This is a genomic window from Acidovorax sp. sic0104, assembly GCF_019219095.1.
In the GTDB taxonomy this organism is placed as follows: domain Bacteria; phylum Pseudomonadota; class Gammaproteobacteria; order Burkholderiales; family Burkholderiaceae_C; genus Acidovorax.
The window spans coordinates 165,971-279,992 of the sequence record NZ_JAHUWH010000007.1; the positions used below are offsets into that span (position 1 = coordinate 165,971).

114 protein-coding genes (2 of these 114 cut by a window edge) are annotated in these 114,022 nt (G+C 59.0%); 99 read left to right on the forward strand and 15 right to left on the reverse strand.

Annotated features, from left to right (window positions below; all coding sequences use genetic code 11):
* The 9 genes from KW835_RS13505 to KW835_RS13545 all read left to right on the forward strand — a co-directional run.
* Positions 1–169, forward strand: the end of a protein-coding gene (locus KW835_RS13505; protein WP_218383149.1) for a TrbI F-type domain-containing protein. It extends 317 nt beyond the left edge of the window; 169 of the gene's 486 nt are visible here — the last part of the coding sequence; the start codon falls outside the window, past its left edge; its stop codon occupies positions 167–169.
* 1 nt (position 170) lies between these two features.
* Positions 171–734, forward strand: coding sequence for a S26 family signal peptidase (locus tag KW835_RS13510; protein ID WP_218383150.1), 564 nt, complete (start codon positions 171–173; stop codon positions 732–734).
* A 55-nt stretch (positions 735–789) separates the two neighbouring features.
* Entirely contained in the window at positions 790–1,893 is a 1,104-nt protein-coding gene (locus KW835_RS13515) for a TrbC family F-type conjugative pilus assembly protein (protein ID WP_255593526.1), read from the forward strand.
* Positions 1,893–3,044 (forward strand): TraU family protein, encoded by a 1,152-nt coding sequence (locus KW835_RS13520; protein WP_218383151.1) that lies wholly within the window; start codon positions 1,893–1,895, stop codon positions 3,042–3,044. The genes KW835_RS13515 and KW835_RS13520 overlap by 1 nt, the downstream gene beginning before the upstream one ends.
* Positions 3,045–3,055: 11 nt before the next feature.
* Positions 3,056–7,048: a conjugal transfer protein TraN gene (gene traN, locus KW835_RS13525; RefSeq protein WP_255593527.1), complete on the forward strand. Its 3,993-nt coding sequence runs from the start codon at positions 3,056–3,058 to the stop codon at positions 7,046–7,048.
* Between the two features lie 650 nt (positions 7,049–7,698).
* Entirely contained in the window at positions 7,699–8,697 is a 999-nt protein-coding gene (locus tag KW835_RS13530) for a hypothetical protein (RefSeq protein WP_255593528.1), read from the forward strand.
* Complete coding sequence (gene traF, locus KW835_RS13535; RefSeq protein ID WP_218383152.1) at positions 8,694–9,662, forward strand: conjugal transfer protein TraF; 969 nt, start codon at positions 8,694–8,696, stop codon at positions 9,660–9,662. The genes KW835_RS13530 and traF overlap by 4 nt, the downstream gene beginning before the upstream one ends.
* 3 nt (positions 9,663–9,665) lie before the next feature.
* A complete protein-coding gene (locus tag KW835_RS13540) occupies positions 9,666–11,171 on the forward strand; it encodes a conjugal transfer protein TraH (protein ID WP_218383153.1) in 1,506 nt (501 codons plus the stop codon).
* A gap of 15 nt (positions 11,172–11,186) precedes the next feature.
* Entirely contained in the window at positions 11,187–14,837 is a 3,651-nt protein-coding gene (locus KW835_RS13545; protein WP_218383154.1) for a conjugal transfer protein TraG N-terminal domain-containing protein, read from the forward strand.
* A 24-nt stretch (positions 14,838–14,861) separates the two neighbouring features.
* Here KW835_RS13545 and KW835_RS13550 read toward each other — a convergent pair whose 3' ends face one another.
* Positions 14,862–15,101, reverse strand: a complete 240-nt coding sequence (locus tag KW835_RS13550; RefSeq protein ID WP_218383156.1) for a hypothetical protein — start codon at positions 15,099–15,101, stop codon at positions 14,862–14,864.
* 269 nt (positions 15,102–15,370) lie between these two features.
* Here KW835_RS13550 and KW835_RS13555 point away from each other — a divergent pair, with 269 nt between their 5' ends.
* From KW835_RS13555 to KW835_RS13575, 5 genes are all read left to right on the forward strand, one after another.
* Positions 15,371–16,297, forward strand: a complete 927-nt coding sequence (locus KW835_RS13555) for a tetratricopeptide repeat protein (protein ID WP_218383165.1) — start codon at positions 15,371–15,373, stop codon at positions 16,295–16,297.
* 58 nt (positions 16,298–16,355) lie between these two features.
* Positions 16,356–19,208 carry a fibronectin type III domain-containing protein gene (locus tag KW835_RS13560; protein WP_218383173.1) on the forward strand — a complete coding sequence of 951 codons (2,853 nt, stop codon included), beginning with the start codon at positions 16,356–16,358 and terminating at the stop codon, positions 19,206–19,208.
* A gap of 260 nt (positions 19,209–19,468) precedes the next feature.
* On the forward strand, positions 19,469–19,861 hold the full coding sequence (locus tag KW835_RS13565) for a hypothetical protein (RefSeq protein ID WP_218383175.1): 393 nt from the start codon (positions 19,469–19,471) through the stop codon (positions 19,859–19,861).
* A gap of 87 nt (positions 19,862–19,948) precedes the next feature.
* Positions 19,949–20,680: a disulfide isomerase DsbC N-terminal domain-containing protein gene (locus KW835_RS13570; protein ID WP_218383176.1), complete on the forward strand. Its 732-nt coding sequence runs from the start codon at positions 19,949–19,951 to the stop codon at positions 20,678–20,680.
* A 225-nt stretch (positions 20,681–20,905) separates the two neighbouring features.
* Entirely contained in the window at positions 20,906–21,208 is a 303-nt protein-coding gene (locus KW835_RS13575; protein ID WP_218383177.1) for a hypothetical protein, read from the forward strand.
* A 75-nt stretch (positions 21,209–21,283) separates the two neighbouring features.
* Here the strand turns inward: KW835_RS13575 and KW835_RS13580 are convergent, their stop codons facing one another.
* The 3 genes from KW835_RS13580 to KW835_RS13590 all read right to left on the reverse strand — a co-directional run bounded on the left by KW835_RS13580 (position 21,284) and on the right by KW835_RS13590 (position 24,293).
* A complete protein-coding gene (locus KW835_RS13580; protein ID WP_218383179.1) occupies positions 21,284–22,279 on the reverse strand; it encodes a hypothetical protein in 996 nt (331 codons plus the stop codon).
* Complete coding sequence (locus KW835_RS13585) at positions 22,269–22,811, reverse strand: hypothetical protein (RefSeq protein WP_218383180.1); 543 nt, start codon at positions 22,809–22,811, stop codon at positions 22,269–22,271. Before KW835_RS13585 ends, KW835_RS13580 begins: the two co-directional genes overlap by 11 nt.
* A gap of 198 nt (positions 22,812–23,009) precedes the next feature.
* Positions 23,010–24,293 carry a GspE/PulE family protein gene (locus KW835_RS13590; protein WP_218383181.1) on the reverse strand — a complete coding sequence of 428 codons (1,284 nt, stop codon included), beginning with the start codon at positions 24,291–24,293 and terminating at the stop codon, positions 23,010–23,012.
* 244 nt (positions 24,294–24,537) lie between these two features.
* Here KW835_RS13590 and KW835_RS13595 point away from each other — a divergent pair, with 244 nt between their 5' ends.
* Genes KW835_RS13595 through KW835_RS13605 form a run of 3 tightly spaced genes read left to right on the forward strand, consistent with a single transcriptional unit; the run spans position 24,538 to position 29,054 of the window.
* Positions 24,538–24,891 (forward strand): hypothetical protein, encoded by a 354-nt coding sequence (locus tag KW835_RS13595; RefSeq protein ID WP_218383182.1) that lies wholly within the window; start codon positions 24,538–24,540, stop codon positions 24,889–24,891.
* A complete protein-coding gene (locus KW835_RS13600; protein WP_218383183.1) occupies positions 24,879–25,769 on the forward strand; it encodes a hypothetical protein in 891 nt (296 codons plus the stop codon). Before KW835_RS13595 ends, KW835_RS13600 begins: the two co-directional genes overlap by 13 nt.
* A gap of 21 nt (positions 25,770–25,790) precedes the next feature.
* Complete coding sequence (locus KW835_RS13605; protein ID WP_218383184.1) at positions 25,791–29,054, forward strand: DEAD/DEAH box helicase; 3,264 nt, start codon at positions 25,791–25,793, stop codon at positions 29,052–29,054.
* Here KW835_RS13605 and KW835_RS13610 read toward each other — a convergent pair.
* Positions 29,017–29,637: a helix-turn-helix domain-containing protein gene (locus tag KW835_RS13610; protein WP_218383186.1), complete on the reverse strand. Its 621-nt coding sequence runs from the start codon at positions 29,635–29,637 to the stop codon at positions 29,017–29,019. The two genes, KW835_RS13605 and KW835_RS13610, sit on opposite strands and share 38 nt — an antisense overlap.
* An 84-nt stretch (positions 29,638–29,721) precedes the next feature.
* On the opposite strand from KW835_RS13610, the gene KW835_RS13615 reads away from it, so the two are divergent.
* The 12 genes from KW835_RS13615 (at position 29,722) to KW835_RS13670 (ending at position 40,882) form a co-directional block, all read left to right on the forward strand.
* On the forward strand, positions 29,722–30,006 hold the full coding sequence (locus tag KW835_RS13615) for a hypothetical protein (protein ID WP_218383188.1): 285 nt from the start codon (positions 29,722–29,724) through the stop codon (positions 30,004–30,006).
* 15 nt (positions 30,007–30,021) lie between these two features.
* Positions 30,022–30,516 (forward strand): FlhC family transcriptional regulator, encoded by a 495-nt coding sequence (locus KW835_RS13620; RefSeq protein ID WP_218383190.1) that lies wholly within the window; start codon positions 30,022–30,024, stop codon positions 30,514–30,516.
* The gene (gene mobH, locus KW835_RS13625; protein WP_218383191.1) at positions 30,516–33,119 is read left to right on the forward strand and encodes a MobH family relaxase; all 2,604 of its coding nucleotides are present in this window, start codon (positions 30,516–30,518) and stop codon (positions 33,117–33,119) included. The genes KW835_RS13620 and mobH overlap by 1 nt, the downstream gene beginning before the upstream one ends.
* Positions 33,120–33,218: 99 nt before the next feature.
* Entirely contained in the window at positions 33,219–33,581 is a 363-nt protein-coding gene (locus KW835_RS13630) for a hypothetical protein (protein WP_218383193.1), read from the forward strand.
* Between the two features lie 183 nt (positions 33,582–33,764).
* The gene (locus tag KW835_RS13635) at positions 33,765–35,327 is read left to right on the forward strand and encodes a type II secretion system protein GspD (protein WP_218383195.1); all 1,563 of its coding nucleotides are present in this window, start codon (positions 33,765–33,767) and stop codon (positions 35,325–35,327) included.
* Positions 35,302–36,108, forward strand: a complete 807-nt coding sequence (locus KW835_RS13640; RefSeq protein ID WP_218383197.1) for a hypothetical protein — start codon at positions 35,302–35,304, stop codon at positions 36,106–36,108. Before KW835_RS13635 ends, KW835_RS13640 begins: the two co-directional genes overlap by 26 nt.
* Entirely contained in the window at positions 36,105–36,461 is a 357-nt protein-coding gene (locus tag KW835_RS13645) for a hypothetical protein (protein ID WP_218383200.1), read from the forward strand. Before KW835_RS13640 ends, KW835_RS13645 begins: the two co-directional genes overlap by 4 nt.
* A 12-nt stretch (positions 36,462–36,473) precedes the next feature.
* On the forward strand, positions 36,474–36,968 hold the full coding sequence (locus KW835_RS13650; protein WP_218383202.1) for a hypothetical protein: 495 nt from the start codon (positions 36,474–36,476) through the stop codon (positions 36,966–36,968).
* A gap of 277 nt (positions 36,969–37,245) precedes the next feature.
* The gene (locus KW835_RS13655) at positions 37,246–37,671 is read left to right on the forward strand and encodes a type II secretion system GspH family protein (protein ID WP_218383205.1); all 426 of its coding nucleotides are present in this window, start codon (positions 37,246–37,248) and stop codon (positions 37,669–37,671) included.
* Positions 37,672–37,695: 24 nt separating this feature from the next.
* Entirely contained in the window at positions 37,696–39,219 is a 1,524-nt protein-coding gene (locus tag KW835_RS13660) for a GspE/PulE family protein (protein WP_218383207.1), read from the forward strand.
* A complete protein-coding gene (locus tag KW835_RS13665; protein WP_218383209.1) occupies positions 39,204–39,701 on the forward strand; it encodes a hypothetical protein in 498 nt (165 codons plus the stop codon). The genes KW835_RS13660 and KW835_RS13665 overlap by 16 nt, the downstream gene beginning before the upstream one ends.
* Entirely contained in the window at positions 39,698–40,882 is a 1,185-nt protein-coding gene (locus KW835_RS13670; RefSeq protein ID WP_218383211.1) for a type II secretion system F family protein, read from the forward strand. Before KW835_RS13665 ends, KW835_RS13670 begins: the two co-directional genes overlap by 4 nt.
* 65 nt (positions 40,883–40,947) lie before the next feature.
* On the opposite strand, the gene KW835_RS13675 is transcribed toward KW835_RS13670, so the two are convergent.
* From KW835_RS13675 to KW835_RS13690, 4 genes are all read right to left on the reverse strand, one after another.
* Positions 40,948–41,148 (reverse strand): hypothetical protein, encoded by a 201-nt coding sequence (locus tag KW835_RS13675; protein ID WP_218383212.1) that lies wholly within the window; start codon positions 41,146–41,148, stop codon positions 40,948–40,950.
* A 65-nt stretch (positions 41,149–41,213) separates the two neighbouring features.
* On the reverse strand, positions 41,214–42,923 hold the full coding sequence (locus KW835_RS13680; RefSeq protein WP_218383217.1) for an ATP-dependent helicase: 1,710 nt from the start codon (positions 42,921–42,923) through the stop codon (positions 41,214–41,216).
* A 32-nt stretch (positions 42,924–42,955) separates the two neighbouring features.
* The gene (locus tag KW835_RS13685) at positions 42,956–43,264 is read right to left on the reverse strand and encodes a hypothetical protein (protein WP_218383218.1); all 309 of its coding nucleotides are present in this window, start codon (positions 43,262–43,264) and stop codon (positions 42,956–42,958) included.
* Between the two features lie 60 nt (positions 43,265–43,324).
* Entirely contained in the window at positions 43,325–44,032 is a 708-nt protein-coding gene (locus KW835_RS13690) for a DUF1845 family protein (protein WP_218383219.1), read from the reverse strand.
* A 1,337-nt stretch (positions 44,033–45,369) separates the two neighbouring features.
* Here KW835_RS13690 and KW835_RS13695 point away from each other — a divergent pair.
* From KW835_RS13695 to KW835_RS13845, 31 genes are all read left to right on the forward strand, one after another.
* Positions 45,370–46,539, forward strand: a complete 1,170-nt coding sequence (locus tag KW835_RS13695; RefSeq protein WP_218383220.1) for a PD-(D/E)XK nuclease-like domain-containing protein — start codon at positions 45,370–45,372, stop codon at positions 46,537–46,539.
* Positions 46,540–46,640: 101 nt separating this feature from the next.
* A complete protein-coding gene (locus KW835_RS13700; RefSeq protein ID WP_218383222.1) occupies positions 46,641–47,984 on the forward strand; it encodes a recombinase RecT in 1,344 nt (447 codons plus the stop codon).
* A gap of 231 nt (positions 47,985–48,215) precedes the next feature.
* The gene (locus KW835_RS13705) at positions 48,216–48,872 is read left to right on the forward strand and encodes a hypothetical protein (protein WP_218383224.1); all 657 of its coding nucleotides are present in this window, start codon (positions 48,216–48,218) and stop codon (positions 48,870–48,872) included.
* Positions 48,873–49,131: 259 nt separating this feature from the next.
* Complete coding sequence (locus tag KW835_RS13710) at positions 49,132–49,572, forward strand: single-stranded DNA-binding protein (protein ID WP_218383225.1); 441 nt, start codon at positions 49,132–49,134, stop codon at positions 49,570–49,572.
* A 144-nt stretch (positions 49,573–49,716) separates the two neighbouring features.
* Positions 49,717–50,859 carry a toprim domain-containing protein gene (locus tag KW835_RS13715; protein WP_218383228.1) on the forward strand — a complete coding sequence of 381 codons (1,143 nt, stop codon included), beginning with the start codon at positions 49,717–49,719 and terminating at the stop codon, positions 50,857–50,859.
* 13 nt (positions 50,860–50,872) lie between these two features.
* A complete protein-coding gene (locus KW835_RS13720) occupies positions 50,873–51,124 on the forward strand; it encodes a hypothetical protein (RefSeq protein ID WP_218383229.1) in 252 nt (83 codons plus the stop codon).
* A gap of 347 nt (positions 51,125–51,471) precedes the next feature.
* The gene (locus tag KW835_RS13725; protein WP_218383232.1) at positions 51,472–54,396 is read left to right on the forward strand and encodes an adenosylcobalamin-dependent ribonucleoside-diphosphate reductase; all 2,925 of its coding nucleotides are present in this window, start codon (positions 51,472–51,474) and stop codon (positions 54,394–54,396) included.
* 256 nt (positions 54,397–54,652) lie between these two features.
* The gene (locus KW835_RS13730; protein ID WP_218383234.1) at positions 54,653–55,189 is read left to right on the forward strand and encodes a hypothetical protein; all 537 of its coding nucleotides are present in this window, start codon (positions 54,653–54,655) and stop codon (positions 55,187–55,189) included.
* 76 nt (positions 55,190–55,265) lie between these two features.
* On the forward strand, positions 55,266–56,159 hold the full coding sequence (locus KW835_RS13735; RefSeq protein WP_218383236.1) for a hypothetical protein: 894 nt from the start codon (positions 55,266–55,268) through the stop codon (positions 56,157–56,159).
* On the forward strand, positions 56,152–56,367 hold the full coding sequence (locus KW835_RS13740; RefSeq protein WP_218383238.1) for a hypothetical protein: 216 nt from the start codon (positions 56,152–56,154) through the stop codon (positions 56,365–56,367). Before KW835_RS13735 ends, KW835_RS13740 begins: the two co-directional genes overlap by 8 nt.
* Positions 56,368–56,602: 235 nt before the next feature.
* A complete protein-coding gene (locus KW835_RS13745; RefSeq protein WP_218383239.1) occupies positions 56,603–57,238 on the forward strand; it encodes a hypothetical protein in 636 nt (211 codons plus the stop codon).
* Positions 57,239–57,681: 443 nt separating this feature from the next.
* A complete protein-coding gene (locus tag KW835_RS13750) occupies positions 57,682–57,903 on the forward strand; it encodes a hypothetical protein (protein WP_218383241.1) in 222 nt (73 codons plus the stop codon).
* Positions 57,900–58,154: a hypothetical protein gene (locus tag KW835_RS13755; RefSeq protein ID WP_370633628.1), complete on the forward strand. Its 255-nt coding sequence runs from the start codon at positions 57,900–57,902 to the stop codon at positions 58,152–58,154. Before KW835_RS13750 ends, KW835_RS13755 begins: the two co-directional genes overlap by 4 nt.
* Positions 58,151–58,327, forward strand: a complete 177-nt coding sequence (locus tag KW835_RS13760) for a hypothetical protein (RefSeq protein ID WP_218383242.1) — start codon at positions 58,151–58,153, stop codon at positions 58,325–58,327. Before KW835_RS13755 ends, KW835_RS13760 begins: the two co-directional genes overlap by 4 nt.
* A gap of 123 nt (positions 58,328–58,450) precedes the next feature.
* Positions 58,451–59,416 carry a hypothetical protein gene (locus KW835_RS13765; RefSeq protein ID WP_339385553.1) on the forward strand — a complete coding sequence of 322 codons (966 nt, stop codon included), beginning with the start codon at positions 58,451–58,453 and terminating at the stop codon, positions 59,414–59,416.
* A 77-nt stretch (positions 59,417–59,493) separates the two neighbouring features.
* Positions 59,494–59,733 carry a hypothetical protein gene (locus tag KW835_RS13770; protein WP_218383244.1) on the forward strand — a complete coding sequence of 80 codons (240 nt, stop codon included), beginning with the start codon at positions 59,494–59,496 and terminating at the stop codon, positions 59,731–59,733.
* A 60-nt stretch (positions 59,734–59,793) separates the two neighbouring features.
* Positions 59,794–61,524 carry a phosphoadenosine phosphosulfate reductase family protein gene (locus KW835_RS13775; RefSeq protein ID WP_218383254.1) on the forward strand — a complete coding sequence of 577 codons (1,731 nt, stop codon included), beginning with the start codon at positions 59,794–59,796 and terminating at the stop codon, positions 61,522–61,524.
* A 395-nt stretch (positions 61,525–61,919) separates the two neighbouring features.
* A complete protein-coding gene (locus tag KW835_RS13780; RefSeq protein WP_218383256.1) occupies positions 61,920–62,138 on the forward strand; it encodes a hypothetical protein in 219 nt (72 codons plus the stop codon).
* 543 nt (positions 62,139–62,681) lie between these two features.
* On the forward strand, positions 62,682–62,966 hold the full coding sequence (locus KW835_RS13785) for a hypothetical protein (protein WP_218383258.1): 285 nt from the start codon (positions 62,682–62,684) through the stop codon (positions 62,964–62,966).
* Positions 62,967–62,980: 14 nt separating this feature from the next.
* Positions 62,981–63,484, forward strand: a complete 504-nt coding sequence (locus KW835_RS13790; protein WP_218383260.1) for a hypothetical protein — start codon at positions 62,981–62,983, stop codon at positions 63,482–63,484.
* 231 nt (positions 63,485–63,715) lie between these two features.
* Complete coding sequence (locus tag KW835_RS13795; RefSeq protein WP_218383262.1) at positions 63,716–64,117, forward strand: hypothetical protein; 402 nt, start codon at positions 63,716–63,718, stop codon at positions 64,115–64,117.
* A gap of 74 nt (positions 64,118–64,191) precedes the next feature.
* Positions 64,192–64,542, forward strand: a complete 351-nt coding sequence (locus KW835_RS13800) for a hypothetical protein (RefSeq protein WP_218383263.1) — start codon at positions 64,192–64,194, stop codon at positions 64,540–64,542.
* Positions 64,542–64,853, forward strand: a complete 312-nt coding sequence (locus KW835_RS13805) for a hypothetical protein (protein WP_218383265.1) — start codon at positions 64,542–64,544, stop codon at positions 64,851–64,853. Before KW835_RS13800 ends, KW835_RS13805 begins: the two co-directional genes overlap by 1 nt.
* 117 nt (positions 64,854–64,970) lie before the next feature.
* The gene (locus KW835_RS13810) at positions 64,971–65,723 is read left to right on the forward strand and encodes a hypothetical protein (RefSeq protein WP_218383267.1); all 753 of its coding nucleotides are present in this window, start codon (positions 64,971–64,973) and stop codon (positions 65,721–65,723) included.
* Positions 65,724–65,968: 245 nt separating this feature from the next.
* Positions 65,969–70,894 carry an SNF2-related protein gene (locus KW835_RS13815; protein WP_218383272.1) on the forward strand — a complete coding sequence of 1,642 codons (4,926 nt, stop codon included), beginning with the start codon at positions 65,969–65,971 and terminating at the stop codon, positions 70,892–70,894.
* Between the two features lie 605 nt (positions 70,895–71,499).
* A complete protein-coding gene (locus KW835_RS13820) occupies positions 71,500–73,386 on the forward strand; it encodes a DUF4942 domain-containing protein (RefSeq protein ID WP_218383273.1) in 1,887 nt (628 codons plus the stop codon).
* A gap of 279 nt (positions 73,387–73,665) precedes the next feature.
* Complete coding sequence (locus KW835_RS13825) at positions 73,666–74,331, forward strand: hypothetical protein (RefSeq protein WP_218383274.1); 666 nt, start codon at positions 73,666–73,668, stop codon at positions 74,329–74,331.
* A gap of 242 nt (positions 74,332–74,573) precedes the next feature.
* Entirely contained in the window at positions 74,574–74,876 is a 303-nt protein-coding gene (locus KW835_RS13830; protein ID WP_218383275.1) for a hypothetical protein, read from the forward strand.
* 158 nt (positions 74,877–75,034) lie between these two features.
* Entirely contained in the window at positions 75,035–75,337 is a 303-nt protein-coding gene (locus KW835_RS13835) for a hypothetical protein (RefSeq protein WP_218383277.1), read from the forward strand.
* An 11-nt stretch (positions 75,338–75,348) separates the two neighbouring features.
* Positions 75,349–75,903: a thymidine kinase gene (locus KW835_RS13840; protein ID WP_218383279.1), complete on the forward strand. Its 555-nt coding sequence runs from the start codon at positions 75,349–75,351 to the stop codon at positions 75,901–75,903.
* 217 nt (positions 75,904–76,120) lie between these two features.
* Positions 76,121–76,351 carry a hypothetical protein gene (locus KW835_RS13845; protein WP_218383280.1) on the forward strand — a complete coding sequence of 77 codons (231 nt, stop codon included), beginning with the start codon at positions 76,121–76,123 and terminating at the stop codon, positions 76,349–76,351.
* Positions 76,352–76,467: 116 nt separating this feature from the next.
* On the opposite strand, the gene KW835_RS13850 is transcribed toward KW835_RS13845, so the two are convergent.
* Positions 76,468–78,444, reverse strand: coding sequence for a nuclease-related domain-containing DEAD/DEAH box helicase (locus KW835_RS13850; protein WP_218383282.1), 1,977 nt, complete (start codon positions 78,442–78,444; stop codon positions 76,468–76,470).
* Between the two features lie 207 nt (positions 78,445–78,651).
* Entirely contained in the window at positions 78,652–79,329 is a 678-nt protein-coding gene (locus KW835_RS13855) for a hypothetical protein (RefSeq protein WP_218383283.1), read from the reverse strand.
* Between the two features lie 1,705 nt (positions 79,330–81,034).
* Between KW835_RS13855 and KW835_RS13860 the strand changes: the two genes are divergently transcribed.
* From KW835_RS13860 to KW835_RS13900, 9 genes are all read left to right on the forward strand, one after another.
* Positions 81,035–81,751, forward strand: coding sequence for a hypothetical protein (locus tag KW835_RS13860; RefSeq protein ID WP_218383285.1), 717 nt, complete (start codon positions 81,035–81,037; stop codon positions 81,749–81,751).
* Between the two features lie 137 nt (positions 81,752–81,888).
* Positions 81,889–82,503, forward strand: coding sequence for a hypothetical protein (locus tag KW835_RS13865; protein WP_218383287.1), 615 nt, complete (start codon positions 81,889–81,891; stop codon positions 82,501–82,503).
* 597 nt (positions 82,504–83,100) lie between these two features.
* A complete protein-coding gene (locus tag KW835_RS13870) occupies positions 83,101–83,766 on the forward strand; it encodes a hypothetical protein (protein WP_218383292.1) in 666 nt (221 codons plus the stop codon).
* Between the two features lie 108 nt (positions 83,767–83,874).
* Positions 83,875–84,528: a hypothetical protein gene (locus KW835_RS13875; protein ID WP_218383293.1), complete on the forward strand. Its 654-nt coding sequence runs from the start codon at positions 83,875–83,877 to the stop codon at positions 84,526–84,528.
* Positions 84,525–84,905, forward strand: a complete 381-nt coding sequence (locus tag KW835_RS13880) for a type II toxin-antitoxin system RelE/ParE family toxin (protein WP_218383294.1) — start codon at positions 84,525–84,527, stop codon at positions 84,903–84,905. The genes KW835_RS13875 and KW835_RS13880 overlap by 4 nt, the downstream gene beginning before the upstream one ends.
* A gap of 3 nt (positions 84,906–84,908) precedes the next feature.
* Positions 84,909–85,229, forward strand: coding sequence for a helix-turn-helix domain-containing protein (locus tag KW835_RS13885; RefSeq protein ID WP_218383295.1), 321 nt, complete (start codon positions 84,909–84,911; stop codon positions 85,227–85,229).
* Between the two features lie 322 nt (positions 85,230–85,551).
* On the forward strand, positions 85,552–86,004 hold the full coding sequence (locus KW835_RS13890; RefSeq protein WP_218383296.1) for a hypothetical protein: 453 nt from the start codon (positions 85,552–85,554) through the stop codon (positions 86,002–86,004).
* A 109-nt stretch (positions 86,005–86,113) separates the two neighbouring features.
* Complete coding sequence (locus KW835_RS13895; RefSeq protein WP_218383297.1) at positions 86,114–86,434, forward strand: hypothetical protein; 321 nt, start codon at positions 86,114–86,116, stop codon at positions 86,432–86,434.
* A gap of 105 nt (positions 86,435–86,539) precedes the next feature.
* Positions 86,540–87,247, forward strand: coding sequence for a hypothetical protein (locus KW835_RS13900; RefSeq protein WP_218383298.1), 708 nt, complete (start codon positions 86,540–86,542; stop codon positions 87,245–87,247).
* A 294-nt stretch (positions 87,248–87,541) separates the two neighbouring features.
* Here KW835_RS13900 and KW835_RS13905 read toward each other — a convergent pair whose 3' ends face one another.
* The 3 genes from KW835_RS13905 to KW835_RS13915 all read right to left on the reverse strand — a co-directional run bounded on the left by KW835_RS13905 (position 87,542) and on the right by KW835_RS13915 (position 92,170).
* The gene (locus KW835_RS13905) at positions 87,542–89,827 is read right to left on the reverse strand and encodes a hypothetical protein (protein WP_218383304.1); all 2,286 of its coding nucleotides are present in this window, start codon (positions 89,825–89,827) and stop codon (positions 87,542–87,544) included.
* A gap of 184 nt (positions 89,828–90,011) precedes the next feature.
* Positions 90,012–91,256 (reverse strand): hypothetical protein, encoded by a 1,245-nt coding sequence (locus KW835_RS13910; protein ID WP_218383306.1) that lies wholly within the window; start codon positions 91,254–91,256, stop codon positions 90,012–90,014.
* Between the two features lie 122 nt (positions 91,257–91,378).
* The gene (locus tag KW835_RS13915) at positions 91,379–92,170 is read right to left on the reverse strand and encodes a hypothetical protein (protein WP_218383308.1); all 792 of its coding nucleotides are present in this window, start codon (positions 92,168–92,170) and stop codon (positions 91,379–91,381) included.
* Positions 92,171–92,624: 454 nt separating this feature from the next.
* Here KW835_RS13915 and KW835_RS13920 point away from each other — a divergent pair, with 454 nt between their 5' ends.
* From KW835_RS13920 to KW835_RS13995, 16 genes are all read left to right on the forward strand, one after another.
* Positions 92,625–93,812: a hypothetical protein gene (locus tag KW835_RS13920; RefSeq protein ID WP_218383309.1), complete on the forward strand. Its 1,188-nt coding sequence runs from the start codon at positions 92,625–92,627 to the stop codon at positions 93,810–93,812.
* A gap of 1,596 nt (positions 93,813–95,408) precedes the next feature.
* A complete protein-coding gene (locus KW835_RS13925; RefSeq protein WP_218383311.1) occupies positions 95,409–96,068 on the forward strand; it encodes a site-specific integrase in 660 nt (219 codons plus the stop codon).
* Positions 96,068–96,844: a hypothetical protein gene (locus KW835_RS13930; protein WP_218383313.1), complete on the forward strand. Its 777-nt coding sequence runs from the start codon at positions 96,068–96,070 to the stop codon at positions 96,842–96,844. Before KW835_RS13925 ends, KW835_RS13930 begins: the two co-directional genes overlap by 1 nt.
* A 25-nt stretch (positions 96,845–96,869) precedes the next feature.
* Entirely contained in the window at positions 96,870–97,073 is a 204-nt protein-coding gene (locus KW835_RS13935; RefSeq protein WP_218383315.1) for a hypothetical protein, read from the forward strand.
* Between the two features lie 134 nt (positions 97,074–97,207).
* The gene (locus KW835_RS13940) at positions 97,208–97,399 is read left to right on the forward strand and encodes a hypothetical protein (protein WP_218383317.1); all 192 of its coding nucleotides are present in this window, start codon (positions 97,208–97,210) and stop codon (positions 97,397–97,399) included.
* 370 nt (positions 97,400–97,769) lie between these two features.
* Entirely contained in the window at positions 97,770–98,270 is a 501-nt protein-coding gene (locus tag KW835_RS13945; RefSeq protein WP_121944294.1) for a hypothetical protein, read from the forward strand.
* Between the two features lie 23 nt (positions 98,271–98,293).
* Positions 98,294–98,782, forward strand: coding sequence for a hypothetical protein (locus KW835_RS13950; protein ID WP_218383319.1), 489 nt, complete (start codon positions 98,294–98,296; stop codon positions 98,780–98,782).
* 15 nt (positions 98,783–98,797) lie between these two features.
* Complete coding sequence (locus KW835_RS13955) at positions 98,798–99,121, forward strand: hypothetical protein (protein WP_218383322.1); 324 nt, start codon at positions 98,798–98,800, stop codon at positions 99,119–99,121.
* 12 nt (positions 99,122–99,133) lie between these two features.
* Positions 99,134–99,343: a hypothetical protein gene (locus KW835_RS13960; protein ID WP_218383325.1), complete on the forward strand. Its 210-nt coding sequence runs from the start codon at positions 99,134–99,136 to the stop codon at positions 99,341–99,343.
* Positions 99,340–99,609, forward strand: a complete 270-nt coding sequence (locus tag KW835_RS13965) for a hypothetical protein (protein WP_218383326.1) — start codon at positions 99,340–99,342, stop codon at positions 99,607–99,609. Before KW835_RS13960 ends, KW835_RS13965 begins: the two co-directional genes overlap by 4 nt.
* 7 nt (positions 99,610–99,616) lie before the next feature.
* Positions 99,617–99,958: a hypothetical protein gene (locus KW835_RS13970; RefSeq protein ID WP_218383327.1), complete on the forward strand. Its 342-nt coding sequence runs from the start codon at positions 99,617–99,619 to the stop codon at positions 99,956–99,958.
* Positions 99,959–100,213: 255 nt separating this feature from the next.
* Positions 100,214–100,555: a hypothetical protein gene (locus KW835_RS13975; protein ID WP_218383328.1), complete on the forward strand. Its 342-nt coding sequence runs from the start codon at positions 100,214–100,216 to the stop codon at positions 100,553–100,555.
* Positions 100,556–101,074: 519 nt separating this feature from the next.
* A complete protein-coding gene (locus KW835_RS13980; RefSeq protein ID WP_218383329.1) occupies positions 101,075–101,422 on the forward strand; it encodes a 50S ribosome-binding protein YggL in 348 nt (115 codons plus the stop codon).
* A 255-nt stretch (positions 101,423–101,677) separates the two neighbouring features.
* A complete protein-coding gene (locus KW835_RS13985) occupies positions 101,678–102,055 on the forward strand; it encodes a transposase (RefSeq protein WP_071536238.1) in 378 nt (125 codons plus the stop codon).
* Positions 102,052–102,384 (forward strand): IS66 family insertion sequence element accessory protein TnpB, encoded by a 333-nt coding sequence (tnpB, locus tag KW835_RS13990; protein ID WP_003121550.1) that lies wholly within the window; start codon positions 102,052–102,054, stop codon positions 102,382–102,384. Before KW835_RS13985 ends, tnpB begins: the two co-directional genes overlap by 4 nt.
* A 76-nt stretch (positions 102,385–102,460) precedes the next feature.
* A complete protein-coding gene (locus tag KW835_RS13995) occupies positions 102,461–104,011 on the forward strand; it encodes an IS66 family transposase (protein ID WP_031757192.1) in 1,551 nt (516 codons plus the stop codon).
* 22 nt (positions 104,012–104,033) lie between these two features.
* Here the strand turns inward: KW835_RS13995 and cadR are convergent, their stop codons facing one another.
* Positions 104,034–104,453 (reverse strand): Cd(II)/Pb(II)-responsive transcriptional regulator, encoded by a 420-nt coding sequence (cadR, locus tag KW835_RS14000; protein WP_010791743.1) that lies wholly within the window; start codon positions 104,451–104,453, stop codon positions 104,034–104,036.
* A gap of 46 nt (positions 104,454–104,499) precedes the next feature.
* Here cadR and KW835_RS14005 point away from each other — a divergent pair, with 46 nt between their 5' ends.
* The 14 genes from KW835_RS14005 to KW835_RS26865 all read left to right on the forward strand — a co-directional run.
* The gene (locus tag KW835_RS14005; RefSeq protein ID WP_072632770.1) at positions 104,500–105,609 is read left to right on the forward strand and encodes a cation transporter; all 1,110 of its coding nucleotides are present in this window, start codon (positions 104,500–104,502) and stop codon (positions 105,607–105,609) included.
* Between the two features lie 231 nt (positions 105,610–105,840).
* On the forward strand, positions 105,841–106,188 hold the full coding sequence (locus KW835_RS14010; protein WP_218383331.1) for a hypothetical protein: 348 nt from the start codon (positions 105,841–105,843) through the stop codon (positions 106,186–106,188).
* 11 nt (positions 106,189–106,199) lie between these two features.
* Complete coding sequence (locus KW835_RS14015) at positions 106,200–106,592, forward strand: hypothetical protein (RefSeq protein ID WP_218383332.1); 393 nt, start codon at positions 106,200–106,202, stop codon at positions 106,590–106,592.
* 131 nt (positions 106,593–106,723) lie between these two features.
* Positions 106,724–107,122: a hypothetical protein gene (locus tag KW835_RS14020; RefSeq protein ID WP_218383334.1), complete on the forward strand. Its 399-nt coding sequence runs from the start codon at positions 106,724–106,726 to the stop codon at positions 107,120–107,122.
* A 222-nt stretch (positions 107,123–107,344) separates the two neighbouring features.
* Positions 107,345–107,989, forward strand: coding sequence for a hypothetical protein (locus KW835_RS14025; protein ID WP_218383336.1), 645 nt, complete (start codon positions 107,345–107,347; stop codon positions 107,987–107,989).
* A gap of 153 nt (positions 107,990–108,142) precedes the next feature.
* Positions 108,143–108,367, forward strand: coding sequence for a hypothetical protein (locus KW835_RS14030; RefSeq protein WP_218383338.1), 225 nt, complete (start codon positions 108,143–108,145; stop codon positions 108,365–108,367).
* Between the two features lie 187 nt (positions 108,368–108,554).
* Positions 108,555–108,947 carry a hypothetical protein gene (locus tag KW835_RS14035; RefSeq protein ID WP_218383340.1) on the forward strand — a complete coding sequence of 131 codons (393 nt, stop codon included), beginning with the start codon at positions 108,555–108,557 and terminating at the stop codon, positions 108,945–108,947.
* 1,708 nt (positions 108,948–110,655) lie between these two features.
* On the forward strand, positions 110,656–111,099 hold the full coding sequence (locus KW835_RS14040; protein ID WP_218383341.1) for a helix-turn-helix domain-containing protein: 444 nt from the start codon (positions 110,656–110,658) through the stop codon (positions 111,097–111,099).
* Positions 111,100–111,578: 479 nt separating this feature from the next.
* A complete protein-coding gene (locus tag KW835_RS14045) occupies positions 111,579–111,971 on the forward strand; it encodes a hypothetical protein (protein WP_218383343.1) in 393 nt (130 codons plus the stop codon).
* Positions 111,972–112,209: 238 nt separating this feature from the next.
* Positions 112,210–112,530 carry a hypothetical protein gene (locus KW835_RS14050; RefSeq protein WP_218383344.1) on the forward strand — a complete coding sequence of 107 codons (321 nt, stop codon included), beginning with the start codon at positions 112,210–112,212 and terminating at the stop codon, positions 112,528–112,530.
* Between the two features lie 7 nt (positions 112,531–112,537).
* On the forward strand, positions 112,538–112,831 hold the full coding sequence (locus tag KW835_RS14055; protein WP_218383346.1) for a hypothetical protein: 294 nt from the start codon (positions 112,538–112,540) through the stop codon (positions 112,829–112,831).
* Between the two features lie 338 nt (positions 112,832–113,169).
* Complete coding sequence (locus KW835_RS14060; protein ID WP_218383349.1) at positions 113,170–113,577, forward strand: hypothetical protein; 408 nt, start codon at positions 113,170–113,172, stop codon at positions 113,575–113,577.
* An 86-nt stretch (positions 113,578–113,663) separates the two neighbouring features.
* The gene (locus KW835_RS14065) at positions 113,664–113,915 is read left to right on the forward strand and encodes a hypothetical protein (RefSeq protein ID WP_218383350.1); all 252 of its coding nucleotides are present in this window, start codon (positions 113,664–113,666) and stop codon (positions 113,913–113,915) included.
* Positions 113,912–114,022, forward strand: the 5' portion of a protein-coding gene (locus tag KW835_RS26865; RefSeq protein ID WP_255593529.1) for a hypothetical protein. Its footprint extends 12 nt past the window's final position; the window shows 111 of its 123 coding nt (coding positions 1–111); the start codon lies at positions 113,912–113,914; the stop codon falls past the right edge of the window. The genes KW835_RS14065 and KW835_RS26865 overlap by 4 nt, the downstream gene beginning before the upstream one ends.

Below are 114,022 nucleotides of genomic sequence, written 5' to 3' on the forward strand. Positions count from 1 at the left end.
GATCAAAGCCCTTCAGACGACGGCGGATGAGACCGGCAAGGTAGTGCTGCGAAAAGACTCGCTCGTGGCGGCGCCGGAAACTGTGCTGGACCTAACCGACGAGATCCGCGCGAAGCTGATCAAGTCCGGCGCTATGCAGCAACCGGCCGACGCCAAGGACAAGCCCTGAAATGGATTCCGCAGAACTGCTGCCCCCAGCGGGCACCAAGCCTGCGCCTCGTCCAGGTTCACGGTTCATTTCGAGCCTCCTGTTGGCCGTTCTGCTCGTTGTGGCCGTCTCTGTCGTGGGGCTGAAGGCTGCTGGCTTTCGAGTCGGAATTGACGTCCAGCGCCTCATTGGAGAGCCAGCGTGCATGCCCACGCTGGTGTACCTCTGGCACAAGCCGGACCGCGCGACACCGCTGAAGGGCGACTACGTGGTGGCGAGGATGCCCGAGACGGGGATGGGGGTAGGCGCTCGCAAGGGCGATCGCATCGTCAAGAAGGTGATGGCCACAGAGGGAGACCGGGTTCGCATTCAGGGCACCGAGCTGTGGATCAACGAGCAGCACACCGAACGCCTCTGGCTCGCCAAGAGCATTCCAGGAAGAGCGCCCGGGGATTTCGACCGCGACTCGGTGATGGGAGAACACGAGATGTTCCTGATGGGCACCACCAAAGAGAGTTTTGATTCTAGATACTGGGGAACACTGCGCCGTGAACAAGTTCTTGGTTACGCGATACCTTTGCTGTAGCGTGCTTGCGGCACTGTGCACGGGTACCGCATTTACGGCAGATGAGTCTGTCCGGATGCCGTGGGCTGACCGCGCCCCGGCGCATGCCGTGCCGCTGCAGACCGCGCCTGCGAGCCCGACCCTCGGCGATCTGGGCTTCGGCGCGTCGCGGGGTGCCCCCGCGCAATGGATGAATGACACCTTCAACCGGCACCGCGAGGCCATTCCTGGCGTGAAGGAGGGCGAGTCCGTGGCGATGGACTACGAGATGCAGGTGTTCATCTCGGCTGGCATGCCCGAGGGCGTGCTGCGCCACCTCTTCGCCCAGGCGATGCAGTTCCCGCAGGGCAAGGTTCGGTTCGTGGTGCGCGGGTTCACACCGCAGCAGCTGGGGCCGCTGGTGAGCAAGCTGCGTGGCTTGTTCCCGGACCCCTATAGCGATCACATAGCCCTGGAAGTGGACCCGAATGCGTTCCGCACGTACAAGGTGGAGGCGGTGCCGGTGTTTCTGGTTAAAGAGCAGTACAAGTGGTTCGAAGTGCAAGGCGCCCAGAGCCTGGATGCCGCCAAGGAAAACGTGCGCAGCCGTAGCCGCAAGGTGGTGGGCGAGTTGTACGCCATTGCTGAGCCGGACATCCTCGCTGTTATCGAGGAGCGCGCCAAGAAATTTGACTGGGCCCCGGTCTTGGCACGCGCGCAAACGCGCATGGCGAACAACCTCAAGCCAGGCTTCGACCTCCCAACCGCTAACCGCAGCGATGTGCGCTACCACACGCCGACATTCTCCGTGCCGCACGACATCACTGCGCCGGGGCAGGATGGCCAAGCCGAGACGGTGCTCGCCCAAGGCGGCCAAACGTTGAATCTCCTGGACCACACGCGCCTGCAGGTGCCTGTGATCGTCTTCGACGCCTCGGATACACGCCAGGTGAAGATGGTGCGCGGCTGGCTCCAGCGTCCCGAATTCAAGGACGCTGATCTGTTCGTGATCGGCAGCGAACTTGCGCCCCGCAACTCCCGGTTGCCGATCACCACCGAGTTGGGCAACGCCTTCAAGCGGCCGGTGTACCCCTGGTTGGCCAAGCTCAGCGAGCGCATGGGTGTGGACTCTGTGCCTTCCATCGTCACGCAGGACGGCAAGCGCCTTCGTATTTCCTCCTTCGACCCGGAGAACCGTTGATGAAATTCCTGGGTGCGATCGCCTCCCTGGTGCTGGGAGCGGCACTTTCCTTTGGCCCATCCGCGCCTGCCCACGCACAGGGGGAGGCCTTGAACATCGGCTGCAACAGCTACAACCCGCTGGAAACCATGTTCTCCGACGTTTGCTGGTCGGGCATGTTTCCGATTCGACTCGCGGGCGGGACCTTCATGAGCGGAAAGTCCGGTGTTCCTGCCGACGCCACCCGTAAGGTGGTCTGCGCGTGCGGAGGGGACATCAAGAAGGGCCAGCTACCGCGCATTGGCTTCACCATCGGCTTTTGGGCGCCCTCCAAGATCATGGACGTTACCCGCAAGCCCTACTGCATGCCATCGCTGGGCGGGATCGAGATGCCGGTGGCAGGAGTGGATTTCTTGAACTCCGGAGCGAACCGGGGCCGCAACGATAGACAGGAAGCGTTCGCGAACTGGGTTCTCTACAGCTTCCCCATCGTGTACCTCCTGCGCTTACTCGACGACGGCGCGTGCCCATCGGACGGCTTGACCGACTTCGACCTGATCCAGGCGTCGCCCCTCTACCCGAACTGGAATGACGTCCTTGGCCGCTACACGACGTTTATCAACCCCGAGATGCTGCTCTTCGCGAACGCCACTTCGTTGTTCGCGATGCCCATTGACGCTGCTGCATCCACGGCTGGAAAGCCCATCAACAACATGTTCTGGACTGCCGGGGCGTGGGGACCGGTCTACCCGATCACGGGCTTCTTCGGGAACGGCGTGGGCAATATGAAAGACAACGTGGGCTTCACCAGCTTGACGGCCGTTCGAGGCCTTTCCCTGATGCACCGCCTGGGCTTCTTGAACGAAACCATCGGCAATGACAGCCTCTGCGAACGGCAGATGCGGCCGATCATCCGGAAAGACGCCTACCGGTGGCAGCTCCTGGCGCCCTCGCCAGAGTCGGATGGGCGCCTGCCCGGAGCGCCGCCCCCAGCCGCGACCACTTCGCAAGTTCAGGAGGTGAACCCGCCTTCCCGGTTCAGTACCTGCACCCACCCAACAGGATCCAGCACTGCGGCGTGGGGCGTCTGGCGCGATGTGCCGGCGACAGGTGAAGACCACTCGTACCTGATTTTCCAGTGGACCGACTGCTGCTTCGGCGCAACCCCTTGAGAGCGAAGTAAATGGATACCGGAATCTCCAAACCGATGCGCTTCGGCGCTGGCTTGATGCTGGGCTGGGCCGCGTGGGTCATGCCGGCGATGTGGTCGATGGCCTATGCCCAGGCGCTGCCGAACCAAGAGCCCACGACCGCGCAAATCGAGGCGGCCACGTCGCGTGGCAAGGAATTTGGGACAGATGACCAGGCCACAAGCGACACCTTGATCAACAAGCGCGCGGCCAAGATTCTGAGCGGCAGCTATCAGGGTACCGGTCAGCTGCGCACGCCGAACCTCACGGAGGATGCAACGCCCGTGCGCGCCCCTAAGGTCGTCGCGGACCCCAACGAGCAGGCAAATGCCGAGCGGCAGGCCGCTCGCGTGAAGCCGCGCACCCAGCAGGAGATGGTGAGCGGCGCCCAGTCGGGCTCGGGTATCGGTGTGTCCGTCTACGGGCAGATGGATGCCGGCAACAAGACGCTGGTCACAAACCAGGTGGAGCCGGGGGTGACCCAAACGACCACCAATCGGGTGAACCTGAATGAAGTGGTCTCCGGTTTCTCTAGCAGCGAGGTCAACCGCCTGAACCAGATGGGAGGAGAGATCTACGCGAATCCCGAGAAGGCCAAATCACTTGCGGAGCAGAACAAGCGCAACCTGCGCCGTGATGGGTGCCGGCGCACCCAGTTCATGCCGGTGACGATCCAGAACATCGACCGCGCTCCAGCCTCGGCGGACCACCGAATTCTGAAGGTTGAGTTCTTCGATCTGGTGAAAGAGCCCATCCCCGGTACCAATCCCGTCGAGTACCAGATCATCACTAAGCCGAGCACATACAAGCGCGGCCAAGTCAAGATGGGCGTGGCCACTCTGGGCGCGTCGGCCACAACCTGGTGGGACAAGGTTGATGAGACCTTTGCGATTCGGTACACCTACACGCCGTACTCCAACCCTAAGAACCGCAACTTCTTCACATACAACCACTCGTGGGCTATGTCGAACGGCGCGGGCGGGTTTCAGCGCATTCACAACCAGGGGCTCGTGAGCTATGGCTCTCCTTCAGATGGCTGGACACCCGTGCTGGGCTACACGCTTCCGTACGGGGCCTCGGCACTGTACATGTCGGCTGACCTGTACCAGACCGAGGTGAACTACCACGAGGTGCCCGATGGTGTGCCCTGTCCTGAGGACCCACCGCAGTCCTGCGAGGTGCCAGCGACCGATGGAACGATGATCCGTTGGTGCCCCGGCTCCTTCGGATCGAACATCGCTCTCATGTATGACGACCAAGCGAATCCCAACGATCGTCGCTATGGGAAGTCGATCAATGACACGCTGGCAGTGAACGCATCGCGCAAGGATTACGCGTCGGACACGGGAGTGACGTCGGGCGTAATCCGTGGGCTCAATGCCACCAGCAGCGAGAAGGCGAAGGAGCTGATTGGCAGTTGCCGGCGTGATGCGATATCGCGCATCGAGGTGAACCAAGGCAAGCCCTACGGTATCCCCGACATCAACACGTGCTCCGAGACACTCATCAACCCATATCCCCAGGGCTGCAAGAACATCCAGCGGTCATTCGGTCTGGCCTATGTGGGCGAGCACAACTTTGCGACTGTTCGCGCCTTCATGAAGATCAAGGTGCCGATCATCGACCCGCAGACTGGAAAGCAGATCCAGGACACGGATGGCAACCCATTGTTCACCTACCGCAAGGACCCGGCGAATGTCGCGGGCCCTATCCGGACGGACTTCACGATCATGGGGGGCGCGACATGCCCAGGCGGGAACTGCTCGACCGAGATCCCTGACGATCCCAAGGGTGGGAGTGAGGGCTACTACGTCGAATACACGCACACCCCAATGGGTGGTGACCCGAAAACTTACGCCTTCGACCGTGTGTACGTGCAGGACGGCGGCTCTGGCACCTTCACCCACTACGGTGAGCCATCGGCCAACTGGTTGCCCAGTGGGTCCGCCTCGGGCAATGGGTCCCTGCACCAGGTCAGGCTGATGGCCAAGGCCTACAACGTGCCGATCAACACTTTCGCCGGTTGCGAAAAGTACATGCAGTTCGTGGCGGATGGATTCTGCAAAGGCGGCAAGCTCACCTGCGTGGCGACCTCTGCCACGCGCACGGTAGGTGGTGTGACCTTCGGACCAGGCCTGCCCAACAGTGGGATCGTGAGTCTCCTAAAGAAATGGGGCACGGACTCGACCGCAGTGTTCCCAGACTATGAGGGTGGCAACAGCGCAGACCCTACGCCCACCGGAGCGGGTCTAACCATGCTCGACGACAAGATGTGCTGGGAAGCCCAGGGCGAGTCGTTCACGAGTTGCGCGACCATGGACGACGGGGGGCGCCTCAAGCGCTTCTTCAAGGGACAGGAGGAGTGGGGCACTGACTGCAACATTGCAACGGACCCGAAAGGAACGCCGCTTGAGTCATCGGGGATGTGCAAGCGCGTGCCGGCGCTGGACAGCTGCGATACCCGGTTTGAGGGACTGTATACCGGTCAGTGCTACAACCCAACACTGGCATACGACTGCGGCGAGACCAAGCAGTCCAATCTGCCTGTTGTTGTGGAGGAGCTGGGCGACTCCTGCTCGGGCGCTATGCGCTGCTTGGGCACCGAGTGCCACAGGCCAAACCTTGCTGGCTCTCATGGAGGCGAGTTTGCGCAGGCCGCCAGTGGGATGGAAGCCCTCAACTTCATGATCTCGGAGATGGTGTGCGCAGAGACCGGCGCAGCGCCCACGAGCGTAGACCAGGCGTGCACGCCCATAGTGTTTGGCGGCAAGCCCATGTACTGCAAGATCCCGATCGGCAACCAGATCGGCTTGACTCCTAACTGCTGCAAAGAGGCGAAGGATGGCGCTGGCGGGGCTCCGTCTTGGATCGACTACCTGAAGGCTACTTACGCGCTCTACAAGATCACCCGGAATGAGACCTTCCAGAGCTTCATGTCGAACTACGACGCCTACAACCAGTCGGCGGAGTACCTCGGTGAGATCGCCAAGCCAGTGGAGAACATGCTGGAGAGTGCATCGGGCTTCATTACCGACAAGGTGGTGACACCTTTCCGGGCCGGTTTTGACAACTTGTTCGGCAGGTTCGGCAGTGGCGGTGCAGTCGGCAGTACACCAGCCGCCGTGGCGGTGGATGCGCCTGTCAAGGCGGCCTCAATCTCCGGCATCGTTGACGCCTTCAAACAGACTTTGATGAAGTCGGCGAGCGAGGTCCTGAAGCAGATTGGGGGGGAGATGGGGGGCAAAGAGCTGTCGGCGATGTTCTTTACTGAAAACGTAATGGCTGACGGCACAACTCGATACGCGCAGTCCGCGCTGCTGGAAAACATCGCAATGGCTTTCCAGATCTATTCCATTCTGCGACTCATCGGCCACATCATCTTTGCCTGTAAGCAGGAGGAGTATGAGTGGGGGATGAACGAGAAATGGAAGCTGTGCACGTTCGTGGATTCCTGCTGTGCAAAGAAGGTGCCAATCCTCGGCTGCGTTGAGAAGCGCCAGCTCTATTGCTGCTACAAGTCAATCGTTGCCCGAATCATGTCCGAGCAGATCATCAAGAAGAATCTGGCGGGCAACCGTCCCAGGGGATACCGATCCGGTCCTGGCGGAGAGTCACTGGGGCAGTGCAACATCAATTGCGGCGGCTTTACGCCATTCGAGCTGGCGGCGGTGGACTGGTCCCAGGTTGACCTGACGGAGTGGACTGACACCCTGGTGGAAAGCGGCTTGCTCAATACCGCTGACCCTCGCACCAACTTCGGCGTTTCGAAAAATAAGATCGAAGCGACGATGACCGTGGGCCGTGCCAAGGACGAAGAGGGAGTTTTTGACCAGCGAGCCGGAGCGATTAAAACGGCCGAAGGCTGGATTCAAAACACTAACAAGATTACTGATTTTGCTGAGGCCGTCCGTGAGGATGGAGTTGAGCACTGTTATGTGGATAACAAAAAAATGCCGTTTACATATCCAGGGTGTATTAAGAAATAATCCGAATATGTTATTGATTATGGCGTGACTTAATGGTGTTATAACATAATCTGGAGTCACAGTAAATGATGTTCGCGTTTCGGACTCTCTGACGAAACCGTGCGTTCGAGGGGATATACGATAGGTCTGGGAGGGGAGGCAAGCTCAGTAGCCGCCTCCCTTTTCGCGCGCTTCGTTGAAACGGGGCTGGATCGGTCGTCTATCAGGAGGGAAATTCCAGGCCAACTTCTTAGGATCAAAGGGATGCGAATCAGGTGATCGCAGCCCATTCGGCGAGTGGGGAGGCACCACCTCCCAGTTTTGCAGGGGCTGTCAGATCAATGTGAAACCCACATTTCTAGACGGGCCCAAGTGCAAGAGGAAGGCAAATATTTACTGGCGATAGTGACGGCCCTGGCGGTTGCTGCTTTGGGCATCCTCGCGGTTGCCGCGAGGAACGAAACACGAGACCGCCCGAGGGCAAAGCACCTTCCCAAGGCCGATTCATCTGGGCGCGCAGCAACTTCCCGCGCCAAAGGCCGTCCAGCAGCTACTGGCCAGATGGAGGGCGGCGCTGAGGAGGTGATTCAGAGCCGCATGCTCATCCCGCCCCCAGACGAGCCGCGTATCGAGGCCGTGGCCCCCAAGAACGATCGCGGGAGGATCTTCTGATGAGGCGACTCTTTGCCGTGGCGCTCCTGGGGACAGCCTTGCAAAGCCTGGCGGCCGGTGCGCCCGCCGCCGCAAGCGCGCAATCTTCCGAGTCGGTAGATCCTGTCGTTCAAGCGATCCGCGAGTCCGCGCAGGACAACTCCCGCCTTTCCTCCTGTGTTGCGCTCGCGAACGCCAACAAGCAGGCCTCGACGCCGCAAGCAATCGCGACACGCCGCAAGGCCATCGAGCAGGTGAGCGCGCGCCTCAAACGGAATGAACCCGCCATGCTTCGGGCGCGCGCTGATGCAGCCCGCAAGGGGCTGTATGGATTCAAGCAGGACCCCGACACGGCGCTGCGCCTATACGAGCGAGCAAAGATCCCTGACGCGGGGCTCAACGCGGCCTTGATCCTATTCAAGGCTGCACGAGACCCCATGGACCCCGAGACCGGCAAGCGGATCATCGACGTGCTCAACCGCAGCGGCGCGGCTTTGCCGAACTCCCGAGGCTCCACAGGTTCGCAGGCGCACTACATGGCAGGCCTGGTACACGAGTCCGGCGCTGCTGGCTCTGCGGAGCCAAAGAAGGCCTTCGAACACTATCGGGCGTCTGCTCGGAACGGGTATGTACCCGGGGCCTTTCACTACCTGCGCCTGCTCTCCCAAACACTGGAAAAGCTCCCGGAGAGCGAGCGCTCGGTGGTCCTTCAGGAGATGCGAATGATGATGAACCGCTGGCGCTGGCAGTCGGCCGACATCATGCTTCTCAACGGTGACATGTACGCCGGCAAGTGGATTCCCGACGACGAGGGGTTCCTGGCGCAGTATCACTGGCGGATGGCTCAACGCATGGGCGGCCCGAAGGAGGTTCGCGACTTCGACGATGCGCTGAAGACGCGGCTGAAGAAGCTCTCCCCCGAGAAAGAAAAACGGCTTGATGAGGCCGTGGAGTCCGGTATACGCAACGTCATGCCGGTGAAACACGAACTGGAGTTTGCCGACCTATGCGCCGAATGACTAGCTATGTCTTAACTCGCGGCATCGCTGTGATAGCCCTGGCAATTTTGGGGCTCATCCTGGTGTCGCCCGCCTTTGCGGTGGACACGTTCATCAAGGATAAGGAAGAGGGCTGGTTCTGGTACCAGCGCGAGCCGGAGCCACCGGAGCCCAAACCTGTGCCGAAGCGGGTAGTTCCCCCTCCTGCCGCGCCAACTCCGCCTAAGAAGGCGGAGCCGCCGAAGCCGAGCGCGCTTTCGGTGGAGTGGTTCCAAAAGGAGTACCCGCAGATCCTGAACGCCGCGATAGACGATCCCACCGCCGAGAACGTGCAGAAGTATCGCTACGCCACTCGCGTCATGCTGGACAAGGCCAGCAACTTCACCCATGTCTTTCAGCGCCAGTCGTTGCTGGACCCGCTGCTGGACGAGTCGATTCGCACGCCGTTCTCCAGCGCGGCTCGTGGGAGCTTCCAGGCCCTCACTGACAGGGAGCGGACCGAGGCGGTAAACAGCATCAACAAGGCGGCGGGTCTTTGGGTCTTCCTGGATGACAAGTGCCCCTTCTGTGCGCTTCAGTACCCCCTTGTATCCCGCACCGCAAAGGAGCGTGGGTTCATGGTCACCTACATCACCCCTGATGGAAAGCGCCCATCCTGGATGTCCCCCCGGGATGAGTTGCTGGCGGATAGCGGGCAGTCCAAGTACCTGCGCATAGGGGTTCGGCCTGCCGTGGCGCTGGTTATTCCGCCAGCAAAGATCACAGTGCTTACGCAAGGCATGTTGTCGCAAGACTTGCTGGAGGAGCGCATTCTCCATGCGGGTGACGAGGCGGGCCTGTTGTCCGCAGATCTGCGGAAGAAGGCATTCCCGAACGAGCGTGGGCTCCTGACCCCGGACGACATCAAGGAAATTGGCATGGACCTGGATAGCAACCCCAACGGACTGACCACCAACGTGCAGCAGCGAATCGAAAAGAGGTTTTGAGTGATGACTAAGAACAACCCAACGAAGCGTCTGTGGCTGCGCTTCAACGCCTTGGCCTTGGCAACGGCCGTCACCTTTACAGCGATTCCATCCACGAGCCATGCGGGGTTGAAAGAGGCTATGAACCAGATGTTCGTCTCCGCATCGACCAATCCCCAAATGATTGACACTCAGCGTCTCAAGGGCGTCTATGGTGGGTCCATGGCGCTTCGCCCCGTGGGGCGTGGCATCAACATCGTCCAGTTCGCGCCACCGCGCATCGATGCCGGGTGCGGTGGTATCGACATCTTCTTCGGTAGCTTCTCATTCATCAATGGGGCTCAGTTCGAACAACTGGTTCGCTCAATCGCCGCAAACGCCGTAGGCTTCGCCATCAAGTCAGCAATCAACGGAATGTGCAGCCCTTGTGGAGCGATCCTGCAGGAGTTGGAGGCGGCCATCCGTGAGTTGAATGCAATGGCCAAGAACACATGTGCTATCGCACACGCGATGTTCGACTCGGGCGCGGCCGACAAGCTCATGGAGCGTGCCACCCGCATCGGCGAGAACCTGAAGTCTGCAACCAATCGGGTATCGGATTCGCTCGCCGCGACCAACCAGTCACAAACCGAAAAGCCCTCCAAAACAGCTCAAGGGGGAAGCGAAACCACCAAGAACAACAACCCGATGTACGGGAATCTGGTCTATCGGGCGGCCAAAGAGACCTTGAACAGTGGCTCGAATACTCTGCGGTCATTCCTCAGTGAAACCGAGGCCCTTGAAATCATTATTGGCTTGTTTGGTACGGTCGTCGTCACCCCAACCCCCACCGCTGGCAGCACCTGTGATTCCGGCGCGTCTGCTGAGCGATGCGACCAGCCACCAGTTCCCTATGAGCCTTCAATTGCAGAGTGGGCCCAACTCTTCGATCCGGAGAAGTTCTCGGAGAACGGAGTAGCCGTGTGGAAGTGCGCCGAGTCCGACTGCACAAAGATGGTGAACGGGAACATTTCGCTTGCGAGCTGGGGCGGCGTGCAAAAGATCATCAACATGGGCATGTTCGGTGTGGAGAACCCAGCGGCTGTTTCCAGCTCCAGCTACTCCCCATCTTCGATCGTCGGATCGTTTGTCCATAAAACGCCTCTCACGAACTCCAGCATCGACCCCAAAGCGAAGATGTTGCTTTCGGTCGTTCCGCTGCCAATCCTGAACGCGATGATGGAAGTGCAGCACATTAAGGGCGGCCCTGAGCTGCTCGGCTTGCACATCGCAAGCATGCTGCCTCCCTACTTTGAGTTCGTCCTTGCAACGGAGCTGCTCACGATCGGGAACAACGTGTTTTCGGGGCAGAGCAAGACCAGTCCGCCTGCAGGCTATCGCGAGAACCTGCAGCTCAAGGCGAAGACGCTCAAGCGTCCAGGTGCGGCGGAACTGGCAGACATGATGAACAAGTCCATCGATTCGGTTCGTAATTTGCGTGCGCTCAGCGGCTCGAACTTGCAGACGGCCGGCACGTCCGGCAAGAAGTGATAGGGCCCTCCAAAAATGGCTTTCACGATTTACACAGTTTCCGATCCGGCCACGATCGGCAGCGTTTTGACCTCCATGGCAATGTTCTTTGGCCAAGACTCATGGGTGGGTACGCTGATAAAGACCGGGCTGATCATTTCCCTGTTGCTAATCCTGGGTAAGGGGGTGGTCGCCAATGGTGGGCTTCGGATTGACATCATCCTGGTGCAGCTGATCATCGTGTGGGTGGCATTTATGCCGAAGACAACGGTGACGATCGAGCATTTCGACAACGCGGCGCCAGCGAGGGTGGTGGACGATGTTCCCTTCGCGATTGCAGTCCCTGGAGCGATGGCGGGTTCGTTCGCCTTGTACATGACTCAGAAGATCGAGACAGTCATGTCCGCGATTCAGCCGAACTACATGGCTGTGAGCGGAGAGGTGGGCATGTTTACCCCAGCAAAGACGCTCATGAACATCGTCTCCTGCGCCCACGATCCCGTGCGGTGCATGGACGAGAACTTTGTCCAGACGATGTATGCGGCCGCACGATACTGCGGCGGCGGGGAGATGAGCAACCAGGACTTTCACCGTACCGCGAACGTGTTTAAGAGCTTTGCAGATGGTCTGACGCAGAACAACCAGACGATCAAATTCACGCAGACGGCACCCTACAACCCTGGTGGTGGAGGCGGCGAAGCTGTGACCTGTGAAGAGGCGCGTGCCTACATCGAGGCCGTGGGTAACGACCTAGCTGGAAATGATCCATCGGTGTTTGCCAAAACCCTCGACGGTATTGCGAAGACCAATGAAGAACGCCGGTATACCCAGTACGCCAGCAATCAGCCATCGACCCGCGATTGGGCGGACACGCTGGGAATCATCAATCGCGTAACCAGCCAATCCGCGAACTTCAACAACCTCGCGATTGCGAACGTGATGTCGTTCTCAATCGCCGAACAGCTTGCCAAGACGAGTAAGTCAAACATTGACATGACGGTTGAGATCAAGCGTGACGCAGGGCTGTTCGATTGGGCCAAGGCAGAGGCAGATAGCAGTTTGATGGTGACAACGACATCGCCCAAGTTCATGGACATCCTGTTCTTCATTTTCATTGCCGCAACTCCGATAGTGATGTTCGTGGCAATGGCCAATCCAGAGTCTGGTTTTAAAGTGGTAGGTGCCTACGTTCTCTTTGGGCTCTGGACTCAGAGCTGGGTGCCGATGATGGCAATCATCACGGCCTGGTACCAAAACGAAATGCACAACTATCCCTTGCCGGGCGCGCAAGGTTTCTCGCCCGAGTACATGGGCGGCTACCTCCGACACATCTACTCGTCCACGATCGTGGCGTCAAACATGCTGCAGGCCTCGCCCTACATGATGTTTGCCATCATGTCGGGAAGCATGTTTGCGCTGTCCAACATGATCGCAAAGGCGGCGCCGTCCGTGGGGGCGGGGAGCGGGGCAGAGGGCGGTTCAGGTGGGGCCGCGAGCAAGCCGAGCGCTGGCTCGCCAAACGCGGCTGCGGGCTTGGGGGCTGGTCCCTCCGGGGCGTCCCAAATCGCTTCAGTTATGGGAGGTCAGGCCGGGCTAAGCGGCGGACTGGGTTCCGGCAGCTTCGCTGGGGGAGGTAATGTTGCTGGGGCTATGGGTGGGGTGCTCCCTTCCGTGAGCGCTTCCGCAGGAGCGCAACTCGCCACCGCCGCAACCGACACAAAGGCGGCGGAGGCAACCCAGGCGGCAACCCAGGCGGCCGAAAAGGGCTGGCAGCAGCTTTTCTCCGTGGGGCGGTCCGGGTCCACCGCAGTATCAAGCTCGCAAGTAGCCAACGCAATGCGAAGCGAGGGCTATCAGGTTAATGATCAGACAAGTGAAAGCACCAGGGACAGCTCGGGGCAGAGCACCACGTTCCGCGTTGGTCACGATACCGCCCAGGCGTCGCGGGTTGGTATGTCGGCGAAAGCGTCGGTAGATCTCGGCGGCTTGATGGGCGCGATTGGAGGAGCGCTTCAGAAATCAGCCTCAGGCCTTTCGGGGGCTGCGGGAAGTGCCGCTCAAAAAGGAAGTCTCGGGAATCTTCAATCTCTTTACGGCCAAGCTCAAAAGGCGCTTGCGGGCGGTGATTCAGCAAAGGGCAACGCTTTGCTGGAGCAGTTTGGTAAGGCTGCCTCATCACATGACGCAACCTTCGGAGGTGGAAGCAACTCGATCCTCGGGCAGGTGGGAGGGATCATGGGGAAGGCGATCTCGCTAGGCGCACAGGTAGATGCCGGCACTGGCCGGACCAACTCCCAAACCGCCGGGATATCGTCCGACCAAACCGGATCAACAGATCGATCACTTGCCACTGGGCGAACAGTCTCGGTGCAGAGTGGAGCGACAAATCAATCCGGAACTCAGGCTTCGCGATCCGCATCGCTTACGAAAGCTGCCTCCGACGTCGAGTCGGCTACCCAATCTGCCAAGGAGGCGTTTCAAACCGCCCAGACAGCCCGCGAGGCTCAGTCTCTTGCGCGCTCGGCAACCGTATCTGCCGGTTCAAACGCCAACTCTTCAATCGACGGTGCTGCCCTGGTTGCAGCTTGGGGAAATACCCAGACAGCGGCATACGGACGCGACGCAGGCACCTCGAAGCAGGCGATGGATCGGGTGTTGAGCTCACTCGGGAGCGCCCTCGGCGGCGCAGCTAGCGACTTCCAGCAGGGTATGGCGGCGAATGAGGCACGGCTGCGCCAAGAGGGGAAGGGCGCAACGATGAGCAACGATCAAATTGCGGGAGCTGCCGCTTTACAGACGCTCCACACGATGATGCAGAGCGGGAGTCAATCGACAGCTACAACTGGATATGCCGCTGTTGCAACCATGGCAGAGATGTCTGGTATGGGCGGGGCGGTTAATGCAGAAGCTCTTTCGCGGGCCGCCAAAATGGTCGGGGAGGTTGATGCAAAGCTTCAGTCCAACTCGGAAGCGCTGGCGCCTGGGGCAACCGCCATGGCTAACAAGGTTGATACTGGCATGGCTAATGCGGGTGCCGTTGAGAGCGGCGCAAAAAGCTTCAACGCTGAAGCTGGCGGATCTGCTGCCGCAGGATTCGGGAGCGCGGCTGGATCTTTCGGCGGGGCACAGAGCACGGGAAATGCGCTGGCGCAGGACATGATGGGATCACGGACCGAACTCCAGCAAGCACGGAATCCTTACAACTACGAAGCTCCGCACGATCGTGCTGTTGGGAACACCTCGCTTGTGCCGATGTCTGGGGATGCTGCTCGCTACGTCGCCGGGGACTACAACCCGACTGTCGCGAAGGAAGCAGCTGCTGCGCTGGGCGGCGCCTACCAAAAAGCCGAAGCTGCTGTCGAGGCCGCAATTGGCCATGGGCACACCACTGCAAATGCCGTCGCTGTGCCGATTTCCAATTCACTGTCTGCTGGCGAGCAGGTCGTTCAATCCGCGAGTGGCGCTGTGGGCGGAGCGATTGGTGGGGGCGTTTCAACGGGGGCGCAAGTGTCTGCGGCCCTTCCGACGCTTGGTGGCGGTCCGGGTATCCAGCTGAGTGGCAACTCCGGAGGCGGTGGCCAGGCAATACCTGCCCAGGGATCACAGCCATCGACATCCAAGCCGAACTCGCAGGCCCCTAGCACGCAAGGTCAGACTAAGGGTTCAGCTCCTATGCAGGGACGATGAAAAAGGGGGGCAGCGCCCCCGTTCTTAATGCGAATCCCTGTTGAAGATGTTGTGAGGTAGGTGCGCGCTCTTTATATCGAAGACCTCGTCGAGGGGGTTCTGGCTCTCGGCAAAATCAGGCTTGCGCTTGGCGACGCCCACTTGGTGGGCTTCCAGCCACTTCCTCGCGTTTTCGAGACTAGCCGCATCACGCTCCGCTTGGGTAAGCGGACCCTTCGCAGTACGACTGGTGAAAAGGGAGGCGATGGAAGAGAAAAATCCCATGATGTTATTCCTGAGTATGCGGATATTTTAACGCATCACTGATTATTGAGCAAGTTAATGCCTGTATTACAGGGCGCTAATAAGCAGTGTATTTAATTTGCGTCATTTAAAAGCCTATGAATCCCTGATCGCAAGGCGGATTCGGCGGGCGGGAGTGAAGGGCGAATCCTGCCAACTTGGGCGTACGCTGCGCTGTCTTCCTCAAGACGGTGCAACTTAGGTCGTGTTTCACTGGTCTTTTTGGTCTGGCTGCTCCCTACCATCGTTGCATGTTCTTCAAGTGCGCTGGTATGGCCAACAGTCCAATGAAAACGGCGATTATTCGCCTGCTCGGGGTATCCACCTTATTCCTTCTGGGAGGCGTGACAACCGGAGTTTCAGCCCAAGGGTGCGGGCCAGCTTCAGGCAATTCCAACGTCACCAAAGCCGAGTCGCTAATTTCGGCGAATCAAAGCCGCGAGGCATACGTATATCTCAACCTGGCGCGTGAAGAAGGCAACGGTGAGGCTTTCCGCTATACCGCCGAGATGTTCGAAAAGGGCCGGGGTGTTGAGCGCAACCCGTCCATGGCGAGGCACATGTTCTCCTTCGGTGCGCAATCCGGCGACGCCGAATCGATGTACCGCACGGCTCAGGACTACTACAAGCGGGGGCTCAAGAAGGACGGCGAACACTGGGCCTCGCGAGCCAAAGAGTGTGGGCACATGGGCGCCGTCATGTTGCTGGTCGAGCAGGCAGCAACCGAGCGCCGTAACGAAGTCGCCCGCGACCTGCTCACATTGGCGATCGATGCAGGTTACAGCCCTGCAAAGCTCTATCTCGCTGAAGTGTTCGACAAGGGTCAACTGGGCCTACAGAAAGACTACCAGAGCGCCTTCAAGTGGTACTACCTGGCCGCGAAAGACCACATTCCCGAGGCTATGGCTGCGGTCGCCTACTACTTCGTGAGAGCGCAGCACGGTGTTCAGGACGACGTCGCGGCCTTGCACTGGTACCACGAGGCTGCGAAGGCGGGACACGTTGAATCCATGACGGCTTACGGTTGGATGCTTGCTATGGGAAGGGGCGGGCCTGTGGATATAGAAGAGGCGCACCGATTCTTCAAGAAGGCGGAACGTAAGGGCGACAAGCAAGCGGTGGTGTTTCAGCGGGAGTTTGCCATCGCCAATGTTCGCAGAAAGCCGAAGGGGGGGTGATGGTGATCCACCACCGTATCTCACGCAATGGTCAGTGGCTCATCTTCCGGAGATAACCATGTTCAAGATTCTCACTAAATCGCTATTGGGTCTGTCCTTGGCACTTGGGCTGTGCTCGGCACACGCGGGCACCTCCACGATCATCAACAAATCCCCAAGCTCGGTCACGTACAACTTCTACGCTCAAAGCGCGGCAAATGGGGCGATGACGGTGCGGAACTCCAACGTAAGTTTGGCACCTGGAGCCCAACAATCCCATCCGCACACCTACGCGGCGGAGTTCTTCGTCAAGAACAATGGTCCGGACAACGTCAAGGTCGTCGTCGTGGACACTTCAAGCAACCCACCCGTTGAAAACGACTACGGAGATTTGTACAACGGGAACGGTGTCTACTCTGTGTTCGTCGGATCGGGTGCAACTGTTGAGGTGCGTCCTACTGGACCCTCGGCGTGCGCAGCGACCACTCTTCGCTGGGGTAGCGGCAACTTCTGCGCAGGGACGGCCGCTGAAACTCCCTTTGGCGGCACGGCCGCACTCACCAACAGCAGTGCTGGCGCTTCGGGTAGTGCGGCCGCATCCTGCTCCGGTGGCGCCTGGACCGTAACTTCCCCTGTGTGCAATGTCAGCCTGGCCGCTCCTGCGGGCCTGTCCGCGACGGACGGGGTATTTGCCAGCAGCATTGGTGTGACATGGGGTGCTGTTTCTGGCGCATCGACATACCGACTCCAGCAGCGCAAGGTGGGCTCCACCGCTTGGGCAGATTTGAGCACGTCGTCTTCCACGGGATTCACGTGGACGAGCGTTTCCGACGAAGGCATTTTTGAGTTTCAGGTTCGCGCTGAGAACGCCCTTGGAACCTCCACATGGAGCTCGATCGACGTTGGTTCTATCAGGCCCAAGCTTGCCCCCGTGTTTGTATCCCAAGCAGGCATTCCGGCAAAGGTAGGCGTCGGCCAGGCATTTACCTATACGCAAGTTTGGAAGAACGCCGGCTCGGAGGTTTGGACCGGTGGTTCCTACGGCACGGGGCCGAATTCGCCAGCGAACACCAGCATTTGGGGCGCGGGTTTTCTGGCATTCACCGGCTCAGTGAGCACTGATGCCACCACGACTACCTCAATCACCGCAGTGGCGCCAACATCTCCTGGGGTCTACGCGCTACAGCGAGCCTTCTGGAAGGCAGGGGTAGCCTACGGCGCCGCTTCTTCCTCTGTGAACGTGGAAGTGATCGGTGCGCCCACGTGCTCGGCGGCTGCGCCAAACGTCGCGACCACCTACAACGTGGGCGGCACCGTGACTGTGACTCTGCAGGGGGCATCGTCAGTAGAAAGTGCAACGATCAGGGCTTGGGGCGATCTGAACGGGGACGATGACGCAAAGAGCTACCCCATGCTGCTGAGCGGCTCGACTTGGTCCGCAGTAGTCCCAATTGGTGACCACGTTGCGGCAGATGAGGCGAAGATCAACTTCGAGGCGCGCGTGGCGAATTCGCTGTTCCCAGCGGTCGTGTGTGCAACGACATCGGTGGGATTCCAGCAACTTCCCTTACCCGTGGTCACGCTGACGCCGACGATGGGCTCCTATGACGCGGGCGGCCGACCTGGCTTTGTAGCTGACCGTAGTAATGGCACCTTTGCCACGATCAAGGTAGATCTCGGATCGTTTACGAATCTCAAGGCCAAGGTCGAGATTGTGGATCGCGCCAACGCCGAGCACGGTGTCACCTTGAATGCTGTAGCTGGCGGGGTAGAGACGCCGCTTCGGCTGCTTAGCGCCAGGCTGGGGGCTGAACTGCCCGCGTGGACAGCCCTGAATTCGATCGTGCGTGTTACCTACGCCGATCCGGAAGCTGCCAGCCAGGGAAAAAGAGCAGCCCTGACCATTCAAACGCAGCTAGCACCATCCGTGATGCAGGTCACGGCTACAGGCACCACTACTTCACCAGCGGCAGTCAACGCACGGGTTGCGAGCAACGGTCTTTTCGACGCATCTCTTCATGGCACCTTTTTGGGCGCTTTGCGTTCAATTCCGGATTCGGCTTCAGTGAAGTCCTTTGCAGAGACTTCCAGCAACGGAGAGTGGTCTGCCGGAGACCTCGACTACACACAGCTGTTCAAAACGCAGTTGGTGGCTGTGGCGCGAGCCGTTCCCCCAACTGGCGTGACCCTGTTGCAGCCCTTGGAGTTTCTGAGTTCGCCGTTCATTCTCCCGGTGCAATCGCCTGCACAAGTTGTGGCCACGGATGGGACGCGCGAAGACGATGTCAAGGTCAACTGGGGTGCCATCGCAGTAGATGCGTCAATTCGGTATCGGCTCTTCCGCGACGAGGCCGAGATCACCCCCGCAGGTGGTATCGCGGTGCTTGAGTTCCTGGATGCGCCACCTGTGCGGGGCCAGGTCTACAACTACCGGGTGAAAGCGATGGTGGGCTCGACCACCAGTACCGGCGAGGCCGCAGACACCGGCTTTATTCCAGCCTGCCGTGCGCCACGATTGATCGGTGCGTCGCTCAACGCCGACCTCACACGCATCAATGGCATGCTGGAGCGCTGGCCCTGCCTGGAGTCGGCTCTCGCCAAAGGCCGCGTGGATGCAGCGCCGACCGCCTACGACCTGGCGATTGACGGCACGGGGCCTTACCGGAGCTTCAGCTTCCTGTTGCCGGCCGAGTTGGCAGACGGTCCGCACGTGCTCAACGTTGACATGGTGGCGACCGGGGTGGACCTTCTGGCCACGCGCACGTTTGAGATTCCGTTCACTTTGAACAGGTCGTCGATCGCGATCAAGAACCTCACCATCCTTTACAACGGGTCTACCGCTACCCCCGGCCTGGAGGCGACCTCGATTGGCCGCTTCGGCATCAAGATGGACGGTGGCTCGGGTGTGGGCTTTGCGGAAGAGGTGAAATGACTTTTGCGTCACGCCCTGGCGTCGGCGCGAGCCGGCGCGACATCTTGGCCCTTGCTTCGGCCGTGGCGCTCCCGGGCGCTGCCGCCCATGCGCAGTCACCAGCCGGGAAACACCTCATTGCCGCCATCCCTGTGTTCCCCTGGCTCCAAATTGGACAAACCACCCTCAGCGAGGTGCGGGGACCCGTCCAGCAGCTCATGAACGCAAATCCCCGCCCATGGTTTCGAGACGGGCCCTCGGAAATCACAGGCGGAACCTTCATGACGCTGAGCACCTTGGCAGGCCGTGGCCTGGCCAACGAAGACGGGCTGCGCATCTTCACGATGGTCTTCGATCGCAACCAGCGGGCCCAGCTCGCGATTTTCGTGGTGGACAAGGGCTGGAAGGACGCCAACGTTCAACCACTCATCAGTAGGCTGCGCGCCCGCTATGCGAGCTTTGCAACCCCTGTGCGCCTGCAGGACGGGGACAGCGAGGCCACCGACTACTACTACTTTTTCGACATTGGCCGGTTCTGCATCGAAATCACGATCCCTCAGCACGGCACCAACGCCACCGTCTACTTCACGACGAAAGAAATCCATCGGCAATTGCGCATCGCTGATCGGTCATACGACGTGTTCAAAAACTACTTGGAACAAAACGGCGGATGAATGATCCATTAATGAATCGCGATTGATGGATTCATTGCCGCAGGTTCATTCTGTAAATTTAGTACCAAAGCTATTGAGACGATTCAAATGAAAATCAAGACCATCATCGGGGCCTTGGGCCTGCTTGCCTGCGCGGCCACCAGCGCCTTCGCCGACCAGAACATTGCTGACCTGCGGGCCAAGTTGGACAAGAGCATGCCGGGGATCACAATTGACTCACTGCGGGCAACCCAGGTCCCCGGCCTGTACGAAATGGTCTCCGGACCTGACGTGGCCTACGTGACGGCCGATGGGGTGCACATGATCCAGGGCACCCTCTACAACGTGCAGTCCCGCAAAAACCTGACCGAGCAGAGCCTGTCGGTGTCCCGGGTGAAGCTGATGCAGACGATCGATCCGGCCTCACTGATGGTTTATCCAGCGGTCGGCAAGGAAAAGCACGCGATCACTGTGTTCACCGACCCGTCCTGTGGGTACTGCCGCGCTTTGCACGCCGAGATCCCAAAACTCAACGAGCTGGGTATCACAGTGAAGTACGCGCTCTATGCGCGCAATGGAAATGGCACGCTCACTGGGCGCCAGCTAACCGAGGTGCTGTGCTCGACCGACCAGAAAGCAGAGCTGACGAAGTTCTTCAACGCTTCCACCCGAGATGTGAAGGGCGCCGAGTGCCGGAAGGCCGAGGGACTGGAGCGCATCGCCCGCCTAGCGCCTCAAGTGGGTCTGAAGGGCACCCCGCACATCGTCACGGACAAGGGGGTGGCGTTCTCTGGTTACCAGCCAGCCCAAGAGCTGCTTCGCACCCTGCAAGGTTCCTGAAAGGTTTCTAGGTCCCCTTGGAAATGCGCTCCGGCGCTGCTTCGCCGCCTTCGGGCGGTTTTTTTTGGTCATGCATATGCATGGTTTTTCCTAGGGAAACCGTTTTACATGAGCATTTGTCGTTGTAACTAATTGAAAGTTGTCAACAATCGGGCGAAAATTGAGGCTTGGAGAAAATGTGTGAACATACGAACTAACCGACCACACAAAGGGCGCGGCCTCGATATGAGGATTGTGCTGCCCGAGCACGTGCACTTCTCTGATCTGCACCTCCAGCTCGGTACAGGCGGCGATGTGCAAATGGACTGCGGTCCGCTGCGGACCATCTGCGAAGCTTCCGGGATCGACCCCGAAATGTTCTTCTGCGAGGGTTCAGAGATGAACCTGGCCCACCTGGTTCAGGGTTGGTACCGCGTGCACCTTGCACGCGGCGGCGACCCCGACCCTGTGTTGGAAGGACTTCACGCCTTCGATGTGATGCCACATTGGAACGGACCACAATTCGTATTCCAGGCGGGGCACGCCTAAGGCGATCCCAAACGGCAAAACGGCGATGCTTTTTGGAGCATCGCCGTTTTTCTTTGGGGAGGCCAGAGGCCAAGCCTACTTGAGCAGAAGTGCCTTCCAGTCCGCCTGGGAGTTGGGGAGGGGAACGGGCTTCACGCGGTCGCCCTCACCGTCGTACACCAGGGGCAGGGTGGTCAGGCGGGCTAGCAGTGCCTGGGTGGAGTTTTCGTCAATCTGGAAGATGCCCGTGCCCACGGCGCGCTTGAGTTTCTCGTCCTTCTTCAGGCGGGTTGGCTCCATCCAGGACGTCGAGCGGCCCCGCTGGGCGAACTCGACCAGCTTCTCCACTCCCTCACCCGAGAGCCGTTCGTATCCCATGGCGATAGCCATCGCCCCCGTGGAAAGCTCATCCTTGCCTGCCGATACCGGCACGATCCGGATGGGTCGGGGGCTCGCGCCGCTCTTCACAAGCGACTGGTGCAGGCCGACCACACTCAGGAAGCTGCTCTTGCCGGCATCAGGACCGAGGTCCACCACGAAGGTGAGGGGTATCGACTTGGACTTCCCGCCCTTGAGCACCATCGCGTGCATGTCCTGCGGGCGCAGCGCCCGCGCTGGGTTGTCAGCCATTTCGCCGCGCACGTAGCGCTCGACCAGCTGATTCATGTCCCGGTCCTTTTCCATGTCGATCATCATCCCGACCACCAGATAGCGGCGGGACTTGTCGGTGTAGAAGACGAAAAGCTCCTGGCGGCCCTCGGGGTTCTCCGAGGAAAAGCTGTCGGCCTGGACTACGAAGCCATCGAGGCCCGGGATTGGGGACTCCACCTTGCGGATCACCTTGGCGTTTTCCAGGCGGGCATCAGCGCTCGCCCCCATCATGGCGTTCAGGCGGTCGGAGTTGCGCAGCCAGTCGGGGACGTCCTTGTCATTCGGGGAGACTTCGGTGGCCTTGATAGCCGCCGTGGAACCGGTCTTGCTGGGTTGCAGGAAATCGGAGATGCCTGCCGCCGAGGCAAGCCCAGTTGCGGCCGTCAGGGACGCAACGAGGGCTAGGTTGATCAGGGTGCGGGAGAAGGGTTTAGATTGCATTGGGACCTCCTTGCATGAGGCGGCTGACCATGCCGTTGAGCAGCAACAGGAATTGCTGCGGGTTGCTGTTGGCATGGTCGGGGTTGACGACATAGCGGCCGAGGAGCGCAACCGAGGGCGTCACGGTCACCTTGTAGGTGTTGATGAGCTTTCCGTGCTCTGGAACCCGCTTCTGCAGCACGGCGCCCTTCGAGTGCAGGAAGGTCTGCATGGCCTTGAAGTCCACTCCAACGGAAACGAGGGTCTTCAGGACGTCCTCAAGGGTGATGGCGCCCATGGCGGGCTTGCCCGTGTCGGCGTCTCCCTGCAGCATCGTGTACATGGAAAAGTCGTAGAGCGGCACCTTGGCTGGCGCGAGCGCCTGCGCGATCAGACGCCCGTAGACGGCCAGCACCTGGTTGTCGTTGTCCACGCTCGTGATCAACGGGGTGGCGTCGAAGCGGTAGGGGTTGGGCAGAGTGGAGCCCCACTGCGTTAGGCCGTTGTGGTAACTCCGGCAGTACGGGCAGTCGTAGGAGAACAGGAAGCGCACCCTGTTTGTGTCGCCTTGCACCGTTGGGGTGACAAGATCGTAGGGCTTGCTCGAAATCCCCGGTTCCTGTTTGCCCGTGCCCGCTGCCCCCTGTGCCCAGGCGGTACTCCCGAAAAAAGGGCTGGCCACGAGGGCGGCGATGGTGGCCAGGGACTGGCGCCTATGGTTTGGTCGTTGCATAGTGCTGAGTTGCGATGCCTAGTCTTGCGAGGCGGCGGTCAAAGAAATGGCTTGTTGAAGGGTGGTGATGCCGGCGACAGCCAACTCCATCGCGGCGTGGCCCAGCGTTCGATACTGGGGTTGAAGTTTGGCGGCGCGCATGAGGGCTTTGAGATCGCGCTCTTCACATGCGAGGCGCGTTTCCTTGGTGGCCAGGATCAGCTCGAAGACCGGGGTGAGCCCAACCATGCCTTCCGCGCAGCCCTTGTGGTCACAGCCCTGGCGGTTGATGCTGTAAACAACGCGGCAGCCCTGGATCGCATCCTCGTCCATGCCGGCGTTACGCATCTGTTTGCGCTCGTAGTCGCCCACTTCGTGGGGCACGCGACAGTTCGGGCAGACCTTTTGCACCAGGCGCTGCGCCAGAAAGCCGCCCATGCAGGCGCTGAGCACGTTGGGGGCGACGTTCAGGTCCAGCATGCGGGACATCGACACAGCCGCGCTATTGGTGTGCAGGGTGGAGAGCACGATATGGCCCGTCAGAGCAGCCTGGGCCGCTGTGCGGGCGGTTTCGGAGTCCCGGACCTCGCCGACCAGGATGATTTCCGGGTCCTGGCGCAAAAACGCCTTCAGCGCCTGACCGAAATCCATCCGGACGGTCGTTGCGCATTGCATCAGGCCCTGGACCCGGTACTCGATGGGGTCCTCGATCGTCACGATCTTCACCTCTGGCTGGTTCAGCTCCTGAAGGATTCCATACAGCGTGGTCGTCTTTCCGGATCCGGTGGGGCCGGTGACTAGAAACAGACCCTCGGGCTGGCGAATGATGTGACGGATCCCCTCCCGAACCAGCTCGGGCATGCTGATCTGGTCGAGCGTCATCAGGTTTTTGGCTTGATCCAGCAACCGGCAGACGATGGAAGCCCCGTGGTCGGAGGGAACGATGCTGATCCGCACGTCCACCATGCGCCCATCGACGTCAAAGCGGATGGAGGTATCGACCGGCTCCAGAGAGTCCATCAGGGGCCGCTTCCCCTTCATGCGGATGAGGCGGTTCACTTCCCGGGACATCTGCTTGGTGTGCTCGGAGTGCTGGTGTAGGTCCCCTGCCAGGCGCCGACGAACAATCATCCGGCCTTCCTGGTCCTCGAAGTGGATGTCGCTCACGCGCATTCGGGCGCTGTCCCGGAAAAGGTCGTTCAAGAATTTGACCGCCTGCAGGTCGGTCGAACTCGAAGAGATGAACTCGGTTGGCTCAGCTTCGATCTCGTGGTGTACCCGCCCCGTCCTCTGGGGCATGCCATGGGTGGCGTTGTAGCTCATTCAGGCTTCTTTCATTGAGGCGCTGATTTTCGCCGCAGGGCACCTTAAAGTCAATGAAATGCAGCGAGAAACGCAACCGCACACCGCCCGAAAAAATGTCGCTCAATTCCGACATTCATTAATCAATGATTGAATGAAATTGCTAATGAAATGCGAATGAACGACAATGGAGTCATGCCCAGTCGCCCCTGACTGCGCTGCCCGCCCCGCAGGCAAGATGCGGGGATCGTCCCTTGGAGCACCCATGAATCTCGGTACCACCGACCGAGGCTTGCCAGAGAATGCAGCGCGCACTGGCATCCTGAATCTGATCTTTCGAGCCGACGAGGCCCGCCGTATCGCGCGCTTCGTCCGCATAGAGCGCAGCAACGAGCTGGTGGGCGATCTCATCCGCAGTGCCAAGGCGCGAGGCGACGCCGAGGCCCACGCGTTGCTCGCCGAGCTGCGACTCAACCTCCGCCATGACTTGGCTGATGCCAACTGCGCTTACGTCGAGGGTGACGCACAGGTGCGGCAGTTCGTTGCTACTGCTCCCTCTATGACCATTTCTGCGCGTGCCGTTTCGCGGATGAAAGGACTTTTCACGTGGATTCGTTGACCCTTCGTGCTGCCCGGAGCGAGGACGGGATCTACCAAGTGTCGTGGCAATGGGCACGCGGCAATCAGCGAGTGCCGAGTGTTGGCGTCCTGCACGTATCCGTTGACGAAAAGTGGACGAAGGACCGTGCGGCTCTGGCAGAACTGCGGGCTATCTTTCACCTGCTGCACGAGCGCGAGATCCACGGAAACAAGCGCCTGGGCGGCAACGTCGCAATTCGGGTGTCGGACAACATCATCGTGCAGGCCCTGCAGAAAAAGTCACTCAAGGTGAACGGTGTTGGCAGGGCAGTAGCTACTACTACCCCGGTGGTACCAGCAGTGGAGTTTTTGGCGACGAAGTATTTCGAGGCGGAGGTTTCGCTCGCCAAGTGGGTTGATCCCACGGAGTACAGGCAGTTCGAGGCCGCAAGCATTGCGATGGGGCAAGCGGTACCCGTGGTGCTGGTGGACTGTCCCCTGATTGGCCAACCGGTGCGCATCAGTCGCCACGCCATGAATAGGTACATCGCTCGCATTGACCAGAAGCTGCACAAGCTCGACGAAAACGACCTGACGAAAGTGCCAAATGGGCGTTGGCCTGCGGCGTGGGGCTGGTTCAACCGTGTGCTTGTCAACGCCAATCTGCAAGAGGCCCTTGTTAGCCAACGAGGGCGTGAGAAGGTTGCAGCGAAGTACGGCGAAGGCACGCGCTACCTCCGCTTCCCGGACGCCAACAACGCGATCTTCGTCGTGCGAACGGACGAGCGAGGACCGGTGCTCGCCACTGTGCTGCTGGAGGATCTCTACAACCCGTTCTTTGAGCGTGCACCAGTCATGAAGGGCCAGCAACTCATGACTTCGGCGAATGCCATGGTGAAGCGGGCTGGACTTTCCTAGCCCATACCGAGGAGAAGAGATATGACGATGAAGCACGAGAACATTCTGGGGTTCTGGCATGCGCTGGAAGCGATGACTGCTCAGGAGGTGGCTCGGGTGGATGCGATGGATCCCTGCAGCCCGGTCTACGGCCTTGGCCTGGACGATGGTTCTGGAGTTCCGTGGCAGGCAGCGGCGCATGCTCGGAAGGCCGTCGAGAGGGGCTACGAGTGGAAATACTCGGCCCAATGCGGGGTCTACGGCATCGACACCGTGACTGCCATGCTGCTTCGTCACTTCGGCGGCGACATAAGTCGTTGGTACGAGAGCAGTGGAGGGCGAGCGCGACTATTCGATTTGAGCTTTGACAGCAACGGTCTGCCCCTCGGCCACACCTTCGCCCTGTCGCTCTCAGCATGGTCTGCGGGGCAGATCCTGCGAGACGGCGGTGGCGCTCATCTTCTGCAGACTGGTGGCGTGGCTGCATTGGACGGCCTGCCAATGCCTGAGCATTCCATCCCTGATGTCACGAGTGGCTTCCCCGCCTTCGATACGCTCTCGCGCCACCTGGCACAGTGGATCGTGTTCGAGTCCCACCGGCTGCGTGAGTCCGCAATTGCGGCAGATACCCAGTGGCTGGCGGCCTTGGTGCAGGACGTGTCGCAACGGTTGTTTGGGCGAGGCCTGGAGGTGCCACTGGACGAGTTGTGCCGCATCCGCGCCGCGCAGGTGAAGCTTGGTCGCGAGGATTCACAGCAGAGCCAAGCTCGCGCGACGCAAGAATTTGACATTCTGAGCAGCTTCTTTGTAGAAGACCTCCTGCGGGTGCGAAAGGCGGTCGCTGCAGGCAACGCTGGAAAGGCGCTGCAGGATTTCCTGACCGCAGGACAGGGCAAGAAAGCTCCACCGCGTGTCGATGTCCGAGCGTCCGAGAACATTCCGCATCTGGAAGCTGCTCTGCGACCCAGCCGAATGCCAGCAGGCCGTTGGCCATCGGACCACGCCCTGGTGCTCAGTCAACAGCTGGCCGTCAATGAAGCGTGGGCAAAGCTACGTGCTGGAACTGGCGTGTTTGCGGTTAACGGGCCGCCTGGCACGGGCAAGACGACGCTGTTGCGCGACGTGGTGGCGGCAGTCGTCACCGAACGCGCTTCCATTCTCATCAAGGGAGGGGCCGGTTTGATCGGAGCCAAGTTAGCCCACCGGCTGGGAGATACCTGGGTTCCCTACTACCCACTCCACGATAGCCTGCAGGGACACTCGATCGTCATCGCGTCATCAAACAACGGGGCGGTGAATCAGATCACCACGGAGATCCCCGGAGAGGGCGCAGTGCCAAAGCGAGTGATTGATGGAGCGGACTACTTCAGCGCGGTGGCGAGCAGTGTGATCGGCAAGAAGGCTTGGGGGCTCGTCGCAGCTCCGCTGGGCAAGCGCTCCAACCGCTCGGAGTTTCTCCGGGCGTTCTGGTGGAACAAGACAGGCCAGCGGGATCACCGGGACGAGCCGGTGAGCCCCGGCTTGCGGGAACTCCTTTCCAAGTTGCAAGCCAGGACCATTGCCCCGGCACTCAGCTGGGATGTGGCAGTGCTTCAGTACAAACGGGCACAGGAAAAAGAAAAGAGCTTTCGCGCTGCGCTTGAGAAAGCGGCTCGGCGGCCGGAGCGGATTGCATCCCTGCGAGCCAGAGCATCGAGCGACGAGGCGCGGCTTGCCGCCATGGAAACCAGTTTGGCCGAACGCGAAAAGCTGCTGCTCGGGCTTGGCGAACGCTTGACCACCGTTGATCGCCAACGGGTTGATTCCCTCGCAAGGCGTGCGATCGTTGACGGCCAGATCGAATCCCATCGCCAAGACCGGCCCGGTGTACTGGAACTGCTGTTCACCATCGGGAAGGCGCAAAAGGGGTGGCGGGCACGTCTGGACCAGCTTCGTGCGGATGGTGATGCGGTCGCGGCGGAGTGGCCTGCTTTGGACAAAGCGCGTGGGGCGATTCTGCGGGACCAGGAGAAAACCAGGGACGTGCTTCGCGAGATCGAGGCGCAAGCGGCCCGTCTTGATGAAGAGCTGGACGCAACGATCGCCGCGCTGGAGGATGAGCAGGGGTACCTGCAGGCCGATGTCAGGGTGCTTGGCGCGCTCTGGCCTCGCCTGGATGTTTCGGACGATCAACGGGAGCGTATTGAGCCCTGGGCGCACCCTGAGTGGGGTCGCGCTCGGGAAGACCTCTTTTTGTCCGCGCTGGCTGTGCACCGCGCTTTCATCGAGCACCATCCCACTGAAATGCTTGCCAATCTGGGGCTGGCCTGTGACTGGCTCTCCGGAAAACAGATGCCGCCAGAGCTGGCGCGCATTGCGCTCGATTCGCTGGCGCTGGTGGTGCCGGCGATATCGACCACCTTTGCTTCGGTGTCCCGCATGTTCTCCCAGGTGACGCAAGAGAGCATCGGCTATCTTCTGATCGACGAAGCTGGTCAGGCGCTGCCCCCGCATGCGGTGGGTGCAATCTGGCGGTCACGTCGAGCCATTGTTGTGGGCGATCCTCGTCAGCTGGAGCCGGTGTTCACGGTCCCGTCCCAAGTCGAGTCAGCCATCGCAGGGCTCTACAAGCTGAGTCAACAGTGGATGCCGAGCAACGCCTCGGTGCAGGCGCTCGCCGATCAAGGCGCCACGTGGGGCACATGGTTGCCGGGGGACCGAGGCGACTTGGAGTGGGTGGGGTGCCCCTTGCGTTTGCATCGTCGATGCGATGAGCCCGCGTTCAGCATCTCAAACGAATTAGCCTACGGGGGGATGATGGTGTTAGGCAAGGCCCCGCCTGTGTCCGATGGACCGCTCATCCCAAGCGGGTGGATCGACGTTCGGGGCACCACCAGCGAAGGACACTGGATCAAGGAAGAGGGTGATGCGGTTCGCGCCTTGCTGGCGGAGCTGATCGGAAACCGAGGCGCAACGCCGGACCAGATTGCGATGATCAGCCCATTCAAGGACTGTGCGAACCGCCTTAAGGCAATGGCCTCCGGCTATGGGATCGCGCCTGGCCGCGCCGGCACTGTCCACACCGCCCAGGGGAAAGAGGCTGACATCGTGGTGGTGGTGCTGGGAGGAGATCCTCGGCTCCCAGGTGCGAAAGCTTGGGCAGCTGCCAAGCCGAACCTACTGAACGTGGCGGTGTCGCGGATGAAGAAGCGCCTCTACGTCGTGGGGAACCGCCAGGAATGGGCGAAACATAAGCACTTCTCGACCCTGCATGAGCATCTGGGTGCGATCACTTGTCGATCCGGGGCAGCGAACCGCGAAGAATGATGTCCGACATCTCCTCCTCAGTGAGGGGCTCGGGCGGAGGCTCCTGGGGAGAGGGTGGTGGACCTTCGACCACCACCTCAACGGGAACCTCGATGTGAGGTGCCTGGGGAGTGGCGGCGAGTGCTTTGGCTTCGGCCTCCTGCGCTTTGGAGGCAATCTCCAACTCTGCCGTGCGAGTTGCCTCCTCCACCCGTAGTGTGAATCCCTTCAACAGGACCTCGAACTTCTCCCGGTCAAGCTTGGACAGTTGCGTCAGTGCCTCGGTGAGAGTTACGACTTTTCCGCCCATCTCAGGCGGCAAAGCCATCAAGGTGTCAGGCTTGAACACAGGGCCTTGGCCCGAGAGCAGGTAGTTGACGTTCAGGCCCAGTGCGTGTGCCTGAACCAGGAATAGCGAGCCGGGAAAGTTCACCCCGTTCTCATACTTGCGCAATGCCCCCACGTTGACCTTGAGAATTTTCGCGAGTACGTCCTGCGTTTCCCCGCGCGCACGTCGCCAAATCTTGAGCCTCTCCCCTATAGAAGATGGCGTCGTGGAGAGTGCATCCCCGGTTGCGGATGCGTTTTGAGTGCCAATTTGCATTGTTACGAATAATCTTGAGTGCGTATCTGCACGGTTTCCGTTTCGTTAGATTACAATCGTTTCAGTTAGTCAGGGAAACACGACATGAAAGACGTTATTTCACTCAATCGCGCCTTCTTGCTGCTCTCTCGCAGCGCCGCCAGTGACAATTCTGGAACACTTGTTACAGGTATGACCAGTGCTGAGCAGGACTTTTTCAAAGGCCTGTCGGTTGAACAGATCGAAAAGCTGGCAGCTTCGTTGCCGGTCTCTGGCTTCACCCTTCGCTTTGACGTCGATCATCTCAAGCGCATGGTCGAGACGCCCCGCCAAGGGATCAATCCCCAGTACGCAATGTCCCTGCTCACTCGTGGTTCCTCCCTTCGCTGAAGTGGGTGTCAGGCAATGGCGGATCTTTCAACCCTTGAAAACATTGCGAGGTATCAGGCGGCCAGCCAATTGATCAGTGGTCGCCTGCGTCTGTCGTTAGTGCAATCGCTCACCGGTATCTCGATCCGGCCACTGCGCGCGATGTGGGAAGAAATTCACGGGGAGGGCGCTTCTAGCGGCAAGTTGCCACACGGCGTGTTGAGCTTCATGGTGAACCAAACGGCTGCGGTTGGGTTAAGCACCTTCGCCTCGATGTACTTGCGCCAAAACCATTCGGGTGGGAAGGTCGCGCTGACTGCTAAGGGGCTGCTCGGGACCTGGGGCGCCTACCAGAAATTCTGCGGTCCCCTGGACCTCAACGCGGGCTACTACGCCGCGCAGGACGTTATGGGCGATACGGTGTCCTTTCCAAAATGTGGCGGATGCGGCGTGCATTTCATCTACGACCGGGGCAGCACCTTGACGAGCCGGTGTCCTTACTGCGGTCTAGCGCCTACAAAATATAAGTGATGCTGTCCTGGCTCAAAGGACTTGTTTCGTCCACTCCACATTCTGCGCCCACCGCATCCACCCCAGCGGCGCTTCGCGCTAAAGTTCTCGAAGAAAACATCCCCAGGTATCCGCCCTTCATGAAAGGGCTACCGGCGCTTCCGCCAGAGAAGTTGGTGGAATCACAGTTTGAGCTGCTTCAACAGATTCAAAGCAGCGTGATCGTTACGAAGGCACTGTACGAGAAGCACTACCTGGGCGCCATCCGTAGATTTGCTGCCTTCGCGCATCTGCTGCCCGCCTCGCAGTCCCATCACCACCGTGGTGCAGGTGGGCTCTTGGCCCATTCAATGGAATGCGGTCTCATGGCGTTGCAGGGAAGCGACAAAATGCTGCTCGATCTTGGGCGGCCGCCCTCGCATCGCCGGGAGTTGGAGCCACGGTTGCAACTTGCGGCGTTCCTCGGCGGCCTTTGCCACGACGCCGGCAAACCAGCCACCGACATCACGGTTTACAGCCATGATCGCGAAACGACTTGGCGGCCCATCGCCGAGAGTCTGTGGGATTGGTCTCAGGCGAACGGTATCGACGCGTACTTCCTGGAGTGGCGAGCGGGGCGCAACAAATCGCACCAGTCCCTTTCGGCTCTCCTTTCCGAGCGCGTAATCACCAAGGATACCCTCGCATGGATCGCCGAAGGTGGGACGGAACTCGTTGTCTGGCTGATGGAGAGTCTCAGCGAGAACCCAACGGCGACCAACCCTCTTTATGAATTGGTCAAGCGCGCGGACCAGGCGAGCGTCAAGCGAGACCTTGAGACCATGGGCACCGCAATGGCTGGCTACGAAGTTGGCGTGCCGGTGGAGCGCTCCATCACGGACAAGATGCGCAACTTGGTTCGACAAGGCCTTTGGATGGTGAACGAGCCCGGTGCACGTGTCTGGAACATCGAAGGCCACATCTATTTGGTGTGGCCAGCTGCAGGGCAGGAGCTGGCTCAAGCCATCCGAGAGGAGGGCGTCCCAGGCATTCCAAGAACTGCGGATTCCATTCTGGATATGCTGGTGGAACGGCAGTTGGCGTTCCTGCCGGAGGGCCACGACACCCCCGATCGGCTATGGCGGATTGCACCGGAGTGCATCACCGCAAAAATCCCGGGCAAGGAGCTCACCTGTATCCGGTTGCGCCACGATTCGCTCATCTCGACAACGCCCATCGGCAAAGTCCCAGGAGTGGTGGTCGGTCTGGCTGGTACGGCTACCGCTGCGGAGGTGGCACCTCAAGAGACCGTGCAGAATTCGGGCAAGCCTCTAGAGCAGAAGGATCAGGCGCCTGATGCTGCGGCCGAGCCCGCCTCGCAGAAGACCGGGAAGACACAGCGGTCTAAGCCCATCGCGATCGCGCCCCAAACCGTGGACGGGCCAGCGGCTGCGGCATCGGCAGTTCCTTCGTCTGGAGGGCCTTCCTTCGCCCATGACCCGGATACGGGCGAGGTCTTGGACCCCAGATTCGGAGGGGGCACCGGAGCATCGGCGGAGACGCCGGCATCTGCTGAGCAAGCAGCACCTGTACCACCAGCGGCGAAGCCCAAGGCCAAACGTACCGACAAGCCAACTATCAAATTTGATGGTGCAGCTGGTGAAGGCCTGAAAGCCCTCATGGACGATCTGAGGTCCGGCACACGCCAATGGGGCGTGGACGTGCGTGTGGACGAGGACGAGCAGATCCTCGTTACTTGGCCGACCGCTTTCTCTGGCTATGGCCTGACGGGTAAGGTCCTGCTCGAAGAGATGTCGGTGAACGAATGGCTCTGGATCGATGACGACAACCCACTGCGAAAGTTACAGGACCTGGATGTGGGCAATGGCGAAACGATCAAGGTGCTCCGGCTGTCGTACGAGGCAAGCTACGCCTTCCTCTACGAGGTAAAGCCGACCGAAGGCAAGAACGGGGCTCCCGCGCGCCAAGTTGAGAAGGTCGCTGCTCAGGAGGCGGCGGTGGCACCGCCGTCAGCCGGTGCCGCCCAACCGGTCCCATCATCAGTCGCGGCGCCTGCACCCCCCGTGCTTGCCGCGACAGTTCCCTCGGAGGCAGCACCTCCTAGGTCGTCACCTCCCAGGGAGAGGACGCGTGAAGCCGGCAAACAAGTCGAACCCCAATCTCGGGGCGAAGCAACGGCCCAGAGCCCGCGCGAGCCGCGCAAAGACAAGCCGAAAAAGGAACGGCCCCCGAATCGCTCGATGCCTAGCCTGATTCCCCATCCGCCCGCTTCGCTTGAAGCGGTGGCTCCTGCTCCCCAGCCGGAAACGGTGCTTTCCGACGCGCAACAGAAGCTGGCTGAGGCCGTGGAGAAGCGGCTTTCCTCGAATGCTCCACCTGGGCGCAAACCAGCGCCGCGCAAAGATGGCGTGAGCATTGACCAGGTGCTCGCCGCGTTCGATGGTGGAGGCGGGGACCGCGCGGACAAGCCGGGTTGGAAGGAGTTGCTGCTCCAGGATGGGCGCAAGCGCCTCAAGGATGCAGGAGTTGAGGTCGAGCGATCTGCTTTGTTCGGCATGTGCAAAGAGCATCCCGACCACTTGGAGATGGCAAAGGGCCTGATCCTGTTCAAGCCGAAAAAGTGAAAAAATCGGAAGACGCGGCGAAAGAGGGCGTCTTTAGGGAGTGGTCGGCTGATGCCCGGGTTCTATGATTTCTCCATGTCAGTCCAAGGCCCCTCCAGAATGAAAGCTCGTTTTCTCATTGCCGGGTTATTGATTAGTAACTTCGGCGCTGCCATAGCCGCAGATCTATTTTCTCCTCAGGGTCGTGGGGGTGACGGTAGCTCTGTGCGCCTGGCACGATTGGAAAAGCGATTCGATGAAGCCTTGGAGCGCCTGGAAAAAAACGACTCGGAGAAGAAGCCCTCAGGGAGCGGCTTGAGTCTCCCGCCCCCTCCAGGCGGCAAGGTTATTCCGGGCCAGCTTCTGGAGGAGCCACCGAAGCCGATAGTCGATGAGCGAATTATCGGTGTCGTAAATGGCTACGAGATTTTCGTTCGGGATGGCCAGGTGAAGCGGCGTGAACGCTCAGGCACCTCCCAGTAGCAAGCCCTAGAAGTTCGGTAACCCTCATCAAGATATTCTTGGTGGGGGTTTTCTATTTGGACTTGAGATATTTAGGTCGCGGGCTAAAAGTATTCTTGAAACAGGTCAAAAACGGGTCTTTTTCGAGCGTGTTTGTTTGTATCGACTCGCATAGCATTCCTGCACCGAACTATGAGTGCACGAATGAGTTCAATCAACGACCTTGCGGGAGCGATCGATGGAAGTAATGGCGCAGTTTCCGCCGGAGGCGATACGTCCGCTCGACCCAAATCGCTGAAAAGGATTACCAGAGCAGTGGCTGGAATGGCCTCTGCGGCGGTTATTCAATCAGCACTTGTGGGGTGCTCATCGTTCCCCGAGAACGCTGACAAACTTCCAACCCAAGCCGAGGCCAAAAAGGAATACGAGACGAGTTGGGCGTCTGTGCCGGCAGTCACGCGCGTGGCCTCGGCAGCGGGGAAGAGCGTTCGCACGCGCAAGCCCATGCCCCACGAAGTCGGCTCCCGCAGCCTGAGCGTCGATCTGGAGGGCAGGGCCACGCTGGGTGAGATCGTGCGGGCGGCTGAGCTGCAGGGGTTTCGGATCATCCTGAAGACCTCTTCTGACAAGCGTAGCGAGCCCCTGCACTTCACCCGCTTCGAGGGCACTTTCGACCAGTTCGTGGAGATGCTCGCGATCTCTCACGACGTCGATTTTGAGTACATGAATGGGGTCACCGTGGTCAGCGACGGCGTCCGCTACATGGTGACAGTTCCGCAACATAAGTCGCTGTTGGAGCGGGTAGTGCCGACGCTCACAGCCCTGGGTGCCACAAACGTCAAGTACGACCTGGACTCTGGGCTGATCTCGTACGAGGCTCCTGCAGCCACGAGTCGTGACATCGACATCTACCTGCAAAAAATGACCAGCAACGCATCCATGGTGGCGCTGCAGGTCGCCGTGATTGATGTCCGGATGAATCGGGACCGGGCAACAGGCTTTGACTGGAAGGAGTTCAGTGCGAAGTGGGGCACGGCAATCGAGTCGGCGGTAAAGCCCGTCATACCAACCCCCACGACGGTCGGCACCGCTGTTGCCAACGCCGTGACCGACCGAGTTTTGGGTAACGTGGGTTCGTTCTCGGGCAACGGTTTCGGCGTCAAGCTCGATGAGGCGAAGTTCTCGCTCGTGGCCGCCATCAAGCTGTTGTCCACCTATGGTCAGGCCAAGGTCACCCAGGACGTATTGATCAGCACCATGGGGGGTGCCCCGGTGAAGCTCAGCTCGGGCAATGTGATCCCGTACGTCACGGGGATCGGAAGCACTACAGCATCGGGTGGGGCGGTCTCCGGTTCGGTGACCACCAGCACGGTGAATTCCGGCCTGAAGATGGAGATCACGCCCCGGTATGACGCGGCGGATCACTTCGTGATGACCGACCTTAAGGCGAAGATGGCTTCGCTGGTCAGGTTCCGGGAGCTGAGCGCCGGCAACACCACTGGCACGTTGAGCCAGCCGGAGATGCAGGAGCTTGAATTCGAGAACATCTCCCGTCTCCGGCCAGGCGAAATCATCCTGCTTGGCGGCATCTCGTACGACCAGATCAACGAGACCTACACGTCGATAGCAGGGCTGGAGAAAGCCAAGATAGGCAGCGAGGCGATCACAACGAATCGCCACGCGATCTTCATCGTCATCCGCCCCTCGGTGACGATTTTCACGCCCTCCGCAGGAGACGAGCATGTTGCTCAAGCTGCTGCGAAGTAAGTCGGCCCAGGGGGAGACCGCCATGGACGGGTTCGACCTGCACGCGTTCACGGATGAGGCGCCGATGCTTTGCATGCTCGGCTCACTGGTGGCCACCAAAAAAAGCGATGCACTGGCCTACGCACGCGGGCAGGTGGAGGACTTGGTCACCGCCAAGGATGCTTGCCACCTTCAGGTGGTGAAGGGTGCTGAAGACCGCTGGTACTACGAGATCCATGAAGGCGGCCTCGGACGCGCGCTTTTGCCGTGGGCGCTCGATCAACTCACGCGCAATCCCAAAGCCAAGCTGGAACTACCGCTGGCAGGCAACCGTTTGGCGACGGTCAGTACGTACGAGGACGAGGTTGTCACCGTTATCTCCAGCCGCGAGGACGCCCATGGTGGCCTGTCCGTGCAGGAGTTGGAAGGATTTCAGCTTGGCGAGATGCTCCCGAGCTTTTACGGGACGGCGGCAATGCAGCGAAATATGGCTGTCTCTGCATTCTGCATGAGCTTGGTGTTTCTTCTCGTCTCCGGTTTGTTCGCCTTCCTCAAAAGCAACGCCATCAACCCCAAGGAATTCACCGAGGCTTATTCCAGCGCCAATCCCGGAAACCGGACGGAGATGATCAATCTGCCGTCTTTCCAGCTGGATATTGCGGCAAAAAGCTTGAGCGCTGGCTCCGGGTACCTCAGCTATCTGAAGTACGCCGCTGGCCGTTGGACATGGGCCCAAGCCTCCTCGGAAGATGACCTGAAGGAACTGCGAGCCATTGAGCCGGATATAGAGGCAAAGCAATGAACGAGCGAATTTTGAATAGAAGGCTCGCGCTGATTTTCTCAGTCGCCGCCATGGTGGTTTTTCTGGTGTCAATGGGTCTGTTTGTTTATGCCTCGATTTCGACAAAATCGCAGACGAAACAGATTCTTGCCGCTCAGTGCATTAAGGATTTCTCGGCATTTGGCATCAAAGCCAATATCAGGCCGAACGATCATGCGATCCTGTCGTACCAGCCCAGTCTGGACATGCTGCAGGACCGCGTGAATGCTTCGTCGATCGCAATCGGAAGATGTTCCGGTTACCGGTTGGTGGAGTTTTGCGCCGGTAATGGCTGCGCCAAGCCCGGCATTCTCTTTGTCTTGGAAAGTGTTTAGGAGCGTTTCCCCATGTTTTCTCTGATTATCTCGATCGTCTCGATCGCTCTGGTGGTGGCCCTGGCTGCGGCAACGATGTACTACGGTGGTGACGCCCTGACCCAGGGTCGCAGCAGCGCCGAGGCATCTGCCTACGTGACTGGTGCCCAGCAGATCGGTGGCGCAGCCGTGATGCACATCACCACCCAACCAGCTCCACCTGCTGCGGTGGCCGATCTGGTCACCAGCGGAATGATGTCTGGTATCCCCAACGTGAAGTCGCGCAGCGAGACCAATGAGTGGACGTTGGTCCCTGGCGCCGGCCCCACCACTCCTCGCATGCTGCGCATCAACCTGGCTGGCGCGGCCACTGGCAACCAGAAGCTGTGTGACCAGATCAACCGCAACGCGGGCGGAACTGGCATGTCGGCAGCTGACGGCACTGTGACGGAGCTGGGCGCGCTGCCATACGCCTGCGTCCCCGGCGCCACCGGCACCGACCCCCAAGTGTTCCAGTTCAAGTATTGATATTGGAATGACCCCCCTTCACCGCGAGGGGAGGGGGCCCTTTCATATGGAACAAATCACGAAAGTGCTGCGCTTTTTGCGGGTGTTGGACGCCCTGGGCGCTCTCACCTCGTTCCTGTTGGCGCTTCACCACCTGCACCAGGGGAACTGGGTCATAGGCTCGCTCTGGCTCCTCGCGGCCGTTTTCGGATTTTGGGCGTGGCTCCGCCAGCCAGCCGTACGCTGGTTGAAAAGGCATTTCATTCAATCGCAAACTGCAAATGCAGTGGAGCGCTAAATGTTCACTCTCATCATTGCGGTGATCTCCATCGCGCTCGTGGTCCTGCTCGCCGCAGCCACTATGTACTACGGCGGCGAGAGCCTGAGTGAGGGCCGCGTGCAGGCAGACGCCGCCGCCCTCATGAACCAGGCGCAGCAGATCACCGGAGCGATCGAGCTGTATGTCGCCGACACGAATTCCAAGGACTTCGAGAGCTTCGACGTCCTGATTCCGAACTACCTTACGAGCCTGCCCGAAGGTTGGCAGATTTCCGGTGCCGGCAATGGCGTGCAGGAGGGCTTCGTGGCCTTCCCGATTGGCGGTTCGGACGCGGACAAGCTGAATGTCTGCAAAGAGGTCAACAAAAAGCTCGGCATCGCCACCGCTCCTCCGCTGTGCACCGCCGTGCCCGACAACTATGTTGGCTGTTGCACCACTTCCTGACCCCACGAAAGAGACGACTACGCCATGCTGTTGGGTGAACTGCTGATCGAACGCGGACTTCTAAATCGCGAGCGCCTGAATGCTGCCCTCATGGAGCAGAAGGTCACCGGCAATCGCCTCGGTCGGATCTTGGTACGCAACGGGTTCCTCCGGCAAAGCGTCCTGATGGCGGTGCTGCATGAAGTGGCCCCTGCAGCGCTACATGAGGAGTCGGTCATCTTGCCGGCCATCCCTCCGCGCATCCTGCACGAGACGCGGAGTATGGTGACGGCCGACATTGGCGAGCAGATCTACATCTCGACGATGTCCCCTCAAGCCGTGGTCCGCGCGCGTCTTCAGGACTACGTTGGCACGCGAGAGATTATCTTTTCGCCGTGCAACCCCGCACGCCTTACCCAGTACCTTCAACAGCTCCGTACCATCGGTGACCATCCCGAGGAGAGCCCAGGTGGCTGGGATGCGTTGATCCGCCGTGCGATGGACGTGGGGGCGTCTGACATTCACATCATTCCCAGACCCCACAGCTACACCGTGATGCTCCGGTTGCAGGGCGTGCTGCACCAGGCGCACGAGGGGACTCTGGAGGAGTACGTGTCCCTCGCCTCAAGAATCAAGGATCAGGCCCGCATGGACATGGCGGAGCGACGCAAGCCGCAGGACGGCGGCTTCGCAGTGGAACATAACGGCCGAGTGGTGAACCTGCGGGTAGTGTGCATGCCCATCGTGGACGGCGAGCGCATCGTTGTGCGCTTGCTCGACCCCGATTCGATGAATTTCGACTTGGACAACCTGGGCATCACGGGTATCGCAGAGTGGAAGAAGGGCATCTCCAGGCCCACGGGTCTCTGTCTCATCTGTGGGCCTACGGGTTCCGGGAAGACCACGACTCTGAACGCTTCGGCGCTCTCGATGTCGTTCACGCAGCAGGCCATCTATTCGATTGAAGATCCCGTGGAGTACCGGATCCCGTACGCGGGCCAGGTGAACATCAACAAGGCAGTGGGCTTGGATTTCTCTGACGGCCTCAAGACGTTCATGCGGGGTGATCCCGACGTGATCATTGTGGGCGAGGTGCGTGACATCGAGACCGCCCGCAACGCTGTGAAGGCCGCAGAAACCGGGCACTTGGTGCTTGCGACCCTGCACACGGGCTCGATCCTGGGCGCAGTAAGCCGCCTGCGTGATATCGGCGTCGAGGGTTACGAACTGCGGCACCTTCTGCGCGCCGTCATGGTCCAACGACTGGTGCGCGTCGTCTGCCAGAAATGCGCAGGCGCGGGCTGCAAGTCCTGTCGAGACACCGGCTACAAGGGCCGGACCATCGTGTCGGAGTGCACCTACCTTCCCGGCGAAAAGGACGTCAATCAGGTGCTGGAGGGCCAGGTCAGCTGGAAGTCGATTGTTCACGATGCGGTGGAAAAGGCCAGGTCCGGACTCACGAACGAGCGAGAGATTCGCCGGGTGTTCGGCGCGGAGATCGACGACTATCTTGAGGCGTCGGGCATGGCTCAGATCCCCCAACCGGAGGCAGCATGTTCGGCCTCTTGATGGTGATGTTCTCGATCGTGCTGTTCTCTGCAGTGTCAGTCATGGCCATCAATTACTTGCCCGTGGACGCTCTTCTGACCATGAACGCGCGCACCAACGCGGTCGATGGGTTCACCTCCCTGTCGGGCGGTGCAGCCCGGTACATCCGTAGCGTGACTGATGCCGATGGCGTCGCCCATCTTCCTGCCCCCGGGGTCGATCTGACCAGCGCTCTCCAGCCTGGCTACGTGTTCATACCGCGTGCGCCCAAGGGGATGGACTGGTCGATCCAGAGCGGAGTGTTTCAGGGCCTACCAGCGATTGGGATCTGCCTGTACCCAGTGGGCACCATCGACGAACCGACTGTGCGCGGGGTGAACTCAGCCATGCGCAAGCTGCCCCAGGCTGCGGCTTTCGCCAGCGGCGGGTGCAACGCGCAGGTCAACTCAGGCGGCGCCTTCGTCACGTACTGGGTCGTTGCAAACCACCACGCGCAGATATGAGCACATACTACGCATCGGTAAAGATCGGCCCGAGGATCCAAGAGATCCTGGTGTCGGGCCCGAATGAGAAGGCCGCGCGCGCTGAGGCTGCGCGGCGCGGCATCGTCGTGGGGATGAAGAAGGCCAACAACTTCGTTCTGGGGCGGCGCATGTCGATCGCCGACCGTACGGTGTTCTTTCAGCGCCTCTCGTCAATGGTGGCCTCAAAGGTAAGCATGTCCGAGGCCTTAAAGGTGATCCACGATTCCTTCTCGGGCGTGGTCCGGGAGGTTGCCGCGATCCTGCGCCAGCACATCGAAAACGGCGCGACGTTGCCGGAGGCCATGGATCTTGCGGGGGAGAAATACTTTCCCGAGACTGTGCGGGCGCTGGTCAAGACCAGCTCGCACGGCGGCGACATCGCCCATTCGCTGCGGGAAGCTGCTCGCTTCGAGCTGGAGTTGGCGGCCGTGAAGAAGGAGTCCGGACGGGGTCTCTGGAGCGCCTCGCTCGGGTTCCTGACGGGGGTGGGCACGCTATTCGGCAGCACGCTCTATGTGGGCCCGATGATCATGAACTCCGACCTCATGAAGATTGGCAAGGCCTCGGTGGACGTGAGCTGGGTTGTGACCCTTTCCTCGGCGTTGAACTGGTCGCTTGGGATCATCGTAGCGTTGCTGCTTACGGCTCTCATGTCGCTGTTCATCGCAAAGCCCATCATGCCCGCAGTGGTTGACCGAGTGATCCTCAAAATCCCTTTCTATCGAGACCTGGTGCTGGCCAAACAGAACTACATCGTGTTCTTCGGCCTTGGCATCCTGCTCAACGCTGGACTGCGCCTGGAGGAGTGCCTGCGGCTGTCGCGTGACAACTCCCCCCCCGGCGAGCTGCGCGAGGACATGGAGAGGGCCCGAAACGCGATCACCAAGGGCTCCAGAACGCCATGGCCCTACCTGATGACCACGCTGCACCCTACGGACAAAGCCGCTCTGGCAACGGCTCAGGACAGGTCGCAGACGGCGCTCACCATCAGCGAACTTGCGATCCAGTACCGCAACCTCTACCGGCAGCGGATATCGGTGTTCGTGCCCGTCGCGCAGGTGCTGGCCGCGCTGTTCCTATCGCTTGCCGGCGTGGTGCTCTTCGGTGTGGCGATCGTTCCGATGCTTCAGATGACGAACGGGATCCTTGCGGGAATGTGAGGGTGCTTGGCGCACTAGAACGATGTCCAAAACAATAAGGGGCCGTGGCCCCATTTTTGTTCCCTCTACTGAGCCTTCCTGGCATCCAGCTCGGCCTTGGATTTGGCGATCGACTCGGGCGTGTGTATGGCACCAACCTTGCCATCCCGGACTTCTCCGAGGGATTCACGCAATCCGGGAATGGGGTGGCCAGCATCGGCCTCGACCGCCAAGGCGATCTTCTCCAAATCGGTCTTCAGAAGGTCTACAAATGTCTCTTTTGTCATGCGGTTAGTTTCGGTTGCCACCCCGCAAAGCGGATAAGTTCCACCATCCTAGCCGTTCCCCGGCTTCAGATCCCCGCCTCTTCCAGGAATCGACTCTCCAGCCCTTCGGCGAGCGCTCCGGAGACCGCCAACCTCCGCTTCGCGCGCGTCATGCCGACGTACATGAGTCTGCGCTCCTCATCTTCGGTGGAGTCGGTGTGAGGCAAATTGCCTTCCTCGACCGCCATGATCCAGACGCTTTCGAATTCCAGGCCCTTGGAGGAGTGAAGCGTCATGAGTTGAACCGCACCAGGCGTGGGCTCCTTGTTCTTGCTGTCACGGGTGAGGTAGTTCAGCCGCTGGGCTAGCGAGCCATTCAGGCGGCAGATCGACTCGGCAAGGCTCTTGAGCAGGTCGGCCTGGGAGGATTTGCAGTAGCGTGCGAGATAACCCGTGACGCCATGCACCACCAAGGAGGTTCGGCCCTTGTTCGCCTGCTCCGACCAAGAGAGAAAACCCTCCCGCAGGCCGGTGAGGGCTCTGGCCAGCTTTTCATCGGGGGCCTTTGAGAGCGCGGCATCCAGACGGTCCAGGCAGCGGCCGGAGCTTGCCCGCGAGTGCTCGTTGATCCACCCCGCGTCCATGCCACAGAACGAAAGGCTGTTGGCCACGCCGGTCCAGGTGTCGTCGCTGATGCTGCGCAGCAAACCCGCGAACACACCGCCCACGGCTTGGTCCCACACACTCTTTCCTCCGGAGCGTTCGTAGGGGATTCCGGACGTTGAAAGGGCGATTTCAGCGAGGTCCAAAAGCGCGTTCGTGCGCCCCAGCACTGCCCACTGTTCGTTCTTGTTGTCGCGCAGTGTCTTGAGCAGCGCGTCCATCTCGTCCTGCCGAGTGGGCAGGCGGTGCACCGCAATCTCTCCGTCCTCCTCTTTAAAGGCTTGAATGTTTTTGGCGGCACGGTTGGCGTTTTTGCCGATAAGCTTTGCTGCCGACGCGAGTATGTTGGGGGCGCAGCGGTAGTTGACCGGCAGCGTCAGCTCCATCGAGCCCAGAGCCAGGCTCGCCTCCTGCAGGCCTTCGTAGCCCAGGGCATGCCTGAACGAATAGAGGCTTTGATCATCGTCACCAACGAGGGTGATCTCTACGCCCGCCAAACCGTGCGCCAGAATCCATTGCATCTGCACTTCGTCCATGTCCTGAGCTTCGTCCACGAGCATCCATTTGATGGGCAGGGGCGCGAAGGAGCCGTCGCGCATTCCGTGAACGCAACGCAGAACTAGGTCCCCGAACTCCATCACGTTCTCTGATTCAAGGATCGCGGCGTAGCTGTCGTAAATCCGCTGCATCGCGAGGTCCTGAAAGGCGATAGGAGCCACGTGTGCCTTGGCCCTGTCGATTTCCTTCTGCACCTCATCGAACTTCAGCCCGGTATCGTTTTCCCGCCAGCAGCGCTTGAGGAGCTGGTTCCGCTCAATGTCATTCATGAGCTTTGGCGGGCGGCCTTTGGTGTTGCGCTTAATCTGGTCGATGGCCAGCGAGTGGAAGGTACCTGCAGCGAGCCTGCGGGTGTTTTCCTTGCCACAGGTGTCGATGATGCGTTCAAGCAGTTCGCCGGCAGCGTCCCTTGTGAATGTGACGGCGCAGAGCCTCCCCAACTCGTGGGTTGCGATAAGGTGGCCCGCCCGGGTGGAAAGGACCCGCGTCTTGCCGGAGCCGGGGCAGGCCAAGACGGTCACGTGGCCCGGGGCTGTGACTGCTCGATCTTGAAATGGATTGAGTTCAAGTGCCATCTGACGGTTGCGGAGTAGTAAAGGTATTGGATCTAGGCGGTCGGGCCCGACGCGTCTGAGAGAAGTGCCTGAATGGCATCGTGGTCCCTACGCCAATGCGGATCGAGGAGCGTGACTTCGTGCTCCCAAATCTCGGCGAATTTCGGCAGGAGCGTCGCGCGATCCTTGTGGCCGGCGAGGGCCTTGGTGGTCAACGCCTGGGCATACAGCGCCAGGACCATCGCGGCGGATCTGCGATAGGCAATGGTCTCTGACTTGGGGAGCCTCAGGACGGACTTGCGGTAACGGGAGACCTTGCGTTTGAATCGCTCGGCGGCGAAATATGAATCCATGAAGGGCATAAAGAAATGGGCCCGGAATAGTCTCTTGACGTATTCCGGGCCCAGAAGGGAGAGCCGTACTTAAGCGGGTAGCGCTTCAGCCGCACCTTGATGATCTGCTTGCTCGGCGGGGGGAGCAGCCAAATCGACTGAGGGCTCTTGTGCAGACGGCTCAGCGCGCGGCTTGCGGGGTTTCGTGGGTGCAGAGGCCGTTGGGGGTGCCGGCGCGTCCACCGAGCTGCCATCTGCTGCCGGGACATCGGGATCGAGCTTGGTGCCAACGCGAGGATCCTGCACATGCATGTCCCCTTGACGCTGGGTCGATGCCATTGCGCGCGTCGCGAGGGTCCTGAACACGCCGCCCAGACGCAGGATCTTCTTCTGCACGCCGTAGATCACCTTGCTGCGCTCGGAGTCCGTGAGTTCGCGCGAGATCCAAAGCGCGTCCACGACGCACGCGAGCGCATCGAAGTCTTTGACCGCCTTGACCATCTGGGCGGCGCGGGGAGACGTGATCCGAGCCTCGCACTTTTTGGGGGCGGAGTAGCTGATCCCCTTGAAGTCCACTCCTGCTGTCTCGGCGATCGCCTTCAAGCGCTCGGTTTCCGCTTTGATGTCGCTAGCGAGGTCATCGAGTTCTTTGTTGACGATCGCCTCGACCTCCATGGCCTGGGCTTCCGAGGTCAGAGCCCGCACCAGGACGCTCAAGGTGAACAGCGACTCAGAGGCTTGCTCGAAGCCGCGATCAAAAGTTTTTTGGGCGTTGAAGGAATGCAGATCGAACTTCATCACCAAGAATGGCATCGAGGACGATGATGCGCGGGACGCTCGCGGTGCGTTTGGCCCGCGCGCCTGGCGCGGACGTTGAGCGCGCGGTTCTTGGGAACCCGAGGGGGTTTCCGCTGCCGGCTCGGCTGCGGTGGGGGACTCTGGGAGAGCGTCTTTCGCCATGATGATTTCCTCGTATAAGAGTGGACAACGGTGAAACCATGGTAGGAGTCGATGAAAAGAAAACAGGGCCCAAACACAACCGAAATTGCAGTGTTACGACCACATGGTCACGTCTCAAAACTTTTTGAAATCACGAGACGTTTTTAGTTGACGGACGCAGAAAAAAGGCGTTAGGATTGCATCCACAAGAGCAGTGCGCGTAACGCCACTCTCCTGAGTGAGGTAGCTGGCCTCCAAAATTGATCAGCAATTCATTAGCTGCTTGCCTTGCCAAGCACACCAAGAACGACGCAACATTCCGTTTTTGGTTCTCATGCACCTTTGCATGAATTTGATTGGAGCGAAGCTCCCATCCCGTCACTGCGGGAAATAGCAGTTGGGTTGGGCGCGACTAAGACCTGGACTTTCATCCGTTGGATGGAAGATGGGCCTCTCGCTGCAATCCTGCCATTTTTGGCAAATCTACTTGGAAGTCTGACCCCAGAAGGGCTTACTTCCCCGCCCAGCGCGATGCTGGCCGGTTTCAAAGACACAAGCAAAACTCTTCATGCCGTAGGCGTGTTGTGCTCGCTTGTGCCAAAACATCGTGTGACCCTCAAGTGTCATGCGGTGCAGTCCTCCACCTTTCGGTGGAGATTCAAAATCCTCGGGGATGCCATCTCCGAGGGGAGTCTGGTGTTTCCGAGGAATTTCCGTTCCTAGGAGTATCACCATGTCCGCTCTTGTATTTGCCGCTTGTGTCGCTACCGGTTACCCATTGGGTATTTTGGTGTGCCAAGCGCTCGGTCTCCGCTAATCCTTTAGCGTAGCCCCAATTTAGTCTGCGGTTCACCCCGCAGGCTAGAGTGCTCAACTTCGTGTCGAGCCCTCTAGCCTGCGGGGTGCCACAGACATTCAAAATGTCATGTGTGGCACCCAGCAGGTTTTCAACAACCTAGCGAGGGGCTCATCATGGAAACTCTTATCGTTACCCTGTGCGTGGCCATTGGTTTCGCTATCGGTGACCGCCTCTTCCATCGGAGGGGGTGATCACATGCTTGCCGAAATCACAACGCGCGCAGAAAACACAGTCACACGCCTGTACAAGGGCATTTCTATCCGTCTCGCTGGGGACCTGCATTCAAGACTCAAAGCGAGTCCGCCGAATGCGCTGGCCTCGGAGGAGACCAGAGCCCTTGTTCGTCAATCTTTGCGCCAAGCAGGGATGGTCCAGAAACGGGCGTGAAGACGGCCCGCAGATTCGTCTGCGGGCTGGCTTCCTCAAGTGCATTTGCAAAGTGCCTTTGAGGAAGCTTTTTGTTGTTTGGGTATCCAGGCAGCTCAAAAAGGGCGGTAGCTGGCCCCTAAAAATAATCAGCGTTTCAAATCAATCCACCAACCACCGGGGTGCTTCACCTGGTGGGTGCGGCATCTCGATTTCATTTGCAAATTGGAGATACCGCATGACGTTAACCGCAAACAGCCTGGAGATGTTTGATATGCCGGCATCGGCATATCACGCATCGCCAGCGGTCGGGCACTCCGCCCTTGTGAAGCTAATGCGCTCCCCCGCGCACTTTCGCCATTATCTGGATTCTGCACATGCGCCCACTCCAGCCATGGAGTTCGGCACAGCGTTGCACATGGCGGTGTTGGAGCCTGATCTTTTCGACGAAGCCTACACGGAGTCACCGAAGTTTGACCGGCGTACCACTGCCGGGAAAGCCGATGCGGCAGCGTGGGAGGCGGCCAACGCCGGAAAGAAGCCGCTGACCGAAGACCAGATGGAGATGCTCAAGATCATGCAAAGAATGATCGGACAGCACACCCTAGCGTCTAAGTACATCAGTGAAGGCGCAAAGGAGAAAAGCTTCTTCTGGACGGACGCCGAAACAGGCATCCACTGCAAGTTTCGCCCCGACGTGCTTCTGCTCGACGGCGGCGAGGCGGTGACACTAAACCAAGCTATGCAGGTCGGTGCCGAGCCCTACATCGTTGGGCAGCTCGACCTGAAGTCCACGCTCGATGCCTCCGAAGGGGCCTTCCAACGTCAGATAACCAGAATGGGGTATGACGTGCAGGCAGGCTTCTATACGGATCCGCTGAGCGAGTGGTTGCAGCGTGATGTTCCGTTCCGCTTCCTGGCCATAGAAAACTCAGCTCCGCATGGGGTCGCTCTCTACAAGGCGGGGCCGCGCACGTTGAGAAATGGGCGATCGAAGTACAGGGCGGCGCTGCAGCTGCTGCAGTGGTGCCGCGAGAACGAGCGGTGGCCTAGCTACCAGCCGTTCAGCGAAGAGACCGAAATCGATGTGCCTGCCTATGAGCGTGCGGTTCATTTTGACGACGAAGACGAGGGCTACTAGGCCAAGTCCATGCGTTCAGTCCTGCACCATTTCATTCATATCCCCCGGGGGGCTCCCTCCCCGCAAGGGGAGGGCGTCTCCCATTTCATTTGGAGAAACCCATGACAATTCTGCAAACTCTGCGTTCTGTCCGCCAGGCAAGCGGGCAAGGGGGGCAAACGGCGATCAGCCCGTTCGCCGACCTCCTTGAACAGGGCCGGATGGAAATCCAACGCTCGTTGCCAAAGCACTTGGACCCGGACCGCATGATGTGGCTCGCTCTGTCGGCATTCCGCCAGAACGAGAAGCTCGGTGAGTGTGATCCGATGTCGGTGATGGCGTCAGTAGTCCAGGCTACCCAGATGGGCCTAGAAATTGGTCTGAATGGAGAGGCCTACTTGGTTCCGTTCAGGCGCGAATGTCAATTGATTCCTGGATACCAGGGCTTGATGAAGCTGGCGCGCCAGTCTGGCTTTGTGGACGACATCTACGCGATGGAGGTCTACGAGCAGGACCTGTTCGAAATCGACTACGGTGCTCAGCGCAAGCTGATGCACAAACCGCAGGTCCGTTCCAACGGATTCCCCGTGGCCAACTCCGAGCGGGGCGAACTCTGCGGGTTCTACGCGGTGGCGGTCTTGAAGAGCGGCCAATCAGCTTTCATTCACCTCGCAAAGGCTGACTGCGAGCAGATTCGCGAATCGAGCAATGGCTACCAATTCGCCAAGCGCAACGGACGGCTGCACCCTTGGGTGACCGACTTTGTTGAGATGGGGAAGAAATCGGTGATACGCATGCTGACCAAGCAGCTTCCGAAATCCCCTCATTTGACATTGGCTCTCAGCCTGGATTCGCTCTCCCATGAAGGGCGGCGCCAACACATCACGCTCAAACAAGCGGCGGATGGCACGTATGCGCCGAATGACAGCCACTTCAATGCGCCGCGCGAAACAGAGGAGGACGCTCCACCAGCGCAGCCCAGCAGGCCTGAGCCGCCGAGGAGACCGGCCCAACCTCCCGAACAGGCAGGAAGGACCTACGGTGCTAAGCCGCCCAGCCAAGGGAGCAGCCCACCAAGGCCTCCAGCGGCCTCGGCAAGGCCTCCGGCCCCGGTGCCTGTGGCTCGCCCATCCCCAGCGGCGCCAATGGCTCAACAGAGATCTGCCAGCGCTCCCCCGCGCCAGGAGCCTCCTGCACCGCCTCCGCACCGCTCCGCGCCTGTCGCGAGAACGCAAGCGCCAGCAGCCACAGCGCCACAGCAGCCGTCCGCACGGGATCAAACCTCAGTGCAGGCGGCGGATGCCTTCATCAAGCGAATGCGCGAGTGCCCCAGCATGGATCGTGTGAACGACATCTACATCGACGCTGCAGACCGGCTCTCCGGAGCAGGCCTGGAAGCCGTAGAGCGCACGTACCTCGCTTTGAAAGATCGATTTGAACCCCAAGGAACACGCGCAATGTTCTAGACGGTTCCACCCCCAAGACCTCCTGCGCAAGCAGGGGGTTTTTCAGGAGCCATTCACCAAAGAATGCCTCCCGAAAAACCACGGTTTTCATTCGATGTGGCTAGTCCATTCGAATCTAAAAGGTAGCTGGCCAAGCCTATTGAAGGCAATTCAGCAAATCACATCAACCCAGCGAGGTGTTTTCCCCGCTGGCGGGAGAACACGTCGAAGTTCCTTCAAAGGGAGTTCTCAATGTTTTTCCTCAAGACGTTTTTTGGAAAGTCCAAAGATCAAATGGCTGATTTCCTCGTGCAGCATGCGCGCTACCAAACCATGGGGCGTTCCGGCGCCGGGAGCTACTCGAATTGCTGCAAAGTACATTCGCTTGGTCTTCGCGGTGCGCAGCTGAACAAGGCCCGTGAAGTCGTCCAGCTGGACAACCTTGCAGAGCTGATTGGTGCGCCAATCAATCGTTTCCGCGAGGAGACGGGAGGTCAGTACACGGTCGGCTTCAATGGCCGCTCGGGCGGACACATGGTTCTGTACTCCGGCGAATACTACGACTCGGAATACAAGAGCTATTGCAAGCAGTGCCACCAGCGCAACTACCAGGCGGTCCCGGAAGGCAAATCGGCCCCCTGTGCCGTGTGTTCCCATCCTCGCACCAACTACAAGGTGCCGCCCCGGTTCCACCGTGTCCATTCCAGCGGTATCGACGCGGGAATGAGCCGCGAGGACTTCCTCGAACTGGACGAGGCTTCGCTGAAGGTGAAGTTCGATTTGGTACAGCGCTTCGACCAGGTGTGCGACCAGGTCCGCTCCGAGTTCATCACGCTGCTCGACGACTTCATCGTTATTGAGGAGCAAGTGATGGTGCCGCAGATGGTCAAGCGCTTGGCGCGCATCTGAGGTGCGCATGCAAAGCTGCGCCTTCACAGCATCCTACAAAGGGTGCTTCATTCACCAACTCACTGACGGAACGTTCACGTGGCAGTCGCACGACTACCGCGTGCGACCCGCCAGTTCCTGGCGCGCCGCGCAGATAGCGATCACACGCTCTCTGCGGCATGCGCCAACCACCCGCGCTGAATAGCGCATCCCCGTGGGGCCCCGCGAACCGCCCCATTGGGGTGTGGGGCTCCAAGATCTATCTGAAATTGGAGCATCTATGAACAGACACATGTTGATTGGCAACATGGCTGCTGACCCCGAGCTTCGGCACTTCCCCAGTGGAGATGCAGTTCTCAACTTCCGGTTGGCGACCCAGGAAAACTATCGCGACAGGTCTGGCGAGTGGAAGGAGCACACCGAGTGGCACAACGTCGTGGCGACTGGCCGCTTCGCAGAGGGTATTGCTGCCTATGCCCGAAAGGGTACGACAGTGCTCATCGAAGGCCGCTCGCGAACACGAAAGTGGGAAGACAACGGTGTCCCCCGCTACATGACTGAAGTCCACGTCGATCTGTGGCGGCCATGCCCCCACCCTCACGCTGCGGCGCGCGGGTACGAGGGAGCGCAGGCTACTGCTGGCCACGACAGCGATCGCTATGCTGATCAGCACGGCCACCAGACCGACTACAGCAGCGGCCCCTTCAGGCCGACCAAGTAAGCTCTTCTGAGCGATCACTTCCCAGCCGGGTGCCTACCCGGAAGGGGAGGTTCCGTCTGGGTTTTCGCGGCCCATGAGTGGGCACACCAAAGTGCCTAGCAAGGCCCTTCGGTGTGCCCTCTCAGGGCCAACACAGGAGAACCTATGACAGCTTACAGACGACTCACAGATCAAGAGTGGCGTGAGCAATGGCAGGAATACTGGTCCCGGGCTCGGCAGCTCGCTGCCGGGCACTGGGACTCGGTGTTGCGTGTACTTGCGCCGCAAGTCAGCCCGGCACTCGACGGTCTAGGCAAACGCCACGTCCCTTGCCCTGTTCATGGCGGGAAAGATGGCTTTCGCATGTACAAGGATTTTCATGAAACCGGCGGCGGACACTGCAATACCTGCGGTGCGATGCACGATGGCTTCGAGATCCTGAAATGGGCGAATGGCTGGACAGCCCGCGAGGCGGTTGAGGCAGTGACAGGGCACTTTACGGGTGGAGATGGAAAGATCCGCCCGAAGCCGCGAACCGCGCCACCACCGCCGACAGGAAACACTCAGGAGGAAAACGAAAATCTCGCGCTCTCGCTCAACAGGGCCTGGTTGGACTCGATCCCCGTCACCGCACGGGATGCCGAGCCGCTAAGGCTTTACTTGCGAAAACGTGGGCTGAAGATTTCCCCACCTGAGGCCCTTCGTTTCCACCCGAGCCTTGTTTATTTCGACGTGGACCAAGATCGCATCATTGGCAGGTTCCCCGCCATGATTGCGATGGTCACAGGGCCAGACGGGCAACCGGTGACTATTCACCGTACCTACCTGACGCCGGACGGCCGCAAGGCCAACGTCCCGTCACCCAAGAAGCTGATGAGTTACCCCGACGTCCGCACGGTCACAGGGGGCGCTATTCAGCTCTGCCCGCACGGTCGTGTACTGGCTGTGGCTGAAGGCATAGAAACTGCGCTGGCGGCAATGGAAGGGACAGGGATTCCTACCTGGCCAACGGTAAATGCTGTGATGTTGGAGAACTTCGTTCCGCCTCCGTCCGTCGAGCAGTTGATTGTCTTCGCGGACAAAGATCGCCCTTCCAGACTCGCTCCAAACGGGCCTGGACAACAGGCCGCAAGTAGATTGGTGCAACGTGCCTGGAAGATGGGCATCAGAGCGACTGCCATCGTCCCAAAGGGCGAGATCCCGGAAGGTGAGAAATCACTCGACTGGCTCGACGTCCTGCGAAACGAGGGTCCTCAGGGAATCCCGACCCTTGAGGCTGTTCGTCGCTCAATGCTCAAGGTAGCGTGAAGGAGGCTGTGCCATGTACGGCCGCATCAATTTCTCGCTCATTGACACGGACCCTGGTGCGAACACTGCGTTCGCACCACCGGCCGGATTCGAAGGCGACTACAAGGCGTTCCTCACGGAACGCTCAGTCTCCGATACCGGTGCACGCCAGCACATCGCGCTCGTCGCGAGTCTGCTGCGCCGCAGGGATGGCGTGACCCCCGAGTTCACTGGAAAGTATGCAAGGCATGCACTGTGGATGATGGAACGTTACAAGCCAATTTGAAATGAGATCCTGCCCCTTCGGGGGCGGGCTTTCCAGATCGCACACGACGATGTGCGATGCGGAAAGCCTGAATTCATACCGTGCGGCTAGTCCCATGGTTTGTTGCTCCGAGCTGAGGAGGGTAATCCGACAGCATCATCCGCTGACCAGTTCGCTGGCCAGCATCACTTCGCGCTTCGCAAGTTGCGCGTTCACCCCCAACCGGGATTCACCCGGTAGGGCGGCTCTTTGGTTGGTTTCAGAAGACACGCCCCATGGCAGGGTCTGCCAGAACCTCTCTCATCTCTATGGGAGGGGGGTTGTGGCAGGCCCTGCATGGGGTTTTTGCAACCGAAAAGGAGTCCACAATGGAAATGACTGCAATCTCCCAAATGGGAATGGAACTGCAACCCCTGTCGCGTGAACTGCTGCTGCAGAAGTACGCGCACGGCGGTGAAGCAACACCCGGCGAGGTGCTGGACCGCGTGGCCCGAGGCCTCGCCAAGAACGAACATGTCCCGCAGGAATGGGAGCCTCGCTTCCGCGAGGCCCTGAACTACCTCGTGCTCGGCGGCCGAATCAACGCGTCGGCTGGGCTCGAAGACCTGGGGACTACCTGGATCAACTGCTTCGTTCAACCGATCGCTGATTCGGTTTACGAGCCGATCGACGGAACGCCCTCCATCATGGGGGCGGTCATGGAAGCCGCCCAGACCATGCGTCTTGGCGGCGGGGTGGGGTACGACTTCAGCGTGATCCGACCGAAGGGTTCCTGGATCAAGGGCACTCGCAGCCATGCGAGCGGACCGTTGAGCTACATGGGCATCTTCAACTCCATGTGCGAGACCGTCATCTCGGCGGGCTCGCGTCGTGGGGCCCAGATGGCTGTGTTGCGATGCGACCACCCCGACATCGAAGATTTCATCGTCGCCAAGCGTGTCGCGGATCCGTCTATCCCTTGGGACAAGCGGCCGTTGCGCTGCTTCAACATGTCCGTCGGTATCACTGACGAACTGATGAAGGCGGTGGTGGACGATCGATCATTCAACCTGGTCCACGAGGCTGAACCATCACCCGAGCAGAAGGCCGCTGGCGTCGTGCTCGGCGAGGACGGCACGTGGGTCTATAAGACGGTGCGCGCCAAGGACCTGTTCGAGCGCATCATGCGGTCGAACTACGACCGTGGTGAGCCAGGTGTCATCTTTCTGGACAGGGTCAACACCGACAATAACCTGCGCTACATCGAAAGCATTGCGGCTTCAAACCCGTGCGGCGAGCAAATGTTGCCGGCGTATGGTTGCTGCGATGTCGGTCATGTTGTCTTGCCGCGCTTTGTGCGCTGCGCTGCTTGGGAGGGGCCTCCATCCTTCGACTTCGAGAAGTTGAAGGCGATGGTCCCACTCCTCGTGCGGATGCTGGACAACGTGCTCGACCTCACCAATTGGCCTCTTGACGCCCAACGTGAGGAGGCGCAGAACAAGCGGCGTATCGGCGTGGGCTACACAGGCCTTGGCGACTTGCTCATCATGATGGGCTTGAAGTATGACTCGCCGGAGGGCCGGGAGTTTGCTGGAAGGATTGCTGAGACAGTCGCACACGCGGCCTACGAAGCTTCTGTCGAACTCTCCGTTGAGCGCGGACCCTTCCCGCTCTTCGAAGCGAACGGCTACCTTGAGGGTGTCACCGAAAAGAGCGATGGTACGTTCGCAAGCCGCCTCCCAGCGGACCTGCAACGCTCCATTCGCAGGCATGGCGTGCGCAACAGTCACTTGTTGAGCCTGGCCCCAGTGGGAACCGGTAGCCTGACCTTCGCCAACAACTGCAGCTCCGGCTGCGAGCCGGTGTTCAGCTTCAAGCAAAAGCGCGAGGTCATCCAGCCGGATGGGTCGCGCAAGCTCGAAGAGGGGCTCGTGAATGCGGCCTATCTGCAGTACCGCAGCATGGGTGGCGATACCACGAACCTCCCCGACTACTTCCAGACAGCTCAATCGCTTTCGGCGGTGGCCCATCTGGAAATGCTCATGGTGTTGGCACCCTATGTTGATTCCGCGATCTCCAAGACGGTGAATGTCCCCTCGGACTATCCCTTCGAGGACTTCCAAGGCGTCTACCTCGATGGCTGGACGGCCGGGTTGAAGGGACTGACCACCTTCCGCGAGGGCGGTGAGTTGGGAGCGATCCTGATCTCGGATGATGGCAAAGCGAACGCTGAGTCCCATCCGAAGGGGCTGGACGCGGTGTCTACTGCTGAGGTGGACCCTGATCGTCGCCTGCGCCTGCAGAAGTTGCCGGAAACTGTGATGAACAGCCTGCGTTGGCTGGATCGCCCACACTTGCCGGATGGCAATCCTTCGTACACCTACATGGTCGAGAACCCGCTCGGGGACTTTGCCGTCATGGTGGGAGAGCATGTCAACGGCACGAGGCACCCGTTTGAGGTCTGGATCAACGGCGCTGAAGCTCCACGGGGCTTGGGCGCGGTGGCCAAGACGCTGAGCGCGGACATGCGGACGTTCGACAGAGGCTGGCTCCGGCTGAAGCTGGAGTCCCTCACCAAATGCGATGGGCAACCGGTTGAAATCGCAATGCCCCCCACAGGGGTATTGCGCACGGTGCCAAGCGTCGTGTCGGCGTTCGCGCAGATCGTCCAATACCACGCCGAGAAAATCGGCTGGCTGCAAGCCGAGGGCGATAGCTCCCTGGAAGACGCCATGCTGTTCCGCAAGGAACCGAAGGCGGGACCTGAGGGCACTCTCTCTTGGACGGTGGATGTGAAGAATCCCGGTACCGGCGACGACTTCCTCATGATCGTCAAAGAACTTGTAATGCCCGATGGCACCCGGCGCCCCTACAGCGTCTGGACTGCCGGCGAGTATCCCAAGGTCTTGGATGGGCTGTGCAAACTCCTGTCCATCGACATGCGTGTTGCGGACCCGGCCTGGATAGGAATGAAGCTGCGCAAATTGCTGAACTACCGTGAACCCCAGGGCGACCTTTGGGCTCCTGTACCAGGCGAGAAGCGTCAAGCTTGCTACCCATCAACAGTTGCCTACATGGCGCAACTTTTGATCCACCGCTTCCACAGCTTTGGTATCCTCGATGCCGAGGGGCACCCCGTTGCTGATGGCGGCTTCAAGGAAGGCGAATCGACGTCCTCCGTTGAAGGCAAACCGCTCCAAGCAGCCGTGCGAAAGGGCACTTTGTGCCCCCAGTGCGCACGTTACTCCGTCGTGAAATACGGCGGCTGTGAACAGTGCTCCGATGGCTGTGGCTATATGGGATCGTGTGGCTAGACACCCATGACTCTTGAGAACCTCGCGATTTATCGCGGGGTTTTTCAAAGCATTCTCACCGTGAGAGTGTTTTGGAAAACAGGTTTCACTCTCTGTCCTTCACGGCTGAGATTTTGAGAACGGCAGCTGACCGTGCCTTCGGGTGAACCAGCAGTCTATCGACGGGTGCATGCCTGTCACATCAACCCTGGCGGGATGCCCTTTCCCGCATGGGTCATGGTGTCTCCGCTGATCTTTACATCATTCGGAGTTCACTATGGCATTTGAGAAAGTTCTTTTCTGTTTCGCGTTGTTTGGCTCAGCCTGCCTGTCCATCGTGATTGTTGGCGTGGTGCTCTTCTGGTCCAAGCTACAGATCATGGCAGTCATTCGTCCTGCACCTGAAAAGGCGGACACTAAGGACGAGGCTTTCGCACGCGCTTTGCAGCTGCTGCAAGAGCAAACCTTGGCGATCGAGTCTCTGAAGGACCACCTCGCTTCCATGACGCAGCGTATGGAGACTGCGGAGGCGGCGCTGGCAGCAAAGCCTGCAGCCGAAGCTGAGGTTCAAGCTGCTGCTCCGGCTGCAGGTCCAGCAAAGGCTCCCCGTCGTCGCACGCCGAAGTCGGCTGCGGTTCCTGCGGAGCCGATCCCACAAGTGGCTCTGCCTTCTTTGGATCTTCATGCGATGGACCACCTGACGACAGTAGCTGGCATCCCGGTGGGCGCCGGCATCGACAACTTCAACCAGGCCTATCCCGAAGCCGCCGCTGGGCTGCAGCTGGGATCTGACAAATTCGAAGTCGTCGCGTAAATTTTTCCACCCTAGCGGGGATGCCAGTCCCCGCTAGGGGATTGGTGTTCCTGCGCATTCTGCAAAGGAGATCACTATGGAACTGAAAGCTGCATTCCCGCGTCCCGACTGGCTGAAGATGATCGAATCGATCCTCACCGAGCCAGGGCGACTCGGGGACTACTACCACGCGTTTCACAACTACAGCTTGGGCAACCAGGCCTTGGCGGTGGAGCAACTCCTCATGCGCGACATCGAGGTGAGCCCGATCTCCAGCTTCCAGTCCTGGAAGCTGAAGGGGCGACGTGTGAAGAAGGGCGAGAAGGCCATTGGGCTCTGGATGCCGTTCACGCCGCGAGCGAAACCGGGCGAGGTGAAGGGCTCTGACCGAAAGGTCGATCCCAGCCAGCTGACCCCTACGGTGGATGGCGAAAAGCGCGGACCTTCGCGTATGGCATTCATGATGAAGAACAACTGGTTTGCGTTCTCGCAGACTGAGGTTGACCCCCATGCCGAAACGCCCGCCGTCGAGCCCATGAAGGCCGAAATGTCCTGGGATGCTCAGGCGGCGATGCAGAAGCTGGGAATCACTGAGGTGCCGTTCGCTATGGTTGGTGGCAACACGCAAGGATGGGCATTGCCCACTGCAAAGCAGATTGCACTCAATCCAATGGCACAGCTGCCCCACAAGACCCGATTCCATGAACTCGCGCACTGCCTGCTTCATGGAGACGAGACGGTGGAGATGGTTGATGGCAGTGACCTGAAGAAGAGCATCAAGGAAGCCGAAGCCGAAAGCGTGGCGTTCCTGTGCTGCTCTGCGTTGAACCTTCCCGGGCTCGCAGAAGCCCGGGGCTATGTGCAGTCCTGGCTGGGCCACAGTACGACGGATCGCGAGGCGTACAAGAAGAGCGCTGGTCGCATCTTCTCGACCGCCGACAAGATCCTGAAAGCAGGCCTGAATGTGAATGCGGAGGTGGCCCATGGCTGAAACCCGCAATCGCCTGAGGGTGGCCTATGTCGGCCGCGATCGAGCTTCAGTGCCCACCGTACGCGTGGACCTGGAGTACGAAAGCGATGGGCAACGGTTCTGCGGTGGCACCCAGCGCACCTTCCACCGCACAGACATCGCCGACGCGCAAGCTAAGGCGAATGAGTTGCTGGCGGAAGGCCGCGTGCAGGAAGTCCGTGAAATGTAATGTTCTGGCGCATCGATGATGCGCTGAGTTTTAACCCGGCCGGGGTGCATCCCCGAGCTGGGGGCGCTCTTGGCCAATTTTCCTTAGGAGTTTGTCCATGAGTTCTATCGAGATCGTCCGCACTGCAGGGGGCCTCAGGTATCTGAATCCAGCGCCAGCAGCAAAGCGCCGCTACAGCTGGATCGGACGCCCCAGCCTCATAGCGCGTCTGTCCGCTTTGCTTAAGGGGTAACCCTTGAACAACAGCATCGAAATCGTCTCGGCAGAGACGTTCAAAGCCCTCGCGCTGGTGCACTCCAGCAGCAGCCTGATGGGCAAAGACCCGGACGGCGTAGGCTTCGTTCGAGCAACGACCTACGCCGGCAAATTGTTCACGACCCTGGCGTACCACTGGTGGAGCCTATCCAGATGTACGGTCGAGGCCTACGAGCTGATGGAGCCAGACAGGTTTACAGGGCCTACGACAGTCAATGGCTTCAATTCGGCGATGATCCGAGGCCAATGGATGGATACCGACTTTACTGGCCTGCTGGTCCAGGTGGACGGAGCCAACATGGTTTGCGCCCGCCGTCAGCGGTTTGAAGCTGGTCTCCCAACTGGGGAGCCGATGAGCTTCCGCGATGCGCTCGCCTACAGTGACGCTCAAAAGTCGCTCGGCTGGCGCACAAAGTACCGGGCGAGACATCCACAGGTCTTCTCCGTCAACGGACATCCTGTCTTCAAGTACCAGGATCCGGCGAGCGGGCATTGCGACCTTGTCCTGCTCTGGAAACATGATCATCTCGTCGAAGAGATTCGATTGGACCGATCAGCCAAACTGGACGGTGTGCCAGGCCATGTGATGCATGCCTGCTTAACCGTTCCTGCCTGAACTCAGGCCCGCCACGAGCGGGCCTGGCGTTCCCGGCGCAAGACCACCCCAGGTGGTTTTGCTCAGCGCACCCTGGCGCTCTGAGCAGAGCCATTTTCGCGGTGTTGCTACGCAACGCCATTGATGCCTCCGAGCTGCTGAGCCTACACAGCAACCCTGATCGCTCGCGATCTTCAACCAGACCCGCTACGGCATTTGTTCACCGCTACAGCGGCAAGACCAAAGCCAGACCACCTCCGGGTGGCTGGTCGCGAACCTGAGAGGGTTCGCACAAGCCCCCTGTGGAGACTTGTGCGAACGTTTTCACGTTGCGGGCTACGCCTGCAGCTCGAAAGTCCTAGCTGAGGCATCAAAAAATCAGCACCACCGATCGGCATGCCGGTCAAACCTCAACCCAGCGGGTCATCCCCGCAGGGGCTGACTCGCGCCTCATTGGAGTTAGCATGGAAACACAAACGACGCCGCAAGGCGTCACAATGACCGAAGCGCAGTACGCCTCGCAACCGGAGAGCTACCGTGGCGTTTGGACCACCGAGCGGGACGACTTGCCCAACTGGGCGGCGGAGCGCCATCTCTACCTGGGCAAGCGAACCCTCTTGGCTGCGAGCGGCAAGGGCGGAACTTGTCTCCTGATCGAAGGATTGGGCCTGGAGATCACCCCGTGAGTGGCCACCAGCGCCTCATCCTGGGACAGATCTGGCACATGGTCTTCGGCACCGTGATATTCATCGTGCTAGGAGCACTTGCGGTGGGTCTCGACTTGACATCCCAGTGGGTTCAGACCCTCGGTGTGACACCGTTCACCTACAATGCAATCAGTTCCGTTGCCCACGGCCTCATGGTCCTGGACATCCTTCTGTTCTTGGGGTACCTGCTCAAGTCCTCTTGGGATCTTCTGAAGGAGATTTTCAAATGACCGACCTCGATCTTCGGCGCATCTTTCTGAACAGCGTGCGGGTGTACTTTGCGCCTCTCACAGGGGCGTTCAAGGGCATTCGCGACGAGCTGCGTCGAACCGATCCCTGGCGGCAGCATCGCCGCACGGGTGGTAGTCCGGAGCGGCATCACAACCACTCATCGCGCGGGTAAAAACCGCAGCGACGCAGAACCCGGTTCCCCGAAAGGGGGCCGGGTTTTTTCATTGTGGCGAAAGCCATTTCCCATGAGGGCTCCGCCCTCAGGGAGGTGCCCCTACAACCTAGGAGCACCACGGTGCCAATCTCAAATTTGCCTATGGGGCAGGTCAACGCGCATGTTGGCGACGAGCTGGTAATGCGTGTCGGCATCCCGCACAAAGGCGGCAAGCTGGCATTCCATGCCTTCAACAGTGGCTACCCAGCCATGGTGAGCGCAAACGCCTTCTGGAACCCCAAGAAGGGACAGTTCGTAGTGCCGGAGGCCTCCGACCTTTACGAAGTGCCGTTTGCACTGGATTCGGCTGGCTTTGTGGCGGTTTCGCAGTTTCAAGCGAAGGGGAAGCAGGCCGGCATGGCAGGCATCTACCCTTGGACGGCCGCGCAGTACCTTGAGCTCGCTTCATTGCTTCAGCCTGATTGGTACAGCGCGCCAGACCTCTGCTGTGAAAAAGAAATCGCAGGAAGCCAGGCGGAAGTGGATTTCAGGATCAACGCTACGGCTACCCTGCTGGAGGGGACACTTCAAACCCTCTACGCTTGGCAGAACGAGTTGGCCAAGACCGAGTCCGCGTCTGTCGTCGCGAACATGCTCAAGCCCCCCGTTCCTGTAGTCCAGGGGTTTCGCAAAAGCGACTATCTCCGATGCCTGGATCTCATCTACGAGGTCTGGCGCCGCTGGGAACCTTGGCTTGCGCCACCACGGCTGCTGGGCCTGGGTTCGGTATGCCGGCGCGCTACCGATCACCCGGAGCACGGGCTTTACGCCATCTTGCAAGCGCTCGACGGAAGTATCCCGCCGCAGACGTCGTTTCACCTCTTTGGGGTGAAGGGCACCGCGCTTGCGCAGGTGAAGAAGCTCGGCTGGATTCACAGCACGGACAGCATGGCCTGGGACGTTTCCGCACGTATCAAGGCCCACAAGGGTGGCTACTCGAACACGCTTTCACGGCGTTCCGAGGAGATGACCCGCTGGATGTCTGCAGCTTGCTCCCGAATCGCGCCGAGCCCCGGCTCGCAGATCGACCTCGGGCTGTTCGCCTGACCCTCCTGCCGCACCGAAGGTGCGGTGATTCACAACCCATGTGGCAAACCCTCATGGGGTGATGCCCGGAGACTCAAATGAAAAACCTGAACATTCCCTTGGTCAACCTGGCCTCGTGCACCAAGGCCGACCTGATCATCAACGGCTCGCTGGCGGTGGGCGCCAAGTTCCGACTTGTAGGCCGCACGCCCAGTTTCCAGGCCACCGCGCTGCGCACGATTCTCGGAGGCACCGTTGCGGTGGTCGATGGGGTCAGTGACTGCGGCCGATTCAAGACTACAGCGCGCGTGATTGACACCGCGCAGGTAGTAGCCTGAAGTTCCTTCAACCCTTGCGGGCCTCGCCCGCAGGGGCAGGTCCGCCTCTGGATACACACCATGAAGACACTAGACCTGTTTTATGAAGAAGACTCCGAATCAGTGAAATTGGCTAAAGTGGCAGAAGCCCCGTTGAAACTTAGACTGATCAGCGAAGAGCCAGAGGAGCGTGCACGCCGCAGGATCCTTGCACTGATGCGCGATGGCCTCGTGCTATGCCTTGCCTACAGCAGTGGGAAGGACTCTACGTGCCTCGCAAGCTTGGTTTTGCTGTGTGCAGTTGAACTGGCAAAGCAAGGAGGGCGGGTTCCGCCGATTCTGATCATCCATAGCTCTACAGGTATCGAGAATCCAATCGTATCGAAGCTTGCAATTTCCGAACTGAAAAAGATGGTCGATTTTGGCCACCGAAACGGCATCGATGTTCGCACGCTCGTGGGAGAGCCCGACCTCAATTCGACATGGCAGTGCCGTGTACTAGGGGGGCGTGCTTTGCCGGCCTATCCAAATACGCGTGCGGATTGCTCGATCGATCTGAAGACGTCGCCGAACCGTAGGCTCATCAATCGCGTGTTGAAGATGTCGAAGGACTTTGATGGTTGGAAGGCCACGTGTCTCTTGACAGGCGTAAGACGTGGCGAATCAACAGCGAGGGACCAAAGAATTGCCCACCGCCGTGAGTCCGCTGAGGGGACCTGGGTCAACGATTCGGGAGACCTTAGAGCATCGCCAATCCTTGACTTCACTGAGAGTGATGTTTGGGAGCACATTGGCCTTTGCGCGGCAGGGGTGTTTGAGTCCTTCTCGAACTTCGAGGGGGTTATGGACTTCTATCGATCAATGGGGAACTCATCGTGCGTGGTAGTCGCTGACATGAAAATGAAGGGCTCCAACGCTCCTTGCGGAGCCCGGTCTGGCTGCTGGGCCTGTACAAGGGTTGGACGTGATCGGTCGGTCGAGAACATGATCGAGAGCGACGAGAAGAGGTACTCATTCCTGCGGCCCCTAAACAGATTGCGGAACTACCTTGCCAACTCGCAGTACAACTGGTCCCTGCGCCAGTACGTTGGTAGAACGATCAACGACGGCTACATAGAAATTGCAGCCGACACTTTCTCGCCGGCAACCCTGAAGAAGCTATTGGTCTACACACTCACGGCCGAAAGGCTTTCAGGCGTGAAAATCATCAGTCCGGAACAGCTAATAGCGATTGACCTGAGATGGAGCTTGTATGGGCTGTGGCCGCCATTTTCTGCTTTGAAGACCTACTTCGAACTGATCGATGGCGGACATTGGGAGGAGGCCCCCGTGGTGGCCGCCTACCCACCCAGTGAGGTTCCGAGAATTGGCCGTATCTTCGTGGGTGCCGGTTGGTACGAGGTGACGGGAATGAACACCGTCTCAGGGATGCGCGATCTGGGTGCAGAGATCTTCCATGAGTCTTGTGGCTTTGAACTGAAGACCCTCAAGAACGGAGCCCTTGTTGCCGACTACGAGGAAGGCGAACGGTTCGAGGTCGATCCAGAATCGGCAGCGGACTTCATCACCTTCCTCGCTGAGGACTACATCCGGGACTATTGCCATGATGACTATCCAGATTGGACGGAAGGTGTCCGCACTTACCTCCGGCTTGGGATGGTCCACATCGGCGCGGGCCAATCCCGCACCACGGATGAAATCATGCGCCGCACTCAGTGGCGCCAGGAGCACAACCTCCACGGCCAGCGAAGCCCGCAAGAGCTCGAAGCCCGTTGTGACGTGCTCTTCCAGCAGCAACAGAGTTTGATCTGAAGCTGACAAACCATTGAGATACTCCCACTTCGGGGGTACCATATGGCAACGAGGACCTCGCGCTTGCGCGAGGGCTTCCCCAAGAGGCTTTGTGAGGCTTCTTGGGAAAGCGGATTCGTACCACTGGCTATGCCAGGTGGTTCAACTTCCCAGCTGAGGAACCAAACAATCAGCATTCACCGCGCATGTCTCTATGCGCTCTTTGTCCACCCGGGCCTTTCAACCCGGCTGGGGGAGAAGGCCTTCATTTTTTGTGAGGCCATCATGTATCAAACGTGCCCGCGATGGTTTGTGGGATGAACCGCGCCGCTTTTCTGGGCCTACGGCTTTGGAATAGCGGCCGATTGGTTACCACCGCACCCCTCGCCCGATCCCTGCCTTTCCGAGGTCGAGCCATGCCTGAACTCCTTTTGCACTTCAGCGACAACGAAACCACCCTCGAACGTGTGACGGTTCTCGCAAGAGAGAACGGCATCACGCCTGAGCAGTGGGTTCTTCGCGCGATCGCAAAGGATCTCGGCGACTACGGGCTCAAGCCTTTGCCTGAGGGCGTCCAGCCCCAGACCCTTAACCAATTGTTCGAAGCGACAGGTCTTCTGAAGCCTCGAACCTAGCCGCGCCCGAGAATGGGGCGAGGAGGTTGTATGCGTACCCCTCTTGCCCCACCTCCAGTGGCGGCAGTCGTTCGATGCTGGCTTCCTGAAGTGGAGTCAGTTTTGGTCCCCGGCCCGAAGTTTCGGCCGGTTCTGGTGATGGCAGTGGACGATGAGTCCCATGTGGTGCCCCGGGTCCTTGTGGCCTATGGAACCAGCCAGCACACGGAGCGAGTTGCTCTAGGTGAATTCGTCGCTCCTCGCAGCGTTGTTCCCGAGCTGGAGTGCGACACCAAGTTCTGCCTCAGGCGGGCGCTTTGGTTGCCTCTCTCCTGCGAGTATTTCGCTGCACGCGGCAGGCAACCTATGCCAGTCGCTCTCCCCGCCCGCCTGACACCCTTGTTGATGCGGGCTTTCCACGAGTCGCAGTAGACCTGCGCTCATTTTCCCAACCCGGGGCTTCAATCCCCGGCAGGGGAGGGGGCTTCGATTTTTCCAGAGACCCCTATGAATCAAACTATCCCCAGCGCAATCAGCTCGGCACCTGGCGGCGGAGCCTTCGCCATGTCCGCAACCCAGCTCGTGGCGGCGATGCACCACCATCCAGACGCTGGCCGCATCGAGGTGGCCAGCCTCTTCAAGACCGGTGAACTGGATGTTGACCTGCTCGAACGTGCCCAGCTGCACGTGAGTGAGGTCCTCAAGCGCAGCCCGCTTGTCGCGGTGGAGATTGCAACCTATCGCACCAACCTGCACAGCGGCCGAAAGGAAGCTGTTTTCGGCGTGCGGTCCGACGGCGTTTTCATTGGCCACTATGCGGCCTCCGCGTTTCGCCGGCTTTCGGCCTAAAACTGGAGCATCACATGGACCGCAAGACACTCGGAATCACCGACGACATGCTCCAGGCCGCCCAGGCTCTGGTCGATGCCCGGGCGCGCGAGGCCATCCTGCGCCCGCAAGTCGAGAACTATCAACGGCTCATCCTTGCAAAGCACGGCTTTCATCGGGAGCCTAAGTACCGTGGTGTTCCCGATGGGCACCTCCCCATCACCGACCCCAACAAGGTCTGGTTGATGAGCGAGTCCGACCTGGCGGCATACGTCGCTGAGTGCCACCTGGAGCGCGATCGGCTGGGGCTCCTCACAAGGGACCCAGAAGGTTGCCCGCTGCTGGAGGCGCAGGCCCGGCGTACCGAGGCGGAGTGGCAGCTCTTTCAGACGCTCTCACTTCACCCCAAACTGGCGCACCTGAAAAGCGCAAACGAGAAGCCCCTGAAGCTGCGTCAGGAGGCGCTGGACCTTTCCATGAAGTTCCTCGCACCATTCCTAGTGAACCACCGACCCTCACCCGCTGCCTCGGCGTCGTGAGTTAACATCCACCCGCCGCGTCTCTTCTTGGGACGCGGTGAGTGCCACTGTTCAGTGAGCTTTGGAGGGGGCGCTGCGACCCAGAGCCCTCCCCAAAGAATCACTGATCTGGTTTATCCAGCTCATGACCAAGCTCCCAGCTGGGGAGTCAAACAATTCAGCAAAACCCTTTTCAACCCCTGCGGGCCAAGTCCCGCATCGGGGGCATGGCTCGCTTTTTTTGGAGCGACCATGCAAACGATAGAGAAGACTGTGCCATCGGCGCCGGCCTCGGCTGCTTCCGGCTTGGCATACCCTGAAAGCGAATCCCGCGATCCGGCAGGCCCGCCCCCCAAAGCGCACGGCAGTGTCGGCGAACGCATCAAGTGCTGGTACGGCGTCAGCTGCTCGCTGGTGACGGATGAACCCGTACCGGGCATTGACCTGAAGCCGCTGGCGCCAAACTCCGCCATCTTTGTCGGTGCACGGTACCGCGTAGGCGACAACCTGAACGAACGCACGGCCCGCGTTCTCGCAACAGCACTTGGTCTGGATTGGCAGGAGGGACCCAAACCCCGGCCTGTGTTCACCGAGGCCGAATCGCGGCAGGCATCCACCGACTTGTGGAAGGGCTTGGGCGTGCGGAGCGCCTGATCACGAGACATTTTATTTACCCAGCGGGTGCCGCCCGCTCTGGGCCGCATTCCGCGTTTTCCAAAGGAATCAGAATGCAGAATGAAAGACATGCCTCGCTCGTGTCGAGCAGCGCCATTCGCCACGAGCGACCCAGCCTGACTTCTTACCAGCTCGCGCTGGTCAAGCGCGTCGAAGCAATCAACGCCACAACCGCCTCCGTCGGGAGTGGGGAGTGTGAGGGAGCCGGCGAGGGTGCAACGCCCGAGCAGCTGGAGGCCCTCAAACGCTTCGCAGCGCGACACGGCCGCACATGGAAGTGCCGCCTGATGGAGGCCTGGATCAGGGGAACCGACGACAGGATGCCGGATGGCTGGCTTTTGCGCCAGGTGCGCAACCAGCTGGGCTCACATTGGCTCCGCAGGTTCCGCCTGGAGACACATTGATGCCAAGCGCTGCAAGGGTGAATGCGAGAAAGACGCGCGTCAACGCCTGTCCCGTGGACCTTAGCAGGCTCGTGAGGTACGAGGCGATAGACAACGGTCAGTGGTACCGAGTAGGGCCCGGAGACAAGCGTGCCGGGAACATCGGACAGGTCGTCGGCATCCTTGCGCTCAAGCACGCGCAGGGTTACGAGGTGGTCCTGCGCCTGCTCAGCGGAGAGGTAGATACCTTCTCCCCATTGCAGCTGTTTCCAGCGAGTGATCGGGAGATCGCGGCCTCAGGCCGCTGCCACCAGCTGCAGCTCGTGCTGTGAGCTAGGGTAACCCTTTCAGAAGCGCCTCGGCGCGCAAAGGTCCTTTACGGGGCCTCAATCACAACCCAGTGGGCATCCTCCCACTGGGGGGTGATCCCGCGCACTTTCGAGGTACTCATGACACAACTCAATCACATGGTCCGCGCGCGGCCCATGACATCGGCTCAGCGCTGTGCGTCCTTCGCGACTCCAGACCCTGAGCCACACCGCGTCGTCCTTCCTGCCCAGGAATGGGTCAGGATGGCTGGTGCGTACTGCGGCGATCGGCTCGCTGAGGCTGATGGAAAGTCCATCGTTGGCGTCAGGGCGATCGACCACCAGGGCTACCTCCATGCGATCTTCTCGGTGCTCCATGGCGGGTACTCCGGGGACTATCGGGCTGAGGGCTATCGGCTCGTGCCACCCGAGATGTTCGAGGGCGACACGGTCGAGTTCATTGACTGGCGGGATGCCCCAGCTATCCACGCCCGGCGACGTGGCGACTCCACGGGGCTGCTGGTGAAGGTCCAGGGAAAGATCCTGGTCTGCGCAAAGGCAGTCCACTTCGTCCGTGATCTGCCTACTGTGCCGCCTCTTTCCGTTCAGGAGGCCAAGGCCCATGACGAGCAAAGCCGTTCGGCTGGTTGGCGTGCCATGGGCTTTCGGGGAGCCTCCATCAGCTGGAGGGCCGTCAACGGGCACCCTGTGGTCATCTACGAGCACCCGCTGGAGATGAAGCGTATGGCCATCCTTTTTTGGCGGGCGAATGGAGAAGTCCAGGAGTATGTCCTGCACAAGTCGCTTGAAGCGTCCATGTTTACCGCTCCGGTAGACACTGCGGCGCAAAAGGCGCTGGTCCAAGAGGCGCCCGTCCAGATGGGGCTCTTCTGACCGAATCGGAGTCCTCGCGCAGCGAGGGCTTCCCCAAGAGCTTCTATAGGGAGATCTTCGGGAAGTGAAGGATTGACACCACCGGCTTGCCCAGTGGTTCACATGCTCTGAGCTAGAGAGCCAAAACACCTAGCAGTTCAATTCACATGCCGCTTCGCGCGGCCCATCAATCTCAATCATCCCAGCGGGTCCCAACGTCCCGCAGGGACGTGGTGCCTGTTGGATATTTTCATAAGGCATCACACATGAAGATCAATCCGATCGCAGCGGCTTGTTTGTGGCTCCCAGGGTTTGACCCTGACGAGGATCCCAACCAAGTCCCGGGGCTGCTCAGTGCTCCAATCGCCCCCGTCGCTTCATGCGTCGTGGAGACGATAGCGGCCGCTGCCCCAAGCGCCCCGGTCAAGCCGAAATGGCCGCGTCTCTTCGCCGACGTGCATGCCCAGCTGGGCGGTACGGTGGTGAAGTTCGACGCGAACATCGAGGCGATCACGCTCCTTCGGGAGCTGGAGAAAGAAGAACGTGATCCCACCGCAAGGGAACGCGAGGTACTGAACCGCTACACAGGTTGGGGTGGTCTGCCTCAGGCATTCAACCTCAAACAAAGCGATACCGCGTGGCTCGACCGCTCAGCCAAGCTCAAGGAATTCTTGAGTGCGGAAGAGCACGCGTCAGCCATGGCCAGCACAACCGACTCTCACTACACCCCTGTGGAGGTGGTCGAGGCGATGTGGGCAATGGCGCAGCGGGTAGGCTTCACGGGCGGTCGAGTCCTTGATCCGTGCACCGGCACGGGCTTCTTCTTGGGCGCCATGCCCCAGGAGGTGGCCGAGCGAAGTACGGTGACCGCCGTGGAGGTAGACAACGTCTCGTCGCGCATTTCCAAGAAGCTCTACCGGCAGTACGGGGCGCGGGTCCTCAACAAGGGATTCGAGCAAGCGAATCTGCCGGCAGATAGCTTCGATTGCGTCATCAGCAATGTCCCGTTTGGCCAGACCAAGGCTGCAGAGGTTCGCAATGTCCCGTTCGCGCGATTCAACCTGCACAACTACTTCATCGCTCGTTCGTTGGAGCTGGTTAGGCCTGGCGGCCTGGTCGTGATCCTCACGTCCAGTTTCACCATGGACTCCATGCGGGATGGCGCGCGAGCGTATCTGGCTGGCCAGGCTGAACTGGTCGGGGCCATTCGCCTTCCTGATTCAACGTTTAAGAAAATGGCCAATACGTCGGTAACGACGGATGTCCTCATCTTCAAGCGTCGAGTTGGAACGACGGAGCACGACAAGTCCTGGATCAACGTCACCGCGCTGCCAAAGGGCTCACCTATCAACGGGAACGCCTGGTACAGCTCAAATGCCGTTACGGTTAATTCCTGGTTCGCCAGGAACCCCGGAATGGTAGTTGGCAAGCTGACCCACGAGTCAAGCGCTTACGGAGCACGGACTATCTGCGCCTTCGAAGGCGACTTGAAGCAAGCGCTTCAGGAGCGCATAGCGAACCTCCCCGAGGGTATCTATGCACCACGCCCCCAGTCGCAGCGAAAGCCGCGTAGCGAGGCGTTCCGTATTGGTGAGGGTGTGCGTCCTGGGCTAACGCTGATCGAAGGCAAGGTCTGCGAGGTTGACGACGGTCTGGCCCGCCCTGTCCAGGCATCCGAGAAGGTGCTAGCGCGGATGGCGGGAATGATCGGAATACGCGATGCGGTGCGACGCCTCATTGCAGCGCAAGCTGTGAATGCAGACGAAGCAATGCTTAGCGTTTACCGTACCGCACTGTCTATTGCGTACGACTTGTATGTCGCGCAATGGGGCTACCTGGGTGACAAACTGAATCGAGCAGCGTTCAAGGCCGACCCCGATCTGCCGCTGCTCATGTCGCTGGAGTGCCGGGTGGAGGGAAGCAAGTCCGTTGATAAGGCGGCAATCTTCTACCACCGCACGGTGGGAGCAGCCAAGAAGGTGTCCCGGTGCGAGAGCACTCAGGACGCCCTTCAGGTGTCGCTCTCCGAGTTCGGACGGGTGGTTCCCGAGCGGATTGGCGGGCTGGTTGGAATGGGCCAGGAAGAGGTGATGGCGGACCTTGAGCAAAAGGGCTGTGTGTTCCTCGATCCGGCGACCATGAACTGGGCGGTGGAGGATGAGTACCTCTCGGGCGATGTCCGGGAGAAGCTCATCCTCGCGGAGGACGCTGGCGAGCGCTTTGAGCGCAACGTAGCGGCCTTGCTGGCAGTTCAGCCGAAGAAGCTCACGCCAGCCGAGATTACGCCGCGCATCGGGTCCACCTGGATCCCTGCGCCGGTCTACGCGCAGTTCTTGGACGAAATCCTGGAGGTGGGCGAAGGTCCCTTCAGCAGGCATACCGTGGAAGTGAACCTCGCGGTGGGCACGTGGTCGGTTGATTCGCCCTACAGCTGTGAAACCAGCGTGGCGGCAACGCAGACCCATGGGACTCGTCGTGTGCCTTGTGGGCGACTGATGGAGCTTGCCCTCAACCAGCAGGAGCCATCGGTGTACGACAGCAAGAGCGGCGGCAGTAGGGTGGCAAACACCACCGAGACCATCGCCGCGCGGGAGAAGCTCTACGAACTGAGGGCGAAGTTTAAGGAATGGGTGTGGTCGGACGAAGCCAGAGCAGAGATGCTCGCCGAGGCCTACAACACTCAGTTCAACAGCTACGTTGTACGGCGATACAACGGGGAGCACCTGGTGCTTCCTGGCATGTCGCAGGCATTTACCCTCAGAGCGCACCAAAAGGACGCCGTCTGGCGGCTTCTCTCGACGAACCACAACGTCCTGTTGGCCCACGCGGTGGGGGCAGGAAAGACCTTGGAGATGATCTGCGGAGCGATGGAGTTGCGGCGCGTAGGCAGGGCAACCAAGCCCATGCTAACGATCCCCACACATCTGATCGAACAGGTGTCGCGTGAGTTCATGGAGGCTTACCCAGGCGCGAACATTCTGGTCGCGTCGAAAGATGACCTCCATGGCGACAAGCGCCGAACGATGCTGTCACGTATTGCCACCGGCAACTGGGATTGCGTAATCATCACTCATTGCAGTTTTGAACGCATCCCTATGGGCGCCCAGTACATGAGGGAGCACATTGCAGAAGAGGTGGAAAAGATTGAAGATGCAATTCGTGAACGCCACGGCGAACCGAAAAGTAATAAGATCGTGAAGCAACTGGGGAGAGCCAAGAAGTCCTGGGAGGCGCGTCTTAAAAGGCTTTCAAGCGAATCGAAGAAGGACAACGTTCTAACTTTCGAAGAGCTTGGAGTTGACTATATTCTGTGCGACGAAGCGCACAGTTTCAAAAGTCTCTATAAGTTCACGAAGATGGACAGGATCGCTGGTTTGCCCAATCAGGACTCTCAGCGGGCCTTCGACATGTTCGTGAAGTGCAGGCACATCAATCGTCTTCGTGGCGATGGAACGGGCGTCGTCCTCGCGACCGCAACGCCCATCAGCAATGCTTTGGGAGAGGCATATACCATGCAACGCTTCCTTCAGGAGGCGGCCCTGGAGGCAAAGGGCGTGGCGAACTTCGATGCATGGGCTGGCAACTTCGGTGAGTCCGTCACAAGCCTTGAACTGGCGCCTGACGGCGGCGGATATCGGGTCTCGACGCGATTTGCGAAGTACACCAACGTGGTGGAGATGATGAAGATGTTCCGGCAGGTGGCCGACATCAAGACATCCGCAATGTTGGATCTGCCTGTTCCAAGGTGCCGTCGCGAGACGGTCATCGCGGACGGTGGCCCTGCACTGAAGGCGTACGTTGAGACGCTGGTGAAGCGTGCTGAGAGGCTCCGCGCCGGAGGGGTGAAACCGAAGGATGACAACATGCTGCTCGTGACTGGTGACGGTCGCAAGGCGGCGTTGGACCTCCGGATGGTGGACCCTTTCGCCGAGGAGACTGAGGTGAACAAGATCTCGCTGTGCGCCAAGGGGGTGTTCAAGAAGTGGACCGAATCGGCAAGCTTCAAGGGTACCCAGTTGGTGTTCTCGGATTTCGGCACGCCGAAGAACGACGGGAGATTCGACGCCTACAACGCCTTGCGTGACAAGCTGGTCGAATTGGGAATCCCTCGCCACGAGGTCGCCTTCATCCATGAATTCGTTACTGACGCGGCAAAGGCCGCGCTGTTCCGGGACGTGAGAGCGGGGGTGATCCGGGTTGTTTTGGGAAGTACCTCGATGCTGGGGACCGGTACAAACGTGCAGGAGCGTCTGTGTGCCATATGGCACATGGACGTTCCTTGGCGCCCTTCTGATATCGAGCAACGCGAAGGCCGGATCTTGCGCCAGGGCAACCAGTGCGAAGAGGTCTCGATCTACTACGTGGTAACGCGTGGTTCGTTCGACGTGTACATGATGAACTTGGTGGAGTCAAAGCAACGGTTCATCGAGCAGTTGATGCGGGGTGATGAAACGCTTCGCACACTGGACGAGGCATCTGAGGCGCTGACGTACGCTGAGATCAAGGCGCTGGCCAGTGGCAATCCTGCGGTGATTGAGCGATGTGGGGTCGAGTCAGAACTCGCCAAGCTCACCATGCTGCATGACAAGTGGCAGCGAGACCGGCAAGCAAACCTCTGGAACTTGAAGCACCTGCCCTCGCGCATTGCTTCTGAGGAACAGAAGATTGCTCGCATGTCGGCCGACACGCTCACCGTCGCGGGCGCACCAGCCGGAACCTACGCCTTCAAGGTAGGAGGATTCGGCGATGTACCTGCGAGCGATGCTGCGAAAGCGTTTAAGCAGTTCGTGCAATCCTTGCCCCGTAGCAGTGGGCCGGTTGTAATCGCGACATACCGAGGCCTGGACCTGTTGGTTGAGCGGGACGCCACCTCCCAATTGGAGGGCTGGCTCAAGGGCTCGATGGAGTACACGCTCACCATGGAGAAATCCTGGGGAAGCGTGCTCAACTCCGTCGATACCCTGCTCGATGGGCTGGCGTCGCAGACGAAGCAATTGCAACGCGGTGTGGAGCGCCTGCGCGCACAGTCGAAGGATCTTGGCCGAGAGGTCGAGACACCCTTTCCTAAGCTGGAGCGGCTTGAGTTCCTGCAGCGTCGAAAGATTGAGCTGGATACCATGCTCGATCTCAATGTGGGGGATCTGTCTGCAGTGGACGAATCGGCCTTGGCCGAGGAAGCTGTTGGAGCCTGATACCATCCATCAACAAAGCACCAGCAGGCCCCGAAAGGGGCTTGCTGGCGGCTTTCCGAAGGGAACTGTTTCAGCGGGCCTTTCTGAAAGTCGATTTGATGCAGAGGCTGTGCCTTTGCTCAATTTCCCAGCTGGGGAATTCAAACAATCAGCACCACGCCTCACCTGAGGCATTTCATCAAGCGGCATCACTGCTGCTTTTATCCACCCACGCGGGCACTGCTCCCGCATGGGAGTGGGGCTTGCGATTTCAATCGGAGGTTCCATGTATCTGGCGTTTGCGCACCCCACGCGCGCTTCCCGCGCACCATCAGGTTTCGTTCGTGCACATGACTTGGCCAAACAGTACAAGGCTGACGGCTGCATTGCTGACTTTCGCGTGGACTCGTGCCACAAGCGGGGCCGTGTGATCACGTTGAAGAACGAATCTGGATGGAGTCCCTACCCCTTGTTCGTTGAGTATCCATCGCAGGAAGAGCAACCGAACTAGCGGCCTCAACTCCGCACGCAGGGTTCTGCGCCAGTTGGCGCAATTTCAATTTTTCACCCAGCGGGGCCTCCTTTCCCGCTGTGGTTGGTGGTCCCGCGTCTATCAGGAGACCATTATGGATACCTTACAGTTTTACCCGACCGGGGAACGCACCGCAGCACTCATGTGGTCGAAGTTCAAGCGTTCGGTGCGGCACGTGTGCGATCCTAGTGCGGGGCGCGGCCACCTGCTGCACTACGCCGAGGAGGGGTTCCCGAACCTCACCGATGACGAGATCCCATGGATCGCGGAACTTGACGAGGGGGATGCCTCCGGCAGTCGGTTCCGCGAGTACGCGCGCACGAAGTACAGTGGCATCAGCGAGCGATCGGTGGTGGAGATCGACGTCGCGCATCACCCCCATCTCAAGGAAATGGGTGTGAGCATACTGGGCTACGATTTCCTGGACATACGGTCCCTTGCCACGGTAACCACGCTCATCCTAAATCCGCCATTTCAAGCGGGTTGCGCGCACGTTCTGCATGGCTGGGACTGTCTCGTGGATGGCGAACTCGTTGCGATCATCAATGCGGAGACCATTCGCAATCCTTACAGCCAGGATCGACGGCGCCTCTCGGATTTGATTCAGCGCCACGGTTCGGTGGAGTTCCTAAAAGATCAGTTCGTTCGTGACGTGGAGCGGGTCACAGAGGTTGAGGTCGCCCTGATTCATTTGGACAAGACTCCTCAAAAGTACCTTGAGATCGAGAAGCTACTTGGAGACCTCGCCCGGTGTCCTGAAGGACCGGGGGAGGTAGATCCCGACGTGTGCAATGCGCTTGCTCTACCCAACAACTTCGCAGGCGATGCCTGCTTTCGTTTCGAGCAGGCCGTCGCTGCCGCGCGTAGGGCAAGCGAAAGCATGGCTGTGGCCGATCACCTTGCGAGGGGGCTCGGCCTCACTTTGGAGGAGATGCAGGCGAAGGGCTTGGGAGGAGACTTCCGCGAGATGGCACTGCCAATTCGTGAAGTGGCCACCGAGGATTTCTGCAAGCGCTACAAAGAACTGAAGAAGCGGGCGTGGGCATCGGTGCTCCGAAGCTCGCTGTTGAGCGACAAGCTCTCGAACCTGGCCAGGAAGAAGTTGGAGGCATCCGCTGCCCACATCTACGACCTGGCCTTCACCGAGGCGAATATTCACGGCCTCTTTCGAGGGGTTGTCGAAGCGATGCCCAACATCTTCGAGGAGATGATGGTCCAGCTCTTTGACACGATCATTGGAAGGAACAACGACAACGTGGTGTTCTACAAGAGCTTCAAGTCCAACGACAAACACCGCATTGGTATGCGCCTGCGCAAGACGCGGTTCATTCTCCCGAGGATGAAGACTTCTTTCAAGACGCTTGACTACGAGGCGCAAGCAATACTCGGGGACATCGACAAGTGCTTTCACTACCTTCATGGCGGGACGGGAGAGTACGACGGGATCGTTGCTTCCCTAAACAAGGGTTTGGCAACTGGCGCGAGCGTTGATACCCGGTATTTCCGCTATCGCTGGTTTGCCGGCGCGCAGACAATTCATGTCTCAGCACGCAACCCCGAGGTCATGGAGAGGCTCAACCGATTCGTCGGAAGGCTTCGCCAGTGGTTACCCGGGGACATGGCTGAGGCGAACGATGACTTCCGAAAACAGTACGAGACGGCCGAGGCCTTGAAGGACGAGTACGAGAAGTCTCTGTCAGCACAGCGGGCGACAACTGGTACCCGCCTTACGTCTCTCATGAGCAGTGAGATCACCTACAGCGCGCTCAGGCAGGCGCAGGGCCGAGAGGAAGATGGCGATTCGATCAAGCTGCAAAGGCTTGCTCAGGCCATGGAGGTTGTTCACGAGAGCCACGGCCTCCAATGCGGCGCGGCGCTGCCCACGGCGGCGCCCCTCGCGGCCCTTGAGATGGGCGGCAACCCGCCGCCCGTTCAGGCCAGCGGTGGAGAACCCGAGCAGCTTTTGCTGCTCGCTGCATAGGTCGCTCCCCGGCTGGGCTGAGTCTCCCTTTTGGTAGACTTTGCCTGGTCGGGCCGCGACAAATAAGGCGGCCAGCACCTCCGGTGCTGGCTTCCTACTGGAACTTCTTTCGAGGTTCCATTGGGAAGCCAAATTGCTGTCTCAGGTTGATCCTGGGCTCATATTCCAAGCTGGGGAATTCAAACAATCAGTATTACTGCTCGTTAGAGCGTCTTTTTCAACCCGGGTGGGCATCGCTGCCCACGGGCCGGTGCACATCCAACATTCTGGAGATGCACCATGCATTCATACAACCACGCCTTTTTCTGGCGCGTGGACATTTCGAAGGCCAGTCCCTTCATGGGCGAGGCAGTGAGCATCGAGTGGGCTACGTGTTGCCTCAACGTCAACACAAACAACGCGAAGGTGCGCATTCAGCCCGTCGCCGATCCGGTGCTCCGCATCGACTCAGCATTCGATGTGCTGAACACTACCCTTGATACCTGTGGCCACCTCGACGGTGCTTCCGCCCAGCTGGCGACTGCCAGGCTTCGCCTTGAAATTGTTCGGGCGCTTCACGACGCCGCACGCACCGCTACGGCCGAGGCCACGCTGCAAGACCTGATCCCTGAAATTCAGGGTTTCGACCTGCAAACCTTCAACGGGTGGACGGGAGCAGCATGCTCACTGCTCGATGGCAAGTCCCGTGGCACCGCGCTGTGGGACCCTATCTTCGACGGGTACCTGCTCTTGGAGGACGGTTATCTCGTGGCACTCCCCGCGTCTGCTGCGCGCGCTGGACAGGCCAAGATCGTGTGCGGCTCGCTTGAAGATGCCCACCAAGTGGATCTGTCTTCCTGGGATGACGCTCGCGGGACCTGGGACGGTTGCTTGTCGCCTTCGCTGGGACGTGACGTGCTGCTCAACCCGAAGTTGGTTCAGCTGGACCTCGTCCCTGCTGATTGAAAGGGCCCGTGAGGGCTCAGAACAGTGAAGCCGCCTCCCACAAGGAAGCGGTCTTTCCCAAGCCGCCATGCGGGAGGCTTCGGAAAGACTTTGATCGCGATCCTACTGCTTGCGATCGATACGGTAGCTGACCGTGCCGTCCTGGCGATTCAGCAATCACGCGGCGAATGCCGAATTTTCAACCTGCCGGGTGCTTGTGTCCCGGGGGGGGCCGTGCCTGGCGATTTCTTTAAGGAGATGTCATGACACGTGCAACTTTGAACCGTACCGAAGGCTCCACCTCGATGGTTTCGGCGAATCATCAGCTCAGTCTGGTGGTGGACTGCGACGAAAGAGGTGAGTTCCGGGCCCACGTGGATAACGCCATGGGTCGTTCGATCTTCGACTACGACAATCTGGACCCCGAGTCTGGTGCGCCAGATCCGGACGGCCTCTGGCTCATCACGTATGGCTTCATGCGCCACCCGCGCGATACCGCAGGGTTGCTCGACTACCTCCAGTCGATGGGCATTGTTGGTGCGAGCGCGACCTTGGTGGCCAGTTAGATCGCCAGTGCGCCGAGTCCCAGACTTGGCGCGCTTTGTCCCTGCGAAAGGCTCTCCAGACCAGTTGAGCCGCTATTTTTCAACCCCTCGGCGGGCGCTACTGGCCCCTGGTGGGGGAGCGCCTGCCAACCGACCCATTGGAGACAGACAACATGAATGTGAACATTACCGCTGCGGCCGCAAAGCCGCTGACCCCTCGGCAAATGGAGGATGCCTTCCAGGGCTCCCCTCGATCGCAGGTGAAGATCGAGGCGCTCTATGCGTCCCGAGAGGCCATGGTCACTGAACTGGCGCTCAAGGGCCAGATCCTTCCACTCGATATCGCCAACCTTGATCGGTTGGGCCGGGTTCGCGTTGCCAACGACCATTGGCGCATCTGTTCGCCTGAAGCGCGCAAGGCGCTCGCAGCCGACGCGCACCACCAGGTGCGCAGCTGCGCGGCAATATCGTCGGCTCTGTGAGTAACCACGCCATGCTCGACTTCTACTACAGCACCATGCGCGGTGGCAAATCGACTGCGCTGCTACAGCGCCGGCACAACCTGTTGTCGATCGGCAAGAGAGTGCTGGTGTTGACCAGCGCCCTTGATGACCGGTTTGAGGTTGGCAAGGTGACCTCCCGGATGGGGCCTCAGTGCGACGCGCAGGTGTTTCACCGAGAAACCGTCTTTGCCATGAGTGCTGCGTTTGTGAACATCGACGAGGTCATGATCGATGAGGCACAGTTTCTGACATCGGACCAAGTCCAGCAGATCCACCAGAACCTGTGCGCTGGCCAAGACCTGCGTGTGTCGTGCTTCGGGCTGCGGAGTACCTTCCAGGGACGCCCTTTCGAAGGCGCGGCCTGGCTACTCGCCTTGGCAGATGCCTTGCATGAAATCTCGACGCTTTGCGGCTGCGGGAGCAAGGCAACCCTCAACCAGCGCGTCGATGGCTCGGGCATGCCTGTGCGCCAAGGCCCTGAGCTGGAGATTGGTGGGGACACCCGCTATCGCCCGGTGTGCCCCAAGTGCTTCTACGAAGCCTGAGGTGGCGCGACTGGGGGGATCCGCCCGAAAGGGCAGGGTACCCCTGCCACAGCCCCTAGTTCGCCGCTCTGAGCGCCATTGGCGCTCGCTTGGGCGGTCCTAGCGGGCATGCAACAGCGCGTATTGAAGCGCGCGCACCCTGAAACCTTCAAAACACCGCAACGCGGGCACTCTGTAGCCTCCCGGGGCCGGTGCTCGCCATCCTTAGGAGATCACCATGAATCAATCACAACCCCGCAATGTCACGATCCTGGGAGGGATTGCAACTCTTGACGACGGCACCACCGTGGATCTGACTCGCGTGCAAGCCGCCCTGAACGCCGCTTTTTCGGAAACCGGGGATCGGGACTACATGCGCTGCGCAGATGAGTTGGCGAAGATCACTGGCCTGGAGGAGACCGCCTGTGGCTTCCTGCCGGCAGGGGCTGCACCGGCCATGTCGGCGTAGCCGATCACCACCGCACAGGCCCTTAGCCCGTGCTCAAGACTCGTTTCGAAAACCTAGAGCCCAGCTCGTTTCCGTTTGGAACCGGCTGGGCTTTTTGCATTTTATGGGTTTCCGCATCAATTGGGGGACGCCGATACAGGAACGTCTAGCCTGGCTAAATGCTTTGTAAAAAAATCCAGATAGCGACTTTCGTTCTCCACGAAGGCCACCAAATTCTCCTTTGCTCGGGTCAATCCTGTAAATACCATTTCAGGGCTATCATTGTTGTTTACAAGCAAGAAGATCAAGGGAGACTCAAAGCCCTTGAAGCTATGCGTAGAACTAAGCTTCATGACGCCGCTATTGAGATTGAAACCCTTCTTCTTGGAGGCGCTAATTTCCTGATACTTCCTGGAGTATTTTGGATGCTCCGATACCTCTAATGAAGGGAATGTGCAAAGTGTGCGCTCCTTATGTGCATCAGATGTTCTTAGAACATGGTCAAGCTGTTGCAAGATGATTTCTTGCGATGAGATGATAGAAATGTCGTTTGGGTGGATAGAGTGTTCCTTGGCGATCCTAACGATATGAGAAGCAAGCCCTTCCATGTTTTGTCTATCAAACGCAGTGTAAGCTTGAATGCCAATGTTTGTAAGACTCAATTGAAAAGACTCGTCTACATCAACCTCATAATCTTGATCCAGGAATGCGTTTTGAAATGATTCAACCAAGGGGATGATCGGGGATTCTAAAGTGTAGCGATAGCTCTTAGTCAGTTTTATCCATGGGCCAAAGCCTTCCACTACCTTGGAGCGCCGCTCTCCATCTAATGCTCGTTTGTAGATATTCTGCTTTTCATCTCCGAAAAGCAGCATCTCCCCATCTTCAGTGAGGAAGTTCGAGCGAATCATTTTGATCCACTCGGGCTTGTAATCTTGAATTTCGTCTATCAGAATGGTGTCATAAACCGTCTTGATTGCTCTGCCTTCAAAGACAGTTTGATTGCTGTAGTAGGTCGCTTCCAAGTACTGATCACGCTCAGCAGCAATACGCCTTGCGGTAGAAGAGTCTTTGCCGTCGTATTGCAGGTGTTGTGGAATGACGACATTGATCTCCGAGTTATTTAATGCGACGGTGATGAACCGGTGGTAGTTGCTAATATCAAACGCGGACCAAGGGAAGTCCTCGCGCACGGCACTAATCTTGTCGTGGATATAGCTGCCTAGAGTGATGTTGAAGGTCAAGATCAACACCCTGCCACCGTGGCGCTTGTGCGCATTCACCGCTCTTCCCGCTAGAACCACCGTCTTGCCTGATCCTGCGAGGCCGCAAATCTTTGCGCGGGCTTCGCCCTTGCTTTGGATCAGTTTGGCTTGTTTCTCCGAGTAGGTGGGCGGCTTTCCTTCACTGGCGTAGTGATAGGGTGGGTTGAGAAGCCGCTTGAACTCGATGTAGACCGACTCTTCGAAGAGACTGTCTTTGGCAGCAATGGGGAAGGCAATCTTTTTCAGCTTGTCCCGATACAGTGACAAAGAAAGATCGCGTTCAAACATGCGTTTGCCACGCTCAATCCATTCGCGCTTCTTTTCGTACGCATCGAAATTACTGGGTTCGGCTTTGAGCCGTTGCGCATTCTCGCGAGATTCCTCGTGAAGCCGATCTAAGTGTGGCTGATATAGACGGTCAAGAGCCGTCTTGCTGCCGTTATGAAAGTAAACGTAGGTTTTAATGATTCTAAAAAATTTATCACTTTTCAGGCTTTTTTCTAATAGTCCGTTTACGTGGATTTCAAAGAAGTTTTTCTTGTAACGGTAGACCTGTTGAAATGGCGAATAAATTTCTTGCGATCTGGTGGATAAGCTAGCGGACCACTTGTTATTGTTGTCTATGCTATAGAGGCCTAGATCCCAGTCTTTGACCTCAATAATGATGACCCCCATTCTGGGGGACATGACTACGATATCTGGTTTATCCCCGTTAAAGCAGGGCTGGGAGTACACCTCAACTTGATCGTCAAAGTGGGACCTTAAGAATTCCAGTAGGAAGATTTCACCGGCAGTGGGTTTTTGTTTGGCAGCTTTGGCGGCTTCTAAATCTGGGATGAGCACTGCCATAGATCTTTTCTTTCTTCGGTGCTTTGGGTTTCAGGGTCAAAGCGATAGTTCACAATGTCCCCATTGATCAGCATGTTGGATTCGGTACAGTTCTCAAAGATACAGCCGATCCGGGCATTGGTGGCTTTTGAAGCTTGTATGGGGCATGTAATTGCTTAACTATCGGCGCCTCTCTCAATTAATCAGAAACGCACGCACAAGGAATGCTCAAAGGACATTTCTGCGAGCTTGTTCTTTATCGCGACTTTCATTGATATTTTTTTGTTTAAACTTTTTATCTTTTTCTATGGCATCTAGAGAGTTGTAGCGAACCTCAATCATAAGCTCCCTAGGCGCTGGCTGGTAAGTTTTTTGAGTGTACACAATAACATTTCCATTGCTGGTCTGGAATTCAAGTCCGTTCATCCCGCCACTTTCAATCGGTCCGTTCTTCTTGTATTTTGTTGCCAAATCGGACACCACAGTAGCGTATTGTTCGTCTCCTCCGAAAATAGATAGAGAACCATAGGTTACGGGTGCATCCCCCCCACCATCACATGAAACGTAGAACAAGCTGGCACCTGGATAACCAGCTGGGATTAACTGAGCAGAGGCCGGAATGGAATCCAGTCTGAGTAATTTGTTGGAGGTCGGTTTTAGCGCACTAGCCGCTTGCCGACAGGTGGTTTTGCCAATCTCTACTCCGAATGGTGCTGCACTTGAGAGGCTGCTAGATTCTGGTCGGACAGTCTGCGCCTGGAGGGGGCATAGGCTTCCGGAAATTAGACAAGACATGATTCCAAGCCTTTTAACTAAATGTATATTCATTCCCAAATGCTCTAACGTGATGTGTTCAGCAATATACCAGCAAGTTGGGATGGCGCCTTTAATCCTCTTTGCATCCATTGTCGCGAAGGCGAACGCGAATGCCCGTTTCCGGCCGAATTCTGCCGCACAAGCTCATGGCTTACGAGCCAACACGCGCTGAGGGCTGAGTTCAAGCAACCAACATTTCGAACGGATTCGAGTCTCTTAAACCGAGGTCAATGTATTTACCCGTTAACTCATCTGGGTCCCCACAAGCGCAAAAAAACGCTCTCTGAAAGTCGCAAAACACTCACTGAGGATCGTCCGTGACGACCCGTCAGACAGGGCGTGCCCCACCAGCAATGGCAAATGCGCTTGCTCGAACCTCCTCAAGAAATACCGTTCTTTCCCACTAGCTAGTTGAGCCTTGCACTGTAGAACCGAAGCCCGGCACCTCCTTGGGGCAATGCAGCTTAAGCCAAGGCTGTTATGAAGGTTTGGCTAACCGTTTGGGATGTGGTACCGCTCAGGACCGTTGCGGCTCCGTGACGCCTCGGGCTTCTGAACAGAAGCGCCCAAACGAAGTGGAAACTGTCCCGCCAGGCTAAATCTGGGGCACAATGCCTGCCGTGGACCCAAGGCGGTCGGATGGCATTGCAAGGCCAACCGGCTAGTACCCTCGGATCCTCCTAGCAGCCGCATGGCTGTGGTGAGCGGTAGCTGGCCGTGCCTTTGTGCGAAACAGCATCACAGGCCTGCGGCCTCCACCTTCGGTGGTTCCGGCTCCCACCAGGGCGAAGATCGGATCTTCACGCGTGAGGCGCTTGCCAGAACGACGTCCTAACACTCCACCATTGAACCCGGACCACAGTAGGGTCGGCAATCAGTAGGTCGCGCGCGCCTCCGGCACGTCCGCCTGTTGAATTGGATCGGGTGCACGGGGGCGATGAGGACGGGAACAGTCGCATCGCACTACAACGAGCCGCGAGACGTGGCTCAACGGCCTACCGGGCCTCGTGGCCAGAGGCCGAGCCGCCTTTTGGTGAGGTCCGACTGGCACATAGTGTTCGAATGCTCCGAAGGCCTGCAGGTGTGAAGTTCCACTTCGCAGGCAACCACCAACGAATTGCATCCGAGCCTCAACACGAGGCTCGGTTGCTTTCCAAAGCGTCGCCACTGGGCGTTCTGGAAAGTAAAGCTTTGAGCCCCTGCGTACTGCGGACTGTTTGATACGGCAGCTGGCCGTGCCCCCCCAACGGGAGGGCGACTCAGCGTTCATCCGGCTCTTGCCGATCTCAACCCTGGCGGGCCTCGTTGCCCAAGGGCAGGTGCTCGCCGTTCCACGAGGAATGAAATGCCCCCCAACCCAGTAAAGCCAAAAGTCTTTGTCAGTGCGTCCTCGGTGCAGGTCGGCGATACGCTGTGCTTCGCCAATCCACCGCAGGATGTCGTTGTCGAGGAGATCAGCCACGCTCGCAGCGATGGCTCCGTAGGCTTCCATGCCAATGACGGCACGTGGAGTAGCTTCTACAAGCCTCTGGACCGCCTACGCGTGCGGCGTGCGCCGCCCTGTCAGGTAGCTCCTTCGGCCCTTTAGCAGCGGGCAACGTTGGCGCCGGCAAACGTCATTTTGCCGCGAGGAGAATTCGAACGCCAGCCCACCGCAAGACGCGGGCGGCTGCAACGGTGCTGGCCGACGCCCAGTCCGGGTACCAGCGATTCAACGGCAACTCGCCGAAACCAACCCTGACGGGCGACCACGCCCCAAGGGCGCAGGTGCCTGTCGATCTCATAGGAGAAAGACATGGAAAGATTCAACAAGCACAACTCGGAATCGGTCATCGCAGCCGCTCGCGTGGCAATGCAGGTTCTTGAGGGAATCCGGGCCACCCACCCCGATCTGGTAGCGGACAACATGCCGGCCAACTGGGGCATGAACCGCCTGCGCTCCGCACTGCCCGTTGCCGAAACTGCGGCACGGGGTGCGCCCAGCGCCATCACTGCGCCGGTACGGCAGTTCGTGTACATCCTCGCGGAGTTCTTCTGGGACGACGACAGTTACGGTGAGGACCTGCCAGTCGCAGTGCTCTATCGGGTTGGAGCCCAAACAGTGAGAACCATCGACGAAGTCGCGGGGCTCGTTACCTCAGGGATGCTCGCAGAAGCCTCCGTTGCAATCCCCGATTGCGACAAGGCTTGGCTCAGCAAAGTCGCTTTCACCAGCGAGAACAAACTGGCGGAAGTGCCGGGTTTCTTTGACCCACATAGCGACTGGGTGGTCTACCTTGGCGACGTGGCCGATATGGAGGTTGACGACCAGCGTGCAACATATGCCGAAGCGTGCGAGATCTACACGCCGCGCATTGAGCGCGAGGGCGGCCACTCAGCTGTTGACCTACGCCCTGACGCAGACTTGGGCCTTACCTGGGTCGCTGCAGGCAGAACTTCGGGCTGGCAACTGGGGGGCTATCTCCAGGCCTGGCATCAGCTGCGGGAGCAAATCACTAACGCACTGATGTGAAGCGCCACGAGATGCACTGTGGGCTGGTAGCTTCACCCATTCGGCCCGAGCTGAGGCGGGCAAACCCCCTTTCATAAACCCCTGTCGGGCACCTGCCGCCCCTGGGGTGCGTTGCTCGACTCTTCAAGGAGATTGACATGAGCAACGCAAACCAACAAGGCCTGACTTGTGACGTCGATAAGACCTCACCATTGGGTTACGGATCGAAAGAAGACCCACTGGGCATCGAGGAAGCAAGGGCGAAGATCGGCGACGACTTCACTCACTTCGCTGCACTCGTTGCCTCGCAAGTACAGCTTCCAGCTGGTCATTCGTTTCGCAACGACTGTCCTGCCCTGGGTGTTAGGCATAACCTGAGCTGGTGGAATGGCTGTGCAGTTCGCTCCGCTGATTCCGGCTTGGGGGTCCATGCTGGCCCTCAGGTAGTGGATGCGGCCGACGAGTACCAGCTGATGATCGAGGCGCGGTTCTTTCACCCTGAGCTTCATTTCCGGGAAAAGGGCCGCACGGCTCGGGTCACGCGGAGATACAACCCCGGCTATGGCGCAGCGCTTTGGGTAGACCAAGGGCGCCCGTTCTGGGGCATGAACAAGTCACTGATCGAGGGAGAGCGGTTCTTGTCCCGGGTGAGCTCGGTAGAAGTCCTGGCTGAGGAGGTTGTCCGCCGCCTCAATGCAGCGATTTCATTGCGCATGGTTCGGGGAGCGTCGAAGCCAGCATTGGCTACTGCAGCTTTCGGGAGGGCGCGATGAATGAATGGGTAGCCACGAGGGAAGACCAAGTGGGCGGTCACGTTGCGCTCGCTGTGGTGCCGTATCACCCACGCTGGGGCATCTCCGAGGCAGTGAGGATCCAGCACAACCCTCGGGCGATGTGTTTGCACTGTGATGACGGGGGGCCACGCCATTTCGTTGCCTTCGGGGGACGTGACGGCGCCACGGCCATCGTGGATCAACTGCTCGGACCCTTGCTACCAAGATATCTCGCTGGCATCGCCAAATAGAGCATTCCAAGCGTTGGTGGAACCCAGCAATGCTGGTGGACCTGCCGCATGCGCCGGGGTGCTAAATCATTCCACGGTTTAGTGGATTTCGCGGACCCCTGCGTGCAGCGAAAACAAAGAGGGCCTGAGGACCCCTGCGGGGGGCTTCAGTGCTTCCCTGAGCGCCTCCGTAGTGGGCGCTCAGGAAAGCGATTTCACGTCACAGCCTAGCGCTGTGGATTGATGCGGTAGCTGACCGCGCCTTTGGCGATACAGCATTCAACGGCGAAAGCCATTTTCAACCCTGACGGGCGCCGCATGCCCCACAGGGTCTAGGTGTCCGTCGCTTCTCTGGAGAACGGACGATATGAGCAAGAAACAAGGTGGCAAGGCCCATGCTGCTAGCTGCCCAAACTGCAGCAGGGAGGTCGAGGACGATAAAGACACGGGGTGTGTGCTGGCGGCTCTGGTACAGGTGATTCGCGATCGCGAGGAGCTGACCGAGGAGCAGGTCCTCGCGATCCATGCATCGTGCGACGCAGACGCTCTGTGGGAGGCGTTGGCCCCGGTGATAGACCAGCTCCAAGCTGGTGGGTTCGCCTGGAACACACCTCACGGCGAAGCCAGCGTTTCCGACCAACCCACTCCATCTATCGATCCCTTGCCCGCGTCGCAACTCCCCATGGAGTTGGAGTGGACCATGGGTGATGACGGGCCAGAACTTGGTGTGAGCGCCCATGGCTACTTCGTTGTGAAGCCCCACCTCGATGTAGGGCTGATGAACAAGGTGGACCCGATGGAGTGTTGGGGGATCAGCCCCACGCTGGCGAAGTTGATCGACGACCTCAATTCGGCTCTGCCCGAGGCCCTGGAAGACGCCATCAACGCAGGATGCCTGCGCCTGCAACAGGCGGCGGGTATCCGTGATGGGGGCTACGCCGGCATCTACTTCAGCGACGCCGCCAAGCGGGTCCCAGTGTCTGAGGTCCTCGCGGAATACATCGTTCGCGACGTCAACACTACCCGCGAATAGCAAGACCCAACAGCAATGCTGCGGTAGGTCAACAACCAACCCATGACGGGCACCCGCTGCCCATTGTGGCCGGGCACCCGTCTTCTTACCAAAAGAGGAAACGGAAATATGAGCAAGCGCAAGGACCAGGCAGAACAGGCGGACAAGGCCTTCGCTGACTACGACTTCGGAAGTAGCGTCGAGGTGACGGACACGTCTGGCTGGGAGTACACCACCCCCGGCGATGAGCGGAAGCGAAAGGTTTTCGTGGAAACTGAGCGTGAAGACGACGGGCCGGCACCTCGCTCGGTGCTGACCTTCACCGTCCGATTTGACCCCGAATCGGGCTCTTTGGTCGAGGCGACCGCCATCGACGGGAACGGGCAGGTCTGGGGAGCGATGTCTGATCGAGCCGCTATCCCGCAAACGAATGGGGGTTCCGCACCATGTCCCGAGATCGCTGCGAGTGCTATGCGCGAGTACAAGGTACTGGGGGCGCACGAAAACGGCAACTTCTTTGAGATTCGCGTCGAAGCGACTGATCCAGTGCACGCATTTGGCGCGGCAGCGCTGAGGTTGCAAGCGGCCGATGGTGAGGGGGATCCGGAGTTTCACGTGGCGCTTCTCGCGGACGTTCGTTACGAACTGCCCGGTGATTCAGTGGTTTCTATGACGACGGTGCTCGACGCTGAACAGGCAGAGGTGTTTGGAATCGGACCTCAAAGACCATCGAACCAGCGGGCGGTTGAAGCGGTATGCCAATATGGGCATAATTCCCGATGATTCACCCGCCCCGCAAACCCATCAAATGGGTGGGTTCATCAAAGAAGGATCTCAAGGCGATGCCCGAGGACGTTCAAGACGTTTTTGGGTTCGCTCTAGGGCTGGCCCAGTCTGGGCTGAAGCACGATGCGGCCAAGCCGCTGAAGGGCTTTGGCTCGGCCGGTGTATTGGAGGTCGTGGAGTGCGATGAAGGTGGCACCTATCGCGCCGTGTACACGGTGCGGCTGGCCCATTGGATCTATGTTCTGCACTGCTTCCAGAAGAAATCGACCAAAGGCGTCGAAACACCCAAGCCGGATGTTGATCTCATCAGGTCAAGGTTGTTCGACGCGCAGGAAGACCATGTCGCTTGGTCCAAACAAGCAAAAGGAAACTGAAAAATGACTGTCGAAATTGAAGTTGGCAGCACCAACGTGTACGCCGACCTCGGTTACACGGACGCCGCTGGAATGCAGCGGAAGGCCACACTGGCGGCAGAAATCGCACGGGCCATCAAGGCTCGTCGGCTTACCCAGGAAGCCGCAGCCGCCTTGCTTGATATCGATCAGGCGAAGGTGTCTAAGATCACTCGCGGCCAGTTTCGCGGAGTGAGTGAAGCGAAGATGCTTGAGCTAATTGCAAGGCTTGGCCACGATGTCACTATCACCGTGGGCAAGACCAAGCGGCAAGGCTCGGGCAAGATCAAGCTAGCGTTCGCCTAGACCTAAACCCGAACCCCATTCCGAAAGGAGTCGGGGTTCGCTTCGGGCCCTCGATCTACCTATTTTCCCAAGCGCTCGGAATGAGCGTTTTGGAAAGCAGATTCTTCCCTCCAGCATTTTGCTGGTGGATTGATCGGCAGCTGGCCGTGTCATTCTGGCAAATCAGCATTCCAAGGCGAAAGCCATTTTCAACCCTGACGGGCATCTTTGCCCTGGGGGCGAGGGTCCGTCTCTTCTTCGAAGGACGCGGCAAATGACAAAAACTCGGTTCGATACGGAAGCGGAGGCCTGCAGGCACAAGTGCTCGCACCAACTGCACCAAATGTCCGCAGAACCTATAGGGGGCGGCAAGTGGGGTCTGGTCTATCCGATTGAGAGCCACATCACGGTCCATGACGGCGCGCCTGACGGGATGCGACAACATAGTCTCCAATCTGGCATGACCACTCGCAAGGCGTGTAATGTTTCGGGCACGGAGCTGCCAGGAATACCTACGGCGAGTCTGAAGGCCCGTGTGCTCGACACGGTGTATGAGGAGAAGTACCTCCGGGTACTCGACGGGTTCCAGCTATTGGCGGCAGAGCACCTGAAGACCAATGTCGGCATCATCGTCGTCAATGGGGACTTCGGGCGAGGCCACTACCAAGCAGCGATCGCAGAGGCTGAGAGAGCAGGGTTGAAAACCCAGCGATTCTATGTTTATGCGGAGTCCGCGACTTACAGCGGCAGGGACGTTTGCGTAACTCTCTTCGCGGACATCTGGCCTACGGCGTAGGCAGATCAGCAGACAACAGGCACACGCCTATAACCCTCCCGATGGGCACCAGACGCCCGCTGGGCAGGTGTCCGTCTCAACTCTAGGTGAACGGAAAATGATAGTGAACGTGCAAACCAACAAAGGATCGCTCGACCTGGGCGAATCCTTGGAAACTCAGTCGAGCGCTCCAACTGCTCTAGCGGAAGGTGAGACTCGCTGGATCGGAAATTGGGAAGTCAGAAATTTTCACGGCTACTACCAGTCTCGCGAGGGCGGTACTGGGCCGTGGAAGTTTCACATCTCTAGTTTTGATTCGAGTTCAACCGGTCAATGCGGTTATTGCAGCTTGGTATTGGCGGGTGGCGGCCGCCTGGATGTCCCAATCGATGCGAGGGACCAAATCATGGTGCTCGGCGTGAGGTACGGGCGCAAGAACTGGGCCCATTGACCAAGTTGTCTCTCTCGGTTTTCGGCTGAGGGATCTTTCATCACCCTGACGGGCACGAGTTGCCCACAGGGCCGGTGTCCGTCTCTTTCACAAAGGAAACGGTAAATGCAAGGAAACGTGGAGCGTGAAGTAGCAGTGAATCAACTCTCCGACCCCGCGCAAGTCGAGCGCAACGACATGCTTAGAGGAAGGATGCAAGCTGCCATGGCCGACAGGGCTTTTGAGGCCTACAACTTTGGTGAAGGCGTGGTCGTAGTGGGGGTTAGCGACTGGGAATTCTATGCTGCAGGGCACGAGCGAAGTCGTGAGGTGTATGTGGGAATTGAAACTCGTGATAGCAGGAAGAATACATCCACTCGGTTGGGCTTGACGGTACGATTTGACCCTCAAACAGGGGCGTTGGCTAAGGTCTATGCCCAGGACGCACTGGGCTCAATTTTTGGGTGCATGCCACAAGAGCAACTGGAGAAACTGAATGCTGAGCACCAGGTAAGGGTGTCAAATCCTGATGAGCCATTGCCTCGCCAGGCGCGTGGCGCCGCCGCCTATGAACCTACGGTCGAGGACGTGGAAAACGTGCTTCGAAGCAATTCACTCGCGGTGGCGAATGCCAAAGGCAAGTCCTTCGACTCGATGGCGAACGAGATCCATGGTGACCTGGACTTCGACCTGGTAGAACAGGCGGCGCTGACAGGCGACGACCTGGATGAACAAACGGACTACGCGAACGATGAGATCGCTCGCCAACTTCGTGAAAGGGGGATTCTTGAGCCTTTGAAACAGGCTTGTGATTCGCCCAGCCCTGGCATCTGATGCCAGTCCAGCAAATACCCTCAGTCGAAAGACTGGGGGTTTTTTTGGGCGTTGCTTTTAAATATTCCCAGGTGTCGATGAGGCGTACGGCCGGGAACGCTCCCATCAGCGCATAACCAACTTGTAGGCAGCAGTATCCGGGGCATCTTTGAGGTGTCCCACATCCAGTCTTGCCATGATCGCGAGCCGTCAAGGTACCGATGGTCCCCCATGTGTCATGTGGGGGTCACCCTGCAGCACACACGCAGGACACTGGCGCGTGTGGTGTGTCCGTTCAATGCGTGGTCGAATCGTCTATTGCGCATCAATCCTGCCGGCACCGACCACATATTGTTTTTTGCCTGGAGCATCACCGGCGAGCTTGTGCGCATTGACCAGGACTGGGGGGATCAGCACAGGTCGGGTCTGCAGTAGCCCCTTGCCGAATCGCTGATTGAACCGCACGAAACCGCGACGGTAGTGCGGCTTCACACCATGGCGCCCATGAGAGAGGGCCAAACCTTCCCCCACAGCACCAACCGTCTCGGGCCCCACATGGATCGCGTCTACGCTCGAATTGAGTCTTTGGTAGTGCTCCTTGCGCCTCTTCTTGCGGTTGAGTGCCGCAAGTGCCGCAGCCGCCTCGGCGTGCTCGTCCTTGCGCTGCACCCGCGCATCGCGTGAGTTCATGTAGAGCATAACCCCAGCGTACAGGTCCAGAGCTTGTTTTAGCAGCCCGTCTGCAAGGTCCATCTGGCTGTGCAAATCCGCCAGGGTGGACGCATCCCCGACGACCACGTTCAGGGTGGCAACTTCCATCAGGAAAGGGGCTGATCCATCCGCAGGGCCACTGGTGATGAATGTATCTAGCTGCAGGTGCTGAACGCCTGCCTCTTCCCAGCGCTGAGCCAGAACGCCGTCGATCAAGAACGCCTCGTCAAAATCTTCATCGTCGCTCTCATCGGAATAGGCTTGCGTGGGCGCCCGGAACACCAAGTACATCACATCGAATCCACCCTGCAGGAATTGAGAAGGGCAGTCCTCGCCAATATCTGTGTTCTGCAGGATCTCAACGAGCCCTGGAGTTACCTGAACGACAGCCCCGCCAGCCAGCTTGAACTGCGCAGCCAAGGCATGGGCACGCTCCGGGAGTAGCGCACGTTCATATGCGTGCATTGCCCACGGCAGATCGTCTGGACTCCCCCGCCAGAACCGTGCCATGTCGTTCTTCATGAGCGCAATTGGATCGCCAGCGCGGCTAAGGGACTCCTTGAAGGCTTGCCACACCTGAGGCTGATAGTGGCGACCGAGCGATGTCATGACACCATATTTCTCGATGACGAGAATAAAGGGCAGCTTTTCAACGCCCGTAAGGTCGCCATCGACTTCCGGGTCCTCCCAGTCCAGGCTCTGAATCAAGGAAGAGGCGTCGCCAACGCCAGCAACACCGATCTTGACCATGGCACCATCCTGGCCGACCACATGCCCAGGATAGTCGTTGGCGCCAATCGGCGAGGCCAGTTCCGGCATAGCGACGTTCTTGATGCCTTGGGCGCGGCAGAAGTCAGCGATGATTCCAGCGTCTACTTCCAGCGGATTGCCTGAGCGGGGTATTCGCAGCGATTGGACTAGGATGTTCGCACGTGTCCAGATGGATATCAGCAACTGGTCCATGTAGGGAAGGCCATTGGGGACCAGCTTGGTGATCCGCGCTGACGCACCTTCGAGTTGTTCGCCAAGCTGGGATCTCAGGCGCCCTTCCACCACGTTGCTGATCACCTGCTCGTTAACCATGCGGCGGGCAAACTCATTGGCAGCGGTCGCTGAGAGGCACTCGGGATGGATATACGTATCCCCGTCGAATTTGGTTGCGGCCTCGGCCAGCAAACGCGTCATTTCTGGGGCTAGAGCTATATGGTCGAAGCCTGGGCACCAAATCTCCTCGTTGAACAGATCCGCAAGCGGCTCGTTCGTGCCAGTGACCACAGTTCCCCAGAGGATGTGCGCCAGGCTGGAGCTGTCCCCGGTCGAAGCTCGCGCTTGGGCCTCAACGGCCCTGGCCGCAAAATCTCCGACTCCGTAAAGGTGCCCCAGATCTCCCCTACCCACCGCCTCCGTTATCGTGATTCGCATTGGGCCTCCGAACGCGAGAGGGGGCAAGCACATGGGGGCGGGTCCCCAATCAACACCGAACCCACTGGCCTCAGTGGCTTTGCTCCAGAAAGCTTTGGCGATGGCACCTGCGGCCACCAAGTCCGAATCCAACCGCACGAACAGCAGGCAGACCAACCACGCAAGCCCGTGCTGGTATCCCTCCGGAATCCGCGCAGCCAGACTGCCCCCATCAATACGGCTCACCACAACGGCCCGCGTTCCCACAGCGCCCAGATGTCGGGCTATCGTGCGGTCATCGACCCGCTGCAGGCTGTTTTCGATTGCTACAACTCGCGACCAGTCCTTGTGAATTTGCGCGTCAACAATGGCCTCTTTGACCAGCGTGCGCACGTCGCCACCGTTGTTGATCTCGTGCGCCAGCTTCGCTGCCACAGGATTGGAAACATTGGCAGCAAGTCCTTGCGCTCGCGGCGGGCGGTGAGTCATGAAAGCTATCCTTGATGTTGTGGCTGCATTGCGCATGGTACGCAGGAATCGCACCCATGGCCGCCATGGAACGGCCATCAGTGATTCGAAGGTTTTTAGACCTGCCTTGCGAGTGCCCTCGATGTCGAGTCCACATCGTGGGGCATGCGGGTCTCGCCCCAAGCCCTAACCCAAAACATCACGATCAAATGGTGTAAACACGATGCCAATCACACTGCCCCGGCGTGAGACCAGCTTCTTCTATGTCGGAAGCCGTCATAGGTTCAATCATTGGAACGTCTGCCATGCAAGCTCCTAGCTGGGCCGCTTTCACTGAGGATGGAGCGTATGCACGCGTTCGGGGCACGAATTGATGGATCGGCACGCCATAGCGCTGGGACGCCGAATCCTTTGTCAGATCGAAAGAAATCAGCGCGTCGTGCGGAGCATTCACAAGGATCAGCGAAGCGGTGAATGAACTATCCCAGCAGCTGTCGATTACTTCGCTGTGGACTTCTCGCATGCGTATGCGCCATTCGGCTACGCTCAGTTGGGCACTCACACTGGCAAGTCGATATGCCTTTACGGAGTCACCCAAATACTTGCTGCTGGCCCGTTTGAAATCAAGAATTCTGTCAACTTCATTGTTGAATTCCGCAACCATCACCGTGGAGTCTGTCCAGTAGCCTGTCCGTTCCCCGGGATGGCTGCCGAAGATGGCTCTGGTAGCAAGAAATGCTTTGCTTTCACTTCCATCCCAAAGATCAGAAAGGTTTGATTCGAAGGCGAATGCCTCTTCCATGAGTTCATCACTCCAAGGGGCTCCCTGGCCTATCCACGCGGCTTTGAAGAACAAACTGGCTCTCAATGGGTGACAACTGATCGCGCCCTCAATTGCCTCCATTTCGTGATCTACACCACTGATGGCAGGGGGGCGCGACACAACCTGTTCAAAGGTCTTCCAATGCACGCATTCTTCATCGTCATGAATCTCGTCAATGTGGTTGTTAACGGTCACACCGAGTCGGGCCGGCAAAGATTCCTTCTTAAAGTATTCATCCAGTCCCGTTGCATGCTCAGTGATTTGGTGCAGCCGATCTATCTCGCACATCGCGTCAAGGACTCTGGACATTCCTCGCCAACCGCTGAATCCATGACCAATGGCAAGCACTTCGTAGCATTGAGCTAAGGGCTGCTCGGTCACTCGCTTCAGTTGCTTGGCTTGGAAGGCGAAGCGGCCTCGGATAAAGCGCCAAAGCTCCGCAGTGAAATCGAACGTGGAGAGGGTAGGGGTGTCCATCGTGAACTCCATAGGCTTGATGGCACGCCCGCTTGCCGTTGCCCATTGGGTACGGTGGATTGTCTGAATTTTGGGAGAGACGATGCGGCGCGCTTTACCTTTGCGGGCGGGAGGGTTCTCGTCGCGGAACCGGTCAGCATCGTACTTCAAGCCGTTTTCGCATGCAAGACTCTTCTGCGTTGTGGCGTCAGTGCAGTCATCGGTCCGTACGATATTCCTCGATGTCGAGGCTCCATGCGGCCTGGACTACGGAAATCGCCGCTCCAATCCGCTCATGACCAACTTGGAGGCAGCAGTATCCGAGGCACCTTCGAGGTGTCCCACATCCAGTCAGGCCATGATCGTGAGCCGTCCAGATACCTGTTCTCCCCCATGTGTAGGGCGCCAGAGGCGATGCCGGCACCGAAATTCGCTAGAGGAAGCCTCAGGAAGGGCTTAGAGCGATCAGCGGGGTAGACGATCACCCTCTGCCCGCTCTCATCACCTACAGGCCCATCAAGGGGGATGCAGGGCATGTCATCCATGACCTGGTGCAATGCGGCTTCTGGGGGCAGACCTAGTTCCACAAGGTGCCGCGTCTTGCTTCTCGCCAATGCCTCAAGGTGCGAACTGCGCACCAGCCACACGACTGAAACGCCGCTGGCCCTGTAGCGCGCGGTCCTGCTTAAGTATGCGTCCCAGTGCTGTTGGGCCAATTGCACCTCGACAGCAAGAGGCCCGCGTGTCGTCTGCACCAAAACGTCTGCCTGCCATTCCTCGCCCGATGGTGTCGCGCCAGGCTGCTCGACCCTGGCTTGGTGGCCAGCGGCCCGCATCCCGAGCACCAGTTTGATCTTGGCGATTTGGTGCTCGATGGATTCGGGGGCTGTATCCCCGGCCATGCCTGATGCAGCTGCAAAGAACTGGAGACCACGCACGCTGCGCTTGAGAATGGCCGGTATGCGGTGGCGGCCGATGACAAAAGTGCCTATAGGCAGCTTGCGCCATTTAGCCCAGACATCCGAGGTGGTGGTGAACGACTCGACTTCCAGGCCTGTCGCCGCGACGGTTGCGATGAGAGTCATGCGGTGATTGTCTTCCTGCAGGCCACGTAGAGGTAGAGTGTATTGCTCGGAAACGGCGCTTGAAGTGCGTAGATCTGGCCAAGTGGCGTTCGCCTGGATTTACGTGGCGAATGACTCGCATGGAACGGGCACGTCCCCCATCACCAAAGCACTTGGTGTCAATTGCAAAAACCAGATGCACTTGACCACCGAGTCCGCTGCCTTTGTCGTAGCAGCACAGCCAACCATCACAGCATGAGGTTATCGACAGGGCTCTGTTCCTTGTTGCCAGCTCCTAACAGTCTCACTATGATTAGTGCTTCGGTCCAGGAGACCGAAGCGGACTTAGGGGCCGTTGCGCTGGCGTGCAGAATCTTGACGAGAACCCCAAAGAATTGCTTCCCCACACCCTCTCCACGATTCATCCTCCCTCGTGGTGATAGCCAGCGTCACCGCGATAACCAGGAAGAATCGCATGGCTATCCCCGCTTTCGTCTTTTCGTCTGGAAACCTGCCCAAGCTCAAAGCCAAGCAGCTCTCGAAGGCATTCCCCCATCTCAAACTTTCGGCCGCACAAGAAGCGACAGCTCGGGCCTTGGGCTATTCATCGTGGTTTGAATGCTCGCAACGTGGGCTGCTAGGCCAGCCGAGCCCCTCCGATCAGGAAGCAGGGTTGACTGTGCGTGTGGCCAGGTACTGCCACCAGGCAGGTGTGCTCATGAAGATCGGCATCACGCCAAGCGAGGCTGATCGCTGGGTGCGCACATGGGGACTGACTGGTCAATCGACCTTGGCCCCTGAATACGGGCGCCCAAGGTACTGTGTTTGGAACGAAGCACTTGAGCGATTTGAGCGCGGTGAAATTGACGAGTCCCTTCTTCTAGAAGAGTTCGGCGAGCAGTGCTACTCAAAGTATCCCGAAATTGATCGCCCCCAGCGAGTCTGTCCGGGGGTCATCTTAGGCCCCATGGGAAAGTACCCGCACTATGTCGTTGACCCCGCAATAGGCGCGCAGATTCCAATCTATCTGCGCGGTCCCCATAGCAACTTTCACTACGAAGATGATGGCGACGTGTTGGCGATGTGCGTTCCTGGCTTCCCGGCGGGCAAAGCAATGGAAAAGATTTTCCCCAGGCTCAATCGCATTCAACATGAATGGCACTTTGGAACCAAGCATCCAGAAGCAAGCGATAAGTCCATCTCCAAACTGGTTGCAGCAGCAATGGCGCGCCCTGATGAACTCATGGTGGTATCCCAACGCTGGATGCCTACGCCAGGTGGGGAATACGACCACAGTCGATATGCATTGGCTTGCCTTCGAGGATCTGATTTCGCGGCATTCTTAAATACAAAAGGGGTCATTGATCCATCGTCCGTCATCTGGTTTCGCGACGTGGAACTGTCCAGGCACTTCGAAGAATGGAGCGATTGGTTGGATGGCTTTGTGTGGGGACCAGAGCTTCCGCCGTTGCCTGTGTTCGAGGGGGCAAGGAAACACCAACCCAGCGTTCCACTGTATAGCTATCCCTTCATGAAAGCTCCCATGTCGGGAGATGAGTATGGCGGGAATTCAGAGCATCATTGTCTGCTCCCTCTGGATGAAGACTACGACGATGAGTACGCGACTGATGAAGCCGATTTCGTTGGTGAAGTGAATGGTTGAAAGCAAGACCCCTGTTCAAGGGTTTGGTGAGGCTGCAGAGGCAGATGTTCTCCACCAGATACCTGAAGACGAGCGAGTATGGTTCGCCGACCGTGAGAGGTTGGGATGGGTGTTCTGCGTGGGCTTGTCGCGCTACGCGTCGGAGAGGTCTGGGCGAAAGACTGGGGCTATGTTTAGACTGGTCACGCCGGCAACTGGAAAGCCAAACTTCGAGTGCCGGTTGCAGTGCTCGGTGGGCTCCAAGTCTGTGACACTGACCTCAGGGCCATGTGGATCTTCACGCGAAGCTTTCGAGCGCGCTATGGGCCAAGCAGCGGGGCTTCCGTTTCATGATGAATTGAACTGGCAGGAGGCACTTCGTGAAAAGGTGCCTTTCGATGGCATGAGGGCTCCTAAGTTTGTGAACTCGGTTGCAATCGGCATGCCTGCAATCGTCTGTTCTCTGCACTGGGGCAATAGGGAGCACTCTCGTGAAGTGCATTCAAGCAGCCATGTCAGTCGCGTGGATGCCTTCAACGACGCTATTGAACTAGCACTGGCCATGGGCCCTGCGCCCGCAGCGTCCCTGGCATCAGTTAAGCAAGTGCCCAGTGCCCGACCCATTGCTTGGGTTTCTGCTGTTCGATCTCAAACGGGAGATCGGCTAGGTGGAGCCCAGGTGTCCGTGGACTTTCTTGCCGCTGGAGCCGATGTGATTTGCCGAATCGGTTGGGGTAATGCGTCACGTCGCAGTGTTCAGTCCCAGCCAAAGGCGACCCGCGTGGTAGCGTTCGATCAAGCCATGTTGCTCTTGAAGCGCACATTGGTCGAGTCTACAAATCAAGATCCGCCCGTGGTTGTCCCACGACCAAAGTCGGGACCCATGGGGGCGCAGGACAGAGCATTGCTCTCTGAGGCGAAGGAGCGCTGGGGCGTTGAGCGCGCCTGGTTGATGAGGCTTCACAATCCTTCCACTGCGCAGATCCAGCGGCTCCATGACTTGAACACATTTCAGGTTTTGCTTGACAGCTTGCGGTGCTACGAAATTGATCGCGGGGCTCGCGATGTAGCGTTGGGCCGCATCACCAGGGAGCTGCAGCGCATTCATGGTGAACAGACCGATTCGGCAAAGCGTATTCGGTTCGCTTCCAGTTTGCGAGCGCTACTTGGAAAGCGTTTTGCTGAGGCTGGAGAGGCGGTTACCTTGACGCCATCTTTCGCCAACCAGGTCATGTCTCGGGGGTATCCACCAGGCATTGTTATTCAGGAGCTTGTGAAAGAGCAGTTGCTGAGACGGACGCCTACGGGCACTTTGTCAGTGTCAACGCTCGGGGCGAATCTACTTGAACGCCACATCGGTATAGACGTGAACCCCGGAAGCGTCGGGTCGAGTTTGCCGCAGGGAGTCATGAGGATGCTCCTGGAACTCAAGGACGCAAAAGCCGAGGGCGCAGCGTGGATATAGAACACCCTTGAAGTGGCCCCGGAAAGAAGCGGGTCACGGGTAACCCTTTCCGACTTTCCTTGATGTGGCATCAGTGCTCGCGCAGCAGGTAGTCTGGATACCGCTGGACTGCTAAACTCAATGTAATTCGTTCATAACTAACAATTGCAAGAGTGTCAAAACCCCCAGTTATTGAGGACAAGCAGATTGAGCATCTGCTGAAAGCGACTGCGGCGTACAGCCGTGTTCCGCTTCGCGACATTGCTTTGCTTCTGACCCTCTACGGCACGGCTCTGTCGGTCACTGAGCTGGCCACCATCTCAGTGGCCGACTACCTGGATGCCGTGGGCAATGTGCGCGTCACGAGCGCGGTGCGCGTCGATGTGGCGCACAACGGCGAAGAGCGGCCCCTTTTTTGGTCGAATAAACGTGTTGTGACAGCACTTGATGCGTACCTCGCCTGGCGCGTGGAGCACAAGCACGGAGTCACGGTGAAGGAGGGGGCCTACCGAGGCCTTGATCCCGAAAGCGCTTTGTTTCTCACCGAAGGCGGTGGAGCCTATGCGCTGACCAAGCGAAGGCTCCCTTCGGGCGTCTGGAGCTATTCGTGCAACACATTGGGTGCTTACATCTCGCGCCTGCATGCGAATGCCGGGATCGAAGGCGGTAGCGCCCAGTCCGCCCGCCGCACCTTCGCAGTCAAGCAGCATCGTCAGGGGCGTGATCTGGTGCACATCGCTGCCATCCTGGGGCACAAGAGTGTGAGCACCACCAAGCGGCTGGTGGAGGGCGATCCCGTGCGATTGGCGGACATTGTTGCGAGGGCTGTGTGATGGAGCAGCAGACTTTTCTTCGAGAAGCCATGGCGGAGCTCGGGCTCACCCGTGATGGGTTTAGTGCGCGCCTCGGTTGCTCGCGGAGAGCCATTGACAAGTGGCTGCTTCCACAAGAGTCGAGCGATTTTCGTCGGATGGATGAAGCCACCTGGAACTTGGTTGCCCAGGTGCTTATTCATGATCGTCTGCTCCAGGTCGCTGGGCTTGCGGACACACACAAGGCATCTTTACATATCCCCAATGGGGATATAAAATTCTCGATATCGCGCCGTCCAGCGCCCGACTCAAGAGGTGACCCAATGACATCCCCGTTCCTGAACGAAGCTGCTGACGCTGCTACCAGTGTTCTGATCCGCGCTGCGGCGCAAATTCAAAAACTATACCCGGATGACACCCCAGAGCAGATCAACGCTGGTGTCCAGCGTGCCGCTACCGACATCAACAACGACGCGCGACTGGTGCTGTCGGTTGAGGCTGTCGTCAGCCGTTACCCCCGCGTGCGTCCTGCGGCTGTAGCACGCATGTTGGTCGATACCTATCGCACCAGCAATCCAACCTACGGTCTTGTTGTGCCAACTGGTGTCGATCCTTTGAGCCTCGTAGGCTCAGCGGGAACGGCTGTTGCCAAGTTGGCGCCCCTGCAAGTTTCATCTCAAGCGGTAGCGTTGGACTCTGCCTTCAAGGGTGCATTGCTGGAACACTTGAAGAAACAGATTGCGGCAGACGGCGCGGGTCTCGTCAAGACCGAGGTGCATTTCGAAGAGATCGGCTGATCAATCACCCGAGGAAAAAGCAAGTATGGACGTGACCGACAAGGAGCTTGTGCTGCTCAAGGCGACCAACAATAGCCATCGAAACGGCATTCCGCAGCCCGAACGCCTTCGCCTCGACGCGGAGTCCCTGATAGCGCGAGGGCTCGTCGCGGACGGCAAAGCGGGCCTCTACGTGCCTGACGAGGTGAAGTTGAAGTTACTTGCCGCTGGTCAGTCAGTCGGCAGATAGGAAACCATGCGAATCACGAGCAAAAGTATCTGCGCAAAGCTGGCACTTCTGACTCAAAAGATCGGACTTGAGCGAGCGTCATGGTACTTTGCGCGCCAAGCCGGCTTCTTCGAAATGTGATTTGAAGGAAAAAGATGACCGAACAAGAATTCGATCAGCATCCATTCATCCTTACCGTTGGGAGGATGCTGTCCGTGTATCCAAAGATGACTGAAGATGAGCAGAAGGCACTTGCCGAGTGGGAACAGTCGAACTTGGGGGCTGGCGGCAAGGGCACCTCGGACTGGCCTGGCTGGAGTGCTGTCTGCGCCAGGCTGTCTCATTAAGCAGCATAGGAAAACAAAATGTCTTCCCCACCTCCAGCAATAGCTGTTGGTCAATGGATCACTATTGGCCGTTCCACGCCTGGCTACGTGTTTCAGGTCAATAGTGACGGATCGCTAGAAGTCGGGTACTACCAAAACCGACTCAAGGCAATAAAAGAGACTGTGGTTTGGAAGGAAGAAAGTTGGGGCTTCAAATTCCAAGGGCCAAATGGCTCATACCTTCGTGGTGCGGATGAGGCGCTTGTGAAACGCGGTCCACGCTGACGCCCACAGAACATCTAGGAAAGCATACATGGCCCGCGTTGGCCATGTCTAGGCTCCAGCGCCAAGGTCTGCACCTTGGCATTGCAGCTTGAACAAGGACACAGCAATGGCGCGTATTTCTGGACCGTATGAAGGCTTCTACATCGCCGCGAGAGCGCAACAGATCGAAAGCGGATGGATGGGTGAGGCGAGAGTGTTCTCAGAACGCCCTACCACTTTCGATGACCAATCGTCTGTGGCGAAGTTGGGTGGAGACCACAGCAATTCGCCAAGTGAGTTGGATGCGGTTGAGAACGCCGAACGGGTTGCCCGGGATTGGATCATGACTAACCAACGGCTGTATGTGCAATTTGAGTTGGCGAGATCAGTCTATGCCTGGCACCAAGTTCTGTTGGTTACCACGGCCCACATGGATCGTCGCTTCGTTGCACAGAAAATTGAAGAGGCAACAGTCAAGTTTGTCGAGAATGGTGGTGTCGCAAAGACCGGGGTTGGCCCCTTAGGTGACAAAGGCCCGGTACTTGAAACCAGTGACGGCAATGAGGTCCCGTACTCAGCTGGAAGTACGCTGGCTGTTCATTACGGCCAGATATTGCGCTCGCGATAGGTGGACATTCTCAAAGGAAAGATATGAACATTGAACCCTCACTCGCTGAGCTGCGAGAACTTCACCGTCGTTGCACCTACCCTGTTGTGCAAGCGCTCCTTAAAGGGCATGCGGCTCCAGCAGGATGGTGGCTCTATCTTGAAGACGGCAAGCCCAATACTGACATGCTGCGCACAGAAGATCTCCACCTTTTTTTCTCCAATAGGGAAGACTCGGCGATGGGGGTGGTAAAGGCGTTGGCTCACCTGGCTCGGAGTTACCTGGTGACCGGAGGCGAAGTGCGAGCAGCATTAGCTCGGGCTGGGCGACAACTGCCAAGGGCGGTGATTCTGGTCGCTCCGCCGCACAAACTCGTCGAAGGGGAGGTTGTCAAAACATTTGTCTTAACTGAGCATCAAGTTTTTCTTGCTGATTCTCCGGTGAAGGAACGTGGCAAGTCCGTACTGCTTGCTGACCTGGTGTTGATGCCCGCATCACTCACCCACAACGAATCACCTTCGACGTTGAACTGACTTCAAGGAAAGCATATGAACCAAGAAATGACCCCGGCAAAATCTATTGCGCAACGGGTACCACTCACTGCGTACCAATGGTGCCTATCCGTTGTGGCATATCCATGGCTAGCAATGGTGCAAGGGCCGGTCAAGCCGTGGGTGGCACTGCTGGGGTGGTTCGGATGGATGGGAGCATTGTCGATGGCGCCGACCAAGTTTGCGCTTATTGGCGTTTCTGTACCGCTGGCGACCATCATGCTATCGCTGACAGCTAGTGTGCTTCTGCTGCTAAGCAGAGAGATACAACGGTATGACGCCAACGACAGTGCGCAAGTGGTCGATCAACCTACCGAATGATGGGAAAGCAGCATGGTCGGTATTGAATGGATCAAGCGCCTTGTGTTGCGCAAACCGACGCCAGTGATTGTGCTGGGTGATCGGTCCAATGTGGCTCTTTCGCACATCATCATCAACAAAGATGGCCGCAAGGAAGAGTTCGTTTTCGGCACTGTGAAATACAAGGATGGTTGTGACCCGGAAGGCGGGCACAAGCCAGTCACGATCATCGAGACGAAGTGAAGGAAACCAAACCTATGCCGATGACTCCAGAAGTTGCCCTTGCACGAAAGGCTAAAAAAAGCAAAGAGAGCCGCGATTTTGCAGCGGCTATGGTCTTCGTGATTTCGTTGCTGCTCTTGCTGAATGTGGCCGCTTACCACTTCTTGTTCGATGACAGTTGGGCTCCACCCGCTCGCATAGCCTTACTCATTGCTGGCTTTGCAGGAACCGTTTTTGTGTTTCTGTCCGCATTCAAGCGCTTGGGCAGTAAACCAGATCACAAATAGGAAAACTGTGAAGTCATCTACGCTTCAATACTTGGCAACGCGGCTCAGTCAGTTTGACGACGCGGAATGCGCAACAGCCGGTAAGTTGGTTCGAAATGCGCTTTCGTCCATCGATGTGTTTACTCAGAGCGCCGAGGCTGAACATGCCCTCTATCACTCTGTGTGGGGTGGTCACATCAGCCGTGCGTTGGATGTGGGTAGCTTCACGCCCGCACAGGCCGACGTGCTGGGAGCATTGGAAACTGAAATGGCCGGGCACACTCTTACCATCCGGCTTTCGCTCGGATGGCTTACCCGGAGCGCCATGGCACCCCAGGACTTCCCGGCGCTCGCAGCCTTTCAGAACTGAACGGAAACCAACCGTGCAACCGATCACCGAGGCCCCGAGCGTGATGCGAGAAGTCGGGCCGGGTGTGTACCAAGCATCGAATGGCTTCACTGCACGTCGCGAGGGTGGCGTGACACCCAATGGCAACCCGGTTGGCCAAAGGTGGGTGCTACGCGATGCGTTGGGGGCCTGGGTGGACGTTAATCAGTACAGGCATGACATGTTCGAGCACAACGGCCTTCGGACATCGTACTGAGAAAGCAAGGAAAGACGGAGATGCCAACAAAAACCACAGGCGCTGAGTTCAAGCGCTTCTATGAAGACAGCCAGTTTTGGCCAGAAGACACCGACACATACCACGAAGAAGAAACGGTGTTGGTCAATGGTGAGGATCACGGCGATAAAGGGTACGAGAACATCCCTGACGATGCGGTTGTGATCTTGAACCATGGGATTGTCTTCAATGCCCAAGTGGGAAGCGATGAACCGAGCTTTGAAACTTACTTTAAGCGCTGGCGCAAGCTGCAAACCACCACGAGCATCATCGTCGAGTGCGACTTGACCAAGCGCGATGCTGTCGTTGCAGCAATCCGGGCCGCAGGTGGGCGCGTAGCCTGAGAACCAGAGGAAAGTATTTGGGGACTGTTGGACGGGCTGACGGCCATGTGCCTGACAACTTTGTGCGCCGTGTAGAGCATGGGCCTGATCCACGACGACGCACCGCCACCCCGGCAATTATCTAAAAGGAAAGCAGCATGGAATCCCCAGCCCAAGGGCCCATTGAAGCGCTTCTTGCAAAAGTGAGTGGGAACGCCCCTCGCCGTATCCAGCACGAGACCTTCGAAGGCCCATCCAGTGAAGCACAACGACAACTGAATGCTTGGTTGGCTAGAAATCAGGACGCACGAGTCATCAATGTTGAGACTCTCAAGTTGTACAGATCCGCTTCGATATTTTCTCCGAAACCAGCCGGAATGAGGTGGGCCTGCGGGTTTGGTACGAATTGGGCGCTGAAGGTAAGAACGCATCATGACCTCGCACGCCATACCGAAAACTGCACCGTCTACCAAAGTCGCTACCCCTGACGGGACGCGCCACCGCGCAATCGCGGACAACGCCAAACGGAGGAGCCCAGCCATGAAGTATCGCCCGCCTGCCAATCGCAACCGCAGTCGCCGACTGCGCAAGAAGCTGCGCATTGGTGAGTTCGCTGAGACGGGCTTCAACATCACAATCGAACACCACAAGGTTCTTTCTTCCGATGAGCAACGCGCATTTTTGTTGGCCTTTCTGGAGCAACTGGTCGAGCCGCTTGGCCTTGCCTTTGGCGGCGGTGCCAACGTCGGCTTTGTTTCACGGATGGAGCGAGGCTCGGCCTCTCAACAGCACAGGCAAGCATTCTCAGCGTGGCTCGCATCCAGATCGGATGTGAAGACGTTCGAGGTGGGAGGGCTTGTGGACGCCTGGCACGGTCACCGTCAGTGAACTGGCCCACTAAGCGCGGCCGAAGGCGCGACACGGGTCACAAATTGGGACGCGGGGATCGGGTGCCAATTCGCCGGCAACGAGGCGCAAATGTGTTGACGAGGTTTATATAAACTGTAAACTCACCATCCACATTGAGGGGATGAAGATGATGTTTCCAGTAGCCGCGCTCTTTTTCGGTAAGCGTCCGGCAATCCCATCTTGAGATAGACCCAGTGTCGAGGCATCGTGTGCACGATGAACATCACGCACACTATGGCGAACGACACGATCGCCCAGCGCCCCAAGCGGCACTACTACTCCCCGGAACTTAAAGGCCAGATCGTGGCCGAATGCCAGGTCTCCGGCGCGTCAGTGGCCGGCGTAGCGCTTGCACACGGAATCAACGCCAACATCGTTCATCGCTGGATGCGCGAGCAAGCAGACTCCCTGTTGCCAGCGCCCCGGAATGAGTTCGTTGCGCTGAATCTGCCTCCACCAGTTGAACAGCTCCCAGCAACCGAGACCAGCTCGCCGCCCGTGTCGCGTGCGATTCGCGTTGATGTTCGGCGCAGCGCCAGCGTAGTCACCGTGAACTGGCCCCTGGAAGATGCAGCGTCATGTGCAGCGTGGCTGCGCGACTGGCTCCGATGATCCGCATTGATGCGCTGTGGCTCTCCACCGAGCCGCTGGACATGCGAGCAGGCACCGAGACGGCGCTCGCCCGGGTAGTGGCTGTCTTTGGCGCAGCGCGCCCACACCACGCCTATCTGTTCGCCAATCGACGAGCCAACCGCATGAAGGTGCTGGTGCACGACGGCATCGGTGTCTGGCTGGCGGCCCGGCGCCTGAATAGCGGCAAGTTCGTCTGGCCGCGCGATGCCGCCACCACCGCCACACTCAGCCGAACGCAGTTCGATGCGCTCGTGCTGGGCCTGCCCTGGAAGAACGTCGGCGAGGCTGGAGTCATCACTGTACTTTGAGTGCTCCGGTCGTTGGCCAGGCAATCAGCGCTTGCACCGATGCGCGAATGTGATGTTAGCCGCATCATCTTCTCCCGTGATCACCGCAGACCACCTTGACACCCTGGAGCCGCAGCAGATGCGAGCGGCCCTGCTGTCGTTGATGGGTGAGCTGGCCGAGCGAGACGGCGTGATCGCACGCCAGGGCCAAGAGGCGGTCTTCAAGCAGGCGCAGATCGACAAGCTCACGCACGAGAACGCACTGCTCAAGCGCATGAAGTTCGCCGCACAGTCGGAGCGCTTCAGCGCCGAGCAGAAGAGCCTGCTCGATGAATCGCTGGATGAGGACCTGCAGGCGGTGGCCGATGAGATCGAGCAGGCCACGCCGCCAGTGGCAGGCCGCCAAGACAAGCAAGTCCCCAAACGCGCACCCCTGCCGGCCAACCTGTCGCGGCGCGAGATCCGCCACGAGCCCGAGTCCACCACCTGCGCCTGCGGTTGCCAGATGAAGCGCATCGGCGAGGACGTGGCCGAGAAGCTGGACTACGCGCCCGGCGTGTTCACGGTGGAGCGCCACATCCGGGGCAAGTGGGCCTGTGCCCAGTGCGAGACGATTCACCAGGTGCCTGTCGATCCTCACATCATCGACAAAGGCATCCCTACCACTGGGCTACTGGCGCAAGTGCTGGTGGCCAAGTACGCCGACCACCTGCCGCTGTACCGCCAGGAAGCGATCTTCGGCCGCGCCGGCCTAGCCATCCCCCGCTCCACGCTGGCGCAATGGGTGGGCTCGTGTGGCGTGCAGTTGCAGCCACTGGTTGACGCCATGAGGACAGAGCTGCTGCAGCGCCGCGTGCTGCATGCCGACGAGACGCCGGTGTCCATGCTCAAGCCGGGCAACGGCAAGGCGCACCGGGCGTACCTATGGGCCTATGCCACGGGCGCCTTCGAGAACATCAAGGCGGTCGTCTACGACTTCTGCGAATCGCGCTCGGGCGAACACGCCCGGCGCTTCCTGGGCGACTGGAGAGGCAGCCTCACCTGTGACGACTTCAGCGGCTACAAGGCCTTGATCGCAAGTGGTGTGACCGAGGTCGGCTGCCTGGCGCACGCGCGGCGCAAGTTCTTCGATTTGCACGCGGCGAACCAAAGCCAGATCGCCGAGGTCGCGCTGCAGCAGTTCGCGCGGGTCTACGAGATCGAGCGTGAGGTCAAGGAGATTGCGACCGATCAGCGCCAAACCATCCGGCAACAACAAACGAAGCCGCTGCTTGATGCCTTGCACCAGTGGATGGTGCTGCAACGCCAGAAGGTGCCGGAAGGCTCGGCAAGCGCCAAAGCGCTGGACTACAGCTTGCGGCGCTGGGAGGCTTTGACCCGGTTCGTCGATGACGGACAGCTGCCCGTGGACAACAACTGGATCGAGAACCAGATTCGGCCGATTGCCATTGGCCGCAACAACTGGCTCTTTGCGGGCAGCCTACGAGCTGGTCAGAGGGCAGCAGCCGTCATGACGCTCATCCAGTCAGCACGACTCAATGGGCATGATCCCTATGCGTATCTCAAGGACGTTTTGGCTCGCTTGCCGACGCAACGGGTTAGCCTGGTTCACGAGTTGCTACCGCATCGTTGGTTCGCACCGAGCTGAATGTCGTTATTTGAGGCTCCGCTCAGCGAACGGTTGGCCAGCTTGCCCCAGTGGCGCTGCGCAGCGATTCAAGTGCACCGCAATCGCCAACGCATACCCCTCCCGCACAGGTACTGCGGATGGCACGCAGTTGCTTGCGCAGCGCCTGCAACTCGGCGATTCGCTGCTCTACCAAGCGCATTTGATCGTCTAGCAAGGCATTGACCTCGTCGCAGGACATGGCGGGGTCGTCCTGCAACTGCAGCAGAGCCCGGATATCGTCGTGCGACATGTCCAGCGAGCGGCACCGAACGATGAAGGCCAACCTGTCGACATGCTGTTGGCCATATTGCCGATAGTTGTTGGCGGCCCGCAGGGGCGCCTGCAGAAGGCCCTCTGCTTCATAAAAGCGCACCGCGGGAACGGAGCACCCTGCCAATGACGATAGTTCACCGATTTTCATATTTGCCTACCTACCGCTTGACTCTACAGCTACTTGAGGGTTTCTAATACGGGACATGAGTACATGTCAAAGCAGTAGCTGCTCGAGCAGTTGCAATTCGCAGACGGTCGACGAGGCCCCAAGCGCCATTGCTTCCGTGGAGAGCACATTTTCAGTTCCGGGAATGGACTGCCCCTCCGAGGAGAACCTCATTCGCATGGCGCTGGGTGGTCTGACCGGGGTTGGGCCGATGACCTTCGATCTGGCCCATCGGCAGCTCCGGGTGGTGCACTCGGGCGAGCCCGCCAGGATCGCCCAGAAGCTGACGCCCCTGAACTTGGGTGCGGTTCTGCTGACAAGCGAGAGGCGCACCGAAGGCGGGCAGTGGAAGACGCGTTTCTCCGTGCCGAAGATGGATTGCCCGTCGGAGGAGAATCTCATTCGGATGGCGCTGGCCGATGCGTCGGCTGTTGCGGCACTGGACTTCGATCTGAAGGACCGTGTACTCACCGTGCAGCATGGGGGAAGTACGCAAGAGCTGCTGGGCCGTCTCATCCCTCTCAACCTCGGCGCGCAAGTGTTGGACAGCGTGCAAAGCGACGAGTCTACGGCCCCAGACGCAGAGGGGAATGCCTCTGAGGCTCGGACCTTAAAGCTGCTGCTCGCTATCAACGGTGCGATGTTTGTCTTTGAGTTGATCGTTGGCCTGATCGCCCAGTCCACAGGTCTCATAGCGGACTCGCTTGACATGTTCGCCGATGCGGCGGTCTACGGACTGGCGCTCTATGCGGTGGGCCGCGCCGCCGCCTTGAAGATGAAGGCAGCGCACATCGCTGGTTGGTTGCAAGTCGTGCTTGCGCTTGGCGCGCTTTTGGAGGTCGTTCGGCGGGCAGTTGTGGGAAGTGAGCCGGCGTCCATGCTCATGATGAGTATCGGGCTGGTCGCATTGATCGCCAACGTCACCTGCCTGGTGCTGATCGCCAAGAAGCGGGATCGGGGCGCCCACATGACGGCAAGCTACATTTTTTCTGCGAATGATGTGATCGCAAACGCGGGGGTGATAGTCGCTGGTGTTTTGGTCGCTTGGACGGGCTCCTCGTACCCTGACCTCGTGATTGGCGCAGTCATTGCGCTGATAGTGCTCAGCGGTGCCCGGCGCATCCTGAACCTCCGATAGCCAATCTAGCGGCATCCCACACCGATGCCTAGCCAAGGTGGGATGGCCGGCCGCTTACCTTTTTCGTTGTTGCGGGCATGGCTTTTGATCGGGGCGCTGCAGGTATCTCGACCGCCTGTGTCGTCGTCGCGTGACTCGCGGTGATCAGCGGGTCGAGCGATCGACGAGTTGATAGTCGCGATCGCAAGTGATCGCGCAGTCGGTACCCGAGAATGAACCTGGAGTGAATGCATGGACCTGAATGAGTTCGAACCGATCGAGCGCGCACCTCGCGATGGCACGCCAGTCATATTGGCCTGTGAGGGTCATCCGGAATTTGGTTCACAGCTGATGGCATGGTCGGGTGCTAATCGCCGCTGGGAAGGGCACGCCTTTGCGTTGTTGAGAAAGGTGCCTTCCTGGTGGGATGGAAACGCAGCCTCAGCCTACTCACTTCAGGCGCGCGACATGAGCTGGGAAGTGGCAACGGCGGAGACTGAAGTTGCAACGAGGGTCATGGCCTGCAGATTAATGTCCTGTAGTGCAATCCAAGCGCGGTTGACCGTCGAACGTTTCCCGGCAAAGGCTGGGCAGGCTTGAGGAATGCCCGCATGAAGAACGACAGAATGGATGGTTTGGGAACTCAGCGCTCGGGGGCCCAGTCCGATATCCCGGTGGCGCCAGTCGCTTGGGTAGCCCTGTGCGCAGGCTTCGGCGCGGTGATCGCGTGCCTCTTGCAGTGGTGCCTGACTGCGGCCTCCAGCTCCGCTGGATCCCCAGCGGGCCTTGACACCCTCACCGGCACTATCCTGGCCGCGCCCGTGCCTCCTACCATGTACCAGGGACTTGGAGCCATCGGTGCGGGGGCGTCGCTCCTGTACGGAACGTCGGCCTCGATCTTCCAGTCGCGCAGCATTGAAGGACGGAGGGCGGTGATCGCTGTAGGGCTCACCCACTACGTCATGACGTTTGGCGTGACCGTGTTCCGGTTGGGCCTGGCCTAAGTTACGAAGCCCGCGAAATGGTATACCCGTAATTGATAAAGCATGTTGCTTTGATGCCGCCATCGTAGAGCTCGGTTAGTTCCCACCGTCCCCCCCGCAATGCAAGCTTTGTTTGCGAGAGCCCGACAATTATGAGAATTTCACCCATCACCCTGGCTATTTCACTCGGCGCGATTCTTCTCGGCACTGCGTGCTCGTCATCGAGCACCGATCGTGCCAACGAGTTCAAAGTTGATAAAGTGAAAGCCATGGTGGCTGACGGGCTTAGTGATCCGGACAGCGCGAAATTCCGACGTTTGTTCATCTCGGAATTTGAAGAGGGAAAAGGGACCGCGACTGCCATACTTAGTTTGTGCGGCGAGGTGAACGCCAAGAACAAGATGGGCGGGTACGTTGGTTACCACAGGTTCGTTGCGGACGGGAAGGTAGCTTTCATAGATGAAAACCTAGACGAGAACAGTGTTGAGCAGAAGGCGTTTAATACACTATATTCTGCTAGTTGCAGCTCAAGCATTAAGGAAGTCGGGTGACGGAGCCGAGCGATGTAAGGTAAACAGGAAGTTCTCCTTGAAAGAGAGATGCAGAGTTGGAGAGCTTCTCCTTCACATCGGCGCCGCGTAGGAACGATTCAATATCATGAACAACCGGATCTCCCTCCTAAATTGATTCGATGGTGGTGTCCTTTGCTACGCTTAGGTCTGGGCGTGGGCAGAACACGATAAGTAGAGCATTAAGATTATCTTATCCAGAAAATGAAAGCCATAAAAGCAATATTATTACTTCCCCTTCTCGCGGCTTTGTCGCTCGCGGGTTGCTCGGAGAAGTCATCAACAGCGGCTGCTGATCCAGTCGGCGTCCGCGAAGCGGTTTCAAGCGCTGTCGGGGGCGGTAAGGCTCCGGTATTGCCAAAAATTGATACATCTACCCCAGATTTTGCCGTTAAATCATGGTGGGCATACCTTGATGAGCTGACGGCGTTCGAATATCGAAATTGTGTGAAGCTTGCTTCGGATACGAAAGAATTCGTGAACAACCGAAGCATGCTACTCGCTGGTGACCCCTTGAAGTCCAGGGAGGATCACTATACCTGCCGTGATCTGAAGATCGACAGGCAGATAAAAAAGGTCCATATGGAAACCGAGACGCGCTCGGTTATTGAGGTGGTCATGCGCGATGCAGTTGGCCCGAGGCCCGATGAAGCCATTCCTGACTACGCGAAACGAGATGTGGAGCAGGGCTATCTGTACAAATATGTGCTTGTCAAAACTCCTGAGGGTTGGCGTATAGAGGACGTCCTGCAGTGGAATGAAACCAACGTTATTCTGAAGCGTGACCCTTGGAATAGAATCTACAAAGTCGAACCGAAGAGCTATTATTTCCATCTGCCATACCAATAACTCGCCTATCGAAATGCAAGCCGACATGGGCCTGCCATCGTGCGGGTGTGATGGCGAGTCGTTTTGCTCGGAGTCCGGCGTGGAGCGTCGCGGCGCTAACCCGTTGATGTGAATGGGTCCACTCTGGAAAATTCAGTTTAAGGACGAGAAACTATGGTGAAGTTGACCCAGGCGCAAACCCGCGTGATGAAGTGGCTCGGCAAAGGATGGGGCACCGAACCCGGCGCGGGAAGTGCTGTGATGGTGAACGGTACTCGAATCTGCAATACCGACACCATGATGGCACTTCAACGCGGAGGCCTTGTCGCTATGGATGCTGAGGGGCGGTGGACCGCCACGGAAAGCGGCAGGGCAATCACAGCCCAGCTCCGACTTTAGGGCCCTACCGGTGCCCGGATGGCGACGGAATAGCGCCAAGGGAACCAGTCGAGGTCGGTCGAAAAGATCCGCAGCAAGGCTCGCCCCGACCGCGCAAATTGCGGGGGTGTTGGCTCGGTTTATATAAACGCTACCATCGCGCTTGGCTTAGGCCCGTCTGCTCGATGTTCATTCAACCGGATTCCAAATGCCCAATACTGACCCCAAAAAGCTGGCCTGTGGCGCCTACTGGTACGTTGTGCCGGGGAAGGATCCGGAGATCTGCGAGAAGCGCGACGGGGAGGCCTTCGTACGGTTTACAAACGGTTCTCGGCAAGACTGGGCTCGTGACGGCGAGAACTTCATTGGGCCGCTCGCCCGGCCCAGAGTTGCTGGTCAAGTGGCAGCGACCTTGCGGAAGTCAAAGCCACCAGCTAAGCCGTTGAACGAGCGGATCGCCGACGCCGACGCGAGGGGCGGTGCTTGGTTAGCGAAGGGAAACGAGTTGGCCGAGGCCGGGGACAAAGCCCAAGCGCAGCGCTGCTACGACAAAGTGCAGTTCTGGCTCGATCGCAGCAACAAACTACGCGGCAACTGTTGAGAGAGAAAAGCGATATGTCGAGAGCATTGAGGGTGTGGAACGGTGGGGGTTTGGTATGCCGTAAGCCAGGGGATCCGCTTTGGGACGCGCTCCCGTGGAACAGCTCTCCACAAGCCTACGTCGCAGCGTTTAGCCGCGCTGACGCTCGCAGAGTCATTCAAGAGTATTGCGGAAGCCTTCCTTCTGACAGTGAACTCCGCGACTATTGGGCTGAACTCTGGGGAGAACCTATGAGCGGTGTGTCACCGGAGCGGGGCCTTTGGCTTCAAGTCGATGTTGAATCCGCCCCAGTCCGCGTTCTTTGAGGCAGACGGGCCGGATCAGAGAGAAGGAAACATGAAGATGTCGAGATCAAGTTTTGCAGTCGCGGTGTGGGTTCTGCTGGTGATTGCCCTAGCGGCGCTCGCGCTGGCCTCACGCGCAGCACCAGTCACCACCACAATGAAACCCTTGGGTTCGGTGATTGAACTGAGCGACTGCCAATCCAGGAAGCGCTCGCACCCCTGCACGGTGCGTACGACGTCCCACCAGTGGCTCACAGACCTGGGCAGCTGGCCGGGTGACATCCTTCAGCCGGGCGATGCGCTCGCTATGAGAACGGACAAATCTGCCTGGCGCACCGTTACTTGGATGTGTCGCAACGGGGTCTGCCGCTCACATTAAGGCCCTGGCTCCGCCCCTGGCCACGAAAGACATCCTCAAGAAAAAGCAGTGCCGGACGCCGAGTCCAAGGCATCCGCACAGCGATGCCCGCTGTAACTTGCCCTGGGGCAACCTAAGGGTTAGCAATTCTTGCCTACATCAACAACTCCTCCCGGTCGCATGTGCCGCACCAATTCAAATGACACCTTCTGCGCTTGACATCGCTGACTCACTCTTCTCAGCGGCTGCGCCGGTACTCAGAATCGAACGCCTCCATTTGCCACTTTGGAAAAGGAAAATCGAACAGAACCCCAAAGACGCTCGGATCGGACCTTGGCTAAGCTCGAAGTATGTAGTGCTGGATGACGCGGTATGGCGTGCGCGAGGTGCGTGTCTTTATATGGCGAAGGAGTCCAAGGAGACTATTCGCTACATCGGAATCTCTCGTAACGGCGTCAAGCATCGCTGGCGCACATCGCCGGCATATGACGCGAACACGATGGCGCGCTTGGAAGATGACCAGCTCTTCCACAGCCAATGTTGGCGTCACATGCAATTGGCGGCTGGTTCGACCCCAGGCTGGTCGTTGGAGGTGCGAGCTATCGCCCATGCAAATCTTTCCGGTGCGTTGGCGCGGCTGGGACCCCCTCTGTCCGCTTTCCTCGCACTCGGAGATGATGGCGAGGGTATGTGTGCGGCTGTTGAGCGCTGGCTCTGCAACAGGAGCGATGGTGAGTTCTTGGCCTGGAATACTGCGATGACCACCCGAAAATGAGTGCGGCCATGGGGTGCGCTCGCTGACCCCAGAAAAAGGGTCTGTCGGAGCTTTAGGGGTTAAGTCCTTGTTCGTTCACGCACCACGAGCAGATGCTATGTCCGTCGAGAGCAGTGAGATCCGTTCCGTTGATTGCTGTCGTTAAGAACAAAGTCCGTCGGGAACTGCGAGATCCGTGCCGTTGATTGCTGTCGCGACAAATAAAGTCCGTCGAGACCGATCAATGGGAGTTGCGGCTTCGGGCAGTCGGCCACAGACTGTGGAATCTCTTTCAGTCAGCAAAGCACAGTCATGTCAGAAATCCCATCCAATGTCACGTACATCTCCATCGGTTCCAGACTGGCACAGGAGCGGCGGCGCCTTGGTCTGACGCAGGCTGAATTTGGTGGCCAGGCGGGGCTTGGCCGTTCGGTGATTGGGATGATCGAGACAGGCAGGACGCGCCTTGATCTGGGGGCGCTGCTGGTGTTGGAGTCAAAGGTTGGGGTTGATGTCGCCTTTGTGCTCACGGGCAGGCGTGCTGCAGTCGCCGCTGCCGACATGCTGGACTGGAGACTTGTCGAAGAGATACTGAATGCACTTGATCGTGCGGGTAAGCGGCTCGACATAGAACTTTCCCCGGCAGGGACAGCGCGGGCGCTGAGATCGCTTTACAGATTGGCCTCGCATGAGGGCCGTGTGAGTCAAGGGAATGTTGACGACTTCGTCCACCTTGGAGCCGGGCTGGCGGCATAGCCACCCCTCACCCTAGGCTGAGTCGTGGCGCATCGGCAACAAGGTCTCGACGGAGTTTGATTGGGCCCGACGGACTTTATTTGTTGGCGTCATCACTCCACCAATAGATTCGTTGCTGCTCGGCTGACTTGACTTGGTTTATATAAACCAATTAGACTAGCCATCACTCGCGGCATGCGCGAATCACAGGACGTCTGGTCGTGGCGAATGAATCTGGGAAAGGCTGCGAGACGTGCACCCTCGTGGACTGGCAACGAACACCTACCGGCCGAATCCGCCGAGGGTCTCCCGGGCGCTGCAAGGCGCCGGTCCCAGATATCGCGCCACTCCTCCCTATCAGCATCCCCGTGCCGCTGTTCTCCAGGCACGGCGTGTGGCCGGGGGATGGAGAGTCGTGCCCCGCTTACGCTCCCGCTTCGGCACCTGCTCGGATCTAGAGCGTACAAGTAGACGATTGCTAAAGCCAAGAAGGATTAACGATGGACGGGGCAGTGATTATTCAAGACCTGACGGGTGATTGGCCGGTCTACCCGGGTCATCCCCTTGTGCTGGCAGTTGCGATCATGAGGTTGTATGCGACCTTCGCAGACGCCAATGCGCCGACCGTTTACGGCTGGAGTGCTGCTCTCGGGGACAGTCGCATTCCAGGTGCTGGCGATCATGTCCGTGCAGCCGTGCGCACGCTTGAACTCGGAGCGCGCGGGGCGGACCTCGGCACGATGATTGAGCAAGCCACGAGGTACTGGGAGGATGGCCAGGCGGGCGGGCACACCAAGAATGTCCCTGCGGGAACGGCACAGGCGGCAAAGATTGAATGCCAGTTTCGCGCGATTGCTGGTCGGTGGTTCAACGGTTTGGCGATGGCCGAGTAGGAACGGCATCACCATGAAGTGCTGGAACACAGCTACTGCAGCGGATCGGGAAGCCCTCCAGGAGCTTCGCCAGGCGCATGCAATACTGGAAGCAGATGTACGGTTGATGTCAGGGCAAGAGGCTTTGTTCGGCGAGCGAGTGCTATTGAAGCTGGAGAGCGACATAAAAATGTTGATCCTGAGACGCTGCTACATTGCCTCGTGCTCGGGTTGTCCACGAATCGATTGAGTGAACATCATGTTGACCACCGTTCAGGCCGCACACGTGGCCGCTGTTTTCCCGGAAACCAAGGCGGACATGGCCCGCTACCTGGAAGGATCAGCCGAAGTAGTGATCTTCCACCAGACTGAGTGCGGAGGTGACGTGCCGCCGATCGCGATCGCAGTGGCGTCGGACCAATCATTCTGGATTGACTGCTGCCAAACAGTGGACGCGGCGCAAGCCCGCGCTGCGGCGCTCGGTCTGCGTGTTGTTGAACGTCGGATCAATGCCGGCGAGATGCCGCGCACAGATGAGGTGATATACAACCCCAGCTCTAGTCTGGGACGCCCCAGCTGACCGCCCCATGAACGCATTGTCCGAAGCTGAGTTTGCCGCGTTGAGGTTGCTCGTCGAAGGCGGGGGCTCGGTGATCGAATGGCGTGTACCGGAGACCAACGAAAGGGACCCAGTGTTCGGTACCCAGATACCCGGCCACACGACCTACCGTAGGCTCGAACGGCGCGGGCTTGTGTTCTACACGATCGAGGAGCCTTTTGACCTGCCTGGAGATCCTTTGAACGGTTTCTGCTTTACGAGGGAAATCTACATCGAGGATGCAGGCCGCGCAGCGCTCAAAGCTGGAGTCCACCAATGTTGACGAGGAGCAGTGATGAGTTGGGAATACACGCGCCGCAAGATCACCTGCGAAAAGTGTGGTCACTCGGGAATTCAGATCGATGGATCAGATGACTGGGGCAGGACCACTGTGGAGTGGGAGGGCTTTGCTAGATCGCAAACTCCCGAATACCTGGTCGCGCGAAAGCGTGAAGGACCTGAGCGGCCCCGTTGCGTTTGCGGGAGCACCGCCGTGCATCTTGGCGAGGTCATTCCGGAGTAGTGCTCGTCGCTGGGGGACGCCGCGCGCGGCGGGTTCCCGGCCTGGGCATGGCTTCGCGTGGGCCTGTTGTGGCCGTGTTGAATTGAAAGTGAGAACTCATGAAACTTACTCGGCAAACAACGCTTGTTGATTCCGCAAGCGGCCCAGCTGCGCGTGCGCTGGTCGGGAATCGTTCGCTCCTGCGGCGCGCGGCCATGCTGAGGCTGCAAGTGGCCGGAGCCCTCGGAGCGCTCATCTTCATGGGCTCGAACGCCCTGGCCATGTCAACGGCCGAGATCTGTACTTTTCGGGGACGCTTCGTGGAGTCGGCGGCGCTGATGCGTGACGCCGGTAAGCCACAGGCAGATGCGCTCGCCGAGGTCAAGAAGGCGTATCGCAAGGAGTTTCGGCGGGACGCCCCGAAGAGCGTGAGCGACTATGTCGCCGTGGCCTACGACGGGAAGGAGTTCAAGCCTGCTGAGCTTCGCCAACTGGTCGTGTCACTGTGTCTGCAGGAACTCAAGTAGTTGGCTGCGGGAGACGCTGCAGGGCCAGTGCGCCTATCGGCAATGTCGGCCGCGTTGCGTCCTGCTACCAAATCCGGAGAGCCACGATGGCCGTAGTTAAGAAGATCGCCCCCACCGGCAACACCAATAGCACACCACGCGCGAAGGTCTTCCTTGAGAAGCTTGCGCATGACAAAGGGAAGCGGCTCCTCGTCGATCTTGATAGGGAGGGCAATGCCGCGCTGATTGAATTGGTCGCCCGGGGTTATGGGGCTACCAATCGGGAAGTGGTGAACAAGGCATTGAAAGCTGCCTGTGAGGCAGGGAATCCGAAGGCGAAGAAGGCATCGACCAAATGACCGTCAACGCTATCAGCAGCCCCGCCGCGAACTCAGTGGCGCAATTCCTCGCGGCGATCGCGCGGGAGCAGTACCTTGAGGCCTATCCGCTGGAGTGGCACGCGCGC

What these genes read in the sequence shown, in the direction of transcription:
- KW835_RS13595 (WP_218383182.1), top strand. Translation starts at nt 24,538, where the DNA reads ATGAATCTCGGTACCACCGACCGAGGCTTGCCAGAGAATGCAGCGCGC.
- KW835_RS14030 (WP_218383338.1), top strand. Translation starts at nt 108,143, where the DNA reads ATGGTGAAGTTGACCCAGGCGCAAACCCGCGTGATGAAGTGGCTCGGC.
- KW835_RS13590 (WP_218383181.1), bottom strand. Translation starts at nt 24,293, where the DNA reads ATGAGCTACAACGCCACCCATGGCATGCCCCAGAGGACGGGGCGGGTA.
- KW835_RS14055 (WP_218383346.1), top strand. Translation starts at nt 112,538, where the DNA reads ATGAACGCATTGTCCGAAGCTGAGTTTGCCGCGTTGAGGTTGCTCGTC.
- KW835_RS13900 (WP_218383298.1), top strand. Translation starts at nt 86,540, where the DNA reads ATGCAAGGAAACGTGGAGCGTGAAGTAGCAGTGAATCAACTCTCCGAC.
- KW835_RS13530 (WP_255593528.1), top strand. Translation starts at nt 7,699, where the DNA reads ATGAGGCGACTCTTTGCCGTGGCGCTCCTGGGGACAGCCTTGCAAAGC.
- KW835_RS13945 (WP_121944294.1), top strand. Translation starts at nt 97,770, where the DNA reads ATGGCGCGTATTTCTGGACCGTATGAAGGCTTCTACATCGCCGCGAGA.
- KW835_RS13930 (WP_218383313.1), top strand. Translation starts at nt 96,068, where the DNA reads ATGGAGCAGCAGACTTTTCTTCGAGAAGCCATGGCGGAGCTCGGGCTC.
- KW835_RS13685 (WP_218383218.1), bottom strand. Translation starts at nt 43,264, where the DNA reads ATGCCCTTCATGGATTCATATTTCGCCGCCGAGCGATTCAAACGCAAG.
- KW835_RS13855 (WP_218383283.1), bottom strand. Translation starts at nt 79,329, where the DNA reads ATGGATGCAAAGAGGATTAAAGGCGCCATCCCAACTTGCTGGTATATT.
- KW835_RS13875 (WP_218383293.1), top strand. Translation starts at nt 83,875, where the DNA reads ATGAGCAAGCGCAAGGACCAGGCAGAACAGGCGGACAAGGCCTTCGCT.
- KW835_RS13665 (WP_218383209.1), top strand. Translation starts at nt 39,204, where the DNA reads ATGTTCGGCCTCTTGATGGTGATGTTCTCGATCGTGCTGTTCTCTGCA.
- KW835_RS13510 (WP_218383150.1), top strand. Translation starts at nt 171, where the DNA reads ATGGATTCCGCAGAACTGCTGCCCCCAGCGGGCACCAAGCCTGCGCCT.
- KW835_RS14060 (WP_218383349.1), top strand. Translation starts at nt 113,170, where the DNA reads ATGAAACTTACTCGGCAAACAACGCTTGTTGATTCCGCAAGCGGCCCA.
- KW835_RS14065 (WP_218383350.1), top strand. Translation starts at nt 113,664, where the DNA reads ATGGCCGTAGTTAAGAAGATCGCCCCCACCGGCAACACCAATAGCACA.
- KW835_RS13725 (WP_218383232.1), top strand. Translation starts at nt 51,472, where the DNA reads ATGGAAATGACTGCAATCTCCCAAATGGGAATGGAACTGCAACCCCTG.
- KW835_RS13985 (WP_071536238.1), top strand. Translation starts at nt 101,678, where the DNA reads ATGGCGAACGACACGATCGCCCAGCGCCCCAAGCGGCACTACTACTCC.
- KW835_RS14035 (WP_218383340.1), top strand. Translation starts at nt 108,555, where the DNA reads ATGCCCAATACTGACCCCAAAAAGCTGGCCTGTGGCGCCTACTGGTAC.
- KW835_RS13805 (WP_218383265.1), top strand. Translation starts at nt 64,542, where the DNA reads ATGCCAAGCGCTGCAAGGGTGAATGCGAGAAAGACGCGCGTCAACGCC.
- KW835_RS13975 (WP_218383328.1), top strand. Translation starts at nt 100,214, where the DNA reads ATGCCAACAAAAACCACAGGCGCTGAGTTCAAGCGCTTCTATGAAGAC.
- KW835_RS13775 (WP_218383254.1), top strand. Translation starts at nt 59,794, where the DNA reads ATGAAGACACTAGACCTGTTTTATGAAGAAGACTCCGAATCAGTGAAA.
- KW835_RS13795 (WP_218383262.1), top strand. Translation starts at nt 63,716, where the DNA reads ATGCAAACGATAGAGAAGACTGTGCCATCGGCGCCGGCCTCGGCTGCT.
- KW835_RS13810 (WP_218383267.1), top strand. Translation starts at nt 64,971, where the DNA reads ATGACACAACTCAATCACATGGTCCGCGCGCGGCCCATGACATCGGCT.
- KW835_RS13820 (WP_218383273.1), top strand. Translation starts at nt 71,500, where the DNA reads ATGGATACCTTACAGTTTTACCCGACCGGGGAACGCACCGCAGCACTC.
- KW835_RS13845 (WP_218383280.1), top strand. Translation starts at nt 76,121, where the DNA reads ATGAATCAATCACAACCCCGCAATGTCACGATCCTGGGAGGGATTGCA.
- KW835_RS13545 (WP_218383154.1), top strand. Translation starts at nt 11,187, where the DNA reads ATGGCTTTCACGATTTACACAGTTTCCGATCCGGCCACGATCGGCAGC.
- KW835_RS13980 (WP_218383329.1), top strand. Translation starts at nt 101,075, where the DNA reads ATGAAGTATCGCCCGCCTGCCAATCGCAACCGCAGTCGCCGACTGCGC.
- traF (WP_218383152.1), top strand. Translation starts at nt 8,694, where the DNA reads ATGACTAGCTATGTCTTAACTCGCGGCATCGCTGTGATAGCCCTGGCA.
- KW835_RS14015 (WP_218383332.1), top strand. Translation starts at nt 106,200, where the DNA reads ATGAAGAACGACAGAATGGATGGTTTGGGAACTCAGCGCTCGGGGGCC.
- KW835_RS13800 (WP_218383263.1), top strand. Translation starts at nt 64,192, where the DNA reads ATGCAGAATGAAAGACATGCCTCGCTCGTGTCGAGCAGCGCCATTCGC.
- KW835_RS13640 (WP_218383197.1), top strand. Translation starts at nt 35,302, where the DNA reads ATGTTGCTCAAGCTGCTGCGAAGTAAGTCGGCCCAGGGGGAGACCGCC.
- KW835_RS13750 (WP_218383241.1), top strand. Translation starts at nt 57,682, where the DNA reads ATGGAAACACAAACGACGCCGCAAGGCGTCACAATGACCGAAGCGCAG.
- KW835_RS13815 (WP_218383272.1), top strand. Translation starts at nt 65,969, where the DNA reads ATGAAGATCAATCCGATCGCAGCGGCTTGTTTGTGGCTCCCAGGGTTT.
- KW835_RS13790 (WP_218383260.1), top strand. Translation starts at nt 62,981, where the DNA reads ATGGACCGCAAGACACTCGGAATCACCGACGACATGCTCCAGGCCGCC.
- KW835_RS13955 (WP_218383322.1), top strand. Translation starts at nt 98,798, where the DNA reads ATGAACCAAGAAATGACCCCGGCAAAATCTATTGCGCAACGGGTACCA.
- KW835_RS13610 (WP_218383186.1), bottom strand. Translation starts at nt 29,637, where the DNA reads ATGCAAATTGGCACTCAAAACGCATCCGCAACCGGGGATGCACTCTCC.
- traN (WP_255593527.1), top strand. Translation starts at nt 3,056, where the DNA reads ATGGATACCGGAATCTCCAAACCGATGCGCTTCGGCGCTGGCTTGATG.
- KW835_RS13565 (WP_218383175.1), top strand. Translation starts at nt 19,469, where the DNA reads ATGACGCTGAGCACCTTGGCAGGCCGTGGCCTGGCCAACGAAGACGGG.
- KW835_RS13580 (WP_218383179.1), bottom strand. Translation starts at nt 22,279, where the DNA reads ATGCAATCTAAACCCTTCTCCCGCACCCTGATCAACCTAGCCCTCGTT.
- KW835_RS13940 (WP_218383317.1), top strand. Translation starts at nt 97,208, where the DNA reads ATGACCGAACAAGAATTCGATCAGCATCCATTCATCCTTACCGTTGGG.
- KW835_RS13850 (WP_218383282.1), bottom strand. Translation starts at nt 78,444, where the DNA reads ATGGCAGTGCTCATCCCAGATTTAGAAGCCGCCAAAGCTGCCAAACAA.
- KW835_RS14040 (WP_218383341.1), top strand. Translation starts at nt 110,656, where the DNA reads ATGTCAGAAATCCCATCCAATGTCACGTACATCTCCATCGGTTCCAGA.
- KW835_RS13950 (WP_218383319.1), top strand. Translation starts at nt 98,294, where the DNA reads ATGAACATTGAACCCTCACTCGCTGAGCTGCGAGAACTTCACCGTCGT.
- KW835_RS13675 (WP_218383212.1), bottom strand. Translation starts at nt 41,148, where the DNA reads ATGACAAAAGAGACATTTGTAGACCTTCTGAAGACCGATTTGGAGAAG.
- KW835_RS13645 (WP_218383200.1), top strand. Translation starts at nt 36,105, where the DNA reads ATGAACGAGCGAATTTTGAATAGAAGGCTCGCGCTGATTTTCTCAGTC.
- KW835_RS14010 (WP_218383331.1), top strand. Translation starts at nt 105,841, where the DNA reads ATGGACCTGAATGAGTTCGAACCGATCGAGCGCGCACCTCGCGATGGC.
- KW835_RS13520 (WP_218383151.1), top strand. Translation starts at nt 1,893, where the DNA reads ATGAAATTCCTGGGTGCGATCGCCTCCCTGGTGCTGGGAGCGGCACTT.
- KW835_RS13840 (WP_218383279.1), top strand. Translation starts at nt 75,349, where the DNA reads ATGCTCGACTTCTACTACAGCACCATGCGCGGTGGCAAATCGACTGCG.
- KW835_RS13830 (WP_218383275.1), top strand. Translation starts at nt 74,574, where the DNA reads ATGACACGTGCAACTTTGAACCGTACCGAAGGCTCCACCTCGATGGTT.
- KW835_RS13690 (WP_218383219.1), bottom strand. Translation starts at nt 44,032, where the DNA reads ATGAAGTTCGATCTGCATTCCTTCAACGCCCAAAAAACTTTTGATCGC.
- KW835_RS13735 (WP_218383236.1), top strand. Translation starts at nt 55,266, where the DNA reads ATGGAACTGAAAGCTGCATTCCCGCGTCCCGACTGGCTGAAGATGATC.
- KW835_RS13890 (WP_218383296.1), top strand. Translation starts at nt 85,552, where the DNA reads ATGTCCGCAGAACCTATAGGGGGCGGCAAGTGGGGTCTGGTCTATCCG.
- KW835_RS13880 (WP_218383294.1), top strand. Translation starts at nt 84,525, where the DNA reads ATGATTCACCCGCCCCGCAAACCCATCAAATGGGTGGGTTCATCAAAG.
- KW835_RS13680 (WP_218383217.1), bottom strand. Translation starts at nt 42,923, where the DNA reads ATGGCACTTGAACTCAATCCATTTCAAGATCGAGCAGTCACAGCCCCG.
- KW835_RS13555 (WP_218383165.1), top strand. Translation starts at nt 15,371, where the DNA reads ATGTTCTTCAAGTGCGCTGGTATGGCCAACAGTCCAATGAAAACGGCG.
- KW835_RS13575 (WP_218383177.1), top strand. Translation starts at nt 20,906, where the DNA reads ATGAGGATTGTGCTGCCCGAGCACGTGCACTTCTCTGATCTGCACCTC.
- KW835_RS13960 (WP_218383325.1), top strand. Translation starts at nt 99,134, where the DNA reads ATGGTCGGTATTGAATGGATCAAGCGCCTTGTGTTGCGCAAACCGACG.
- KW835_RS13515 (WP_255593526.1), top strand. Translation starts at nt 790, where the DNA reads ATGCCGTGGGCTGACCGCGCCCCGGCGCATGCCGTGCCGCTGCAGACC.
- KW835_RS13770 (WP_218383244.1), top strand. Translation starts at nt 59,494, where the DNA reads ATGAAAAACCTGAACATTCCCTTGGTCAACCTGGCCTCGTGCACCAAG.
- KW835_RS13560 (WP_218383173.1), top strand. Translation starts at nt 16,356, where the DNA reads ATGTTCAAGATTCTCACTAAATCGCTATTGGGTCTGTCCTTGGCACTT.
- KW835_RS13700 (WP_218383222.1), top strand. Translation starts at nt 46,641, where the DNA reads ATGACAATTCTGCAAACTCTGCGTTCTGTCCGCCAGGCAAGCGGGCAA.
- KW835_RS13740 (WP_218383238.1), top strand. Translation starts at nt 56,152, where the DNA reads ATGGCTGAAACCCGCAATCGCCTGAGGGTGGCCTATGTCGGCCGCGAT.
- KW835_RS13655 (WP_218383205.1), top strand. Translation starts at nt 37,246, where the DNA reads ATGTTCACTCTCATCATTGCGGTGATCTCCATCGCGCTCGTGGTCCTG.
- KW835_RS13705 (WP_218383224.1), top strand. Translation starts at nt 48,216, where the DNA reads ATGTTTTTCCTCAAGACGTTTTTTGGAAAGTCCAAAGATCAAATGGCT.
- KW835_RS14020 (WP_218383334.1), top strand. Translation starts at nt 106,724, where the DNA reads ATGAGAATTTCACCCATCACCCTGGCTATTTCACTCGGCGCGATTCTT.
- KW835_RS13660 (WP_218383207.1), top strand. Translation starts at nt 37,696, where the DNA reads ATGCTGTTGGGTGAACTGCTGATCGAACGCGGACTTCTAAATCGCGAG.
- KW835_RS13870 (WP_218383292.1), top strand. Translation starts at nt 83,101, where the DNA reads ATGAGCAAGAAACAAGGTGGCAAGGCCCATGCTGCTAGCTGCCCAAAC.
- cadR (WP_010791743.1), bottom strand. Translation starts at nt 104,453, where the DNA reads ATGAAAATCGGTGAACTATCGTCATTGGCAGGGTGCTCCGTTCCCGCG.
- KW835_RS13635 (WP_218383195.1), top strand. Translation starts at nt 33,765, where the DNA reads ATGAGTTCAATCAACGACCTTGCGGGAGCGATCGATGGAAGTAATGGC.
- KW835_RS13615 (WP_218383188.1), top strand. Translation starts at nt 29,722, where the DNA reads ATGAAAGACGTTATTTCACTCAATCGCGCCTTCTTGCTGCTCTCTCGC.
- KW835_RS13730 (WP_218383234.1), top strand. Translation starts at nt 54,653, where the DNA reads ATGGCATTTGAGAAAGTTCTTTTCTGTTTCGCGTTGTTTGGCTCAGCC.
- KW835_RS13710 (WP_218383225.1), top strand. Translation starts at nt 49,132, where the DNA reads ATGAACAGACACATGTTGATTGGCAACATGGCTGCTGACCCCGAGCTT.
- KW835_RS13935 (WP_218383315.1), top strand. Translation starts at nt 96,870, where the DNA reads ATGGACGTGACCGACAAGGAGCTTGTGCTGCTCAAGGCGACCAACAAT.
- KW835_RS13720 (WP_218383229.1), top strand. Translation starts at nt 50,873, where the DNA reads ATGTACGGCCGCATCAATTTCTCGCTCATTGACACGGACCCTGGTGCG.
- KW835_RS13650 (WP_218383202.1), top strand. Translation starts at nt 36,474, where the DNA reads ATGTTTTCTCTGATTATCTCGATCGTCTCGATCGCTCTGGTGGTGGCC.
- KW835_RS13620 (WP_218383190.1), top strand. Translation starts at nt 30,022, where the DNA reads ATGGCGGATCTTTCAACCCTTGAAAACATTGCGAGGTATCAGGCGGCC.
- KW835_RS13885 (WP_218383295.1), top strand. Translation starts at nt 84,909, where the DNA reads ATGACTGTCGAAATTGAAGTTGGCAGCACCAACGTGTACGCCGACCTC.
- KW835_RS13630 (WP_218383193.1), top strand. Translation starts at nt 33,219, where the DNA reads ATGAAAGCTCGTTTTCTCATTGCCGGGTTATTGATTAGTAACTTCGGC.
- KW835_RS13915 (WP_218383308.1), bottom strand. Translation starts at nt 92,170, where the DNA reads ATGACTCTCATCGCAACCGTCGCGGCGACAGGCCTGGAAGTCGAGTCG.
- KW835_RS13550 (WP_218383156.1), bottom strand. Translation starts at nt 15,101, where the DNA reads ATGGGATTTTTCTCTTCCATCGCCTCCCTTTTCACCAGTCGTACTGCG.
- KW835_RS13760 (WP_218383242.1), top strand. Translation starts at nt 58,151, where the DNA reads ATGACCGACCTCGATCTTCGGCGCATCTTTCTGAACAGCGTGCGGGTG.
- KW835_RS14050 (WP_218383344.1), top strand. Translation starts at nt 112,210, where the DNA reads ATGTTGACCACCGTTCAGGCCGCACACGTGGCCGCTGTTTTCCCGGAA.
- KW835_RS13570 (WP_218383176.1), top strand. Translation starts at nt 19,949, where the DNA reads ATGAAAATCAAGACCATCATCGGGGCCTTGGGCCTGCTTGCCTGCGCG.
- KW835_RS13865 (WP_218383287.1), top strand. Translation starts at nt 81,889, where the DNA reads ATGAGCAACGCAAACCAACAAGGCCTGACTTGTGACGTCGATAAGACC.
- tnpB (WP_003121550.1), top strand. Translation starts at nt 102,052, where the DNA reads ATGATCCGCATTGATGCGCTGTGGCTCTCCACCGAGCCGCTGGACATG.
- KW835_RS13670 (WP_218383211.1), top strand. Translation starts at nt 39,698, where the DNA reads ATGAGCACATACTACGCATCGGTAAAGATCGGCCCGAGGATCCAAGAG.
- KW835_RS13715 (WP_218383228.1), top strand. Translation starts at nt 49,717, where the DNA reads ATGACAGCTTACAGACGACTCACAGATCAAGAGTGGCGTGAGCAATGG.
- KW835_RS13860 (WP_218383285.1), top strand. Translation starts at nt 81,035, where the DNA reads ATGGAAAGATTCAACAAGCACAACTCGGAATCGGTCATCGCAGCCGCT.
- KW835_RS13785 (WP_218383258.1), top strand. Translation starts at nt 62,682, where the DNA reads ATGTCCGCAACCCAGCTCGTGGCGGCGATGCACCACCATCCAGACGCT.
- KW835_RS13605 (WP_218383184.1), top strand. Translation starts at nt 25,791, where the DNA reads ATGACGATGAAGCACGAGAACATTCTGGGGTTCTGGCATGCGCTGGAA.
- KW835_RS14025 (WP_218383336.1), top strand. Translation starts at nt 107,345, where the DNA reads ATGAAAGCCATAAAAGCAATATTATTACTTCCCCTTCTCGCGGCTTTG.
- KW835_RS13825 (WP_218383274.1), top strand. Translation starts at nt 73,666, where the DNA reads ATGCATTCATACAACCACGCCTTTTTCTGGCGCGTGGACATTTCGAAG.
- KW835_RS13540 (WP_218383153.1), top strand. Translation starts at nt 9,666, where the DNA reads ATGACTAAGAACAACCCAACGAAGCGTCTGTGGCTGCGCTTCAACGCC.
- KW835_RS14045 (WP_218383343.1), top strand. Translation starts at nt 111,579, where the DNA reads ATGGACGGGGCAGTGATTATTCAAGACCTGACGGGTGATTGGCCGGTC.
- KW835_RS13920 (WP_218383309.1), top strand. Translation starts at nt 92,625, where the DNA reads ATGGCTATCCCCGCTTTCGTCTTTTCGTCTGGAAACCTGCCCAAGCTC.
- KW835_RS13780 (WP_218383256.1), top strand. Translation starts at nt 61,920, where the DNA reads ATGCCTGAACTCCTTTTGCACTTCAGCGACAACGAAACCACCCTCGAA.
- mobH (WP_218383191.1), top strand. Translation starts at nt 30,516, where the DNA reads ATGCTGTCCTGGCTCAAAGGACTTGTTTCGTCCACTCCACATTCTGCG.
- KW835_RS13905 (WP_218383304.1), bottom strand. Translation starts at nt 89,827, where the DNA reads ATGACTCACCGCCCGCCGCGAGCGCAAGGACTTGCTGCCAATGTTTCC.